The sequence below is a fragment of the Gluconobacter cerinus genome (genome assembly GCF_025961355.1).
Taxonomy (GTDB): Bacteria; Pseudomonadota; Alphaproteobacteria; order Acetobacterales; family Acetobacteraceae; genus Gluconobacter; species Gluconobacter cerinus.
Window position 1 is genome coordinate 3,162,494 of sequence record NZ_JAOQNM010000001.1, and the last position, 115,343, is coordinate 3,277,836.

Genomic DNA, 115,343 nt, shown 5'->3' on the forward strand with positions numbered 1-115,343 from the left:
CCGCTAAAACGTCTGCAAATGGAACTCCCGGAAGCCAGGTCACGAAGACCCTTGATCCGCAGGCAAGATCAGGCAGAACACCCGAGAGCTCCAGAATACGGGATGGCAGAAGCTCGATAGAGCTTTCCGTCATCAGATCTGCACGCACCTGGCCGACCAATATAGTCATGCACCAATCCTTTTTTCCGCGAGATCCAAAACGGTTTTGAGAAGCATCATACGTGTCATCACGCCAAAACTTCGATCAGGTGGCGTCATCCAGCTCGCAACATCAGCAACTGCAGGATGGACATCCCCTTGCAAAGAGCCCTCGGGCCAGCTCATGCCAACATCAATGACAACAGCTCCCGATCGCACCATATCCGACGTTACCAGATGCGCTGAACCCGCGGCGGCTATAATGACGTCGGAGTTCTTCAGAACATTCTTAAGGTTCCGGCTTTTACGATGCAATATCGTAACGGTCGCGTTTCTGCTTTTTCCAGACAGCAAGAGCGCAGCGGGGCCGCCGACGAGACGTCCCCGCCCCAGAACAGCAACATTGGCCCCTTCCAGAACAAGGCCTGCCTGCTGCAACACTGCATCAATGCCCCTCACAGTGCAGGGAATAACAGACGGATCTGATGTCGTCAGAGACATCAGGTTAACCGGATGAAGACCATCCACATCCTTTTCAGCGCTGATCGCCTGAAGAACCTGTCCCTCTTCTAAATGTGCCGGCAGAGGAAGTTGAACCAGAATTCCAGTGATGGCTGAATCTTCATCAAGCCTTCGGATTTGCTCTAAAAGATCTGCCTGCGTGATAGATTCAGGCAGAACAATCTTCCGAACTGCAATTCCAACCTTTTCGCAGTCCTCGATTTTACGACTGACATATGTAGCGCTTTGTGGATCATCGCCTACCTCCATTAGCGCCAGGCAGGAAATGGTGCCCTGTTGCCTCAGCGTTGCGGCTCTGCTCTTGCTCTCCTCCAGAAGTGTGAGACCCAGTGCATCCAGATCAAAGAAACGAGCAGCCACCGCAATTACTCCCCTGCCAGAAACGGTCTCAGATAGCTTTAAGACGACGAATGATTTTTTTCATAAACGTCCGACGGGCGTTCAACGTGGTGTTATTCATATTGTAAAGCCCCAGGTAATCGACGCTGACACGACGGTTCATGACGGCACGCAGAAAACGTGTCCCATTCTTCCGTGGTGGATCACCAAGAACAAACGCACGATGCCGCGGGCAACCGTAAGTTGTGACGGTCATGACCTTCTTGATGTTTGTAAAGCCAGGAGAAAGCTTTCCATCTATCAATTTAAAAGAGACATCTGGAAGAAAAACGCGATCAAAATAGCCTTTAAGAATTGCAGGCCAACCAAAATTCCAAACAGGATGACACAAAATTAGTACATCCGTACTTTGCAGACGCTTCACGTAATCCGCTACGCGATGCTGATTAATACTAACATCGTGATACTCGATACGATCTTGCGGGCTTAGAACAGGATCGAAATTGTCCCGATATAGGTCCAGAGCATCGACTTCATGCCCTCCAGCTTCCAGTGTCTGCGTTACCAGCCTGAACAGTGCTGCGTTGAAGCTATCTTCAAGCGGGTGAGCGAAAATGACGTGGACTTTCACGCGGGGTTCCCTGTTTTTCTGGCTCTATCAGAAGAGTTTTGTTCGTTATTCGAACACTTGTTCGTTATATTTATTTTAGGCATAATCATTTTCAGCCTGCAATGATATTCGTAACGGCTATGCATAGTTTTTTGCCCAGAAACGGATTTGTCCATGGACCAGCCCTCGCCTGTCCCCGATACCGAGATTTCCCTGACATTTGTTAAGGGCCTCGAAGTCCTGCGTGCTTTTGAAAATGGCCAAACAGACATGACCGTCGCAGACATTGCGCGTCTGGTAGGGCACACGAGGGCCGCCACGAGGCGACTTGTCAGAACGTTGGAAGTTCTCGGTTATGTCCGGAGTATGGATCAGCGGTACAGGCTTACAGCACGCGCCTTGAAGCTGGGGCTCGGCTTCCTACAAAGCCGCTCCATCGGTCATCTTGTCGGGCCGGTTCTTCGAGCTGAATCCATTGTTATCGGAGAATCCATTTCTCTCGCTCTGCTGGACGCAGACGAGGCAATTTATGTTTTTCATAATCCTGCAGACAAATCTGCCGAAATGTCTGGGCATACTATTGGTAGCAGCATGTCTCTTGCCAGAACCGCAACTGGCCAAGCCATTTGCGCCTTTTTACCCGAGTTCAGACAACAGACCGTACTGGCCACCTCAGGCCTTTCTGAAACAGAAGCAACATGCGTGGCTAAGAGTCTTAAAGACGTTCACTCTCAGGGTTTCGCCTTGAGGGATGTGTCTCCGCAAAGCGATCTGCGTGCCCTTGGGGTGCCTGCCTTTAATGTAAATGGCCAAATTGCTGGTGCACTCAGCATCGTCTTTCCACCCAGCCGATACTCCATGACACAGATCCAGAAGGATCTGGTTCCCCACCTTCAGCGATGCGCAACTTATCTTGTAAGCGCCCTATGAGACCCCAAAATGACAATCTTCCTGCATACCTCTGAGCTTGCCCAAAACTATTTGGCCAGACTCAAAACACAGATCCGCTCACAGCAGAAAATTCTGGACCGTACGCCCATTCTCGCTGTCGTCACCGGCTCTTCTGACGCGGGGCCATCAGCCTATCTGCGTCGCATTAGCGGACTGGCGGAACAAGCCGGAATCAACCTGCAAGTTGTTGACATTGCGGGACAAAATGAAAGAAATTTTTGCCAAACGGTCCGAGAACTTGGTGCTAACAAGCAGATCGATGGAATTCTGATCCTCTTCCCACTCCCGGAAGAAATTTCCCGCCAAGCCATCATAGACGCCCTTTCCCCGGAGAAAGATGTGGATTGTCTCCATCCACTCAATCTTGGAAGCATCATGAACGGCGCTCCATACTTCGAGCCCTGCACGGCAACAGGCGCATTGATGGCAGCAGAACATCTCGTCGGAGATCTGCGCGGGAAAGACTGTGTCATCATTGGCAGTTCGCCCCTTGTCGGGCGCCCTTTGAGCATGCTTCTTCTGGATCGCGGCGCAACGGTTTCCGTTGTGCACATTGATACTCAGGACATCCAGTCACATTGCGAGAAAGCAGACGTCCTCTTTTCAGCAGTAGGAAAAGCCAGATTAGTGACTGCGGACTGGATCAAACCAGAGAGTTGCCTCATCGACATAGGGATCAGCTATTGCCCGGATGAGGGGCGTGTCGTAGGGGATGTTGATCTCAAATCTGTCGAAGATATCGCATATGCGGTTACTGCGGTTCCGGATGGTGTTGGGCCACTGACAACCTGTACATTACTGGCCAATACCGTGAAAAGTGCTTTTAATCGGGCAGAATTAAACTTCAGCTATCCGGCTCTTTCGCAATAACAATAGAAAAGGCCGGAAAGAAGATCTTTCCGGCCCATAGTCTTTAACCCTCTGCCTTCAGCGTTTTGGCGCTGAGCATTTTTCCGGGGTTCAGAAGTAACATCGGATCGTATCGCTTCTTGATTGCGGCCAGATCTGGTGATGCCACACGGTGCATGCCGCCCTCCTCAATGGTCACGACATGCGGGTTGGCAATATTGACCCCCCGCTTCTCATGTTCCGCGATGATATAGTTCAGGCGCTCTTCGTCCGTGAAGCGAATAACCGGCAATGCAGCACAACTCACATGACCGCCCATCGGAAAGAATTCCAGATGCATCATCAGGTCATCAGGGAAAAGCGCACGGATTTCCGCTACTTTCTCTAGTGTCCCGACGTGCGGATAACCGCACTGCAGATACGTGTAACCACGATCTTTCTTCAGAACCTGAAGCGTCGTGTGGTTCCATGTCAGCTCATAAAGCGGAGTTGCACCCGACGTGTCCTCAGCTTCTCTGGTATTGGCTTCATAACAGAGGTGACCGTTAGCAGCTTCTGCAAGCGCCTTAACCGTCTCAATACCTGCCGGAGCGATCATGAGAATGACTAACGATGCACCATCTGGCACGTGCTCGCGTACGGATGCGAAGAATGGTGGCAGGTCACCGTCAACAACAGACACCAGCTTCTTCTGAATGCCGGCCTGAAGCGCAATATCACGTGCAAAAACCGCTGCTTCTTCAAAGGTGCCGAATGAGATGGCCATATCCAGCCAATCCACGGCTGGCTCAACGCCAATCTCCAGTTCGGTAATCAGGCCTGTCGTTCCGTAGGTGTGAAGAATACCCCTCGCGTCAGAGCCGCGAAGTTCGAGAGCTTCCGGATTTTCGTCCAGAGTGACAAAGCGGAGCCCCAGAATATTTCCCGGTGACGAAAGACCGCCCCATCGAACAGACCCAATACCGCCGGATCCACCCGCGATAAACCCGCCGATCGTTGCCGTCCGTTTCGTGGACGGATACATGCGGACTTCCCAGCCCCGTTCATGCAGAGCACGATCCAAGTCCAGCATGTTCATGCCCGCCTGTACGCGTGCGACACCATCCTTGACCCAAAGGAGCTTATTGAGCTCCGTCATTTCAACGACAGCGCCCCCCTCCATCGGAACAGCCTGTCCATAATTCCCAGTGCCACCCCCACGCGGAGTAAGTGGCGTTTTTGTCTCACGTGCCACGCGCGCAATATGAAGAAGATCCTCTTCATTGCGCGGCATAACGATACAATCGCCAAAACAGCTATCAAGCTGCCGCTTCAGAACCGGACTATACCAGTAAAAATCACGGCTTTTCCGCTTCACAAGAGCCGGCACCGTTTGAACAGGAATATCGCCAAGGAGCGACAGGAAGGTCTCAACCGAGCTCATCGACCCAGATCCTCCGTGATAGGACGAAGACGATCCAGCGGATATTCAGCAATCTCGGCAAGAAGCTCAAGAAAACCTTCAATCCACTGATTGGCAACAGCTTCGCCCTTCTCGGCCGTAGCAATCCCGGCGTTTCCTGCCGCACCTGATGGGTGAATATCGTGCGTCAACCAACCAAAGCCTACACGGCCTTCTGCTTCCAGCCATTTGGCCGTCTCGGCAAGCTTCTGGGGCCATGGCTCGAAATTGTCAGCGCGTTCCATCTCAACAAGATCCGGTCGCAGGTGAAGCATCAGGGATGTTTCAATATCGCCACCATGAATCCCATAGCGGCGCTCTTCTTCAGTGAACATGCCATCCGGCACGCCAAAACGGGACCAGCCAACACACACAACAAACATTCCATGTGTCCGGCGGAGTGTTCTGGCAACGATATCCAGGATCTGTGGCTGCCCACCGTGGGAATTCAGGAGCACCAACCTCTTCACACCAGATCGTGCGACGCTTTCACCAATTTCGATGAGGACCTGCGTGAGGGTCTGCGCGCTGAGGGTCAGTGTTCCAGGATAAGCAACATGCTCTTCGCTTTTGCCAACAGCCTGAATAGGAAGTGCGGTCGCGGGGACGGTCGCGGGGAGCGCCTCCATTGCCTTATCAAGCAGCATTTCATTGATACAGGCATCCACATAGACCGGAAGATGTGGGCCATGCTGTTCCACCGCCGCCACAGGAAGAATGGCAACGGTCTCAGGGGGAAGCTGACGAAACTGGCGGGAAATCATGTCACACCAGCGCTTTTTGGGCCAGAAAACCGTCTCGGAATTGCTTGTCATGGGCTTGTCTTCCGTTGTCTCTTGTGTGGAATGACACGCCCCGGTGAGGACGAGCCAACACATTCCCTGCTCCGATATGATATCATCCCGGAACGAAAAGATAGATGAAACAGGAAGATCGCAGCTTTTAAAGCATCTATTTTCGACCGTAGCGATGCAAAAAAGAGGGCGCAAATTTCACGGGCATTCCGCTAGCGTTTCAAAAAACAGGAGCCAGCCATGTCCGAACTTTCACCACAGTCAATGCCTACGCGCTCCGTGCGCCTGAATCGTCTCTCCAAAACGGTAATGGTCGCGTCTCTGGGAGTCTTCGGCCTTCTCGTCGCACTTAATAATATTACAGATTATGGTTCAAACTACGCATTTGTTCGTCACGTTCTGTCGATGGATACCACGTTTCCCGGCAACAGTCTCAGATGGCGCGCGATCTCAGTCCCGCTGCTGTGGCATATTTTTTACGTCCTGATTATTGGCGCTGAATTCGCAACCGGTGCTCTTTTTTCGTTTGCAGCCTGGAAGATGGCGAAGGCGATCAACATGGATAGTCCGGCCTTTAAGGCCGCTCATACCCTTGTTCCCGTCGCGACGGCCGTAGGATTTCTCATCTGGTTTTTCGGCTTCTCTGTCGTCGGAGGTGAGTGGTTCGCGATGTGGCAATCCCATAGCTGGAACGGCCAGGAAGCCGCTTTCAGGTTTTTTATGACCATGCTGGGAGTTTGTATTTTCACCCAGCAGAAAGAGTGAGTGCGTCCTTTTTGCGCGCACAAATGGGTTAAAAAGGTATCGGTCCAGCAGCAGAATAGCTCTTCCCACGGAGACAAAAAAACCGTTACGGTCTAATTATAAATGGACGTTGGGAGGCAGCTCATGACACCTTACAGGCTTGATCGACGCAGTATGCTCCGCGGCATCATGGCTGCGGGCGCGGTGTCTTCCCTACCCTCTGGGCGAGCAAAAGCGGCATCCAGGCCCCTGAGTCTGCTGACCAACTGGTATGCTCAGGCAGAGCACGGAGGCTACTACCAGGCCTCCGAAGAAGGACTGTACAGCGCTCAAAATCTGGACGTTTCAATTCAGATGGGTGGCCCCCAGATGAACATGACCCAGCTTCTGATGGCCGGACAATGTGACATCGCCATCATGCAGGGTGAAGAAGCCATCCGCTGTGCAGTGCAGGGCATTCCCGCCGTCGCAATCGCTACGACTTTCCAGAAAGGCGTTGGCGGCGTGATGACCCACCCGGATATTCACGACATCGCCCAACTCAAGGGCCATCCCATTCTGATCAGTTCAGAAGGGCGAGCCAGCTTCTGGGTGTGGCTTAAGAAGCGTTATGGTTTCACGGAAGACCAGGCCCATCCCTACACCTATAATCTCCAACCCTTTGCTTTCAATCCGCAGATGGCCATGCAGGCCTTTGTTTCCTCGGAGCCCTATGGCGCCAAAAAAGCTGGTATTCCATTCAATTTCTTCCTCCTCGATGACCTGGGCTACGCTGCCTATGGAAACGTGCTGATGGTGTCCCGCAAGACCCTCGAAGAACGTGGCCCCGAGCTCCAGAAGTTCATCGTGGCCAGCAGCGAAGGCTGGAAACGCTATATTTTTGGAGAGTCCACCAAGGGGGATGCTGCGATCCGTAAAGCCAATCCGGATATGAGCGCGGACCAACTCGCGTGGTCCCGTCAGAAACTCCGCGACATCAAAGCTCTGGGCGCACCGGGAGCACCAATCATGACAATGAATGATGAGCGCTGGCAGCGCATTTACGACATCCAGCTTTCAGCTCAACTCATTGCAGACAGTCCGAAATGGAAAGATGGGTATACCCTTGATGTCGTCCACAACAGCCTGGCGACTGTCCCCGCATGAGCAGTCCCGTTCTTTCCCTGAGCAGCGTTGAGAAAATTTTCTCCAACGGCGTGCGCGGTCTTTCTCCTGTCGATCTGAGTGTGGAGACAGGAGATTTTGTTACGCTGATTGGGCCATCTGGATGCGGCAAAAGCACGCTCCTCAAGCTCATCGCCAATCTTCATACCCCGTCGGCTGGCACACTGAACTGGTGGGGCGGTGGCTTCAAGGACGTAGGCCAGAAAGGGCGCCGTATGGCGTTCGTCTTTCAGGACGCAACGCTCATGCCATGGGCCACGATCGTGAAAAATGTGCGCCTTCCGCTTGATTTGGAAAAAGTGGATCGGACAACGGCGGACAAGCGTGCCCATGCAGCTCTTGAACGCGTTGGCCTAGATCACGTGGCCGATCAATATCCGGCACAACTCTCCGGCGGTATGAAAATGCGCGTGTCCATTGCCCGTGCACTCGTTACTGAACCAGATCTTCTTCTGATGGATGAGCCATTCGGTGCATTGGACGAATTTACCAGAAACCGCTTGGATGAAGAAATGGCCCGTCTTTGCTATGAAGACGGCCTCACCACCCTGTTCGTCACACATGCCCTTCATGAGGCTGCATTTCTGTCCAGCCGCGTGATGGTCATGGCGGCTCATCCTGGACGTATTCATGCTCAATACGAAATAGACCGTGGCATTGTTCGCGACGAAACTTTTCGCCTTTCCGATCAGTTTGCCGGCATCAGCAAAGAATTGGCGATCCTCCTGGAAGATGCCAGTCGGGACAGCATGATTGGTCAGGAGGCGCGGCAATGATGACATCCCGTTCTCTCTCGCTCCTTGCTCCCATCACGCTCGGAATCATCATTCTGGCAACATGGGAAGCGATTTGTCGCTTCTGGCATATCCCGCCTTACCTGATGCCCTCCCCGTCTGCCATCTGGCGTGCTTTGATGCTGGACGGCATATCATTACTCCATGCGTTGCTTATCACTCTGGAAATCACATTTGCGGCGCTCGTTGTGGCCGTTCTCGGGGGTGTTCTGATAGCCTTCCTATTGGTGCAGAGCCCGCTGATCGAACGGTGCCTGATGCCTTATGTGGTCATCATGCAGGTGACCCCGATTGTAGCAATTGCGCCGCTGATCATCATCCTGATCCACAATACTCCCCTCGCCCTCACTGCCTGCGCAGCATTGGTAGCGATCTTCCCTGTGATCTCGAACACTCTGCAAGGCCTGCGCAGCGTAGATCCAGATCTTGCGGCTTACTTTCAGATGCACAAAGCCACCCGCCTTCAAATGCTGCTGCGACTGCGAATTCCAAGCGCTCTTCCCATGTTCATGGCGGGCTTGCGCATCGCAACAGGCCTCTCACTTGTCGGTGCCATTGTAGCTGAGTTTGTTGCCGGAACGGGCGGCAATTCGGCTGGCCTGGCGTATCAAATCCTTCAATCCGGCTTTCAAATGGATATTCCCCGGATGTTCGCGGCACTGTTCCTTATTACAGTCGCAGGCCTCGTCCTGTATGCCGCAGCAGCCAGCCTCCAGCGCTTTGCTCTGAGACATCGCTCATGACTTTTCCTGCTTCTTCCAGCACCGGCCCAAGGGCCCTCCTGAACGCGACTATTCCGGCAGGCCTGCGGCCTTCGTCATTCACTAATGAGTCCATGCGCTACGATATCGCGCTCTCAGATGGGAAAATTTCGGATATTCTACCGGCAGGAAATCTTTCTTCCGTCGGTGAAGCGATTGATCTGAAAGGTCAGATGGTCTGGCCATGCTTTGCAGATATTCATACCCATCTGGACAAGGCCTTCATCTGGGAGCGCACACCCAATCCTGATGGAACTTTCATGGGGGCCTTGCAAGCCACAACCCAGGATCGAGAAGGGTATTGGACGGACGCAGACGTTGAGCGCCGCATGGAGTTCAGTCTGAACTGTGCCTACGCGCACGGGACAAGCGCCATAAGAACGCACCTGGACACCTTCGGCACGCACGGGAACCGCGTTTGGCCGCTTTTGCGTCGCCTTCAAAAGAAATGGTCCGGAAAAGTCGCTCTGCAAGGCGTCTCCCTGACCATGCCTGAGCGCTACATGGGTGAAGACCGGGACGGCATCGTTAGAAATGTCGCCGAGACAGAGGGGGGCGTTCTGGGCGCCGTCCTGATGAAGCACAACACGACGCCGGAAGCCCTCGAAGTTCTCTTTGGACTAGCCACAGAATACGGGCTCGAACTGGATCTTCATGTCGATGAGAATGGAGAAACAGACGGAACGGCTCTGGAACTGATCGCCCAGACAGCTCTGAAGCTTCGGTTTCGTCAAAAGATCTTATGCGGCCATTGCTGTAGCCTTAGCGTCCAAAGCGAGACGCAACAGACGCACATTATTTCCCTGCTCGGCGAAGCCGGGATTGGCATTGTGAGTCTCCCACTTTGCAACATGTACCTTCAGGACCGCACCGTAGGGCGCACACCAAGATGGAGAGGTGTAACCTTACTGCAGGAACTCGATGCGGCGGGTATTCCAGTCATGCTTGCCAGCGACAATGTCCGAGACCCCTTCTACGCTTACGGGGACTTTGACATGCACGAAATTCTTCAGGGCGGTACGAGGATCGGCCAGCTGGATCATACTCACCGTCCTTGGGCGCAATCGGTCACAAGCCGTCCGGGATCCTGGATGGGAAGGAACCATCGCTTGGAAAAAGGTGCACCAGCCGATCTGATTATCTTTCCAGCTCGTTCCATGAATGAATGGATGAGCCGCTCTCAGGCCGGACGGACAGTTCTCCGAAACGGTCGCATTCTTGAAGCAGCTCCCCCCTCATACGAAACTCTGGGAGGTGAAATCTGATGTTCGCGCTGGAACCTCGCCGGACGGAGACAATGCAAACACGGGATGGCGTTTCACTGGTTGCTGATATCTGGGAACCAGAAGGAGACGGCCCCTTCCCCGTTCTTCTGATGCGACAGGCTTACGGTCGCAAGATTGGTACGTCGCTCTGCTACGCACCACCGGAATGGTATGCCAGTCACGGCTATATCGTCATTATGCAGGACGTGCGGGGACGCGGAGATTCTGGCGGTGAGTTTGTCCTGTTCGAATATGAAGCGACAGATGGCGCCGATACGATCGCCTGGGCCGCATCCTTACCGCGCAGCAATGGTCACGTGGGGATGTTTGGATTCTCCTTTCAGGGGAGCAACCAACTTCTGGCAGCCGGAGAAAAACCAGCAGCGCTCAAAGCGGTTGCGCCTGCCATGATCGGCTGGCAGCTGGATCAGGACTGGGCGTATGAAAATGGGGCATTCCCGATGCGCGCCAATCTAGGTTGGGCGACGCAACTGGCAGCAGAAACAGCAAGGCTCCAGGGAGACTACGAAGCCCAGCAGGCTCTCTTCGCTGCTAGTCGGGGCATGTCTTTCAATGGGCGACAGCCAACTGTGCCTGCACATGAAGCACTTCTGGCAAAATATAGCCATTATACCCGCTGGAGGGAGACGCCTCCGGGAGATGCCTACTGGGACAAAATCTCCCCCGCATCGCGGTTGACCGAAATTGCGGAGCTGGCACCCGCAGTTCTACTGATTGGGGGATGGTACGACAGCCACCTTCCGGGCACGCTGGAAGCATATCGTGCCCTGTCCCCGCACATGCCAACACGCTTGATTGTTGGCCCTTGGTCACACTTTCCTTGGGATCGACATATCGGGGATGTGGACGTCGGTGAGGCTGCCATTACAGACATCGATCAGCAGCAAATCGCATTCTTCGATCAATATCTAAAAGCTGCCCCCATACCCGAGACGGAGCCAGTACGCCTTTTCGATATGGGCGCCTGTCGCTGGCAGGACTTCCCGACACTCTCGGCAGGAAAAGTTCCAAGCTATCCAGCCGGGACGGGCCGCTCCGCGATTGACACACGCGATGGTATTCTGAGCGCGTCGACAGCTCCTACAGCACCGTCAGAGAGCCTTACTCTCGATCCGTGGCGCCCTTCGGGTCCGTGTGGTGGAAGCTTCGGGTTTCCGGGAGGCCCCGTAGATCGTGCCCGCACCGATGCGCGTTCGGACGTCCTGACATTCACGACGCTCCCGCTCGAATTCGATCAGTTACTCGCAGGAACGATCACAGGGTGCTTTGAAATCGAGAGTGAATACGCCGGTTTTGACCTTCATGCCTGCGTCTCGCGTATCGATCAGAACGGCAAAGTACACCCCCTCGCAGAAGGATATGCGCTGACCGCCCCTGGTCAGACGTCTCTGCCGCTACGGGGAACATGCGTCACATTGAAAGCCGGCGAAAGATTGAGACTCTCCCTGTCTCTCTCCTGCTTTCCCGTGTTTCCAATCAACCCCGGCACAGGGGCTAGCCCTATTACCGCCACTCTGGACCAACAACAGGTGACGACAGTTCACTTCAAATGCGGCTCCGGAACCTACCTTCTTCTTCCTTGGATCAAACAGGAAAGATAATTCTCATGCCTTTCGCAAAATGCAGCCCTGATAGCGTTGAAGCCTTTCGGATTGCTCCGGATTCAACCAATTACTTTGCCATTTTGTTTGACAAGACGGCTGGCGATTATGCGTCCATTGCCGTTGTCGAGATTTTTGAACCTGGTGGCGCAACACCACCCAACACACACACTGATGCGGACGAAATGTTTTTCGTGCTGTCCGGCACAGGCCGCGCCTGGTGTGATGGTCAGAGCTGCGAACTCAAGGCTGGCGACGCACTTCTGGTCAAGCCTGGATCAGAGCATGTTCTGGAAAATACAGGCACCAAGAAGCTCTACACTTTGACAGTAATGACCCCGGACGAAGACTTTGGAAAACTGATCCGTAGCGGAGTTCCAGTCAAGCTCGATGCCGAAGATCTGGCGGTGCTGTGCGGAGGCAGTCAATGAGGCGTCTGGGCAGCACACACGTTAACAGTTGGGGGGCAACAGCGTCCTCCATAAGTCTTTTACGGCCAGAGCGTCCTTCTCGGCCAGTTAGTGTTCCGTCTCAGCCTCAGGCACTGACGTTCGATCTTGCTCGTACCGCGATTATTGTGATCGATATGCAGAATGACTTCTGCCACCCGGACGGCTGGCTAGCGTCCATTGGTGTTGACATCACGGCTGCCCGCCGCCCCATTGATCCGCTGAAGACACTCCTTCCCGCGCTTCGAAAGCATGATGTCCCTGTTATCTGGCTAAATTGGGGAAACCGTCCAGACAGGCTTAACCTTCCCCCTTCTGTCCTGCATGTTTATGACCCCGCAGGTGAAGATAAAGGCATCGGCGCGGCTATAGGCGCCACAGACCGCAAAGTTCTGGAAGACGGCAGTTGGAATGCTGCAATCGTTGACGAGCTCGAAGTCGATCCGGAAGATATTCACATCTCCAAGTATCGAATGAGTGGCTTCTGGGACACGCCACTCGAGGGGATACTCAAAAACCTGCGTGTAGACACATTGCTTTTCTCAGGCGTCAATAGCGATCAGTGCGTTCTCAGTACACTGACAGACGCAGGATGCCTCGGTTACGACTGCATCCTACTCGATGACTGCTCCGCGACGACTTCTCCAGATTTTTGCCAAGACGCAACTGTTTACAATGTTCGCCAGTGCTACGGATTTGTAGCATCCGGCTCAGATCTGGCGAAAAATCTTATTCGCTGAACGGTGGACACAGCGGCTTTCAGGAGCAACCTCAGTGCTGCTGGAAGCCGAACAGACAAGGGTCTTCCGATGCTTTTGCTCCGCAAGGAGAGGCAATATGAGCCCTCTAATTTAATGACTAGGCTCAGGCCCCATTGATATTGAATGGCCGGATATGATTCAGGCTCCTTGAGGAGACTGGAGATGAGTGACCTGTATTGGCTGACAGACGAGCAAATGGAGCGTCTGCAGCCCTTTTTCCCGAAGAGCCATGGCAAACCTCGTGTTGATGACCTTCGTGTGTTGAATGGGATCATTTTCGCAAACAAAAATGGTTTGCGCTGGCGTGATGCGCTCCGGGAATACGGTCTACACAAGACGCTCTACGATCGCTGCAAGCGCTGGAGTGCTATGGGGATATTCATCCGGATGATGGAGGGACTGGAGGCCGGCAAGCCAGAGCCTCAGACGATCATGAATGATGCGACCTATCTCAAGGCACATCGCACAGCTTCGAGCCTGCGGTTAAAAAAGGAGCTCCAGGCCGTCTGATTGGGCTCACCAAAGGCGGAATGAATATGCGAGCGGACGTCCGCTCGGTTTCTTCATGACAGCAGGCCAGATCAGTGATTACACCGGTGCGGCTGCCCTTCTGGACGATCTCCTAGGATGCTTGCAGACCCGGGCTATGACGCTGACTGATTTAGGGGTGCCTTAGAGGAGAGAAGGATCAAACCATACATTCCGGGGCGAAAATCTCGTAGGAAACCGGTAAAATACGACAAGCGAAAATATAAACGCCGCAATCGCATCGAGATCATGTTCGGAAGGCTCAAGGACTGGAGACGGGTCGTGACACACTATGACAGATGTCCCACCGTTTCTTCTCGTCAATCTGCCTCGCTGCAACCGTCTTGTTCTGGCTATGCGTCCTGAGCCCAGACACACGTCAGACCTCACGTTGCTCGACACAACTATCACACTGCTGTTTTTGACGGGAAGAAACGGCAGCCACGAGCCCGCGAAACTCAACAATAAAAAAAGCCCCCGGAACGTAATGTTCCGAGGGCCCATTAGAAGTTCGAAAATCAGAAGCCTGTGGAAATCGTCCCTGTCATGCTGAAGCGCGGCTCAACATAGAACTGGGCACTGGATCCATTGCCTGAAAGATTACCATTCATCAGACGAACAGCCGATGCATTTGTACCCACACCCACGACGCCCGTCCGGACAATTGAACCTGTCAGGTTCGTAAAGTTCAGGCGGATTGTCGGAGACTTCGCATACCACACTGGCTTGAAGTGATAGCCGAGTGACAGTGTGTTCGTTACATACCCAGGAATACGCTGATCACCTGCGATGGTGACGGACTGCGGCCCGGTGTAGTGAACGGTTGCATTCGCGAAGAACCCTTGATGCACATACGTCAGACCAAAATTCGCCATCACGTGCGGGGATAGAGGTGCCTGCGTACCCTTAGTCCTGAAGGCCGTCAGATTACCGCTCGCATCGGATGCCGCAATATTCGTGTCCATCCGTGCATTCAGATATTCAAACGAAACATACGGACTGAAACCATAGATCGGCTGTGTAGAGAACATGGCATCAAAACCGCGAGCAGTCTGATTACCAGCATTAACGACACCAGATTGGTTATTGCCAAGATACGTTGTCAGCAAGCGATTGGTAATATTGTAGTTAAAGAGATCGAGGTCTACGATAACGTACTTGTCGTTATACCGATATCCAAGCTCTTCTTTAATGGAATACTGGTTCTTAGGCAGCGTTCCAGTGTAGGTCGTGTTGGCCAATGCTGATGCAGACGGTTGACGGAAGTCACCCTCAGCATTGATGTAAACCTGATGGTGCTCATTGAAATGGTAGCTGACGGACAGGTGCGGCAGAGGTGCCGTCAGGTTCTGACCCATCTGCTTGTGCCCAGGATATGTTGTGTACCAGACATTGGACATCACATATTTGAAGCCAGCATTGACCAGCAGGTGGTCATGGAAATACTTCGCTGTGTCCTGCAGAAATAGCGAGTGAATTTCGTAACCAGTTGTGTTGCCCGGGTAGGAACGGGTAGTCCCGGAATACACCTGATACGTTGAGTCGTTCGGGCTCGGATTGGAGCCATCTGCTTTCGTCACACTTGTTGGGAAATGCTGGGTATAATCCTGATTTTCATACCAGTAACCAAGCTCAAAATGGTTATGCTTGTCGATGTCATAGCCCAGCTTGGCTGTCGCCCCGACATCAAGTGCTGCGTTTTCCAGGAAGTAACTTGTGATCGGCGTACCTTTAGCAATAGTCTCGCCAGATTTGTAGTTCGTAGCACCGCTAGCAGCTGTTCCAGCTGAGCCATCCCAGCCTTTGCCCATGTTGTAATACGGGCGAAGATCAAACTGCAGCTTGTCTGTAAGAACGATATGGATTGGAGCACTCAGGAAAATCTGGTTCCAATGATCAATATTGTTCTTCCAATAGTCATTTCCGCTGGAGTCAAACCCAGCCTTGCGCCCGTAGCCCTCGCCGGTTGCCTTGTATTTGTAGAACTGAGCGGCGGTGGGGTACCGGTCGATGGTAAAGTCTTCATTATTCCAGGACATGAAGAGCTTCGCAAAAGAGCCATTCTCCCAGTCCTTGCGAATACCGAAATCAAGATGACGACGCTCGTTGATACCGGCACCCATCCATGAACGGGCATGAGTATTCGAAAATGAGAGGAAGGTGCGAACGCCAGTCTTTGCGATATCACCACTCTCAACGCGCAGGAATTCGCGAGAAAGGTTATTCGTGCCGTATGAGAAATCCATTAAGCCGCCGAACTCATGCGACGGATCATGGGATACTTCGTTCATGACGCCCGCAGCAGCAGACGTGGCCGGCAGATCAACTGCAGATGAACCCGGTGTGAGGCTGACGCTATCCAGATTTTCTGAATCAATGTCTTCGGCCATATAAGCCGCGCTAGCTGCAGGCGCACCGTCGACCATAAGAGCCATATCAGCATCGGTCAGGCTTCGGCTCTGAATACGTCCACCCTGCATACCGGACGTATCCGGCGTGGAGACGTTTACGCTCGGCAGGTTCTTGATGAGATCAAGTGCCGTACTTGTCGGACTTTTGGCCTCAATGAATGCCTTCGTGATCGTCTGGATTGCGTAAGGAGCAGTCTCGACACGCATCATGCCGCCGCCGCGGCTTCTGGCCAAGCGTGACGTCGATACGGTAACGTGTTCATCACCTGTCGAATTGATCGAGGCAGGCCGACGCATTTTCGGATGTGCAGGAACAGCTACAACATCGCTTTTCTGACCCGCAGCAGCTTGGGCACGGGCTGCATGACGCGCGTGAGCCTTATGGTGGACTGGAGCATCACTCGAAGCTGCCTGCGCAGATGCAGCAAGAGACGACGAACCAAAGCCAGCCAGACACGTTACAAGAAGAAGCGCCTTCCTGGACGAGTACTTTTCAAATCGGTACGGACACATAACCTTTTGGCTTCTCCTGCTGCAAAACGATTTTCGTTCCTGACAGGACCTGATCTCTGTCAGAAGAGACCCTTTCCCATAACGAAAACGTAACATAATCGAGCGCTACCTCAGAAGGCGAATAATTGCCTCACACCGACATCAAAAATAGGACACAAGGCAGATCCCGAACACCTGATGTGTCTTTTTCACACGCCTTCACATGTTTTGCAACATTCCATCGATAGATCATGCCCAGTTCTTTGATATCAGAAATATATGTTTTATTTCAATAATCTATAAGAGTTTTGGGCTGGAAAATATGTACCTTTCCAGGGGCTACATCTCCACCGCTCAGGCTATTATTTTCCGCACAAGGACAGTGGATACTCCAGTGTGCTTTTGAGGCAACATACCCCACCCTAATTACGAAAACTGTGCTTACCAACGGATCTTGCAGGCAGTTTACTCTCTTTTCTTGAAAGATCTCCGGAACGTTCTTAGTCTGCATCTTTTCGGTGCGAAAACTACGATGCTTCACAGTCGCCTTCTCATCTATCTGGATACGGTCGCCCGCTGCGGATCCATCCGAAAGGCAGGCGAGCATCTGAATGTGGCCTCAACGGCTATCAACCGACAGATCCTGACACTGGAAGATAATCTGGGCACCCCAATCTTTCAGCGTCTCCCACGCAAGCTGGTCCTTACGGCCGCAGGAGAGATCCTGCTCGCTCACGTCCGTGACACGCTCAAAAACATGAACCTCACGCGGCAGGTCCTTGAGGACTTGAAAGGACTCAAACGCGGCGAATTCTCCATCGCCACAATGGTAGGTCCGATTTCGACCTTTCTGCCGCTCGCTCTGGCTGACTTTCATAATACGCACCAAAATGTTCGGATTCATGTCAGCACCTACGGCACACATGATCTGGTCGAAACAGTCAAAAATGGACAGGCCGATATTGGTATTGGGTTCGATATCCCCATGGACAACAGCCTCGTTGTTCAGACTGCGCGTACCGTTCCTCTGGGCGTCGTAATGAGCGTGCATCATCCCCTCGCCCATCAGGAATCCATTACTCTTGAAGAATGCAACGCATGGCCCCTGACGGTAGCAGACGACAGCATGGCCATCCGCCCCCACCTTGAAGATCTCTATGCAGCACGCGACCTGAGCCTGACGCCAGCAATCGAGACCAACTCCATTGAACTCATGCGTCAGATGGCTCTATCCCCAGGAAATATCACCTTCCTGACACCATTGGACATCATTCAGGAAAGAGCAGAGGGCAAGCTCAAGTTCCTGTCTCTTAACGAGCAAGGTACTCAGCCCCAGACCCTCTCGATCGTGGCGAGATCTAAGATATCCAATCCATTCACTGCGCTCTTCATTGAGAGAGTGGAGTATTTTCTCCAGGATTACACGAGTACCTACCCGGTTTGATCCAGCTGATAAACGCTATCAGGAGAGCGTGTCAGTCTGGAAAAGAAACACTTTCAACCCGCCATGGGGAATGGGCGCGCCTGTCGGCAGGAATGGAAGACCTGTTGCGTGGGCCAAAGAGACTTCCGTCGTCAGAATACCGACACGCCATCCCTTGAACTGCTCCAGAAGCCTATTTCCCAGAGCACGATAGAGTGCAGATAACTTTGTCTTGTCGCCGATGCGTGTGCCGTAAGGCGGATTCAGAATAACCAGTCCGGGAGAACTCCCTTCTGGCGGCATGATTTCGCTGATTGTAGCCTGACGAAACTCTGTGCATGCCGTGACACCCGCTCGCAACGCGTTGGCTTCGCTCATAGTAATGGCGCCCGCGTCTCGATCACTTCCGTAAAAGCGGAACTCAGGCGTACGCTCACTTTTAACAGAGCGCATTGTCTGCCAAGCGTCTTTATCGTAGGTGGCCAACTGCTCAAAGGCGAAATGCCGTGATCGTCCCGGATTGAGGCGGGAAGCGATCTCTGCCGCTTCAATCACGAAAGTCCCGGAACCACACATAGGGTCCAGCACAGTTTCCTGACCATTATACCCGCACTTCCGTAGGAACAGCGAAGCCATAGTTTCTCTCATCGGAGCGCGATTAACGGCTTCCTTATGCCCTCGCCTGTGCAGGAGATCGCCCGATGTATCGACACTGATGGTGCAAAAGTTCTGATCAATCCGAACGCGCAGGACGACATCTGCATTATCGTCCGCGGATGCGCCTAACAGTTCCGTGACAATCTTGGAGATCCGCTCAGCCGCTGCGCCGCTATGATAGATCCGCGAGGACGAACACGAGACCTCCACTTTGAACGGCACGTCCGGGCGAAGAAACTCTGCCCACTTCACTTCTCGGGCACGTTTTTCAAGCTGGGACAGGTATTCTGCCTTGAACTGCGCCACTCGCGCCAGAACCCGACTTGCACCCCGGATCCAGAGGTTGGCACGCCAGACTTCAGGCCACCCACCCCTCAGTGTCACACCACCAGGTACGACTTTTGGCTGGCGAAAACCCTTCATCCGGACTTCGGAGCAAAGGGTCTCTTCCAGTCCCGGAGGAGCAGCAAGAAAGATCTCAAAGTGCCTGTTATTCGTCATGCGCTCTGAATGGCAGGAAGAGAAGGAAACAGCAATCGTCCGTTCTGAGTTTCCGCTGAGCTAAAACTGGGCCGGTGGATCACAACCGCCGACCATAAAATTTTTGTGCTCACGCAAACAAGCGCCTCCCTGCAACGTAAGCTGAAGATACGCGGAAGCCCCCTGACGATCCTTTAACCAGCGGCCTTTCCTCTCACAAACTCTGTGCAACGCGATCATCCCATCAGGAGGACCGATCATGAATCCTTCAGAACGTCGTAAGTTCGGGCGGAAAGACTTTAGCGTTACAGCCTTCGCTTTCGGAACGGCCCCACTTGGAAATTTTCTACAGGAAGTCGGCGAGCAGGAGGCAGATGACATGATCCAGCAGGCCTGGAACGCTGGCGTTCGCCTGTATGACACATCCCCCATGTATGGTCATGGATTGGCAGAACTTAGGCTGGGGCATTCCCTCCGCTGGAAAAAAAGAGATGACTTCGTCATCACAACAAAAGTCGGCCGAAGATTACATTCTGCCCGCAGGGCTGAGATTGACTTTGCACCGTGGGTCAATGCGGCCCCTAACAAAATGACCTTTGACTACAGCTACGATGGAACGATGCGAGCTTTTGAGGACTCTCTTCAAAGGCTCGCTCTTGAGCACATCGACGTTGCTTTCATTCATGATATCGACCGCTTTACGCATGGCCCCAACCAACCTGAAGTTTTTCGGCAGGCGATGGACGGAAGCTGGCGCGCGCTGGAAAAGCTTCGATCAGAAGGCGTCGTCAAAGCCATTGGCGTCGGCGTCAACGAATGGGAAGTCTGCCATACCGCGCTTCAGCAGCGAGATTTTGACTGTTTTCTTCTGGCAGGCCGATACACGTTGCTGGAACAGGACGCCCTGAACGAATTATTACCCCTCTGCGAACAGCGAGGCGCTACGCTTATTGTGGGGGGCGGCTTCAATTCAGGCATTTTGGCGACAGGGTCAGTTCCTGGCGCGAAGTATAATTACTCCCCTGCTCCCGCGAGTGTCCTTGAACGCGTCAAAAAAATTGAAGCGGTCTGCGCAGACTATAATGTGCCCCTCCCGGCAGCCGCATTACAGTTTGTAGTGGCGCATCCTACGATTTCTTCATTTTGCGCGGGGACGCGAAATGTGAGCCAACTCCAGCAGAATCTGAAATGGTTTACGCATCCCATCCCTGAAGACTTCTGGGCTAAACTCAAGTCAACCGGCCTGCTTGCAGAACGCGCTCCCGTGCCAGCCATGGCTTGACTTTACTACTTGTAAGCTCGGGATTTTTCTGAGGGCTGTTCCTGCTTTGAGACACGATCCCGAGCCTCAAAACATCATCTTTTTGCGAGGCGCCACCTTATTCGTCGAAAATGATGCCCCACACTCTGGACACCATAAATGATACATGTAACATTAATAACGTTATATGTTGTTGTGTGAACGTTATTCCTGCAACAAGAAGCACATGTCAGGTCCGTTGAACGTAACATCCCAGAATGTTCGGTCTCTGATCTGATGGTGCGTCTTTCAGGATGACCCAGCCCAACGGCCTGTTCTCTGCGCGTTTGTCAGCTTTAGGTGTGCTGTATGGATCTGGTTCTCGGAATTGATGTTGGGACTGGCAGTGCACGCGCTGGCATTTTCACCCTGACGGGGCAGAAAATGGCCTCTGCCGTTCAGCCAACCAAGACGTGGTCACCAGCACCAGATTTTGCTCAGCAGTCCTCAGAAAACATCTGGACAGCCATCTGCACAGCCACACGCACTGCACTCGCCACCCTGACTGAGCCTTTCCGCATCATTGGGATTGGCTTTGATGCAACCTGTTCTCTCGTCGTGCTCGATACAGAGGGCAAACCTCTATCGGTGGATCCGCAAGGCGCGGCAGAGCAGAACATTATTCTCTGGGCCGATCACCGGGCATTGAGAGAAACTGCTGAAATTAACAACGGAGGATATGAAGTCCTGCGTTATGTTGGCGGAAAAATCTCGCCAGAAATGGAAACACCCAAGCTTCTTTGGTTGAAGCGTAATCTGCCCGAGATTTTTGCCCGGGCTGGCCATTTCTTTGACCTCCCCGATTTCCTGACCTGGAGGGCAACCGGTTCCCTGTCACGTTCAGCCTGTTCTACAGCCTGCAAATGGACCTATCTGGCCCATGAAGACAGATGGGACGACACTTATTTCAAGGCTATCGGCCTGGAAGAACTAACGGCTGACAACTATGCCCGTATTGGCAATGACATTCGCCCGCTCGGTGGAATCATTGGAAAGGGCTTGAGTCCGGAAGCCGCCACTGAGCTAGGTCTGGAGGCTGGCATTCCCGTGGGTGTTTCAGCCATTGACGCGCATGCTGGCGGCCTTGGCATTCTGGGAATTGAAGCTCACGGCGAACTCTCTGACGATGTTCTTGAGCGCTCAATATCTTTAATCTGTGGCACATCCAGCTGCCATATGGCGGTATCTCAGGAGGCCCGTTTCGTGCCAGGCGTGTGGGGCCCCTATTGGAGCGCCATGGTCCCTGATATGTGGCTGAATGAAGCAGGTCAGTCAGCAACCGGTGCGCTGATTGACTTCGTCATTTCTCATCATGCCGCGGAGCCCGAGCTCAAGCAGCAGGCTGAGCAATCAGGCAGTAATATCTACGCCCTCCTCAATGCCCGAATTGAAGAGCTGGAAGCCGATAAACTGCCAGGAACCAGTACAGCCAATCTTCACCTGTTGCCAGATTTTCATGGAAATCGTTCTCCCCACGCTGACCCGGATCTGAAGGGCGTTATCAGCGGACTCGCCCTGTCAGCGACGCCTGATGATCTCGCCAGGCTTTATCTGGCAACCCTTCAAGGCCTGGCGTACGGCACAAAGGACATCATCGATGCCCTCAATGCCCAAGGCTACCGGATCGACACAATTCTCGCCACGGGAGGAAGCACCAAGAACCCCATTTTCCTGCGTGAACATGCAAACGCCACTGGCTGTCGTATCCTCCTGCCCAAGGAGCCTGATTCCGTTCTTCTCGGGGCAGCAATTCTGGGGGCTGTCGCCAGCGGGCAATATGCCACTTTGCGCGCAGCTATGGCTCAGATGAGCCACGCCGGTAGCGAAATTCTACCAGATGCAAAGACCCATACCTATCACACAGCCAAGCGGTCGATCTGCCACGATATGCTCGCCAGCCAGCTCGCATGGCGTCAGCAAATGCAGGACGCTTTGGAAAAAACGTCCGCTCACTGATCTGCCTCCCGAAAACCCAAGCTGTCGTCCGTAATCCCGTTCACAGCTCTTTTTTTAAAGGTCTGAGTTCCATGTCCCGTCTGAAAACAGCCTGCACCCTTGCAGTTCTCTTGAGCGGTTCAGTTCTTTCTACTGCGCAAGCCGCAGGCACCCTGACAATCGCAACCGTGAATAACGGGGACATGATCGTCATGCGTCAGCTGTCGCAGGAGTTTGAAAAAGCTCATCCCGATATTCATCTTAACTGGGTGACTCTCGAAGAGAATGTTCTGCGCCAGCGCGTCACAACCGACATTGCCATGAAAACCGGTCAGTTCGACGTTGTGACGATCGGGAATTACGAAGTGCCCATCTGGGCGAAACAGGGTTGGCTCACAGAAATCAAGCCGGACGCCGCGTATGACATCAACGATGTTCTTCCATCGGTTCGGGAAGCCCTGACCTCAGACGGCAAGCTCTACGCTCTGCCCTTCTATGCCGAGAGCGTCATGACCTACTACCGCAAGGATCTGTTCCAGAAAGCCGGTCTGACGATGCCAGACGCACCTACCTACGATCAGATCCGGCAGTTCGCCGACAAGATCACAGACAAGTCAGGACAGGTCTATGGCATCTGTCTTCGTGGCAAGCCTGGCTGGGGTGAGAACATGGCCTATGTCTCATCACTGGCGAACACATACGGTGCCCAGTGGTTCGACATGTCCTGGAAGCCAATGCTGACGTCAGACGCATGGAAAAAAGCTCTGACATGGTATGTCTCGGCGCTGAAGGAAGACGGCCCACCGGGCGTTACATCCAACGGCTTCAATGAAAATCTGGCACTCTTCGCGAGCGGACATTGCGGCATCTGGATTGATTCCACCGTTGCCGGCGGCCTCCTGTTCGATCCGAAGCAGTCTCAGGTAGCCGACAAAATCGGCTTCGCGTCGGCTCCCAAAGGCCCCTACGGCAAGGGACCAACATGGCTGTGGAGCTGGAGCCTCGCCGTTCCCGTCAGTTCTCATCAGGGCACGGACGCCCAGACCTTCATCACATGGGCAACATCCAAGGAATACGTGAAGCTGGTTGCGGACCGAAAGGGATGGGTTGCCGTTCCGGCTGGCACCCGCGCCTCAACATATGCTGCCCCCGAGTACCAGAAAGCTGCCCCGTTTGCGTCGTTCGTTCTGAACGCGATCAAGACTGCCGACCCGAGTGGACAAACAGCAGAACCACGCCCGTATACCGGAGCACAGTTTGTCGGAATTCCTGAATTCCAGGCGGTTGGCACACAAGTTGGACAGACGGTCGCCGCGACCCTTTCCGGCCAGATGACCGTGGATCAGGCACTGACTGCAGCACAATCTTCTGTCACCCGTTCGCTGCGCCAGTCCGGCCGCGCCAAGTAAGGCAGAGTGCCATGCAGGCAGTTCTAGAACACAGCCCCCCAAAAGGGGCACCAGAACGCAAGGGCAAGCGAACGGGGCTTCTGCTCCTTTCGCCTGCCGTTCTGATCCTTCTCGTCTGGTCTCTTGTCCCACTGGCGATGACGCTGTGGTACTCGCTGATCAACTACAATTTGATTGACCCGACGCTTCACGGCTTCGCTGGCTTCAGCAACTACTGGTACCTTCTGACTGATCCGGATTTTCTGTATTCCCTGTTGCATACAGTCATTCTGGTCGTTGGCGTCCTGATTATCAGCGTAGGAGGTGGCACACTTTTAGCCATCCTTTACGATCAGGAGTTCTTCGGGCGCGGCATTGCACGTGTTCTGGTCATTTCTCCGTTCTTCGTCATGCCGACAGTGTCTGCCCTGCTGTGGAAGAACCTGATGCTACACCCGATCTATGGCGTTTATTCCGCCATGATGCGGGCTGTCGGTTTGACGCCAATTGACTGGCTTGCCCGGTTCCCGCTCCTGACAGTCATGATGATCGTCAGCTGGGAATGGTTGCCATTTGCCGTCCTCATTCTCCTCACAGCCGTCCAGTCACTGGATAGCGAGCAGAAAGAGGCCGCACGGATGGATGGTGCCGGTCCGATCGCGCAGTTCCGTCATATCATTCTCCCTCACCTGAGCCGCGCTATCAGCGTCGTCGTGATGATCGAGACGATTTATCTGCTGACAATCTTTGCGGAGATCTCCGTCACGACGGCAGGCGGCCCTGGAGTGGCATCCACCAACCTGGCGTATCTCATCTACTCCCGCGCATTGCTTCAGTTTGATGTCGGCGGCGCCTCAGCAGGTGGTGTCCTGGCCATCATTATTGCGAATGTCGCTGCGATGTTCCTCGTGCGCTCCGTCGCACGCAACCTGGAGGTGTGAGATGGCGATCAAGACAAAACGCAGTACAAAAATCGCCGTCACCTGTCTGGGCTGGGGGATCGCGCTATGGCTATTCTTTCCCATTTTCTGGATGATTTTGACGGGCTTCAAGAGCGAAGTTCAGGCGGTCTCAACACCGCCCAAACTGATCTTCGCGCCGACCCTCAGCAGCTACGCGGAAGTGTTCGAGCGCGCGAGTTACTGGCACTTCACCTTCAATACCGTCATCATCTCGGTTGGCGCTACTGTGGGCGCGCTCCTGCTTGCCATTCCGGCGGCATACTCGATGGCCTTCATGCCCTCAAAGCGCACACGCGGGACGTTGCTGTGGATGCTGTCGACACGCATGCTGCCTCCTGTTGGGGTGCTTGTGCCAATCTATCTTCTGGCCCGCAGCACCCACCTTCTGGATACCTGCACAGGCCTGGCTATCGTCAATATGCTGACGAACCTGCCCATTATCGTCTGGATGCTGTTCACATTCTTCCGGGAAGTTCCTGCCCCAATTCTTGAGGCCGGTCGCATGGACGGGGCAACACGCTGGCAGGAAATGACAATGGTCCTGCTTCCGCTTGCCCTGCCTGGGATCGCCTCCACAGCCCTGCTGTCGCTGATCCTGTGTTGGAATGAGGCTTTCTGGTCTCTCAATCTTACTTCCTCCAATGCCGCTCCGCTCACGGCATTCATTGCTTCCTTCTCCTCACCGGAAGGACTGTTTTTCGGCAAGCTATCCGCCGCATCCACACTCGCAGTCGCTCCGATCCTTGTTCTGGGCTGGATCAGCCAGAAACAGCTCGTACGTGGCCTCACCTTTGGAGCCGTCAAATGATGGCTACCCTCGCATTCTCCGTCCCCCAAACGCTCAGGAACGGGACCTGATTCATGGCAACGCTTGAACTCAAGAACCTCCGTAAAACCTATCTTACGGAAGAAATCATCAAAGGCATTTCGCTGTCGATCGAGGACCGTGAATTCGTGGTTTTTGTCGGCCCGTCCGGCTGCGGAAAATCCACGCTGCTTCGTATGATTGCAGGCCTTGAAGACATCACCTCCGGAGACCTTCTGATTGATGGTCAGCGCGTCAACGACGTGGAACCAGGAAAACGCGGCCTCGCCATGGTGTTCCAGTCCTACGCGCTCTACCCGCACATGGACGTCTACAAGAACATGGAATTTGGCCTCAAACTCGCAGGGGTGCCGGAGAAAGAAAGGAGCGAGAAGATCAAGCATGTGGCCGCCACGCTTCAGCTTGAACCCTACCTGCATCATAAGCCGGGTCAGCTCTCAGGCGGTCAGCGGCAGCGTGTTGCTATCGGCCGCGCCATCGTACGCAACCCGAAGGTCTTCCTGTTTGATGAACCTCTCTCAAACCTGGATGCAGCCCTGCGAGGCCAGATGCGAGTGGAGCTTTCGGCCCTTCATCGCAAGCTGAACGCGACCACCATCTATGTGACCCATGACCAGGTGGAAGCCATGACAATGGCGGACAAGATCGTGGTTCTCCAGAAGGGTGTTGTGGAACAGATTGGCTCACCGCTGGAGCTTTATCACCACCCGCGCAACCTGTTTGTCGCCAAGTTCATCGGCTCACCTCCCATGAACTTCTTCTCCGCAATCTTCCAGAACGGCAAGCAGGACGGATCGAGTGTTCAGCTCCGGGACGGTACTCTTCTTCATGTCCCGGTCTCGCCACCGGATATTTTGCCCGGAACCAAGATTACGGTCGGTATTCGCCCAGAACACGTTGAGCTGGCTCCCGCGAGTGATGATAGCGGGGTTGTGGAAGTTATCGAGCGCCTCGGTGCCATCACGCTGGTTCATGTCCGCTGTGCCGACGGGCAGATCATCGTTGTTCAGACAGACGGTTTCACAACCCTCGAAGTCGACACGCCGGTCAGCCTGAAGCTTCCTCCCCAGCATTGTCACCTTTTCGCCCCTGATGGGCTGGCGTTCGAGGCCTGCCGCCGTCATCCCCTTGCCGCCTGATTTTTCTTCCCAGGAATATACATCATGTACATGGAAAAACTTCGCCTTGACGGTCGCGTCGCAGTGGTTACGGGCGGTGCACAGAATATTGGCCTCGCCTGCGTCACGGCTCTGGCAGAAGCAGGCGCACGCGTCATCATCGCAGATCTCGATGAAACTCTTGCTGCACAATCCGCGGAAGACCTGCGCAAGCAGGACCTGAATGTGGATAGCATCCGGATGGATGTCACCAGCACGGAGAGCGTTCAATCCGCAATCAAAACCCTTCACGAGAAAGAAGGGCATCTGGATATTCTGGTTGCCTGTGCCGGTATCTGTATTTCAGAGGTCAAAGCCGAAGATATGACGGATGGGCAGTGGCTTAAACAGGTGGACATCAACCTGAACGGCATGTTCCGGTGCTGCCAGGCTGTTGGTCGGATCATGATCGAGCAGAAAAAGGGCGCCATCGTTGCGATTGGCTCCATGTCCGGACAAATCGTCAATCGCCCCCAGCAGCAGGCAGCCTACAACGCGTCAAAAGCAGGCGTACACCAGTATATTCGCTCGCTGGCCGCAGAATGGGCCCCTCATGGCATCCGCGCGAACGCTGTCGCCCCGACCTACATCGAGACAACCCTGACGCGTTTCGGCATGGAAAAGCCGGAACTCTATGACGCCTGGATCGCCGGAACCCCAATGGGCCGAGTTGGCCAGCCGGATGAAGTGGCATCCGTCGTTCAGTTCCTGGCTTCAGACGCCGCCAGCCTCATGACCGGTGCCATCGTTAACGTCGATGCCGGTTTCACTGTCTGGTAAGTATCAATTCCGCAATCGGGCCTCTCGGTGAAAGGCCCGATTGTTCCTCAGGAACGCCGGGCCATAAGAGGGTCTGTCTTCCCCAGCCGCCCCGTTTCGATCCGACCGGCAAAATGGACGTGTCCTCCAGTTTTCCCGCTTCGGCTGGTCACGGTCAGATCATACCAGAAGTCACTTCCGACCAACGGATAAAAGCGTGACGTCTCCTGCCCGGGAGGCAGTATGGTCGTCCATTCTCTTGCAGGGCCGTAAGCATCTTCAACGGTCAATTCTGCGGTCGCTGACTGGATGTTTTTGAGCGCAAGCCTTACACCATCATGGTCTTCCAGAATCTGGACCTGCAATCCGGAAAACCCTTTGCCCGCCCGATAAAACCCGGCTGGACCATGTAGGGTGAAGTCATGCTCAATCTGTAGCGGGATATTTTGCGTGTGCCCTGCCCCAACAGTGTATTGGCGTGATGGTCCCTGGCCGGAAAGCCGGAACACTGCCCCACGCGTCCCACTGTTGGCGATTATCAGATTTTGCAATTGCCCCGTGACCTGAACATCAGCTAATAATTTATATGGCAATGCACAAGTTGTTCGCTGCCCTTCCTCCTGTCGCGGTAACGTTTGATATTGTGGAACCAACGGAAGCGGAAGCATGCAGGACTTTCGCGTCTGAGGCATATAGTCGTCTGTATTGGGCAGGCTGGCTTGCCATGATGTGTCAGTCTCGGAAAAATCGAAAGCCGATGTCAGATCGCCACACACAGACCGGCGCCAAGGCGTAATGTTCGGAGCACGAACCCCAAACCTGGCTTCAAGGAACATCAGGACGGATGTGTGATCAAACAGCTCCGAATTGACACGTCCTCCTTTACTCCACGGCGAGATCAGAATTGCCGGAACCCGAGGACCTAGCCCCACAGCAACGCCGTGATAGGTCTCTCCACTGACTGAAACGGTGCTGCTGCCCTCATCCGGATGCAAGGCCGGAACAGGTGCTGGAACATGGTCAAAAAACCCGTCATTTTCATCATAATTCAAGATGAAAACGGTTTTGGACCAGACGTCCGGGTGTCGAACGAATACGTCCATCAGCCTTGAAATCAGGTGTTCACCATATCCGGGCGGAGCATTGGGATGTTCGGAAAGAGCGGCGGACGGCACAATCCAGGACACCTGAGGAAGCGTCCCCGAAGCAATATCTTTCTCAAACGCCTCTACAAGAAACTGTCCTTCAGATGTCGCAGCATTCCCGGCTGTTGAGCCTTCAACAATCGCCCGACCTTGCTGATACTGCCATGAGGCCTCTGACAGCCCACGAAATGCACTAAATCCAGCGAGGGCATTATCACCGAAATTATCGTACTCTTGGTATATTTTCCACGAGACGCACGCTTTCTGCAGCTCTTCTGCATAAGTGGTCCATTGGAAGGCCTGAAAATTCGGATTGTCATGCCGCATATCAGCCGACGTGTTACCGTCATCGACATTTTCAACGGCCTGCCTGCCGTCATGCCCGACACTCAGACCATTCGTACCTGAGAACAAAAACAGGCGGTTTGGGTTGGTAGGACCGAAAATCGAACAGTGATAGGCATCGCAGATCGTAAATGCGTCCGCCAGAGCATAGTAGTAAGGGATGTCACGGCGGGTGAAATGCCCCATCGTCATAGCGGTTTTGTGAGGGACCCAGCAGTCCCACTCATTCCAGGTTTTCTGACTGCCTTTCCAGCTATGATCCAGACTGGCAATGCAGGCACTTGAGGTATGAACTGTGTTCATGCGGAAGGGCATAACCATAGCCCCATCCGCAGTTCTCTGTGCGAAAACTGACGTTCCATCCGGTTGATGCGGGGCACGCGGGTCTCCATACCCTCGAACACCCTGCAAGCAGCCGAAATAATGATCGAAAGAGCGGTTTTCCTGCATCAGGATCACCACATGCTCGACGTCCTGAATAGTGCCGGTTTTCCGGTTGGCCGGAACCGCCAGAGCCTGTCGCAAATTACCCGGCAGTGACCCTGCAGCAGCAAAAGCTGCTCCCAGTTCAAGAAATCTGCGTCGGCTGGAAAGCGGTCCGGTCATGATGTCGTCCGATCAGTCGAAATGCTTGCGAATTGTAAAGAAGACCATACGCGGAGCACCAGCCTGTAGTGTCTGGAAAGTCCCCGAGGGGTCTGAATTGACGAAGCCATTGCTTCCGACTGTTGCCACATAACGCTTGTTGAACAGATTGGTGACGTTGATCTGAGCATCCATGCCACGCAGGAACCAGTTCTGGCTCTGGAAACGATAGCCAACGTTCAGGTTGAAGATCGCATTGGCCGGCACAGAGGCATCGTTGGTGTAGGTGTAGTAGCGCTTGTCCTGAAACTGCATCAGAACATTGCCCCAGATCGCGCCATCATCATATCCGAGTTCCACATTGGCGAGATTGGACGGCATCCCGACTGTGTGCTTACCCTTGATGCGCGCAGAGACCACGCCGTCCGCGTAAACGTTGTTATCATACAGGGAGTTGTTGAACGCGTAGGATGCAAAGAGCGACCAGTTGCGGGCGAATTTCCAATTTGCAGCAACGTCCACGCCGCGCGCTGTTACACCGCCAACATTGCTCAGAACCGACGCATTGCCTTGAATGCCAACACCCTGCGTCACAGCCAGAAGGCGGTTCTGGAACTCGACATAGTAGCCTGTGACAGATGCCTGGAATGTATGGTTATGGAAGCGATATCCCAACTCTTCAGTATTGGACATCTCCGGCTTCAGCTTCTTTTGAAGCACTTCGAAGCCAGCCGTCGTTGTAGAGAACGGGCCTGATGTCTGTGCGCTATCGAAAGCTGCCATGTTGCGTGCGAAATCAGCAAAGATTTCGTTATGCTGGTTAATGCGGTAGTTCGCACCAATCTGCGGCAGGAAGCCATTCGAGGCACTCAGCGAGCCTGATGGATAGGTCGTGCCGGTTGGCGTACCCATCAGGTTGCCGCTGAGTGCGCGAGCAGAGTTATCCACGATCAGGGACTTGAACCCGTAAGTCAGCTTCAGCGCTGGCATGATCTGCCAAGTATCGCCCAGGTGGACCTGATAAGTCTTGGTATTAAATGTGCTCTGCCACTGGGTGTAGAAGGAATTGCCCTGATACCAGTGAATGGATGACGGAGATCCGCTGTCCTGAAGCGGGTAGAAACGCCGCGCCTGCTCAAAATTGTTATTTTCGAACCAGAAGCCCCAGTCGATCGTGTGGTTAGCAATCTTGTAGCTCAGACCACCGATAAAGCCTGCACGATGAATATCATATTCCGTAGTACGGGTCGTAAGCGGTGAGCCACCAAGAGCCGCGGGGGTGGCGAGATAAGGCGTGACCCATGCGCCCTCACCCGTATTGGTGTGGCCATATCCGGTCACGAAGCCTTTAAGGCGGCTCGTAATGTCAAAATCCAGACGGCCATATCCCATCGCATCTTCACGCAGGCCTGCTGCGTTGTAGTAAACCGTGTCCTGATCCTGAACGCTTGAGGGGAAAGCTGTGCCCGTCTGGTAAGCCGTAGCAATTTGCTTGGCGAGAGCATAATTCCCCGTAATATTGTCGAGATTATATCCATACTTGCTGATCTGAGCGAGCGAGAGATCCTGGTAATCGTTTTCCTTACGCTTGGACCAGTCTCCATAAACCGTAAGTTTTACATGCTCTCCAAAGGGCTGAATGTACTTTGCATTCGCCTGATCCTGCACCTGAACGCCATCACCCTTCCACTTGTTGGCATCCTGATGGTTATAGGACACGTAGAAGCGACCGCCGCCCTTCAGTTCTCCGCTGTTAATGCGGGCAAATGTGCGCCAGGTCGAAGCAGAGCCAATCGTTCCCGCAACATCGACGCCAAATTTCTTTGTGGGATCAACAGACGTGAACTGAAGAGCACCGCCCAGATCGTTGGATGCTGCCACACCAAGAGCACCAGCGCCCTGTGTCAGGGTTGATGGCCCGTTATTTTCAGTTTGAAGGGCCCGCCCGATCGAAAGGCCGTTATCATTACCATAAGCAAGATTGCCGAGCGGAATACCGTCCATTGTGAAGCCAAGACGGCTCTGGTCAAAACCTCGGATAACAATCTGCTGAGACCATTCGTAAGATCCCAAGGGATCAGACGACGTGAACATCACGCCCGGCAGTTTGGAGAGTGTCTTGAACGGGCTGGTTCCCGGCGTCATCTCCTGAATGGCACGGCGCGACACGGTCTGTGTTTCGCGAGCGGCGCCCGCTCCGAGGACGACAACGGATTCCGACGTTGTTGCTTCAACAGGCTGCGCAACCGTCCTTTTTGCTGATGCTTTCTTAACCGGCACACTCGACGGAGCGGCCTTACGGGCAGATTGTGACGGGCTCAGATCATCTGCAAAGGCAGACTGTACACTGGAGAAGACGAAAACGCCGCTCAGGCAAGTCGTCAGTGCAAGCATCAGCTTCATCAATGTATTCCTGCAAAGGGCACGGCACTGCCCGTGAATTCGTGGGAACGTTATGCAGACGGTTCATTTGTGTCTTGTGATCGTTTCAAGACATTGCCACACCACTTTAACAATTTGCAGTTCACCTATAAAAAAAGACCTGCCTCACGGCAGATCCTTCTTGAATACTGTCTTATTGTGAAATTGACGATCAAGCGAGAATATAGAAAAGGATCGCCGAGACAGTGATCGTTACAGGCAGTGTAAACAGCCAAGCCAGAGCAATCTTGGTCAACATGTGCATGTTGATCCCGGAGCCTGAGGCAACCATGGTTCCAGCCACACCTGATGTAATGATGTGCGTGGTGGAGACCGGAAGGCCCGTGTAGCCAGCCGTCATGATCAGGCCTGCGCCAACAACTTCGGAAGCAGCGCCCTGTGCAGGCGTAAGGTGTGCCTTGCCAATGCCCTCACCCAGTGTCTGAACAATCCGGCGATAACCGATCATTGTTCCCACGCCCAGGCAAAGTGCACTCAGCAGTCGAACCCAGAACGGCGCATATTCCACTGTGGGGCGAAGCTTCTTGGCCAGAGATCCGGCCTCTTTCTTCTGCTCGTTGGATGCAGCAGGATTGGACGCTACGGAACGCAGGCCAGACAGAACCTGATAGATGTCCCCGCGTGTTTCAGCCGGGCTGGCATGAATTTCCGCGCCCTTTTCCAGTCGATCAATAGATGCAAGGGCATCAGATTTGAACGAATAACGATCAAACTCAGCAACAAGCGGGCGAGCAGCCTGCACGTCCTGACGAATGATATCGTACTGCACCGGCACCTGAGGGTTTAGGGCAAACGTCGCTGGCATCAGACCGATGATCGTCAACATGATCAGGCCAATGCTCTTCTGCCCATCATTGTTACCATGCGAAAAGCTGACAAGCGTACAGGTGGTGACCAGCAAAGCACGAACAACCGGGTTCGGCTTGTGATGCGGCTCAGGGCGCTGATAAAGGGCCGGGAGATGCACGAATTTCCGGATAATCAGGAACAGAATGCCTGCCCCAATAAAGCCGAGCGGCGGAGACACGGCCAGCGTCGTCAGGACCTTCCAGATCTGGTTCCAGTCCACGCTATGCCCGAGGTCACGGGCATGCAGGAAGGAGTCACCAATGGCGATGCCGACCAGAGAACCGATCACACAGTGAGAGGAAGAGTTCGGAATACCGAACCACCATGTGAGAAGGTTCCAGGCGAGAGCCGTACCAAACAAGGCAACCAGCATTGGAACTGCCGGATTTCCATTCGGCGGAGACAAAACATCCGGCGGCAGCAGCTCTACGAGCGTGTAAGCAACCGCAATACCGCCGAGCAACACACCCAGAAGGTTCATCAGGCCGGACCAGACAACCGCAACCTTCGGTTTGAGGGAATTCGTGTAAATGACTGTCGCAACAGCATTTGCGGTATCATGGAAGCCATTGGCAAATTCAAATACGCAGACCAGCAGGAAGCAGATCCCAAGCGCAATGATTGACCATGTTGACTCTGGGGCGAAGTGCAGCATTCCGGATGCCATCTCCAAATAAAGGTATGTCTAATCTGGTAGCTGTTTCGGTAATTTTACTAAAGATCCCGGGAACTTCTTTCATGAAAGTTTCATCACACCCTGAAACTGGTTTTTATTTAACCGAACCATAATATTTCCCCGTTCATTCATCCGTTATGGTGCCATTGGCTCTGTCGCCTGCTTCACCCAGAAGGCTTTCCAATGAACCAGCCCACGAAAAAGCAGCCTCACGAACTCTGGCGGGAAACACTCATGACCGCCTGGAACGACCGGATCGGGCAGGACAAAAGTTCTGGCCTCCACCTCCTGTTTGCCAGTACAGAACAGGCTGACAAACGCCGTACTTCCCAGTCTCACCAGAGAAGCTAGATTTCTGCCTGCATGACTTTACGTTCAGCTCTCCTCCTCACGACGTTCATTCCGTTCCTGCTTGCTCCGGCTCAAGCCGCGGAAACGCAGGCTCCGGAGCCTGCAACGCCAATTCGCCATCTTGTTGTGATCTATCAGGAGAACGTCTCCTTTGATCATTACTTCGGAACATATCCGTCCGCAGCGAACCCTGCCGGAGAGCCAGCTTTTCATGCGGCGGCAGAAACCCCAAAAGCCAATACGCTCATCGCGGCTGACCTTTTGTTGAAAAACCCCAATACGCGCGCTGAAAATGGCCGGGATGCAGCTCTGCCCTTCCGTCTGGACAGAACACAAGCCAGCACCGCCGATCAGAACCACGCCTATACTGCGGAGCAACAGGCTTATCATCATGGCCTGGCAGACCTGTTCCCTCTTCACACCGGTCGCGGCGCACCGGGTGGCGTCGGAGCATTTTCAACACGCGGCCAGGTGATGGGTTATTTTGACGGTAACACTGTCACAGCCCTATGGAATTACGCTCAGAATTTCTCCATGAGCGACGCCGCCTATACGGATACATACGGTCCTTCCACTCCGGGTGCTCTGGAAGTGGTTTCCGGACAAACCAACGGCATGAAGATCGTCAAAAGCGCTCAAGGCCGGTCCACCCTGACAGTCCAGTCTCCCTTCATTCCGGACGGACAAGGGGGCTGGACGATGGTCAACGATATCGACCCTGCTGGAGATGTCTGTTCCGTCCCGACCGAACAGGTCATGATGACGAGCAAAAACATCGGTGACCTGTTGAACGACAAGCACCTGACATGGGGCGGCTTCATGGGTGGCTTCGATCTGACTGCTCGCAACCCTGACGGCACGACAGGCTGCAACCGCCAGACCTACTCCTCGGTCGTGGCCCAAAATGTGGTAGACTATATCCCTCACCACAACTGGTTTCAGTATTACGCCAGCACATCAAATCCAACGCATGCGAGACCATCATCTCTCGCCGTCATTGGCCGTACTTTTCAGCAGGACGGTATCCACCGGGACCCTGCCAACCATCAGTATGACCTAAAAGACTTCTACAAAACTGTCGCTGCAGGAAACCTGCCTGCTGTATCATTCCTGAAAATGCCAGCTTTTCAGGATGGCCATGCCGGTTACTCGGACCCACTGGACGAGCAGCATGGCGTAGTAGAGACCATCAATCTTATTCAGCACAGCCCGCAATGGCACGATACAGCCATCATCATCGCCTATGATGATTCCGATGGCTGGTACGATCATGCCTATGTCACGCCGTCGCATGGCTCCTACGATAATCCGGCAGATCAGCTCAACGGTCCTGGCCGCTGCGGGACAGCCCCTGCTCCAAGCGGAGTTTCGGGTCAGCCGGTCAATGGCCGTTGTGGCCCTGGAACGAGAACACCGCTAATCGTTCTGTCTCCATGGGCCAAGCCCAACTACGTCAGCCATATCCAGATTACCCAGAGTTCCATCACGCGCTTTATCGAAGATAACTGGCTTCAGAGTCAGCGCCTTGGACAGGGATCATTTGACGCAGATGCTACTGATCTGTCTGATCTGTTCGACTTCAAGCAAACCCCGCACCTCACACCCGTTTTCCTGAACCCTGAGACAGGCGAACCTGTCAAACAGGCTCCTGCTACACCGCTTTGACCGTTTCACTCCGTTCTTTCACAGTCGTATTGGCTGGCGGCCTGATGTCCGCCATACTGGCCAGTCAAGCCGTCGCTTCGGATCAATGTTTGCCAACCCGGGACGGCAGCAATCCATGTCCGGTCGAATTACATCGGCCGGCTCATGCACCTCTTTCCGAGATGGCGAAGATCGGGCGTGAAATCTTTTACGACCCCTTGCTCTCAGGGTCAGGACGTCTGTCCTGTGCATCCTGTCATAGCCCAAGACATCATTATGGGCCTTCCGGTGCTGCTTCCGTGTTTCTGGGAGGCCCAACACTGGCAAGCCATGGCCGCAGAGCCATTCCTTCCCTGACATATCTGGAGCACGTGCCAAATTTCAGCATCGGCCCGGACAATCCAGAAAGTGAGACTGCTCCCGTTCTGGCTTCGGCAGCACCCGATGCTACCCGCTCACCGAAGAATGCAGCCGCGTCCCCAACGATCAGTATGGTGCCTCAAGGAGGAATGTTCTGGGACGGTCGGGCCGATACGCTCCAGCAGCAGGCTTCAGGCCCCCTTTATGATCCGGCTGAAATGGCCTCTACCCCGGAGATTGCGCTTCATCGGCTTGAAAATGCCAAGTATATCCAACGGCTGAAGGCTCTAGGCGGCCCCGCAACTGATGCATCCCCTGACCTGCTGCTGTCTGAAGCCTTGTTTGCTCTTGCGCGCTACCAGATCGAAGATCCGTCTTTTCATGCTTATGACAGCAAGTTCGATGCCTGGCTTGAAGGGAAAGCCCGTTTTACACCGGAAGAGAGTGCCGGATATCGGCTCTTCAACGATCCGACAAAAGGCAACTGCGCAGCCTGTCACCTGGATCGTCCGCTTCCCGGTAATCTCCCACCACTTTTCACGGATCGCCAGTACGAAGCACTGGGCGCCCCGCGCAATCAGGCTTTGATGGGGCCGTACGACACAGGGCATTTCGATCTGGGATTGTGTGAAGTCATGCCGGGGGGCGTCGAGACGTCATCGGCCTATTGCGGTATGTTCGCGACGCCAACTCTCCGCAATGTGGCAGAACGCAAGGTCTTCTTCCACAATGGCGTGTACCATGACCTTCATCAGGTTCTGGACTTCTACGTCCTACGAGACATCCACCCTGAGCGCTTCTACAGCCGTGACACACACGGCCATCTTCAGGTTCCGGACGATATCCCGCCCCGGTATCGCTCCAACCTTGATCGCACTGACGCACCGATGGATCGAAAATCAAATGACCTGCCTGCCCTGACGCCTCAGGAGCGCAGTCAAATCATCCAGTTTCTAAAGACACTTACGGACGGATGGTCTCCCACCCGTCCGTAACGCCTTACTTCTGGCTATCAGCCGTCAGGCCGCGATGCGCCAGCATCGGCTCAATATCCGGGCCTTTCCCGTAAAATGCACTGAACATCGGGCCGTAATCCATCGTGTGCCCTTTGGACAGGATCATGTCGCGGAAACGCTGACCATTCTCACGCGTCAAGCCACCATGCTGCGTGAACCAGGCAAAGGCATCCTGATCCAGCATTTCGGTCCACAGATACGCATAGTATCCGGCCGAATAGCCATTGGACCAGATATGCAGGAAGTAGCTCGAACGGTAACGCGGTGGCACGTTGGCCACGTCCAGTCCCATGCTGTTCAGGGCGTCAGCTTCAAACTTGTCCACATCCTGACGCGGTGCTGACGCCGGGAGGGCATGCCATTTCATGTCCAGTTCTGCTGCAGCGACGATTTCACCCAAGGCGTAGCCCTGATTGAAACGGGCAGCCTTCTTGATCTTGGCGACCAGTTCCTGCGGCATCGGAGCGCCAGTCTTGTAGTGCCGAGCGTAATGGGAGAGCACTTTCGGATCGAGCGCCCAGTTCTCATTAAACTGAGACGGGAACTCAACGAAATCCCGTGCGACACTGGTCCCTGAAATCGAAGGATATGTCTGGCTGGCAAACAGTCCATGCAAGGCATGCCCAAACTCATGGAACATGGTTGTCACGTCATCAGACGTGATGAGCTGCGGCTGACCTGGTGCGGCCTTTGTAAAATTGGCTACGTTGTAGATGACCGGCTTCGTGCCCAGCAGGGTGGACTGACCAACGAAGTTGGACATCCATGCGCCGCCGGATTTGGTATCACGCTTGAAGTAATCGAAATACATCAGGCCAAGCTGTGAACCATCCTTGTCAAAAACCTCAAACACCATGACATCAGGGTTATAAACCGGGATGTCAGTGCGCTGTTTGAAGGTCACTCCGTAAAGCTGGTTGGCAGCAAAGAAAACACCGTCTGTCAGAACGGTCTTCAGTTCGAAATATGGCTTCACTTCATCCTGGTTGAGCGCATACTTCTGATGACGCACCTGCTCCGCATAACGGCTCCAATCCCAGGGCTTCAGTGTGAAGTTCTCACCATCCCGATGGATGGCGTCCTGCAACACACCAGCTTCCCGCTTCTGTTCAGCTGCAACCGCAGGAACAAGCTGCTTCATGAAATTTTCGGCCGCTTCCGGCGTCTTGGCCATCTGATCATACAGCGTGTAGGCCGCAAAGCTTGGGTAGCCAAACAGAGCCGCCTTCTGCGCACGAAGCTGGGCGAGTTCTGCGATTGTGGACCGCGTATCGTTCTTGTCACCCTTCTCCGCACGGTTCCAGCTCTGATCGAACAAGGCCTGACGCGTTTCACGCTTACTCAGGTTTTCCAGCGCTGGCTGCTGCGTTGTGTTCTGGAGCGGCAGAACCCACTTACCGGAAAGCTTGCGGCTTTCAGCATCTTTCTGCGCGGAGGCGATCGTCCCGTCATCCAGTCCTGCAAGCGCCTCCTTGCTATCAACGACCAGAGCCCCATTTTTTGCAGCGGCAATCAGCTTCTGCTGATAGGCAGATTCAAGATTGGCAAGCTTGGTGTTGATGGTCCGCAGCTTGACCTTGTCAGCTTTGGAAAGCTGGGCGCCCGCATGAACGAACTGCTGGTAATAAACATCCAGAAGCTGCGCCTGCTCTGCGTTCAGATTGAGGCTTGCGCGAGCATCGTAGATTGCCTTTACGCGCGCAAACAGGCGCTCATTCAGATAGACTTCATCTTCATGCTGAGACAGACGCGGCGCTTCACGGCTTTCAACCTTGTCCAGTTCGGCATCACTGTTGGCTTGATAAACACCAAAGAACGTCTCCTGCACACGATCCAGCAGGCGACCAGACTTCTCCATGGCGACAATCGTGTTCTCGAATGTCGGAGCGGCCTTGTTGTTGGCAATCGCTGTGATCTCGCGCAGATGATCTGCCATACCGCGCTCAAAAGCGGGCGCGTAGTCACTGTCCTTGATCAGGTCAAAGCGGGGAGCTTGATACGGAAGTGTGCTGGCGCTGAAGAACGGATTTTCTGCGGCAGCATGTGCTTCAGTGCCAACGAGCGCGGCAAACGAGAGTGCGAAAGCCGCTCTGGTCCAGAGGTTGGAAGTCATTGAAAAGTCCTGACTGCTAAACGTTATGGCGACTGTATTGAAGAAGCCGCATAACGTCCAATCTCTCTGTCTCGTCAGTCCTTTACGGGAAACAGCTTGGCTCCCCACTCGTCCACACTGTCGCCACTACTGAAAGCTGGATCAATCAGACCATCCACAATGAAGGTTGGCGAGACATGAATGCCATTCTGGCGACCGTAACGAGCATGCCATTTGACTGCTGCCGTCACCTCAGGACGAACAAAGGCCTCAGCAAGCGGGACGCCGCTATAAACCTCGATACGCTGTAGAATGTCTGCCGGTGTAGCGTCCATATTCGGTCCACGGCAGTGATCGGTAAATTCGAACTCTTCCCGATGATCTGCAACAGCCATCATGACGGCTAAGGCAGCATCCCGGCCTTCGTCCAGCGAAGACGCAGCCAGAATGGCCCGTACAATGATGCCGGAGAACATATGCCACGGTTGGGACTGAAGCCGCACGCGAACCGTCAGACGGTCTTGCCCCACAAGTTGAAGGAGATCTGGTATTTTGCGTAGGGTCTTGACGGAAAATGGGCAGGTCGGTTCCAGAAAGACTTCAAGAACCTTGGGGCCTGCGCCCCATTCCAGGGCAGAAAGATGGAACGTCATGTGTCTGTTCTCCCTCTCAATCATCAAGCCGGATGCGACGATTGCGTTTGATCCCGGCCCTATGGGCTTTTCCATCCAGTCGGCGCTGCCGCGCTCCTTTTCCGGGGCGTGTCGGCACCCGGTAGGCCTGTCGATGCGCAGCTTCACGGATCATTTCTGCCAAACGCTCGATAACATCTTCCCGATTGCGTAACTGCGTCCGAAAACGCCGTCCGGTCAAAACGATCTCCCCATCCCGGGTCGCACGACTTCCCGCAATTTCCAAAAGACGGGTTCGTATCCGCTCTGAAAGAACAGCAGAACCGGAGACATCGAAACGTAACTGGGCGGCAGTTGCAACCTTGTTGACGTTCTGACCACCTGGGCCAGACGCCAGAATATAGGTAACTCTTAGGTCCTCTTCCCGCAGGGACAGGCCGGGCATGACTTCAACACTCATTCCTCTTCCATACCACACCGACGAATGAACGTGCGACCATCAGTTAGCTCGCTGAGACGCTGTTCTGCTGTCTCCAAACCCGTGGAGAGACCCCGAACCATCGTCTGAACGCACGGCTGAAAGCACTGGTTTCAGTATATCCAAGGAGAGACGCAATCTCACTAACATCTTTGTTCGGCTCTGCCAGATATCGCAACGCATCGATCTGACGTGTCTCATCCAGAAGCCCGGAATAAGAAAGGCCAAGTTGGGCAAGTCTGCGTTGAAGGGTCCAGGGCGAAAGGGACAGTTTTTCCGCCACGTCAGAGAATTCAGAGCCGCCCTGCCGCATCGACTTGCGAACCTGAACCATAACCTGTTCTTTGAGGCTCTGCCCTGAATCAGGCACCGTGTGCCCTGCCCCTCGCGCCAAAGTCACAAGTGAAGATTTCATCACCTGCAGCAGGGCAGCATCGGCGTCTGGCATCGGCTTTTTCAGCCCCTCTTTCCGGAACACCAAAGCATTCATCCCGGCAGAAAAGCGTATATCGGCCTGAAACGCTTCTCGATGTTCAGAAGCCTGTTCCGGTTGCTCGTGAGCAAAAAGAACATTCTGCGGGCACCAGTCCGCACCAAGACCAGCCCTTAAAATATTGGCAAACATGCCCATCGTCAGCTCGGCATCATGACGTTTGTCCTGAATGGCCGTGTCCGCGATCATATATTCGAGCCGGACATGATCATCCGTTTCAACAAACCGTGTGATGGTCTGGGCCTGATGGTACCCGAAATAAGTCGCCAGATTCTGCGCCGCCTGCCCCACTGTTTCTGAACAAAGCGCGATGTAACCAATGAGCCCGAGTTGTCGCGGTCTGAACTGTTGCCCGAAATGTAGACCGATGTTTCCGTCGTGCGTATCTGTTTCGGCTTCGGAAAACAGACGGCAGTACGCGCCCAGGTTCAATGCATCTGTTGGCATGGCGAATTGATGCGTTGAAAGACCCGACCGCCCAGCGATCCGGTCCATGTCTCCGCCTTGCTCCGTAAGGAATTTTTCCACACCGGCAGCGGCGGCCGCCAGGACATACACATCTGATCCGGAAGACTTGGGAAAGGATGACATGGTGTCTTCCTGTTGCTGCTCACTTGACACAAGTGTTGGGCGTATTGTCGTCAAATGTCAAAACGTTGTTGTTTCGGGTCAAGTCAAACTCGGTCCGAAAGAGATATAATTGCGATAACGGACAAAACCTTGATTCTCCCAAATGCGACTTTCGGGATGAGCAAAGGCAGAGGACTCTGGCCATGGCTTACAGATGCACCCTGCGAGGGGAACAGTACACCTTTGATGATCTGAAAACGTTGCTGGCCAAAGCGTCTCCTGCCCGCTCTGGTGATGAACTCGCAGGCCTGTCTGCCTCTTCCGATGCTCAACGCGTTGCCGCCCGTTACGCTCTCGCAGATCTTCCCCTCGAAACATTTCTGAAATCAGAACTCATCCCTTACGAAACGGATGACGTGACGCGCCTGATTCTGGATACACATGACCGGAACGCCTTCTCCCCCCTCTCATCGTTGACTGTTGCTGGCTTCCGGGACTGGCTGCTGTCCGAAGACGCCACGACAGAAGCACTGGCAGCCGCAGCTCCAGGCATCACACCGGAAATGGCGGCGGCTGTCAGTAAAATCATGAGAAATCAGGATCTTATGACAGTGTCGCGCAAGATCCGCGTCCTCACAAAATTTCGCAATACCATCGGCCTCGAAGGTTGTCTGTCCACACGTCTGCAACCCAACCATCCTACAGATGATCTGAGAGGTATTGCCGCTTCTACGCTTGATGGTCTTTTGCGCGGCATGGGCGATGCCGTCATTGGTATCAACCCGGCAACAGACAGCGTCTCCAATGGTCTTGCCTTGCTGGAAATGCTGGACCATGCCCGCCAGTGCTATGACATTCCCACACAGACATGCGTTCTGACGCACGTCACCAACACACTCGAAATCATGAACCGCGGCGGCGCGGTTGATCTGGTATTTCAGTCCATCGCAGGCACCCAGAAAGCCAATGAAGGTTTCGGAGTCAGCCTCTCAATTCTGAAGGAAGCCCATGAGGCCGCCCAAGCGCTGAACCGGGGCACCATTGGCAACAATGTCATGTATTTCGAGACAGGTCAGGGCGCTGCACTGTCCGCCGATGCCCATCACGGCGTTGATCAGCAGACTGTAGAAGCCCGCGCCTATGCTGTGGCTCGGGCCTACGACCCCCTTCTCGTCAATACCGTCGTCGGATTCATCGGGCCGGAATATCTGTATGATGGAAAGCAGATCATCCGTGCGGCGCTTGAGGATCATTTCTGTGCGAAATTGCTGGGCGTCCCGATGGGGTGTGACGCCTGCTACACCAACCATGCAGAGGCTGATCAGGATGACATGGACAACCTGATGGTGCTGCTGGGAGCCGCTGGCATCACGTTCCTGATTGGGGTGCCAGGAGCTGATGACATCATGCTCAATTACCAGAGCCTGTCGTTCCACGACCTTCTGAGCCTTCGGAAGCTTCTCGGTCTCAAGCCTGCTCCAGAATTTGCAGGCTGGCTGGAAAAAATGGGCCTCTATGATCCGCATACGGAGCGCATGCTGGATATTCCACCTGGCCAGACCCTTCTTGGTGAAATGGCGCGCTGACCATGACGGATGATCGCAACGCGCCCTCCTTTCCACCGCACACAGCAGACCTCTGGGAGGATTTGCGGCGTCTGACCCGTGCCCGGATCGGCCTGGGTCGCACCGGAAACGCGTTGAAAACCGAGGATGTGCTCGATTTTCAGGCCTCTCATGCTCAGGCCCGCGACGCGGTCCACACACCTTTGGACGTTTCAGCCCTGACTGCGACTTTAGGGCCTGAGCCCTATCTGATCGTCCATAGCCGCGCATCAGACCGGTCCACTTATTTGCGTCGCCCCGATCTTGGCCGCCGGCTGGCCCCAGAAACGCTCGGCACTTTCACACAAGGTGACTGGGACGTGGTATTCGTTGCGGGCGATGGCCTGTCTTCTTTTGCCACCCAGCAAAACGCCATCCCGCTCTTTCAGGCCATGAAGAGTCGCCTTCCGGACTGGAAAATCGCCCCGCTGGTTATTGCGACACAAGCACGCGTCGCTCTGGGGGACGACATTGCCGCCAGTCTCGGAGCGAAAATGGTTGTGATGATGATTGGCGAGCGACCCGGTCTCAGCGTCGCGGATAGTCTGGGCGTGTACCTGACATATGCGCCTTTTGTGGGCTGCCCGGACTCAGCACGAAACTGCCTCTCCAACATTCATGCTCATGGCATGACCATCTCGGCAGCCGCCACAAAACTGGCCTGGCTCATGCGTGAAGCCCGCCATCTGAAACTCACTGGCGTCGGCCTCAAAGACGCCGCGCCAGATGCCCCTCTGATCGAAAACACCACTCCCACCCTGGAAAAGGACAATGACCAATGAGCACTGCTCCAACGCATCTCAACAAGTCCCTTAGTGCGTTTCATCTCTGGGGAATTGCGGTTGGTCTCGTCATTTCGGGTGAATATTTTGGATGGAGCTACGGCTGGGCAACAGCGGGGACGTTAGGCTTTCTGATTGCCACAGTTTTTGTCGCGCTCGTTTATACCAGTTTTATTTTCAGCTTCACGGAGCTGACATGTGCCATCCCGCAGGCGGGCGGGCCGTTCGCTTACAGCCAGCGTGCGCTTGGTCGCTGGGGTGGTTTGATTGCGGGTCTGGCTACACTGGTTGAATTCATTTTCGCACCACCAGCCATCGCGCTTGCCATCGGAGCCTATCTGAACGTTCAGTTCCCTCATCTGAACCCAAAGGTGGCAGCACTGGGCGCCTATATCGTCTTCATGGCACTCAATATCGTGGGGGTCCATATTGCCGCCACGTTCGAACTGTTCATAACAATCGCCGCAATCATAGAACTGCTCGTATTCATGGGCGTCGTTGCTCCCGCTTTTTCATGGGACAATTTCCTGCATGACGGATGGGGCGTTGCCCCACATTTCGGACTGGAGGCCATGGGTGGCATCTTCGCGGCCATTCCTTTTGCCATCTGGTTCTTTCTGGCGATCGAAGGCGTCGCCATGGCGGCTGAAGAAGCCAGCAATCCCCGCCGATCCATCCCCATCGCTTACGTTGCGGGTGTTCTAACGCTGGTCGCACTGGCTTTTGGCGTCATGGTGTTTGCTGGTGGTGCGGGAGATTGGCATGCTTTGGCCAACCTGAATGATCCCCTACCTCAGGCAATGAAGCATGTTGTCGGCGCACATAGCGGCTGGCTGCATATGCTGGTCTGGCTGGGTCTGTTTGGACTTGTCGCGTCTCTGCACGGGATCATCATGGGGTATGCTCGCCAGATTTTCGCAATGGCGCGGGCTGGCTTTCTGCCCGCTGTTCTCGGCAAGGTGCATCCACGCTTCCACACACCCTACACCGCGACCGTTGCCGGTGGCGTTATTGGCATTGCTGCCATTTTCTCAGATGACGTCATTTCGATCCACGGCCAGTCTTTGACGGCAACGCTTGTCACCATGGCCGTCTTCGGGTCCCTGACGATGTACATTCTCAGCATGGTAAGCCTGTTTCGCCTACGCCAGACGGAACCAGATCTTGCGCGCAGTTATCGTGCACCGCTCTACCCCGTTCTTCCGGGCGTTGCCTTGGCAGGCGCTGTGATCCTTCTGGTCGCCGTCACGTATTACAACCCAGAAGTCTGCCTGATTTACGTGGCCTTCATGACGATACTGAGCCTCTTCTTCATGCGGAAATACCAGAACGGGCAGAAGCAGGCAGCGTCAGAAATCTGATCCGTTTTTCTTCACGACCCTTCCGAAACCTTCAGGAACGGAATTTCGCGTGTCAAAAAAACACGTCATGGCAGTCTTTTGTCTGCTGGCCGGAACCGCCCTGCCGTCTTTCGCCTATGCGCAGGCGGCGGCCTCTTCAAACACGACTATCACGCCAAACGGCACGCCCAACCCAAATCACCCTACACCACCGCCAACAGCATCTGATACGAACGATGCCGGAGACCCTGATCTTCCGGCGTTGAAAGCCGGAAATCTTTTCTCTCCCAAAGCAGGACGTCCCCTTACCTATTGGGATGGGCTGGTCGGACATCTCACGGTTGAAGCTGGTATCAGCGGGAACCCGTGGACGAGATCCGGACGGAATTTCGGGCAGTTTTATCTTGATCGCGCGAATACCGTGACCCTTAACCAGATCATGGGTTCTCTCTCCCATCCCGTCACCTCCATCGGAAGCGGTTACGGGATCGGGTTTGTCGTAGAGATGATGTACGGATCTGACTCACGTTTCGACCCGACGATCGGAATGGGCGACGGCACGATTAGCGGCTTGTACCAGTGGGCACCGACACAGGCCCATATAGACATCCACACGCCATGGATTTTCCATCACGGCATCGATTTTCAGGCCGGTCAAATGTATGGCCTGATGGGCGCTGAAGGCACACCAGCCCTCGCCCGTCCGTTCTATTCTTTCAACTACGCTGCCGACTATATCGTTCCCTTCGAGACGGTAGGCGTCGTGGCCACGATGCATTTAAGCCATCACATGGACTGGATCCTTGGCATCGATGCAGGCAATTCCACAACCTTCGGAGGCGCTGGAAACAACAGCAGACCCAAAGGCTACTTTGGCTTTGCCTGGAATAATCTGATGGGCGGCAAGCTGAATGTCCATGCCATTGGCCATTTCGGCCCGCAGGCAAATAATGGCCGCACGATCGTCTCACCCGCCGGATGGAGCAGTGCAGGCATCGGGCGGTCCGCCAACGATCTCATGCAGTATAATGCGGATCTTCTCGCCACTTATCACGTGACAGATACATTGTCCGTGATGGCAGAAGCTCTCTATCTGCATGACGATGCGTCGCGCGACGATGCGTATGGCGTTTCTTCATATCTGTCGTGGGACATCCAGCCATCCCTCACACTCAACGTCCGAGGGGAGATCTTCCGAGACAACACAGGCGGCATCATCAACCAGTATTCCAGCGACATGTCCTACACAAACTCGCTGAGAAACCGCCCATTCGAGTATTATAACGCCCTGCCGACCACATACGGAGACCTGACAGTTGGGGTGGCGTACCGGCCCAGCTTCATCAATCGACATCTGGGTCCAGCCAGCCTGACCGTGCGACCTGAAATCCGTCTGGACAAATCCCTGAATGGAACACACCCCTTCAATCAATCCGGCACAGTCTCCTCCAGAACGGTGAATAACGGGACAAACAACATGCTGTGGTTCAATCTGGATGCTGTCCTGAGTTTCTGATCTGCCACACCTTCCCTTTCAAAACAGAGGGACATGCAAAACTTCTTGACAGGTTATGCGCGTTTATGACGGTTTGCGCGTGTTTTAACCCGTTTCGGAGAAAATCCCATTCTCAAGGACGAACGTCTCAGCCACATTCGCGCCCGGCTGCGAAGCCACGGCCGTGTTGTCGCGGCTGATCTGGCCACGGAATGGACCGTCCCGGTCGATATGATCCGGCGCGATTTGCGTGAGCTCTCTGAAGCAGGAGAATGTCGCCGCGTTTATGGCGGTGCACTGCGGCTACAGCCCAATGCGTCTCATATCCGGGCGAGAATGGGCGAAAAAGTTCCGCTGAAGAACGCTCTCGCACGGCAGGCCGCAACGCTTTTCAAGCCACGGCAGGTTGTCTTCATCGACACAGGCTCAACCAATATTGCGCTGGCTGGATCGATTCCCCGCGATACGCCTTTGACTGTGGTCACATCCAGTCCCGCCGTTGCTGTTGCCTTGAGCGACGCAGACCAGATTGAAACCATTATGATTGGCGGGCGTCTGGAAGGAACAACGGGTGGCGTGACAGGTTCAGTCGCCGTCCAGTCTCTTCAGCATTACCGTTTTGATCTCTGCTCTTTGGGCGTCTGGGCCATCTCCGCCGAAGGACCAAGTGTCTGGGATCATGAGGAAGCCGCCTTCAAACGTGAGGTTCTGAGCCGGAGCGAAAGCGTGGTGATCATGGCCGAAGCAAGCAAGATCGGGTCCGGGGGGCGCTTCCCTGTTGCCCCTCTTGAAACTGTCCAGACCCTGATCGTTACCGATGATGCCCCAACAGACGAACTCACCCGCATGACTGCCTCTGGCGTCACCATTATCAAGGTTCCAGTCCATGACTGATCCCACTACCGAGACATCACGTCCCGCCCAACGGGATCTTATCCTTATCCTCGGGCTGCTGACCTGTCTCGGTCCGCTTAACATCGACATGTACCTGCCGGGTTTCCCCAGTATCGGGCATGATTTTCACGCTGGAGAGACCGCGGTTCAGTTCAGCCTGACCAGCACCCTGATCGGGCTGGCTCTGGGACAGCTCATGGTGGGACCGTTCAGCGATTCACGCGGCCGGAAAGGGCCGTTGCTGGCAGCGATGGCGCTTTTTGCGCTGTCATCCCTGTTCTGCGCCATTTCATCCAGCATCACAGCGTTCATCGTTGCCCGCTTTCTTCAAGGCCTCACAGCATCAGCCGGACTGGTTCTGTCGCGGGCAGTGGTGCGAGACGTGTTTAATGGACCGGAACTTGCCCGCTTCTTTTCTCGCTTGATGATCATCAATGCTGTCGCCCCCATGGTAGCGCCGATGATGGGCGGAGCCATTCTGGCCCTGCCATCAGCAACATGGCGCACCATGTTCTGGTTCCTGACAGGCTTCGGCGTCGTGGCGCTAGGTCTGGTTGGCGGGCGCCTGAATGAAACTCTTGAATTACACCGCCGCCTTCCCAATTCAGCACGCTCGACGCTAGAGACATTCCATAGTCTGCTGACGGACCGGGAATTCATTGGGCATGCGTTGACTGTGGGGCTGATCCATGGCGGCAGCTTTGCCTATGTGGCCGGCACGCCCTTCGTCTATCAAGACATCTACGGCGTCTCGCCTCAGACATTCAGTCTTCTGTTTGGAATTAATGGTCTGGCACTCGTCGGTGGGAGCTGGCTGATTGGCCGTGCTGGAAGCATGGCGCGCACCAATACAATGCTTCGGGCATCCGTGATCTGCATTACAACCGCAGCCGCACTGATCACGCTTATCGCGACACTGAAAGGACCGCTCTTCCTGTTGGTGGCAGCCATCTTCCTTTACATGACGTGCATCGGCATGATTTTGACGGCCACATTTGTTCTCGCCATTGCCAAGCAGGGCCACCGTGCAGGAAGTGCGAGTGCCATCCTCGGCTCTCTCAACCTCCTGGTTGGCGGCGTTGCTGCTCCTCTCGTCGGACTGAGCAAAACCAGTGCCTTACCGATGGGACTGGTTCTGTTCTTTACCTCTCTCGCAGGCTTGCTGACCTGCTTTCGCATGACCTCAAGCCATCAGGACGAAACGCCCTGATGGTCGACATATCCACTCAGGCCTTTTGAAGGCCTGGGTTGCCACGCTCAACTGCAAAACTGGCGTAGGTTGAGAGCTGTCCCTCGTGATTGCTCACCTGATCCAGAGTTTTAAGATCTGCTCGCCAGACATCCCGGCCAACATCACACAACACATAGCCACGCTTGTCTGTCGTTGCCTTAAGATGCGGGTTTTCACGCCGAACCGACTGGCTATGGGCGTCATTATCTCCAACGCCATCACCGCCTGACGAAATGGACGTCGCCAGAAATTCCACCGACACTGGCTTCTGCTTGGCGGGATCAATCACGAGATTGCCCGCATAATGCCGATGTGCATCCCCCGTCACGTTGACCACGTTTCCGGGGCAGTGCTCTCCGATGAACTGAAGCAGTCGGTTACGGCTATGCATATAGCCGGACCACTGATCCATACTGTAAAGCAGCTCCGAATGGGCTGACTTGCGATGAGCAAGATCCATAACCATGACCTGATGCGCCAGCAGGTTCCACCGTGTGTCAGACTGTCCCAGCCCGTTAAAAAGCCAGGATTCCTGCTGTTGTCCCATCATTGTGCGTTCGGGTGACCAGACATCCGGTCCCTGCGGAACGTCTTTATCACCGTAAGCCTGATCGCTCCGGTACTGACGGGTATCCAGGACGAACGTATTCATCAGATCACCAAAGCGGAAGCTTCGGTACATCTGCATGTGACTGCCATCCGGAAGAGAACTGATACGAAGGGGCATATGTTCGTAATAGGCCTGCATGGCGGATGCCCGACGCAGACGGAAAATATCCGCCGGAGTACCGTCCTGATCGGTATCTCCTGCCCAGTTATTATCAACTTCATGATCATCAAAGCTGACCAGCCAGGGCGCAGCGGCATGAGCAGCCTGTAGATCCGGGTCAATTTTGTACTGCGCGTAACGGCGGCGATATTCGTCGAGGGAATAGATTTCTGGCCCGATGTGCCGACGGACCGCCGTAAATGGCTTTCCATAAACGGTGTGTACGCCTGCGCCGATATCGGCTCCTTCGTAAATATAGTCCCCGTAATGGAAAACAAAATCGACGTTCTCGTTCGCGATAGCCCGCCAAGCACTGTAATATCCAAATTCGTAGTGCTGACACCCTGCCGCGGCGAACCTTACACGCTGCACGCTTGCACCGGGCAACGGCAAAGTACGGGCACGACCTATCGGGCTCGCATGTCCCGCAATATGGAAACGATACCAATAAGGCCGATCTGGTTGAAGTCCATCAACTTCAACATGAACGGAATGAGCGAGCTCTGGGTGAGCAATGGTCTGCCCTGACCGCAGGCGCGTTGAGAAACGCTCATCCTCGCTGATTTCCCAGTCCACCAGAACTGGCTTCAGGCGCTTCATTCCTCCCGCCTCTTCCAGCGGGTGCGGCGCAAGGCGTGTCCATATTACGCAACCGTCTGGTGCCGGATCTCCGGATGCTACACCCAACTGAAAGGGCGATGAATCAAACTCAGGCGTCTTGTCCAGATTATGCGGGGCGGCAGCAGATAACTGCTTCAGGCGGTAGGAAAACAGGAGCCCTGCTCCCAGACCTGTCAGTACCCGTCGGCGGTTTAAAAGCATGATGGAAAATCTTTCGCTGAAATCGAGCGGTCGCACTCTTTCCAAGACAGCGAATAAGAGCGTTTGCCCATGCCCTTCGGCCTCTTTTCATGAAACTGTCACAGACCCACCCCGCCAAAATCCGTAATGGAGCGCTTCAGGCAGTCCATCTTTAAAACAGGATGATATAACCTTTGGCGGAAAACTGGTTTCCCTGTCAGCAGGAATGGCTGCGCCTTTGCCGCCGCATCAGAAGCCTGACACATCGCGACGATGCGGAAGATCATCTGCAGACGGCACTGGCGAATTATTATGAACGCGCCAAAGACGATGTGACGCATCCGGAGGCATACATCACCAGAAGTGCGCTCAACCTGCATCTCAATGATTTGAAAAAAGCCTCATCGCGCATGCAATCTTTCAGTGATGATCGGGATATTACATTAGAAATAGAAGATCCTGGGCCATCCCAGGAAGACGTTTATGCATCAGGCCAAAGAATGGATCGCTTCCACGAGGGTTGCAGACAGCTTCCCGAAAAGACAAGGCAGGCCTTTCTTCTCAATCGTGTTGAAAAAATGAAGTATCGGGAGATTGCTTTAACGCTGGGAATGAGCGAAAGCAGCGTGGAAAAGCATATTGCAAAAGCCCTTGTCTTCCTTGCTTCCTGGATGGACCATTAATGCCTTCCGAAAAGCATTTCGCAGTTCGAGAACAGGCCGCCCTCTGGATTGCGCGCCTGCACGCTGATGATTGTAACGAAACGGACCGTGCCCGCTTTGTACAGTGGATGCGTGAGGACACCTGTCACGCCAATACTTTTGAACTCCTGACGGATTACTGGGAGCTTGGCGGCGGCGTTCCAACACAAAGCATTCCTGCAACACCCGCAAAACGCTTAGATACGCATGGTTTTTCGTTAGGGCGTAGAAGTGCACTGGCCCTTGCCTCAGCTGCGCTCATCGCACTTGTGCCGATGAACAAGACTGCGCGGGCATCCCGTGTTCTGCAGGCATCGACCGGGCATACTCTTCGCATTGCATTGCCGGATTACGGCACATGCCTCCTGGATTCAGGAAGCCGAATGACGCTGTCTGAAGATGGGCACCGCGCGAGACTGGAGCACGGACAAGTGCTGCTTTCCCCTGAAAGCCCGTCAGATTTCTACCTCTCAGTTCGAAACGTCACAGTTCGGCTCTCACGACAGACCTCAGCTAATGTCCGCATGGAACAGAACTGCACAGACATCACGGCGCTTCGGGGCAAGATTTTGCTCCGAAGCGGAACAACTGCCGCGCGTGATATCTGGATCCGCACGGGACAGCGCTTTCGCATTGCCCAGAATGGTGCGGTGAGCATCGATTATCCCAACATCGAAGCGCTTCTTTCCTGGCAGACCGGACGTCTGATTTTTCGCAATACGCCTCTGCAGGAGGCTGTTTCAGAAATCCGACGGTATAGCCAACGTCAGATCATCCTGGCGTCGCCAACTGTTTCAAATATGCGATTAAGCGGGGTTTATTTTGTGTCACAGGGCGAGATGTTTTTGCGGATGCTTCCGCGCCTTCTTCCCTTGACGCTCCAGGAACAGGGAAACGTTTTCATCTTTCGTGCTTTATGACGGTTTCATGAAAACCGTTGAACAATGCTGAGGTTTTTCAGTTTTCATTTGTCTTCCTGTTGAGACCGCCTTCTGCGATCACCAACAGGATAGAGAATACATGGCCGTCAACGTCCGGTGCCCCCTTCGCGCAGTTCTGCTTCTGACTGTAGGGACGACCATTCTGACCCACTCTGCTCTGGCTACACCGTCAGCCGCAGCGAATATTCACATTAACCGGCAGCCAATGGCACAGGCACTGGAATCCCTGAGCCAACAGACCGGCCAGAGTGTCATTTTCTCCCCTGAACTGGTGGACCACCTTGAGGCTCAGTCCGTTAATGGTGCCCTGTCAGCTGACGCAGCCGTGACGCGGTTGCTCAGTGGGAGTGGTCTGGTTGCCGAGGTTGCTCCAGGCGGCGGAATGGTCATTCGACGTGGTGCCGCTACAAAACGCCTCCCAAAGCACATACGCGCATCGCGGACCCGGGATGAGCGCGACATTGAGCAGATTGTTGCAACAGGCCATCGAACGCGGTCTGTCTTGAGCATCAGCGGCGACCAGATGCAGGAAATGATGCCGGGTCAGAACCCGATGCAGGCGCTGGATCTTTTGCCGGGCGTGACGTTCACCAATGTTGATCCTTGGGGCAACAACGAGCAGAACTCAAGCATTTACGTTCACGGTTTTTCCAACAGCCAGCTTGGCTACACCCTTGATGGCGTGCCGCTCGGTGCAGGCGCTTATGGCAATTATAATGGCCTTTCCCCGCAACGAGCAGCCATCAGCGAAAATATCGGCCAAACGTCCCTGTCCTCTGGGGCGGGCGCACTCGGAACAGCGTCCACCAGTAACCTGGGCGGAACGATTGAGTTTAATACGCGGGACCCGAAAGCAAAAGCCGGCGCAACAATCCGGCAGACTTTCGGCAGCTATTCCACGTTTCGCACCTATGCCCGTCTAGACACCGGTAATTTTGGGAACGGAAACGCGGCCTACGTCTCTTTCTCACGGCAGGATGCCAGACCCTGGAATCTTGGTGCAGGAAACAATCAGGGTGGCTATCAGGTGAATGGCAAGTTTGTTCATAAAGGTGAAAAAACTACCATCACGGCGTATTTTGACTGGCAGGACAAGGCAGAGCCCAACACACAAGGACTGACGGCGCCGACAGACCTCTATGCTCGCGGTGCGTTTTTCCCTGATTTGAACGCCGCCATGGCCAACTACCCTGCCATGACCTCCAAATCCGCAGCCCCAGGAACGCCCAATAATAAATACTATTACTCAGCAGCGCAGCGAACCGATTACCTTGCTTATCTGAAAATTTCGCACAAATTCTCTCCAAACCTGACGTGGGATAACCAGCTTTACTTTCACTATGACGATGGCGCAGGTGTGGTCGCAACGTCCATTCGCACCAACGCTATCTTGACGATCCTTGGGAGCTACCTGGACCCGACTGGATCCAAATACATCAAGAATGGTCAGTTCACGTATAGCAATGCCGGAATTGACCCAAAGGTCTGGAATGCAACTGGCGGAACGGGTTTTGCTGTTCGTACGACCGAGTATGAAGACTATCGTGGAGGCCTGACCAGCACCCTACACTATCATCTGGGCCACCATAATATTGAGGTGGGCGGATGGTACGAACGCAACAACAATACACAGGGACGCCTTTGGTATCCGCTCACTGCAACAGACACACTGACGCCTTATAAGCGCGCGACCAATCCTCTTTTTACTCAGTGGATGAATGCGTTTTACACGAACACGTTTGTCACACACCTGCAGGATAGCTGGCGCGTAACGCCCCATCTGACCTTGACAGCAGGCTTCAAGTCCGAGATGGTTTATACCAACGGCACGTTGCCCGTCGCTGCTTTGCCGCAGTCACTTGCATCATCGGTTAAAGGTGCAAAAACGATTGTTGATACCAGCACTCACACAGTGGCTGGTGGAACGATCCCGTCTTACAAACCCTTTCTTCCTGCTTTTGGTGCCTTGTGGAGCTTCACGCCCCATGAGCAGTTATTCGCCAACATTCAGGAAAACATGAATTCGTTTGCCCAGACCGGATATGGCAGCACGTCACCTTGGGCCGTGACCAGCCAGGAAGCGTTCGAAGACTTCAAGAAAACAGGAAAACCGGAAACGTCCTGGACCTATGAAACAGGCATCCGAACCAATCGGCCGCTGTTTCTCGGCCCACTCACGGGCATCAGTGGTCAGCTTGAATATTACCATGTCGATTTCTTCAATCGTCTTGGCTCGATCAAGCCGCCTAATCAGGGAATTTCCGGCGTTGGTGGCACTGTCGCCAACCTGGGCAGCGTTTCGACAAATGGTATGGATCTGTCCTTCACACTCCGGTTCGGGCAGCACTTCTCGATTTATGATGCCGTTTCCTATGTCAGCAGCATTTACGGCAGCGATTTCATGGACGGCACCACGCTTTACGCAACAAAAGGCGAGAAAGTCCCGGCTATTCCTGTCTGGTCTGACAAGTTCGCCATCAACTACAATCAGGCAGGCTTCAACGCTCAGCTCTTCGGAACCTATATGGGCGTCCGTCCCGGTACAATCACGAATACCGTCATGGTGCCACCAAGGTTCCAGCTTGGCTTCAGCTCCGGTTATACGTTCAAGCACATCCCACACATGCAGAGCCTCAAGCTCCAGTTCAACGTCAGCAACCTGACGAACACGCGCTCCTGGTCCACCATCACCGCGGGAGATGGCTCAACGTATGTGGGTTATCCTACCCCTCCACGCATGTTCTTTGGCACGGTGGCGGCCTCGTTCTGAAAAACGTCAGAGGGATGGCAAAAAACGCTATCCCTCGCTTTTTCAGAAGTCTGCGCGAACGCGGACTTCCCAGGTTGCTGGCCGGCCAGCAACTGCAATGTTGTCTCCACCCACAAAATAGCCGCGTGTCACGTCATAGTGCTTGTCGGTGACATTGCGACCAATACCTTCGATTTTCCAATGGCCCTTATGGGGCGCGAACGAAATATACCCGCCCCATAACGTATAGCCCGGAATGGTATTGGCAGAATTCAGAGCCGTACTCGTGGTGCGCAGGCTGTAATCTACACCTGAAACGAGATCATATTTTCCAACGCGCCACGTATAATCGACGGAACCATTGGCCGTAAAATGAGGCACCTCAATCCCACGTCCAGACACATCCTGCGTGACACCAACCCAAACACCATTGACCTGCTTTGAGCTCGTGACAGCACTGAACTTGTCGTAAGCACCTTCGACATAAGCCCCAGACTGCGCAACGTGCAGCCCCGGGATCGGGGACCATTCGACTTCGTATTCGCCACCAAACATATGGGAGCGCGGCGCATTTACGAACAGACCAATCGCGGAGCCCGTCGTCGGGCTATAGGCGATGGACTGAACCTGACGATCGAAATAATCATAGTAAAAGAAGTCAGCATTTACCCGCAGGTTATACCTCGGCAGAATTAGCTTGTTTCCAACCTCGAAAGAATAAAGCTGCTCAGGCTTGAACGGATTGGTCATCTGCGTGACGTCAGACGAGTTGTAAACCGTGAAACCACCGGATTTCACACCCTTGCTGAAGGTGAAATACGTCATGTCATGGCTAAACGGATGATATTGGATGCTGAATTTTGCAGACGGCAACGTATAGGACTGCGACTGCTGGGCGACAGCGTTCTGCGGGTTCGTCACCACCCCGCCGACGAGGTAGTGAGCATAGACGTTATCGAGGGTGCGCTTCTCGTGCTCGACGCGAATGCCCCCAACCAGTTGCAGCTTTGGCGTAAGGTCATACGTCACCTGACCGAAGCCGCTGATTGTATTGACCGTCTGCGAATAACGGACGTCTCCATCCGTATTGTAAAGAGCCTCAAACCCGGACTGGTAACGATCATTCAGCCACTGATGACCGTAGTAAATGCCTCCAATCCAGTGAAGCCGACCAGATGTATTGGATGAGAAACGCAGTTCGTCGGCCACGACATTAGCCCGCGTATTGAACTTCACGTCTGCCAGAGACAATGAGGAATCATCAAAATTGTCGTATTCATCACGCTGCATGTAATCGTAGCTGGCAAGGTTTGTGATCGTGAAATCACGGAGATGCTTCTCAACCCGCAGACTGCTGCCACCCGTATCGATATGGCTGTATGGCTTTTGATCCGGCGTCAGACCAGTTTCTTTGGCAAATTGCTCCGAAGTCCCCCAGCGAGTATTATAACGACTGGTGGACGCAGGCATTGGATTGGTGGAACTGAGGCTGGTGATAGGCTCCCACGCATAGACGCCCGTCCCATCAGAACGATCCCGGCTACCGTGAAGGTTCCACTCCACCTTCCAGCTCTCTGACGGGGTATAATCCACCAACAGGCGAGCCGCGCCACGATTGACGTTCCCGAGATGGGCCTGAGCCTCAGGATTGTACTGCCACGCCCCGCCCTGCTGTGTTTCGCCAGACAGGCGAAACTTCAGTTTGTCGTTGATTGGACCGGAAATATAACCGTCGATCTTGGCGCTGTCGAAACGGCCATACTGGGCACTCACTCCTCCCGCCAGCTTATCGGTCGGTTTGTTCGTGATATAGTTGATCGCACCGCCTGTCGTATTCCGACCATACAGCGTACCCTGCGGACCGCGCAGAACTTCCACGCGCTGCATATCAAACATCATTCCGTTGATGCCGAACGGGACCGGGTTCGCTACCTCATCGATATAGATACCCACAGTCGGGGAATTGTTGCTGGAGTAATTGCTAAATCCGACGCCGCGGATCGTATAAGTGAACTGCCCACTGCCGTAGGACGGCTGGATCTGAAGCGATGGCGTAGCGTACTGGAGATCGAACACATTGTTGATGTTCCGATTTTCCAGCATCTTTGCGGAAACGACGCTGATTGACGTACCGATGTTCTGTGGGCTGTCCGCCTTGCGCTCCGACGTCACGACAACGTTTTCCACGCGGGAGGCCTCAGATGCGTGAACTTTAGGCGCAGCCGATGCATGAGCAGCTTTTGCAGAAAGCGCGCTGCCCTTTCGGGACGTAGCCTGAGCAGGCTTCTTTGTCTGGGCATTCTCCTCCGCAGCCGCAGCAACATTCCAGAGCGGCAGGAATGCAACGCTGGAAATCAGTGCAATACGCCCACGAACAAGGAGGGCATTCCTGCGGTACGGAGCAGTAAGTACGTCGTGCATCGGTTCCGCCTAATAACTAAGTTTTTTGGTTGTTAATTGAAACAACTATTTGATTGCGTTTAAGGGATAGAAAAACGATTCACAACAGGTTATGTTGTGAATGCAACAATTTTTTGTGTTTCTGACCGCGACATAAGCAAGAGATCAAGACCCATGGCTCCCCAGATGAAACTCGCCGCATTTCTTCTCCCGACCGGCCATCATGCGGCAGCCTGGCGCCACTCAGGATCTGCCCCTGACGCAGGAAGCAATTTCAAACGCCAGCTTGAACAGGCACGCCTCGCTGAACGGGGGCTGTTTGATGCCGTGTTTATCGCTGATTTTACAAGCTCCATTGACGAAGCGACAATCGATGGCTTCCGCAGGATGACATATGCGGCTTCTTTCGAACCTCTGACGCTCCTGTCCGCACTGGCTGCCACAACAGATAAGATTGGCCTTATTGGTACTGTCAGCACGACCTATTCGGTGCCTTATCACCTCGCCCGGCAGTTCCTCTCGCTTGACCAGATCAGCGGCGGACGCGCTGGATGGAACCTTGTCACGACAGCCAACGTCAAGGAGTCCATTCATTACGGGCGTCCAAGCCATGTCCCTCATGCAGACCGTTACCGTCAGGCCCGCGAATTTGCACAGATTGTAGAGAATTTCTGGGATAGCTGGACCGACGATGCATTCCTGAGAGATACAGAAAGCGGAGCATTCTTCGCGCCTGAAGGCCGGCGTCCATTTGATTTCAAAGGCGAGTTTCTCTCTGCAGCGGGTCAGATCGATATTCCCCGCTCGCCGCAGGGCAGACCCGTTCTCGTGCAGGCGGGCTCTTCCGAGCCGGGGCGCCAACTGGCTGCGGAAACTGCCGAAATGGTCTTTACCGCCCAGCAAAACCTTGAGGAAGCAAAAGCTTTCCGCCTTGATCTCCACCGCCGCATGAAAGAAATCGGGCGGGACCCTGCATCTCTGAAAGTTATGCCAGGCGTATATCCGCTCGTTGGTCGCACGCAGATGGAAGCAGAAGATCTGAAGGGTGAACTTGATGAACTTACCCACCCTGACGTCGGGTTGTTTCTGCTAGGAGGCATGACGGGCACAGATCTGCGTGGTTTGCCCCTTGATGCGCCCCTTCCAGAAGCACCCGCGGACTTCAACGGAAACCGCAGCCGCCAGACACTGCTCGTAGAAATGGCCAAGAAGCGCAACATGACCCTGCGAGACCTCTACCTCGAAGTCAGCGGCGCGCGCGGGCACTGGTCCATCTATGGCGGTCCCAAGGAGATTGCAGATCAGCTTGAAGAGTGGTTTGTGGAAGGTGCGGCAGACGGGTTTAACGTCATGCCTCCCATTCTGCCGCAGAGCCTTGAAACGTTTGTGGATCATGTGGTGCCAGAACTTCAGAGACGCGGTCTGTTTCGCACAGCCTATGAAGGCTCCACCCTGCGCGAGCATCTTGGCCTCAAGCGTCCGGCTCCCGGCGAGACCCCATGAAGTCATCTTTTGCGCTTTTAACCATGGCTGGTCTGAGTCTGGGCACGTCCGCACTGGCCCAGACGCGCGATACAATGAGTATTGGCGTCTCCATTGAGCCGCCTGGCTTGGACCCAACCCGCAGCCCAAGCGAGGCCATCGGCACAATCACATACAACAACGTCTATGAGGGCCTGACCCGACTGGACCGTGACGGGCACGTCCAGCCCCTGCTTGCACGGGCTTGGACTGTCTCAGACGAAGGCCGCGTTTATCATTTTGCTTTGCAAGAAAACGTTCATTTCCATGATGGGACACTCCTAACCTGTGAAAATGTGCGGTTTTCCCTTTTACGTGCGGGGGCTACGTCCAGCACAAACCCCGACCGTACATTCTTTACAAACATCGCGGATGTGAGCTGCCCCGACACTACCCACACAGATATCACACTCAAAAAAACCCATGGCAGCTTCACCTATGAGCTTGCATGGAATGATGCCTCCATCCTGTCACCTTCATCAGCAGACAAAAACGCCAGCCATCCCATAGGGACAGGACCGTTCCTCTTCCAAGCCTGGCAAAGAGGCGATCACGTCACCCTGTCCCGTAATCCCGATTATTGGGGAAAAGCGCCAGAACTGAAGGCTGTCACATTCCGGTTCATGCCTGATCCGCTTGCTGCCAGTAATGCGCTTCTGGCTGGAGAGCTGGATGCTTATCCCTCGTTCCCTGCCCCTGAAATTCTCGGCCGTTTTTCAGGAAACCCGAACCTCAAGGTCGTGCGTGGAACCTTTCCGTTCAAAGCCATTCTGGCACTGAACAACGCTCGCAGGCCATTCAATGACCTGCGCGTACGTCAGGCTCTTGCCTACGCCATCGATCGAAAGGCCCTCATTCAGGCTGGGGCGGATGGAGACGGAACGGTCCTGCAATCTCATATGGCTCCCAATGACCCAGACTATGCTGCACTCCCTGATCGGTATCCATACAATCCGGAACGTGCACGGGAGCTTCTCAAAGAGGCTGGCATCAAACCGGGAACGCAGCTGACGCTCTCTTACCCGCCCATCACCTATGCTCGGGATACGAGCGAAATCGTTGCCGCCTATCTGGAGCAGGTTGGCCTGATCGTCACGTTGCAGCCGTTGGAATGGCCATCATGGCTGGGACGTGTTTTTGGGCAGGGCTCTTTTGACATGACAGTCATTGCCCATACAGAGCCGCATGACATCGGAATCTACGATCGGGATAACATCTACTTTCATTACAAGAACCCGCAGTTTCATGAGCTATTCGAACAGTATGAAGCCAGCGACAACGCGGAGGATCGGCATCGGCTCTCCATCGCCCTGCAAGATCGTCTCGCGCAGGACGAGCCCAATGTCTTTCTTTATTCCCGCCCTCGGGACACAGTTCTGAACCGGCGTATCTCTGGCTTATGGATTAACCAGCAGATCGCAGCCTGCCCTATGGCAGATGTGACGTGGCAACCATGATGACCAATCTTGCCTCTGCCATTTCAGGAAGACTGGTGGTTCTCGCAGTCGCCAGTGTGATCGTGTTCGCTCTGTTGAACCTCCTTCCGGGGGATCCGGCCACAGTGATGCTTGGGCTGGATGCAAGCCCGGACAGCATTGCGGCTCTCCATCACCAGCTAGGCCTCGATGCCTCACCCGCAACACGGTATGTGCGCTGGATTTCTGGCCTGCTGCACGGAGAGGCTGGAACGAGTTACGCCTATGATGTCCCCGTTCGTGGGCTGATCCTTGAGCGCTTCCAGAGCACCCTCCCTCTGATCCTGCTGGCTACGGGCCTCGCTCTTCTCATTGGGTTACCCACGGGAGCCATCGCAGCCACTCATCGTGGAAGAGGTCTTGATCTTGCCGTCATGGCAACGTTGCAGTTCCTCAAATCCATTCCGGATTTCTGGCTGGCCATGATGATGACGCTGCTGTTTTCCCTGACGCTGCACTGGTTTCCGGCAGGAGGATTTACGGGCTGGACCGCAGGATTTTTCACGGGACTGCGCGCTCTTTTCCTGCCCACGGTCGCCCTGGCCATCCCGCAGGCAGCCATCACAGCACGCTTCATGCGCTCCTCTCTCATCGATGTTCTGAATCAGGACTTTATCCGGACAGCGCGTGCTCAAGGCTACAGCGGCAAGGGCGTTCTCTGGAAAGTCGCCATTCCAAACGCACTGATCCCAGTTCTGACACTGATCGGCATTCAGCTTCCCGTTCTGGTGACTGGGGCAATCATTGTCGAAAGCGTGTTCAATATTCCCGGCTGCGGAAAACTGCTTCTGGAAGCCGTGAACCAGCGTGACATTCCGGTCGTACAAAACCTTGTCATGCTGATTGTCGCGGGTGTCCTGCTGCTCAATCTGGCACTTTCCATCGTAGTGCGCTGGTTAGACCCGCGCCTTGCAGGAGAAAGTGCATGACCCGGCTTCGCACGAACAGGAGCCTGATTGCTGGAAGTGCCCTTCTTCTGGCTTGCCTTGTCCCAGCAACCCTTACGTGGATCTGGCGGGGTGGCCGCTCTCCTCTGATTGATATCGCGCATCGTTACGCTCCGATTTCTTTCTCTCACCCACTGGGGACGGACCCGTTCGGACGTGACATTGCGAGTTATGTACTGACAGGGGCTTTTAACAGCACGGTAATCGCCGTAATTGCGGTGACACTCGCGACAGTCATCGGGACAGCCTTGGGGCTAGTCGCAGCTTATGGCGGTTTGCGCGGCAAAGCCGTGATGAGCACAGCAGATCTGGGGCTGGCTTTTCCACCTATTCTGATCGCCGCCATGCTCGTCACAGCGCAAGGCGCCTCTGCCAGTGGCGAAATTCTCGCTATTGCCCTTTTCGGCATCCCAGCCCAGATCCGGATTACACGACAGACTGCGCACTCCATTCTTGTACTCGATTACATTGCCGCCGCCCGCATGGCAGGACTGAACTCAATCGATACGATCCTTCGCCATGTTCTTCCGAACATCGCGCCTATCCTGATCGTTCATGCCTCGACCTCTCTGGCGTTGGCCATTCTCTCAGAAGCCGGCCTATCCTATCTGGGGCTTGGGGCACCGCCCCCTCAGCCGGATCTGGGACGAACGCTCGCATCTTATCAAATCCATATTTTTGACCACCCCCTGCTTGTTGCAATTCCGGGTGTAACCGTGATGGTTCTGGTGCTCGGGTTTAATCTGCTTGGCGACGGCCTGCGGGACCTTCTTGAGCGCCCTTTCAATCGACTGAAAGGACAGCCGTCATGAGCCGCATTCTGTCCGTTCAAAACTTATCAGTCCGTGCAGGCTCTAGGACCATTTTGCACCCTTTGTCCTTCACCATAAACGCTGGTGAAACCGTCGCTGTCACGGGAGAATCTGGTTCGGGAAAATCCACGCTTGCCCGTACGCTTATGGGATTGCTCCCCGATGGCTTTGAAACGTCAGGTCAGGCTCTATTTAAAGACCAGAACCTCATTTTTCTTCCGGAGAGCCAGTTTCGAAGCCTGCGCGGTCAGAAGATTGCCATGGTTTTTCAGGAGCCCATGACCGCGCTTAACCCAATCCGTCGGATTGGTCAGCAAATCGGGGATACGTTCCGACTGCACACCGCCATGACAGGTCGCGAAATCAAAGAGGCCGTTCATCAGCTTCTGGATCGTGTTGGCCTCAGTCGCGCAGGCGTCTCAGCCAGCGACTACCCTCACACGCTGTCAGGCGGTCAGCGACAGCGTGTGCTCTTGGCTATCGCAATCGCGTGCAAACCAGCATTGCTGATTGCTGACGAGTTCACAACCGCACTGGATAGCCAAACCCAAGCCGAGGTCATGGATCTGGTCCAGGATCTTGCTGCTGAAAATCAGATGGCCATTCTGATGATTTCCCATGATCTGGGCCTGATCCGCCATAAAGCCAGTCATGTTCTGGTTCTTCAACACGGGACACTCGTGGAAAGTGCAAAGACAGAAACACTTTTTTCAGCACCGCAACACCCATACACACGTGCTTTACTGAGTATGTCCTTGCACGGAGTGAACCATCCGGCGCTGACACGCCTTCCAGTACCAGAAAATCTGGCGTCTGGGGTGGAGCCATGAGCCATCTTCTGGAAGCCAGACATATCCAGTACGATGTTGCAGGCCGGGGAACATCGCTGCTTCGCTCGCGGAAACCGAAGACCATTCTACAAGATGTCTCGCTTCACGTAGATAAGGGCGAAACACTGGGGCTCGTTGGGTCCTCAGGGAGCGGAAAATCTACATTGGCTCGTATCCTCACGGGTTTAGTCGGTGCGAAAAATGGTCAAATTTTTTTTGAAGAACAGGATATTACGTCCATCACCGGCGTTGCCCGACACCGCTTCAGACCCCACATCCAGATGATTTTCCAAGACCCACAAGGAGCTCTGGACCCTCGGCAGACCGTTGAAAAAATCGTCGCAGAACCTCTTTATCAGGCCGGTTTGAATGCTGAAGAGAGGAACCGTCGTGTTCTTGACGTTCTAGCGGACGTAGCTCTGCCGGAAGACGCCATCAGCCGCTATCCGAGGGAATTTTCAGGTGGCCAGAGACAGCGTATCGCAATTGCCCGCGCGCTCGTAACCCGCCCCGATGTTATCGTGGCCGACGAGGCTGTTTCGGCGCTGGACGTCTCCACTCAGGCCATCGTTCTGAACCTTTTGCTGGATCTGCAGGAGCGTCATGGGTTGTCATATATTTTTGTCAGCCATGACTTGGCTGTAATTCGGCACATTTCACATCGTATTGCTGTTTTAGATGGTGGGAGAATTGTCGAAACGGGGCCCACAGCGGACGTTTTGAAACACCCCCAACACCCGACAACCCGTGCCCTCATTAACGCTAGCCTCTGAAATCACACGTGCCATGACTTCCAGAATCCGCCATAATCTCATCACGGACATTCCGGGCATTCGCGTTGGAAATGTGCGCAATGTTCAACAAAGAACTGGCGTCACGGCGCTTATGTTCGACCGGCCAGTTGTCGCTTCAGGCAGCTTTCTTGGCGGAGCCCCTGCACTTCGGGAAAATGCGCTTCTGGAGCCAGAAATGCTGGTGGATGGCATTCACGCCATCGTGCTGTCCGGTGGATCGACGTATGGTCTGGATGCAACCGCCGGCGTGCAGGCATGGCTGAGAGAAGAGTTTGACGCTCTTCCCACGCCAGACGGCCAGGTCCGCGTGCCTATTGTGGTGCAGGCCAGTCTTTTTGACCTCGTGAACGGCGGCGATAAGGACTGGGGACGATACTCGCCTTATGCGGAACTTGGCTATCAGGCCGCACAAGCAGCATGTCACGGTCCCTTCAAACTAGGGACCGAAGGCGCCGGAACGGGCGCAACCACCGCGACCGTGAGAGGGGGGCTTGGATCAGCCAGCGCCATAACCTCCAGCGGGCACACGGTCGCAGCGCTTATGGTTGTCAATGCTGTCGGGACGGCCACGATTGGAGACGGACCACACTTCTGGAGCGCGCCTTTCGAACAGGACGCGGAATTCGGAGGGTTCGGTTTCCCGCCTCATTTGACAGCAGATGACCTCAAACTCCGCATGAAGCCGAATTACGTTGCTGGAACCACAATCGGCGTTATTGCCACTGATGCCACCCTGACGAAAGCTCAAGCCAAACGCTTGGCCATTCTGGCGCAGGATGGCGTCGCACGTGGCGTTTTCCCCGCGCATCTCCCACAGGATGGAGACGCAGTGTTCGGCATCGCTACAGGCGATGCACCCGCGCCCGCTTCCATTGAGGAGTGGACCGAAATTCTGCATACGGCCACGCAGGTCACAGCCCGAGCGATCGCGCGCGGCGTTTATGAGGCATCGCCCTTGCCGGGTGAGCCCACTCGCCCCACGTGGCAGGAACGTTTTGGGAGGAATACCAGCCATGACTGAGACACTTCCACCAGCAGAAACATTTTTCCGCGTTCCAGGCCGCAGGCTTGCCGTCTCTTCAAAACAGGCTGGAAGTGACACAACGCTCTTTTTTGTGCACGGATTGGGCGGGAACCGTCAGCAGTGGCGGCTACAGTGGGACCGATTTTCCAAAGAGCCCATCAATCTCGTCGCATGGGATGCGCTTGGACATGGCGAGAGTGCGCGCTCCAAGCACGAACAGGTTTTTGCCAGTCGGTTTTCGGTACAAGACCTTGCCGCTGTTCTGGCAGCGTTCCCCTCGCGCAAACGCATCATCGTCGCTCATTCTTTTGGGTGTCGCATCACGCTGGAATGGATTTCCGGATTACTTGCTGCTGGAGAGGACATACCCGTTGATGGCCTCATTCTGTTGGGACCGGCATCTCTTGCCCCGTCCCTAAAGGGGCCGATGTTTGGAAACTGGATGGACCGTCTGCCCTTCTGGATCGCCTCGTTTGCAAGACCGGCTTTACAGGCGCGCTTCGAGAAGCTGGCATGGGCTCCAGACGTAGATCCAGAGATACTCAAAACCGAGCGTCAGGCGACGAAGCGCAACAGCCTGTTCATGATCAATGCTGTCCGTTCAGGTGCGGCCCCGGTCAATACGGAAATCCTGCGCCATTTTGACAAGCCCGTGCATATTCTTGCGGGTCAGAACGATGGCATCGTCCCTCTGACGGAAGTCAGAAAAGTGCATGATTTCCTTCCCGCCAGCACCTTGGATATCCTGCCAGACTGCGGTCATCAGATCATGCTGGAACAGCCTGTTATCGTAAACCAGTACGTTGAAAGAGAACTTCAGCGACTTTCCTCCTCTCCCGGAGAGGCGCCATGACTCAGGACGTTCTGAACAACGATATTTCTGCTGACCAAGCGTTCACGATCGCTGGCATCAATGATTTTATCCTTGGTTACCTCGGATATGACTTGCGTCTCGTCAAAATTCTTGAAGTTGCAGATCAGTCAGAGGACTGCCTAGCGAACACCTATGCTGGTCTGCTCTGGATGCTTTCTGAAACAGGTGATGTTCCATCAGAAGCGCGCCGATATCATGAACGCGCAACTCAATCCGTTACCAGTGCCCTTCCGCGTGAAAAGCTTCTGTTTTCAGTTCTGGAGGCCTCTATTGCGGATGATCCAGAGGCTATTCTTCGCCTGACAGATCGTATTCTTTCCCAATGGCCGCGTGATCTGGTGACTTTGAAGCTTCGCCAGTATCACGATTTCATTCGAGGCCGCTTTGAGGACATGCTGGCCGTTGCGTTACGCAGCGAAGATGCCGCCGGAGACGTTGCCGCCCTGCACGGTATGCTGGCTTTTGCCTATGAGCAGTGCCACGATTTACCTGCTGCTGAGCGTTCTGCCCGCACAGCTCTTGCCATGGACCCATCGGAACCTTGGGCCCAACATGCCCTTGCTCATGTTTTCCTGACGCAGGGACGCATTGATGAGGGTACCGCGTTTCTTGAAGAGCGGTCTATCGGCTGGAAAACGCTGACCTCCTTCATGGACACGCACCTGTGGTGGCATCTGGCTCTCTTTTACCTTGCACGCAATCGGGTAAGCGACGCTGTTTCAGTTTATGACCAGCATTGCTGGACCAGAGAACGCAGCTTCTCACAGGATCAGGTTGGCGCAGTATCCCTTCTGGTCCGTCTGGAGCTGGCGGGAGCTGACGTCGAGGACCGATGGATGGACCTGGCGAACTGGCTCACTTCACGACAGGACGATGTCAGTCAGCCCTTTCTGACCCTGCAATATCTTTACGGACTACTCCGCGCCCATCGTCCGGAAGGGCAGCATCTGCTGCGACGTATCGAGGGCCTCTCCGGGCAAAACCTGCCAGATCAGCGAGCGTGGGATCTGGTGGGCATTCCTTTAGCCCGTGGGCTGAACGCCTATCTCCACAATGAAAACGCTTCAGCCCTGCTCTCTTTCAACGCTGCGCTTCCTCACTTACAGGACATTGGTGGCAGTCACGCCCAGAGAGACCTGTTCATTCAAATCCATCAGGACCTACAGCGGCGCATGTTAGAGGCTTGATCAAGCCCCCACGTCTGCCTTGATCCTGGCTGTAATTTCAAGAGAGCGCTTGCGGCTGTCCTGATCATGAATCGGGACAGCCACCATCAGCTCGTCAGGCTTGTGACGTTCCAAAAAGCGTTTCAGGTGTCCCGTCACACTCTCTCTGGACCCGGCAAACGTATAAGCCAGTGTCTGCTCAAGCAGCGCCTGCTCCTCTGCCGACCACAACGACAGGATATTATTGACAGGCGGCGGGAACGCGATAGGCCGCCCGCGGCGCAAAGCCATAAAATACTGGTATAGTGACGTCGCCAGGCGCTTGCCGTCCGCTTCCTCATCCGCTGCAATGACATTGACTGTCAGCATCACATGAGGCCGAGCACATCTCTCGGACGGCTCAAACCGTGACCGATAGAGAGCAATGGCTTCCTCCATCTGCGCTGGCGCGAAGTGAGATGCAAAGGCGTACGGTAGCCCCAACTGGGCGGCCAGAACGGCCGAAAACAGAGACGATCCCAAAATCCAGACAGGAACGCGCAGGCCCATTCCGGGAATGGCACGTATCAAATGCGTATCTTCCGCCGCCATGGGCTCGAAGTAATGCAGAAGCTCAACCACATCTTCCGGAAACCTGTCAGGCGCCGACGGATCGCGCCGCAGAGCACGGGCTGTTCTCTGATCAGCCCCTGGTGCCCGGCCCAGGCCCAGATCTATGCGGCCCGGAAAGAGCGTCTCCAATGTTCCAAATTGCTCTGCGACAACAAGGGGCGAGTGATTTGGGAGCATGATTCCGCCAGAGCCCACCCGAATACGGGTCGTTGCCCCCGCCACCTGACCGATCAGAATGGCCGTTGCCGCAGACGCAATTCCCGGCATTGAATGGTGTTCAGCCAGCCAGTACCGATGAAACCCCAGATTTTCTGCTAATTTGGCAAAATCGATTGTATTCCTGAACGCCTCACGAGGGCCTGCGCCCCGTGTGATGATTGAAAGATCAAGAACAGAAAACGGGATCATTGTGTGGTCCTTGAGGTCAATGCGTTCAGACTTGCGGCATCGTAGCACGAACCGACAAAGCCGTAGCCATTGTCACCGTACAGACTCCTGACGCGGCACTTCACTGATGCGTTGCGTTCAAGTTCCCGTCATTCAGGCGCTTCATTAGTGTTGGGTCAGGACCGAAAAATGCAGGAATAATTTAAAAATTCACAGCTTCCATATTCTTCAACGCATGCATTTGAGCGATGGTGGAAGCCTTCTGCCGAGATCATGACGCAGACTTTACATCCGTTCTTTGAGGCAATCGGCGTATGGGTCTGAGAAAGTTTCAGTTCTCTGCAGGAGCCTCTCACGTAACGGTTTTTTCTGGTTTCCGCTTCTGAACTGTTTCCTCGTTCTGACAGGGCTGCGTTCCATATGACAACAACCTTTGCCATTCTGCTGGCAACAGCCGCAATCATTGCAGTCGTCGTACTCATTGCGCGTTTTCGTCTAAATCCTTTCATCGTTCTCTTCAGCGTTTCTATTCTGCTGGCTCTTTGCGCGGGTATGCCTGCGGACAAGGTTGTCGCATCTTTCGAAGCTGGTGCCGGACACGTCCTCGGGCACGTTGGCACGATCATTGCGCTCGGCACCATGCTTGGCAAAATGCTGGCTGAGTCTGGGGGCGCTGACCGGATTGCCCTGACAATTTCAGAGCGCGCGGGTCGTCAACGGATTGACTGGGCCATGATGGTGATAGGCCTGCTTGTGGGGCTGCCAGTCTTCTTCGAAGTTGGCGTTGTCCTGCTCTTCCCGCTCGCTTTCGTTCTTGCAGCCCGAACGGAAACATCGCTGCTGCGAGTGGCCCTTCCCATGGGGGCGGCGCTTTCCGTTACGCACGCCATGATCCCGCCTCACCCGGCAACGCTTCTCGCCCTCTCGGCCTATCACGCCAACACTGGAACAACGATCTTCTGGGGCGTTCTGCTGGGAACACCGATTGCGGCCATCTCAGGCCCGCTATTTGCGCGCTTCATCAGCCCCCGTGTTCTCATCACAGAAAAGAATGCGTTGGCAGAACAGTTTGTGCGGCGTGAAATCCCGACAAACCTCCCAGGCTTTACGGTTACCGTCCTAACCATCACATGCCCTGTCATCCTGATGCTAATCGGCTCTTCCGCGGACATGTTTACGACTCCGAGAAGCGCACCAAACATGTTTCTGCACTTCATCGGCAACACGGACATTGCACTGCTTTTGGCAACCGTCATGTCGTTTTACGTGCTGGGCCTGGCCCGCGGCTTTTCACGAGAAACCATTCTTCGCTTCACCAATGAGTGTCTTGGCCCAACGGCTCTGATCATGCTTCTGGTTGGTGCGGGCGGGGGCTTTGGTCGTGAACTCATTGATAGTGGCGTCTCCAAAGCCATCACGGACGCGGCCGTCAGCGCGCACGTTCCACTTCTCGTGCTGGCGTGGCTTCTGGCCGCGATCGTCCGCGTCGCTTGCGGATCTTCTACCGTTGCCATGAGTACGGCCTCCGGCATCGCGGGTCCGATCCTCGCGCACTCGCAGGGCGTATCGCCAGAACTCATGGTGATTGCCACCGGCGCAGGGTCTGTGGCTTTCGGCCCCATGAACGATGCCGGCTTCTGGCAGATGAAAGAATATCTTGGCCTGACCGTGCCGCAGACAATCAAGACCTGGTCAGTTCTGGAAACGATTATTGCCGTTCTGGGACTGGTCTTCTGCGTTGGTATTTCAATGTTCATCTGATCCGCGTTGGCAGAGCGCTGACACAGCAAAGGAAGAAGGATTTTCCATGAGTGTATCTCTTTTTGACCTGACGGGACATCGCGCTCTGATTACGGGATCGTCTCAAGGTATCGGCTTCAGTCTGGCCAAAGGCCTGCAAGCGGCAGGCGCTGAAGTCGTTCTGAATGGTCGGGATGCTTCCAAACTCTCGGCCGCAGCCGAGGAACTGGGAGGTGTCGAGACACTTGTTTTTGACGTGACCGACCATGCAGCTGTTCGAACTGCAGTCGATCGCTTCGAAGAAGATACCGGGCCCATTGATATTCTGGTCAACAATGCAGGAATGCAGCACCGCGCGCCCTTGGAAGACTTCCCGCCAGAAATGTTTCAGAAGGTTCTTCAGACAAACCTGACGTCCATTTTTAATGTTGGACAGGCTGTTGCGAGACATATGCTAGGCCGTAGGCAGGGTAAGATCATCAATATTGCCAGCGTCCAGACGGCCCTCGCTCGGCCGAATATCTCCCCCTATACGGCCACCAAGGGTGCCGTGGGGAATCTGACCAAGGGGATGGCGACCGAGTGGGCAAGACACGGCCTTCAGTGCAATGCCATTGCACCGGGTTACTTCGACACGCCTCTCAACGCCGCGCTCGTAAATGATGCAGAATTTTCAACGTGGTTGGAGAAGCGCACACCTGCGGGTCGGTGGGGACAGCTTGATGAACTGACGGGTGCCTGTATTTTTCTTGCTTCCGGTGCATCGTCGTTTGTGAATGGTCATGTTTTGTATGTGGACGGCGGTATCACGGTGTCTCTCTGAGGCAAACGCGCCAAGGACGCATCAGCGCCGCGTTAGAAGAGCCATCAGGAAACACGCGCCTATCGCAGAAATGACTATTCCAACTGGCAGCTCCTGAGACGGCAAAAGACAGCGGCTGAGAAGATCTGAAAGGATTGTCAGCATCCCCCCCGCGACCATAGCGGGGATAAGGATATTTCGAACAGACCGTCCCCAGATGGGCCTTATGAGATGCGGCACAATCAGTCCGACGAAGCCGATCGGCCCACACAATGCCACTGTGGTTGCACAGCTAAACGCGCAAAGGGCAAGAACACAAAGCCGTAGCTTTCTTGTTTGCACCCCGAGGGACGCTGCGGTTTCCTCTCCGGCCATCAAAGCATCCAGATCAGCTCCAAAAGCCCATTTACCGAAGATCACGGGCAAAAGCCCCAACACGACAAGTGGCAGGGCCGACCAGCGAGCGGCGGAAAAACTGCCCATCGTCCAGAACAGGACAGATTGCGCCGTATTACGGTCACCCCAGAAAATCAGCAGGTTTGTCAGAGTAGAGAAGACGAAGGAAATCGCCAGACCAGACAGCAGCATTCGTTCCGTTGAGACCCGTGCGCCAGACCGGGATCTAAACGATACCAGCAACAGAAGTGCTGAGGTTGCCAGAAATGCCCCACCGACTGCACCAAAAGCGATCGTCCAGACGCCAAAAACATCCCCCAACAATACGATGACAGCAACAGCCCCTGTTGCTGAGCCCGAGGACAACCCGAAGAGAAACGGATCTGCCAAGGGGTTGCGGGTTACGGCCTGAAGAAGTGCTCCTGCACCGGCAAGAATTGCTCCGGTCAAGAAAGCCAGAACCAGCCTTGGCATTCGCAGGGACCAGATGATCCGGGCGGCAATCTCATGACTGGCTGGACCGCCCAAAAGTCCCGCTTGCAACGAATGCCAGGGAAGAGAAGCACTTCCGAGCGTAACTTCCAAAAATGCCAGCACACCCAAAGCAGGCAAAGCGCTGATGCTAAGAACACGCTTCATCAAGGTGCTGCGTCCGGGTGGAGAAAGGCGGCAATCTTTTCGATCACATCGATATTCGCTGGAGACGGCGTCATTTCATCATAGCGCACAACCAAAACACGGTTTGTCTTCAGGGCCGTACTCTCCGTCAGCAATGGCTGGCTTCGCAGAAATTTCAGACTGTCTGAAACACCTGCCCCGTAATCCATTACCAAAATAGCTTCAGGATCACGCAAACCCGCGTTTTCCCACGAAGCGGCGCCCCAGTTTGTCGGTAAATCACGAAAAATATTTTCGCCCCCGCCCAGCCGGATCAGCTCTGTCGCGAGGGCATATTGGCCAGCTGTAAATGGCCGATCGCGTCCACTGTCATAAAGGAAAACACGTAACGGGTGATGGCCCTTGAGACGATCCTTAATGTGCTGAACGCGCCTTTGCCAACCTTCAACCAATTGCCGAGCCAGCTGCTCCCGGCCGAAAACCTGTCCAAGTTTTTTTTCGTCGCTATACAAAAGGTCTAATGTCGGGAGAGTTGTTGAGTGCCCGGCCCGGAAGCAGCTTTCAGACAGAACAAGCGTCGGGATACCCTGAATTGCCAAGGTCTCGGGTGTCACATCCCCACCCACGTGCATCCCATAATTCCAGCCGGCAAAGAAAAAATCTGTTCCGACATCAAGCAATTGTTCAAGACTGGGATAGTGAGTTGCAATTTCCGGGATATCGCCTTGCTGAGCTTTGAAACCCGGTGTGTATTTGTTCCAGCCTGATATCCCCGTCAAACCACGAATATAGGGCTGCAAATGCAGAGCAAAAGCCATCTCCGCCATATTAACGTCGTGGATGACAGCATGCTCCGGCTGATGCGTGATCGTTACGGATTTCCCGCAGCTCTGCACGGTAACCGGGTAGGCGAAGGCCGTTTGCGCGGCAAAGCCACAGAACCCCAGAAACAGCATAAAGGTAGGCGTTTTCATGCGCCTCGCGGCCTAAAAACGAACGTCGTGCTGCCATCATCCAGTTGAACGGAATGAACATTCAAGCCGAACGCATGCCCTAGTTCCGAAGAGAGCAGAACCTCAGAAGACGCCCCATCCAGAATGATTTTTCCGTCCCTCATCAAGAGAGTTCGCGGCGCAAAATCAGGCACGAAAGACAGGTCATGCAGGACAGCCACGATTGTCAGAGGGAGGTCACGAAGCAGATTTAGAAGCTCTGCTCTGGCCGCCAGGTCCAGGTGATTGGTGGGCTCATCCAGCAACAGTATTTTGGGAGTCTGGGCCAGACATCGCGCCAGCATCACACGCTGACGCTCGCCACCAGAAAGATTGCCAATCGGCCGTTTTAAAAAAGGTTCGACACGGAAATACTTGATCGCCGTTTGCAGAGCCGTGGTGTCCTGCTGTGCCTGAGGAGTGCCTCGAAACGGGAGACGGCCAAGAGCGATATAATCCTCAACTATGAATTCAGAAGTTACATCGTCGGTCTGGGAAAGCCACGCAATCTTGCGCGCTACCATTGGTCTGGAAAGGGCGCAGAGTTGCGTTCCTTCCAGAACTATCTCCCCTTCCGTCGGCGAAATTAATCCAGCGAGGAGCCTCAGAAGCGTGCTTTTCCCAGCACCATTGGGGCCAATAAGTGCAACATGCTCACCCTCCCTGACGGAGAGATCCGTCAAAGAGAGTATGCAGTCATACCCAGCACCATGCGTCTGAAGCACAACCTCAGACACGATCAGAAACCCGCCTGAACACTGATCGAGAAGGACCGCGGCGCCCCCAACATCACTTCACTCGGATAACTGGTATCAGCCCACTGAATGAAGTGCTTGTTTCCCACATTGTCTACCCGGCCATAAACCGTCACGCCACGATAGGCGTGCCACGCCGCGAAAAGATTGACGAGCGCATAGTCTTTCAGACTCAGGGTGTTGGCGTAATCGCCCTTGCGGGCAGATACGTAACGCATACCAGCTCCCAAATCGACCGGCAGATCTGCAACCCGGGACCAGACACCCCACAGGTTGGCCGTTACAGCCGGAACGTTCGGAACCTGGTTCCCGGAGGCATTCACTGACGCTGAAGGATGGAATGATCCATAACGAGACCACGTATAGGCAACATTTCCCGACAGGCTCCAGTGTTTGCCCAGCGTGAGGTCTCCCTGCCATTCCACACCCCTTGACTTTTGAACGCCCGCCGTTGCCACGCTGTCCACACCGGTAGCAACGAGAACTCGGGTACGGCGGATATCGTACAGAGACAGCGTAGAGGACAGGCGTCCTTTCCAGAAAGAACCCTTGGCGCCGATTTCTCCTTGTCTGGACTGACTCAGGCGTGAAAACTGGCCTTTATTAACCAGGAAGATATTGGAGCCCGGCGGATCTTCAGCCGTTGTGTACACGCCGTAGAGGCTGATGTTATCTGTCAGATCATAAACAGGGCCAATCCTGAAGTTGGCAGGATTGTAGTTCCCCTTGAAGCTGGTCGCAGGATTGAACGCACCGGACTGGCTATAATTCTGACGATCCAGTTTCAGCCAGTCATATCGAAATCCACCCACCACACGCAGATCGTCCCGCACCGTCAGGATGTCTTCCATGAAAATGCCTGCGTCCACCATGGTTGTGGGAGATTTCGTATACGGATATTCTCCCGCAAAACTCCCCACGGCCGTGCTTTCAGGGCTACTCAGAGAAACGCTGTCCGCATATGTCGCGTCCGGAAAACCACGATTCCGGATGAGCCGCACATAATACGCGTCTCCACCGACGACCAGACGGTTCTTCATTCCGAAAACATGAAAATCAAACTGACCATCCAGCGTGTCACCCACCTGATGCTGGTTCATATAAACATAGAACCGATCCCGGCCGACCCGACCGGGTGCAATGGCATTTCCCGCTGCGTCTGTCTGCCCGGCTGAACCGATATAGCTGTAGGATTCAGCGTTATTCCAGTTGCGCTTGGCGTAAAGGACATAGGTTTTATTGTGAAACGTCATGTTCTCCGTTGGCTGCCACGTCAGATGGAGCGTCGGGGTCACATTAACCGAGCCAGCTTTTGCATCCTTGGAATTGTAATAACGCCAGAGCGATGACCGGCTTACGCCTAACCCCTTGGAAGACGACAGCAGGCCGCCTACGCCATCATGGACCTGAGCCAGCGGGACCAAAGGGGTTCCGTAATATGTCGACAAGCGATCTGTCAGATAGTCGACGCCAAAGCGGGCTGTAAATTTCTTCGAAGGGTGCCAGAGCAACGTTGTCGTGAAATCGTTGCTGTGTGGGTCTGCGCCAGCAACGTATCCATCAGACGAGGTACGACTGAAATCACTTCGAATGGCCAAAGTGTCAGTAATGGGAACCGAACCGCCAACACCAGCATTCCATGTATTGAAACTGCCATAAGATACCAGAGCATTAGCATGCGGCCCATCAAACGCAGGGTCACGCGTTCGCATGTCCACCGTGCCCCCAACAGCGCCCTGCCCGTACAGAACAGACGACGGCCCCTTGAGAACCTGAACGCTCTCAAGATTGAAGCTGTTGAGCGGACGGTTCACCATCGTGGTCGGGCCGTAATAAATGCCATCTCGCAGGATCAGAACCTGATTTCCGCTGAAGCCGCGCATCATCATCTGCGCCGGACTTCCTGGAGATCCACCGGAAGAAACACCCGGTGCACTGTCTGCGGCGTCTTCAGCGTGCGCATAACCGCGCTGCTCCATCACGCTGCGCTGAATCACATTGATCGTCGCAGGATTATGTTGAACCGTCAGCCCAAGTCTGCCCCCGATAACAGCACTATCCTTCAGCGGCTGCGCCCGACCATGCGCCGTAATGTGTTCTTCTTTCGCTTTGGCCGCCGCCTTCCTGACGTCTTCTGTCTGGGCGAACGCAGGCTGAAAAACGGTCAATGCTGCGACGGGCAACACACCGACAAAACTGATTTTCCTCATGGATAACGCAAACTTCACTCAACAATGCGTCACTACGATGAGCAGGATGAACCATCCTGCTGCGTCAGGTGCACCCCGCCCTTTCGCTTCGTCCATGACCATTTTCGATGGCAGGTCTCCTGGCTTGCGGATCATCGGCAAATCGCGAGCCTTCCCAAGGCTGACGCCCCAGTGGCCGGGTTCATAGAACCCATCGTGATCAGCCTCACCGCTCACAGTTGCGGGGGCAGCCGCAGCATTTCACTGCGTTCCCTTTTCATCCCCTTCCGGGGAACCATCATTGAGCAGGGGCATAACCGAAACTCCCATATAGTCAAACACGTATGTTATAACATATCAATAACTGAAGTTATCAATTTGAACAATGGAGGCCCTTCGATCCTTGGAAGAGAAACCAAAACATGCCTAATCTCATGCTTCCCTACTCTGGACAGAAAGTGTCACAGGATGAAGCTCTGTCGTTTTGGTCCCTTGGATCAGGAAACACCCGGACTCATTGATGACACTGGCATGCTGCGAAGCCTCAAAGGGATTCTGCCTGATATTACGGCTGCCCACCTGTCTCCAGAGCAGCTTGACGCCTTACGGGCCATTAATCCGAGCACTCTCCCTGTCGTTTCAGAAGCACCACGCTACGGTATTCCGTTCTCAGGTGCCGGAAAGTATATCTGCATTGGCCTGAACTATCGGGATCATGCCGAGGAAGCAGGCCTTTCCCTCCCCTCAGAGCCAATCGTCTTCATGAAAGCCACCTCTGCCCTGACGGGACCGAACGATGGTATTCTGGTCCCCCGACATGCCACCACAGTGGATTGGGAAGTCGAACTCGCAGTCATTATTGGCACAAAAGCGTCCTACATCTCCCCCGAGAAGGCTTTGGAGCACGTGGCGGGATATTGTGTCGCCAATGATGTCTCTGAACGCTCATTTCAGATGCAGACAAGCCAGTGGGACAAAGGCAAAGGCTGCGATTCATTCGGGCCCCTGGGGCCATGGCTTGTGACGACCGATGAAATCGCCGATCCGCAAGCACTCTCCATGCGGTTAGATGTCAACGGACGCCGTCGGCAGACGGGGCATACCTCCAACATGATCTTTGACGTCCGCAGCATCATTTCACATGTCAGCCACTACATGACCCTGATGCCGGGCGATATCATTGCCACAGGAACACCTGCCGGCGTCGGAATGGGCATCAAGCCTCACCCAGTCTATCTCGAACCAGGGGATGTCGTAGAGTTGGAAATCGAAGGGCTTGGCATTCAAAGGCAGACCGTGAAGGCCAATTCTTAGCTGAATCGACAGGAAAACGTCTCTTACGAAGCGATTCTTAAAAAACACCCATTTTCATAATTATTTTTTTGTACGAACCACTTGCCCGCTCAACATCGCAGGAATGCTGCCTACAATGTAACAACTGCGAAGATGCGTGAATTAAAGATTGAAGTTTCTGAGAATGAATATCATTTGTAACTTTAGAAATACGGGAAAGTCAGCTGAAATTCTCGTGAAAATTCATTTTCCAGGAGGCAGTTAGCCCTTTCCATGAGACTTCCAGCGTCGAACGTTCCTCAACGTACACATCTAGGCCCAATGCTTTTTACAGCACTTTTGCTGTCAGGCACGTGGAATGGCGCCTTTGCCGCCACCACCGATGACGTATTTCCAGAAGCTCGTAAGAAATCAGCTTCAACGACCGGTCTTAAAGAGGAACGTTCCGCTTCATCAAAGTCGCAGAGCACACAACAGAAACACGCGTCACAAGAAGATGAGCCCCCCGGCAGCATTGAGCAGCTTCTGGTGCAGGGTCATCGCCGCAATGCCTCTACGGATGGTACCGGCACTTACACGGTTTCTGCGGTCTCCACGACGAAAATGCTCCTCAAACCGCTGGACGTTCCACAATCCATCTCGGTCCTCAGCAGCCAGCAGATGAAGGACCAGAACCTCAATACGGTTGATGCTGCGCTCAAACAGGTCGCGGGCGTGAACGTCAATATGTATGGTGACGGAACGGGCGGTTACACTGCCCGCGGCTTCACGCTACAGGCTCAGTATGACGGTGTTCCGTCCATGAGTGGGCTGACTTTAAGCCAGCAGTATGATCTGGCCATCTACGATCGTATTGAAGTTCTGCGTGGACCAGACGGCATGCTTCAAGGCTCCAGCACACCCGGCGGGAGTGTCAATTTCGTCCACAAGCGTCCGACTGATGACTTTCAGGGCAATGCTTCGTTCTCGGCTGGCTCATGGAACAATTACCATGCCACCCTTGATGTCGGCGGCCCTCTCGCGCACTCGAAAATTGTCTCAGCACGACTTGTCGTCGCAGGCACCGACCGCAACCAGTTCTACAACAATGCCTATGATCGTCGCTGGACGATTTATGGCGTTACAGATGTGCACTTAACGCGGCATGACACCCTGACAGTCTCCGTGACGTCTCAAAGTAACGATACAACCCGTTATATGGGGCTTCCCCGTGCCAGTAATGGCGCGGATCTGAACTTGCCGACGAGCACGTTGGTGGGGGCCAACTGGGGCAAATCCGAAGTCCCGATGACTGAAGTTGAGGCACAACTGGAGCATCTGTTCTCTCATGGCTGGCGCGGGCGCCTCAACTACCGTCACCGAACCGCAGCCACCACACTGCAATACGCTTATCTCAACGCGTATAACGCGTCCGCAAAGACTGGAAATTTCGTCGCAGCCAATACACGGTATGACGAGACGAATGATGGCCTGGACGCCTACGTCACCGGGCCGCTTCACCTCTTCGGGCAGAAACATGTTCTGATGATGGGAGCGAACTACGATCGCTATCTCTATGAAGGCGGCGGTGCCAGTGCAAACTCGCGGACCTACACGGCGCTCGCAGGTATCCCAATCAATGCGAACAATGCCATTCCGTCTCTGGCTCTCCCTACTATTACCAATCGCTACTGGGAGCCATCCACGCAGTGGGGCGTGTATGGTCAGGCACAGATCAAGCCTGTTTCACGCTTTTCCATCCTGATTGGTGGCCGGGTAAGCGGATATGTCAGCAAAACGCGTCGTATTTCCCCAACCGTTGGTGCCACCAGCACCGATATCGATCAGCAGGGCATCCTGACCCCTTACATCGGCGGCGTTCTGCACCTGTGGCCGAATGTCACGGCTTATGTCAGCTACGTTTCGACTTTCTCGCCTCAGTCTGCGTTTGATACCACCGGGCGCCTTGCGCCTGTCCGAGGCAATCAGCTCGAAGGTGGTATCAAGGGAGAGTTCTTCCACGGGCACCTGGGCATGACCCTGTCTGGCTACAAAATTATCCAGAAAAACGAAGCCATCTATAACGGCACCATCGGCGCCATCTGTGGGCCCGGTGGCGTGGATGACTGCTACGTCGCGACAGGCAAAACACGCAGCCAGGGTGCCGAAGCAGAGCTGATTGGCCGTCCTATTGAGGGCTGGGACATCAATGCCAGCTATACTTATAACGACAACCGGATCGTCAATAACGGTAGCGCCACACAGTCTGGCCTGACCTATGCTGGCAACTCGCCCAAGCATCTGTGGAAGCTCTGGACACACTACCGGTTCGAGCCATATCGCGGGGCACAAAAAAATGTCTGGAGTATCGGCGGCGGGTTCAACGCTCAAACGAGTACTTTCGGAACAAACCGTACCGTGACGCAGGACGGATACATCATTGGGTCCATCCAGGCTGGATACCAATGGAACAAGTATCTTTCCCTCTCCGCAACACTGAACAATATCGCCAACAAGCGATATTATCAGCGCCTGGGAAATCTTTACTACTACAACTACTACGGAGAGCCACGGAACTTCATGTTTACGCTCCGCTCTAATTTCTGAGGCAAATCTCAGCTGGCTTCATAAACTCTTTGATTATGCGCGGGGCTCCATAGATATGGATGTGCCGCGTTCAAAGCTTGGGGGGCCGTCTTCTCCGTATGCGTATCCGGGCCAATCGTGCCCGGGTCGGTCTGTCTGGCCCACAGCAGTATCATGATAAGCCCGGCGATCAGGATAATGATTGTCAGAAGAACCCAGCGTTTTTCCATGATTTTTGCTCCTTGTGGCAATCAGTCACGCTTTTTGGCTGGCCGTTTGGATCATAAATCGGAGCTGGACCCAAGGTTTCCGCTACACACAAGGAAATAACTCACTGACACCAGAACGGGACGTCCTTCGAAAAAGTCTTCCATCGCTTGGGAAGTTTCTTAAGGATCTTTTTCCGCTCCCGATGCGCCATGTGAACAATCGCATCTCCTGCTTCGGCGAGGTCCGGCCTTTCTTTTATCGCCTGCCTGACCAGAGCCTCTGCCGTTGCTGCATCGTTGAAACGACCAAACAGGTCCTGCAAATCCTTGCAATGGCCCATATAAGTTTCAACGCGGCTCCCCTTATACAAAGGAAGAATGCTCTCAATACTATAGCGCAGCCCCTTCAGAGATTTACGGACGTCATGCAACTGGCGGTCTGACAGGTGCCCGATGTGATGACCCCGATGCTGGACTTTACGCGCCATTCGATCGAGCAGAACAGGGGCATGGTCTTCCAAAAGCGCGTCAGCAGTCTCGGCTCCGAAAAGAGCTGCCGGGTCTTCCGTGCTGTGTCCAAGAGAAAGTAACGTAGACGTTATGCTCGGATCAGTCAGTTTCTGTCGCATCTCCGCCAGTGCAGACACTCGCTTTTCTTTGGCTAACTGAACGAATTCACTCGCAATATCCCCGCTCACATAAGCCGGTAGAATTTCGGTCTGAAAAACATCCCAGTCTCGAACATTGCCGAGAAACCGTCCAATCTGCTGAAAAACTGACATCTCATTCGCTAACGCTCCTTTAGGGAACAGAGGGCGAAAAGCTTTCAGGATCGTTCGAAGCCGTCTGACGGCAACGCGCATCTCATGCACAGCATCGACGCTCCCGTGTTCAGCCGCAGGCTGCGCAGCAAGAAATACCGTCAGAAAAGCACGAACAGACTGGCTCCACCCTTTCCCAACCGTCATATCTACCGCGAAAGGTAGCGCCGATTGAACTGTGACATCCTCATCATACTGTCCAAGCGCCAGCCGCACTCCCCTCATGGGAAGCGTCTCGCCCGTCAGCCATATGGGAAGATCACTTAAAGTCTGTGCAAACGCATACAGATCTCGCGCTTCACCGCTCAGGAGCGTCAAATCCAGTGCACAAACAGCTTCCGCCTGCTCTCCAGCCTGAACTGACCCGCGAGACAGAGTCACCTTGAGGCTGCTGGTACCAACCTCTGCCTCCCCCTGTAACTGCCAAAAATCTGTGCGGTATGTTGGAAGAACTATGCCTGACAAATCGAGTTTTTCAGCTCCAGTCCCTTCGAGCAGCTTGATATCTGGACGTAATCCTCTCCGGGACCAGACCCATTGTTCAGGACGCGTCATGTTGGGTAACCCCGGCCAGGAAACAGGCTCAAGCACCTGAACTGACGTACGGCCTTCTCGCGCGGTGGAGAGTGCCCAATCGTGGCGAGACAATATGCCGGATGCGGTATCGTAAAATGTCCGGATCCGATGCCTCGGTCGCACGCTTTTCAAAGCGGGTGCTATGCCTGTGTGGTGACGAACGAGAGGCCATGCTTCTGGTAGAAAGCGAAATGTCAGACGTTGCGGCAAAAGGCTTCGGATCATTATTCTTTTCCCTCCAGCACGACGGCCCATGAAGCGTAAGCCTTCATGCCCTACCGTTGCCAGAGGATAAAAGGCGCTTCGAGCGGAACACTCATGATCTCTGCGGCTGGAATGATCCGCAGTGTACACTCTGCCACGGGGGCAGGAAGCTCAGTCTCAAGAGTATAGGCAATCCAGCCACCCGGAAGATGCTCTCCCTGTGTCAGGGACTTGGTGCGCGGGTGCCCATCCTGAGCGTCGGCGTAGAGTTCAACACGCAGCAATGCAGGATCGAGCGTTCCGGGATGAATGAAGGCCTGCGCTTTCTGATGTTCCCCGTTCTCCGAAATGATAACTTCTCCGATCCTGAGGCTATTCCAGCCAGCAGAGAGGGCGTTTTGCCTGTCGAGAACCGTTCCAGCACTCACCCCATGGTCAGACAGGCGACGCCTGTAGCGTTGTGCACCAGTCAAATAAAACTGTTCCGTGTAATCGCGAACTGTACGGTTTGCGGAAAACTGAGGCGTCAGACGCGCCATGCTTTCGCGCATCTTCGCAACCCACGCGCGAGGTGTTCCGCCAGCATCGCGTTCGTAGAATTCAGGAAGAACGTGCTCTTCCAAGAGCCTGTAAAGTTCCTGTGCATCAGAGTGGTCGTAGGCCGGATCTCCCGCGTGCTCCAAGCCGTCCCCTAACGCCCAGCCGACTTCCGGCGCATAGGCCTCGGCCCACCATCCATCGAGTTCTGACAGGTTAAGCCCACCATTTACCAAGACCTTCATTCCACTGGTCCCGCTGGCCTCCCAGGGACGTCGCGGTGTGTTCAGCCACAGATCCACCCCCTGAACCATTTTCTGGGCCAGAGCCATGTCGTAATCCGCGAGGAATACAACTTTTCCCACGATATCCTGACGCTGGCAGAACTGGACCCAGCGTGTGATCATCGCCTGCCCTTCCAGATCCTGCGGATGAGCCTTGCCGGACAGAACGATCTGGACCGGCCTATGAACGTCCCGCAACAGCCGGACAAGCCGTTCTTCGTCGTACAACAAGAGGTCTGGACGCTTGTAGGTGGCAAACCGGCGCGCAAATCCGATTGTCAGCGCCTCCGGGTTCAACGACGGCGCAGGCAGACACCACAACCCATCTTCACCAACGATGCATTGCCTTGCGGAAAGCTCCTGCCCCAGCGCGTGAACAAACTCCGCCCGGGAGTTGCACCTGCTGCGCCAAAGAGTGTCGTCATCAAGATGACGAACGGCATCGCCTAGCCCTTCGAGATCTCCTTCCCACCTGCTTCTCCCCCCCACCTGGGTCCAGAGTTCATCAGCAGATGCTGAATCCCACGTCGGGGTGTGGACGCCGTTCGTCACATGAGAGATCGGGACTTCATTTTGCGGCCAACGTGGGAAAAGCGGCGTGAACAAGGACCGGCTCACAGCTCCATGCAACTGGCTCACGCCGTTAACGGCCCCGCTGCACCGAACGGCGAGATAAGCCATGTTAAAAAATTCATCTTTATTCGCCGGATCAAGACGCCCTAGCGCCAGAAAGTCCTGAATTGGCATGCCCAGACGGTCTTCGGCGTAAAACGTGAGATGGCTCTCAATCAGCTTAGGCGGAAAGCGATCAAACCCAGCCGGGACGGCTGTATGTGTCGTGAAGACCGTTCCCGCGCAGGCAATGACCTGTGCCTGCGCGAAAGAAATACCTTCTTCTTCTGAAAGGCAGCGGGCTCGTTCCAAAGCTGCAAAAGCCGCGTGCCCCTCATTCAAATGGCAGATATCCGGCCGGTGCCCTAGAGCATGCAACAGTCTCCATCCCCCGATCCCGAGAACCATTTCCTGCCTCAGCCGCAGTTCTGCATCTCCGCCGTAGAGCTGGGTCGTGATGCAGCGAACAGCGGGGGGATTGGAGGGATCGTTCGTATCCAGAAGATAAAGAGTTGTACGGCCTACGACGGCTTTCCAGGCGCGAAGCCAGATTTCTCCGGTTGCTGTCTGGACAGAGAGCCGGAACCAGTCCCCATCCGGCGTGAGGACGGGCTGTATCGGAAGCTGGTCAGGGTCGTTGAACGGGTAGAGCGCCCGCTGCTCGCCTGCCGGAGTAATAACCTGGCGAAAATAGCCCTGCGCATAGAGAAGCCCGACTGCAACAACCGGAACACCCAGATCACTTGCGGCTTTCAGCTGGTCTGCAGCAACGTTCCCGAGCCCGCCAGAATAGATGGGAAGTGCCTCGCTCAGCATATACTCCATGCTGAAATAGGCGACTTCAGACAGCCCCGCGTCCGCATATTTCTCCGCAAACCAGGTGGAACGCTCCAACTCATATTTCCGGCGCTCCATACTGGCCTTCAAGAGATTGCGGACATCCGGGTTCTGTAGAGCTTCCCACAGTTGGTCTTTGGGTGTTCGGGTCAGGGTTATCCAGGGATTACAGGTTCGGGACCAAAGATCCGGATTGATCGTCTGCCACAGCAGATCTGCCTCGTGGTTCCATGTCCAATGCAGATCAAGTGCCAGCATGCGCAGTGCAGCTTCGGCTGCGCGCGGTTTACGGGGGGAAGCGTCAACCATAGACTTGGAAACTCCCATGACTGTTCTCACTCGCTCTCTAACATGGTGAACATGTCCAGAGAGACGGGCAGAATGCGTTCATTAAGGTAGCAACTGGACCGCTAACGCGTCAGAACCGAGGAAGTATTAGGGCTTGGGAGCTCTAGACATTCTTCGTGACATCACATTTTCAAATGGAGGAATAGCCGAACACCTGAAAACCTCTGAGCCATTCGTCCGTTGCGGTTACCAGCGCTGTCCTTCAAGCCCTGCTTCACATTGATGAGGTGCATCATGCTCCGGCAACTTTTGCTATTCTCAGTGATAGGCTCGTGCCTGACGCTGCCTGCATGGGGCGCGCCTTCGTCGGAAGGCCTGTCTGTCGCGCCCTGGTTTCATTTGGACGTTATATCGGCACAGGTCCGTGGAGCACGTGAAATCGCCCTTGGAGACAGAGGAACTGTTTTCCTTGGCTCCATGGGGCCCGGAAAGGTTTATGCCGTCTCTGGAGTAGGTGATGCAGGCAGTCGCGTTCAGGTCAGGACACTTGCCAGCGGCCTCGAAACCCCTTCAGGCGTGGCATACCATGATGGAGATCTCTACATCGCGGAACCCGAACGCATTCTGGTTCTACGAGATATCGAAGACCACCTAGACAATCCGCCCAAACCGGAAGCCATTACGGATCACCTGCCTTTCAAAGACGGCGACCATTTCTGGAAGTTTATCGCTTTCGGGCCGGATGGCAGGCTGTATGTGACCATTGGCGCACCTTGCAACGTTTGCGACGTGGGCCACGATCTCGGAAAAATCATCAGCATGAATCCCGACGGCACGGACAGGCAGGACGTTGCTTACGGCATTCGCAATTCGGTTGGTCTCGCATGGCGGCGAACAGGAAAAGGCCTGTGGTTTACGGATAATGGCCGGGACATGATGGGCGATGACGTCCCTTCTGACGAACTGAACACCCTTACCCAGCCTCGGCAGTCTTTTGGCTATCCCTATTGCCATCAGGGAGACGTCCCGGACCCTCATTACGGAAAAGGCCACCCTTGCGGTGAGTTTACTCCGCCTGCCCTGAAGCTTGGAGCCCATGTCGCAGCATTGGGGCTGCGATTTTACGATGGCCCCGCCGCAGCGCGCTCTTTGAAGGGTGCATTGCTGATTGCCGAGCATGGATCATGGAACAGAAGCGTTCCATCAGGGTATCAGGTCGTGTCCGTCAAATTCGATAGCGCTGGCCATCCACAGCAGTCAGAGCCGCTAATCTGGGGATTTCGGCGCGATGGGCGGACCGTTGGCCGTCCGGTAGATGTTCAGCCGATGCCTGACGGCAGTATCCTCGTTAGCGACGATTTTTCCGGGTCGCTCTACAGATTGACCTATACCCCTGCCGTACGGAAATAAGTGTCATAAAGTTGGAAGAGACCGAACAGGTGACGAGACACGCGAAAGCGTCTGAACGGAGGCTATCCGCAGCCAGAAGCGGGTGACGACAGCCCCGAGTAGAATCATGAGAAAATAACGCATACCGTTCCCCTTTTCAGAGGTTATTGTGAAGCATAAACTTGGCGAATATGCGCATGAACTATGGCAAACGTGCTTCAGAGCGTAACAGTTTTCATCCTGAATAAGGAAAAAAGAAAATGTCTTTCGGTATTATTATTTTAGTAGCCCTTGCAGCGGTACTTTTTATTCTCGGACCCATCCTCGTGGCCGTGGGCGCCGCAGCCTGGATTAACGATCGCTTTCTGAACCGAAAATAATTTCAGACGTTATTTTGTTGTCTGGAACCGAAAGGGCCTGGACCCTCCACGTCCTGTAAAAAGACAGGACGTTCCAGCTCTGCGGGAGAATATCAAGCTTCCCTGCCGCTTCTGCATTCAAGCCCATCGCCAGCAGAACAAGCCCCCGCACGACATCAGCATCCACACCCAGGATCACAGACTTTTCCGCGTCACGGATATTCGACAGCCACTCTGCAAGACGGACATACATCTCCTTATGGCTTTCACCGGAAGGCGGCGAAAAATCGGGGTCTGTCATCCACTCTGACAGACTTCCAGGCGATAAGGCTTTAAGGCTCTGCCCGCACCAGTCACCGTAATCACGGCCGCGAAGCCGTTCGTCCACGGTGACAGCGCACTTGGAATACGCCTCAATCCACGCAACATCTGCCGCACGCCCTGTCAGGATCGGTAGAGATTTTGGCCAGAACGCAGGTTCCGTACTCGCCACATCGCGCAGTTCGTCTTTCGGTGGAAAAATGCTTCGCTTCGAAGACGGGAGCGATGAAAGGGCAAAGCAGAACAGCTTCATTTTGCGATCTTTGACCAATCATGAAGCGCGCGTTCCAGGCGGTCCCAACCCGCGCTACCCCGCGGCAAACCAAACCTCAGCTCCGTTGGCCGCTCAGGGAACGCACGGGTCACGATCCCGCGTTCACAGAGAAACATCCACAGCGAAGCAGCCTCATCCAAACTCACCAGGCAGAACAGAAGGGTGTTTCCTTTGACGGCGAGACCCGATCCCTTCAGTAGGTTTACAAGACGCTTGGCATCTTGCTCCAATCGACCTTTGGTGTTGTTCAACCACTCCTGATCTGATAGCGCTTGCCGCCCTGCGGACAGAGCCAGAGCGCTTACCGCCCAATCCCCCATCATGGACCGAAGTCGATCCGCTGTGCCGTCAGATGCGATTAAAAAACCAAGGCGCACACCGGGTAACCCGTAGGTTTTTCCAAAAGAACGCAAAACCAAGAGCCCTGCCCGGGGAAAAGACGCGGCGGCACTTTCATGATCAAAATCTGCATACGCTTCATCGACGACTAACCAGCCACCGGATGCCGCACAACGCTCCGAGAGTTCTAAAAGTGTCTCGACAGGCAGGCGTCGACCGTCTGGATTATTCGGATTACAGACGACACATACAGTCCCCGATTGTCCTGCGGCAGCCCTGAATGCCTGATGGTCTGTCACGATCGATACACCCACTCCCGCATTTCTCCACGCCTGCTCATGGCCGGAGTAAGTTGGACCAAAAATGACGACTTTTTCCGTTTTCAGAGCCAAGGGCAGCAACGCAATCAGCAGCTGTGTGCCTGACCCCGCAACAATCATACCTGCACTCTGTATGCCGTAGGCTGTCGCAGCAGCCACCAGAAGCGCCTCCTCGTCCGCTGCTTCTGGCAGCCTAGTGAGAACCGCGACATCCAAGGGGGCAAGAGGGTATTCGTACGGGCTGATACCCGTGGAGAGATCGATGAAGGGCTTTGGAGCGTGGGGAAACCGCTCCATAACCTGCCGCACCTGGCCACCGTGGATCGGCATGTTTTCCAGCACCGTGGGCATCATGCTAGTTCACGGCATCTGGATGAAACACGCAGGCCCATGACTTTCTCTCCCCTGTACCACACACTGTCTGTCGCCTGTCTGGCCTGTGCGATTGAAGCCGCTTTCGGTTACCCGAACTGGCTTTTTCGCAAAATTGGCCATCCAGTCATGTGGATTGGTGCCCTTATCGCGCAACTGGATCGTTCACTCAACCGCCCGCAGGATAGCGCTTTCCGGCAACGTCTATGCGGTATTGTAAGTTTGGCCATTCTTATCAGTCTTCCGACTCTGATTATCTACACGGCCATTCAGGCCCTGGACCTTCTCTTTCCTCCTCTCGCTGCCTGGGGGATCGAAGGCGCTGTGGGCAGCACTCTGATTGCCCAGCGCTCCCTGTGGGAGCATGTCAGGGCAGTTCACACGGGCTTGCAGGAAAGCGGTGTGGCGGCGGGCAGGAAAGCAGTTTCCATGATTGTTGGCCGCGACCCGGAACAGCTTGATGAAGCTGGCGTCGTACGGGCCGCCATTGAAAGTTTGGCCGAGAATTTTTCAGATGGAATTGTTGCGCCGCTTTTCTGGACTGCCCTCTTTGGCCTGCCAGGCACAACCGCTTACAAGTCAATCAACACGGCAGACAGCATGATCGGCCACCTTACCCCCCGGCATAAAGCCTTCGGATGGGCCTCTGCGAAGCTGGATGATCTGGTCAATCTCCCAGCCTCCCGCCTCTCCGCTCTCTGGATCTTTCTGGCGGCATTCACGATCCCCGGTGCCAACTCAACGAGGGCATTTCGCGCCGTCCAACGTGATGCAAGCAATCATCGCTCCCCCAACGCCGGATGGCCAGAAGCTGCTATGGCAGGAGCCTTAGGACTAAAATTGGCTGGCCCCAGAGTTTATGACGGTATTCTGGTCAATGATTCATGGATGGGCGACGGACGGGCCACCGCGACTGCTGATGATCTTTGGCTTGCGCTTCAACTCTACCGTCGGGCGTGCATTTTTCAGGGCATGGCTCTGGCCGTTCTTTCTGGCCTATTCTGGCTTTGAAGGATCAGACAGGTCGAGCCAATGCAAGAAGCGCATCCAGGTCAATGCAGGCTTCAAGATGGTCCGCCCAGGCATCCAGCGCAGCCTCAACCCGCTCATCATGATCCTGAAGGTCAGGCCCGGCGGGCCCTACGCGTGAAAGAAGAGCTTTCCGCGCGCGTCCACCTGACAGAACCCCGTGCAGATAGGTTCCCCAAATACGGCCGTCAGGCGAAACGGCACCTTCAGGCTCACCGTCTATCGTTGCAAATGGCCTCTGAGTAGCCGGACCAGTCGTTCGTCCGACATGAATTTCATAGCCCGTGACCGGGATGCCTTCCGGCACCAGTAATCCCCTTACCTCGGTCAAACGCTTGTCATTCGTCAGGACTGTCTTCACGTCTAATACGTTAAGGCCCTCAACGAGACCCGGGGGGCCTTCGATTCCTTCATTATCCTCAATAGATTTTCCAAGCATTTGATACCCACCGCAAATGCCAAGAACACGACCGCCGCGCCGGGTATGCGCCTTCAGATCTATGTCCCACCCTTGTTTCTTGAAAAACGCCAGATCAGACATGGTCGCCTTCGAGCCAGGTATGATCACAAGGTCACAAACTGGAAGTGGCCGACCAGGTGCCACGATCTCCAGAGTGACGCCCGGATCAGATCGCAAAGGATCTAAATCATCGAAATTGGCGATCGTGGGTAGCTGCGGCAAGACAACCCGCAAGCCGCCGCCTGCTGGCATTTCGTTCACAAGATCAGATGCGTCTTCAGCGGGAAGGTCGCCAACATGCGCACAGTGTGTGACAAGACCGAGCTTTTTCCACCCCGTCTGGCGTGAAATAATGTTCATACCATCGGTAAACAGCGAGGCGTCTCCACGCATTTTGTTTACGATAAACCCCTTGATCCGCCCTGCATCTCGCTCTGACAGCACCATTTTGGTTCCGACAAGGCTGGCAATCACGCCTCCCCGGTCGATATCACCAATGAGCACGACGTCCACATCGGCGGCTTCGGCAAAACCCATATTGGCAATGTCATTTTCCCGCAGATTGACCTCTGAAGCCGATCCGGCCCCTTCAACCAAAACGATATCAGCTTCAGCCGCCAAAGTGCGAAACGCGGACAACACGTCCGGCATAAGAGTTGTCTTGACGTCCTGATAAGCGCGGGCCCGCACGGTTCCTCGCACTTTCCCCCGAACCACAAGCTGGGATCCTGTCTCGCTCTGCGGCTTCAGCAGCACAGGATTCATGTCCACGGTGGGAGGAACCCCACAGGCCCGGGCCTGAAGCGCCTGGGCGCGCCCAATTTCGCCTCCGTCTCGGGTCACAGCGGCGTTGTTTGACATGTTCTGAGGCTTGAACGGACGCACTGTAAGGCCACGTCGTGTCAGGGCTCGGGCAATCCCTGCAACAAGCACAGATTTCCCAACGCTGGAGCCCGTTCCCTGAAACATGAGAGCCCTAGGGCCCTTCCGATGCGTCATCAGAATTCGAACCCGGCCTGAGCTTTCACACCTGCACTGAAATGATGTTTTACCAGTGTCATTTCTGTCACCAGATCCGCAGCGTCCACAAGGGCTGGTTTAGCATTGCGCCCGGTTATGACGACATGCTGCATGTCAGGACGCGCTTTCAGGTCCTCCAGAACCTGCTCCAAGGGCAGATAGTCGTATCGCAGGGCGATATTCAGTTCATCGAGAACCACAAGAGCGACATCGTCGCGTTTCAGGGCAGCTTGCGCCACCTCCCACGCCCGGGCGCAGGCAGCAATATCCTTTGAGCGATCCTGCGTTTCCCAGGTAAACCCCTCGCCCATCGTGTGCCACTCTACCAGATCGTCAAAGCGTTCCAACGCAGCGCGCTCTCCAGTCACCCAGGCGCCCTTGATAAACTGCACAACAACAACCCGCTTTCCATGGCCTAGCGCACGCAGCGCGAGGCCAAAGGCTGCGGTAGACTTACCTTTCCCCGGGCCTGTGTGAACCGCCAGAACGCCTTTTTCGACAGTCTTTGACGCGACTTCCTTGTCCTGCACGTCTTTGCGTTTCTGCATTTTCTCCCGGTGCCGGGCCGCATCATCCGTGGTGTTCATGCTCACTTCCTGTCTCTACGTGCCATCACGTGAAAAAATGATCCGGACACCAGTCCACGACAGCCTCCAGCCAGCCCAAGATCATTGCCGTAGCCGTCTCTCAAGGTTGCGAGAGGCTTGTCCGTTCCGGCCTGGATCACGCGGGCATAATGAAATTCATGTCCCCGAAAGATACTGCCTTTTGACCCCAGCGCGCAGTCTGTTGCCAGTATCGCCTCACGATATCCCAGATTCATTTTACGCTTCGCAAAACTGGTTCCGTGCCCCAGAAGGCCCACCATCTTATGCGTCACACCGTTTGCATCTTCCAGAAACTCTCCCAGCGCCATGAAGCCTCCGCATTCTCCATGAACTGGTCGTGTCTCCGAGAACTTCACCAGACGGGATTGAAAGTGACGGGATGCCGCCAGTTGTTCAGCATGTAATTCTGGATATCCCCCCGGAAGCCAGCAGACATCACAGTCTTCATCTGGCCCTTGATCTGCCAGCGGAGAAAACGGAACAAGTTCGGCTCCTGCATTCCTCCAACTCTGCGCCACATGCCCATAAAGGAACGAAAACGCAGCATCATCAGCAACCGCGATCCTTTGCCCTGGAGGGCTTATGGCAACACAGCCATGATCCTCAATAGTGAGAGGTGCTGCCGCGGCCATGATGGCATCGAGGTCAAGCGAACCTTCCGTCCTTTCTCGTAGGCTAACAAGAAGATCTTTCAGTGTGTCCTGTTCCCGTGCCTGCACGAGACCAAGATGTCGCTCCGGAAGTTTCAGAGTGGTGTCACGCATGTATGCACCCAGAACGGGGATGCCAGCGGCCAGAATGGCCTCACGGGCCATAGCCAAATGTCGTGGGGACGCAACCTGATTGATGATAACACCAGCAACATGCAGAGCGGGATCGAGCGTGGCGAAACCGTGTGCAATGGCCGCAGCAGACTGGCCCTGCCCTGATACATCCAGCACAAGAATAACCGGAATACCAAAACGAGCAGCAATATCGGACGGTGCACCGCGCGCGTCAGCAGGCCCCAGCAAGCCGTCGAACAGCCCCATGGCAGATTCAACGACCAAAAGATCCGCACCTTCGGCCGCACGCGTTAACATGCTCTCGAGAAGCTCAGGCGTCATCACCCAGCTATCGAGGTTGAAGCTGGAACGCCCGGTTACAACCTCATGAAACGCTGGATCAATATAATCCGGGCCTGTCTTGGCGGCCTGAATTTCGATATTTCTGGCGCTCAGAGCTGACAGAATGCCAAGCGTGGCCGTCGTTTTCCCTCCACCTGAGCGAGGCGCGGCAATCATGATCGCGCGGGTCATATCAGCGATCCTTTCCGATGGCATGTCTCGCTTTCAGCATGAAATATCGTATCCTGTCTTCGATGACTGCCCAAGGCTACCCTCTGCGATACGGCTGGACGACTGGAAGCTGCGCGACCGCTGCGGCCAAAGCTGCATGGATAGCGCTCCAGACTGGAACGTTTCCTGATCCCGTGTCCATCACGCTGCCCGGAGGCAAACAGGCGGCGTTTGCGCTGGCTGCCCATGGGATGGACAAAACGGGCGCTTGGGCAGCGGTCGTCAAGGATGCCGGAGACGACCCCGATGTCACGCATGGCGCCCTTATCCGGGCAGATGTGCGCCCATTGCCTGAGGGGCAAGATATTATTTTTCGCGCAGGCGATGGTGTTGGAACAATTACGCGCCCCGGCCTCCCCCTGCCGCCGGGTGAACCGGCCATTAACCCTGTCCCCCGCCAGATGATCCGTCTCGCACTTCAGGAGGCCTCCGCTGAGGTCACAATTAGCGTTGAAAATGGCGTTACGCTGGCCAGAAAAACCCTGAATAGTCGGCTGGGCATTGTCGGCGGGTTGTCCATTCTTGGCACAACGGGAATTGTCGTACCCTTCTCCTGCTCGGCCTGGATTGACAGCATTCATCGTGGGATCGACGTCGCGCGGGCGCTGAACCTGCCACATCTGGCCGCGACCACCGGAGATGTTTCCGAACGCGCTGTTCAGACGTTCTACGGGTTGCCTGAAACAGCGCTGATCGAAATGGGTGACTTTGCCGGTGGCGTCCTGAAATATATTCGTCGACACCCGGTCCCTCGCCTTACAATCGGCGGAGGCATCGCCAAGATGACCAAGCTGGCTCAGGGCCGGATGGATCTGCATTCCAAGCGAGGGGCCGCAGATATGCCAGCTCTGGCGGCCTTGGCAACGCAGGCAGGCGCGAGCGCGGAGTTGGCCGATGCTATTGCAGTTTCCCCCACGGTCGCAGAAGCATTTCTTCTTGCTTCCGCACAGAATATTCCACTGGGTAATCACATCGCACGGGCTGCGTACCAGTTTGCCAGCAACGTTCTGGAAGACAACAGTATCGCTTTGGACGTTATGGTTTTTAACCGACAAGGCAACTGCGTAGGACGCAGTCATCTGGCTGATGATCCAGACCTGAACCGGCGCTGATAATCCGGGTCATAGAGCGCACTCTCCCGAAATTCATCAACCGCCAGCGCGGGACCAACCAAAACCAGAGCGGTGCGCTCCACTGGGTTAGCTGCCGCTTTTTCAAGAAGTGTTCCAAGCGTGCCGCGAATGGTCATCTGGTCCGGCCAGCTTGCACGTGCCACCACCGCCACAGGGCATTCTGCTCCGTAATGTGGCAGCAACTCAGTGACGATGCGGTCCAGCGCATGCACTGCCAGGTGAATGGCCAGTGTAGCGCCGGTAGCAGCATAGGCTGAGAGCGTTTCACGCGCTGGCATGGAAGACGCTCGGCCACTGACGCGGGTCAGCACGACGGTCTGCGCAACTTCCGGGACAGTAAGTTCCCGGCCCAAGACAGATGCTGCTGCCGCAAATGCAGGCACTCCCGGCGTCATGGTCCAGGGAATACCAAGCCTATCCAGGCGGCGTGTCTGTTCGGCAACCGCGCTGTAGATAGACAGATCCCCAGAATGAAGACGCGCGACGTCCTGCCCTTCAGCGTGTGCCCGGATGTATTCCTGCTCGATCTGGTCCAGCGATAACGGCGCCGTGTTCACCTTTCGGGCGTCCTGCGGGCAGTGCTCCAGCATTTCTGCCGGAACGATAGACCCCGCATATAGACAGACTTTACATGAGGCCAAAAGATCCCGGCCTCGCAGCGTCAGAAGATCAGCGGCGCCCGGTCCTGCACCAATAAAATGAACCGTCATCCGTTCTCTTTCCTCATGTCTCAACTGACTGCGCAAGGGCACAGGTCACGTATTTTCCACTCTGCCGCATAACGATCAAACGGCTTTTTGGTCCGGCACCAGCCAGCGCGCAAGCCTCCGCCACAGAGCTGAATCCCGTCTTTTCAAAAGCAATTGCGGAATGGGTTTCGCACTCTACCTGACGCTCCGTCAGGCTTTCCGTATCAATCCACACAAGCTCAACATTCAAACGTTTTGCCAGCTCTGGAATAGCTGGCTCCGCTTTTCTGAACTCTGGAGCAGCAAGCCGATCGAACCTGCGGCCAGACGTCACCCGCATGATGAGGTCCAGCAGGGATTGTTCGTCCACTTTTGGTCGACAGCCGATACCCGCGACGATCATAACCTGTCCTCAGAAATCACTGTCGCATATTGCGTCACGCGCATGGCGGGCCGGAAAGCATGCAGCCCACCGACAGCATCAAGCCGCTCAACGCCGATCCGCGTTAGCGTCCCGCCATAGCGCGTATATTGAGCGAATAGAACCGCTTCCCCTTCCAGAGTTACGGCATTGGCAACAAGACGTCCGCCAACGGGAAGTGCGGCTCTCGCCTGCGTGAAAATATCCACCTGTGCCAGCCCTCCGCCTATGAAAACGACGTCTGGTCTTTCAAGTTCAGGCAAAGCATCAGGCGCAATGCCTTCCACAACCTTTAACCCTGGCACACCTAAATTCAGGGCATTTCTCGCTATTCTCGCCGCCCGTAGTGGATTTTTCTCAATGACGATGGCCCGATTGGCGGGATGATGAAGCATCCACTCAACAGCCACAGACCCGGCCCCTCCACCAATGTCCCAGAGGAGTTCTCCGGGATGCGGGGCTAATGTTGAAAGCGTAACCGCACGAATTTCGCGCTTGGTAATCTGCCCGTCATGCTCAAACAGATCGTCCTCTAAACCACTGGAAAGGGGGATCATCTTCGCCCCTGGAGCCGCCTCGATTTCAATTCCCATAAGGTTTAGAGGATCGACATCTTCGAGCCCGTCCGAAGCCACGATTACACGGGACCGCTCATTAAGGCCGCCTACCCGTTCCATGACATGCATGCGAGAGGGTCCAAAGCCTCGCCCAGTCAAAAACTGACTGACTTTTCTCGGCGTGCTACCGTTTTCTGACAAAACAATCAGCCGCATAGCCCGCTGAAGGTGCGGAACCAATGTCTCAATTGGGCGCCCACAGAGCGACACGACACGCACGTCCTGTTCAGCCCATCCAAGGCGCCCGCAAGCCCAGGATATTGAAGACGGCGCGGGCACACAGAGCATTTCCTCTGGCGGAATATGGCGTGCCAACGTGCTTCCAACACCAAAGCAGAACGGGTCTCCGGACGCGAGGACGGTGACGGATCGTCCACGCCGTTCAAGAACACGACGTACTCCACTCGAAAACGGGGAGCCCCAAGGTTCAGCTTGTCCTGAGATCAGACTGGCAGCCAGTTCAAGATGCCTTTCACCGCCCATCAAAAACTCGGCCTGACGAACGATCTGACGTGCGAGAGACGAAAGCCCCTCGACACCATCCTCGCCAATTCCGATAACGCTCAGCCATGGGGTCTTCATTGGCCTGCTCCGGCACAGGAACCAAGTCCATGCGCGTTCTGATCCTTGGCGGCACAACACAGGCCAACCAACTGGCGCAATATCTCGCGGAAAGAAAGGATTTCGAGCCAGTCTTTTCTCTTGCTGGCGTAACGAAAAATCCAGTTCTTCCCGGGATCCCTGTGCGCATTGGCGGTTTTGGCGGCATATCGGGGTTGGAAACGTTCTTGGCCGCAGAGAACATTGATGCGGTGGTGGACGCGACCCATCCGTTCGCCGCACAAATGAGCCGCCACGCCGTGACGGCCTGTGTGCGAATGGGCCTTCCTCTGCTTCGGATAGACCGCCCTAGCTGGGAAGCCCGACCTGACGATCAATGGACGTTCGCTCCCAGTATTGATGCCGCCGTAGAAGCGCTGGGGACCGCCGAACGGACAGTCTTTCTGACGACGGGCCGCAAGGACCTGCTGCCGTTCCAGAAGGCTCCGCATCATCGCTACATTCTGCGCAGTATCGACCAGCCTGATCCCTTGTCCCTGCCGTCTAACGTCACGCTTCTGCTCGCCCGCCCTCCGTTCACGGTGAACAGCGAAATCGCGCTCATGAGAGATCATGCGGTACAGGTTCTGGTGACCAAGAATGCTGGAGCTGATGCGACGGCCGCCAAGCTGATTGCCGCCAGAGCGTTGAAATTGCCCGTTATCATGATTGACCGCCCGACGCTGCCGCGGACGGAGACTGTCCCGACCGTCGAAGACGCGCTGGACTGGTTGGAGCGCCATTATCACGCGGGCACAGATCGGGACGTATAAAGCCATGCCTGCCCATCCGGCCGCTCGATGCGATGTGTCAGAGTGGTCCCGATCAGGACAAGTGTACTCATATCCACCAGTTCGGGATCAGCATGGCTCAGATCGGTTAGGTGCAGCCTTTCATCATTCCTTCCAATAGCCCTTGCGAAGGCAACAGGCACAGTTCCAGACAACTCCTGACGCAGCACTTCGAAAGCCTCGCCCAACTGCCAGGGACGTGCCTTTGAACGGGGGTTGTAGAGCGCAATCACGAAGCCCGCCTGCGCGGCCAACGTCAGACGCCGGCAGACTGTCTCCCAAGGCTTGAGATTATCTGACAGAGACATGACGCAGAAATCTCCCCCGAGGGGCGCGCCAATACGGGCTGCGGCAGCCAGAACGGCGGAAACACCGGGAATGACCGTGACATTCATACCATTCCATCGATCTGGTTCGTGATCGATGGCTTCAAACAGGGCACTTGCCATGCCAAACACGCCCGCATCCCCGGCTGACACAATCGCCACACAACGCCCCTGCTCCGCAAGTTCGAGGGCATGGCGAGCGCGATCCAGTTCGACACGATTATCCGATGGATGGCGAGTGATATGCGCTGGCAAATCCACACGATCTACGTATGGGCCATATCCTATGACATCTGTTGCCTGGGCAAGTGCTTCTTCAGCCTCAGGCGTTCGCTGGCTGGGCTTTCCCGGCCCGAGACCAATGACGAAGATCCGGCTCACCGGACACCCCGGCGGCCTGGCAACAACGCCAGAGAGAAATAAGGAGCCGTACCATCCATGTCATTCAGTGGCAGAACACGGGCTTCTTCCTGCGTCCCCCGCTCCACATAGACGGCATCCTGCAATCGACCTGCACGTTCCAGCGCTGTGCGCAGCTTTGGAAGATTGCGTCCCAGTTTCATCACAACGGCTGCATCAGCCTGCTCCAGCCAATGAGCAAGATCATCTTCCGGCATAGTGGCAGGCAGGACGCACAGGACATCATCACCATGCGTCATGGGGAGTGCCGCCTGCGTCCAGCACCCACTCATTCCTGTGATTCCAGGAATGACTTCGCAAGGTCCGACAGGCTCAAGCCGATCAAACACATACATGGCGGAGCCATACAAAAACGGGTCACCCTCACAAAGAAGAGCAACGCTCCGGCCAGCCTCTATTTCGACCGCAATCTGCTTCGCACACTCATCGTAAAACGACGACATATCAGGATGATAGGACGGATCATTAACGAGGCGCTCCGTTGTAAAGGGATACGCAAAACGCAGCTCTTTCGTGCCCGGCGTAATATGCGTGTCAGCAATCTTCCGCGCATGGCCCATTTTGTCATGGCGGCAGAAATAGGCGATGACGGGAGCTGTTGAAATAACCCGCGCTGCCTTGAGCGTCATAAGTTCCGGATCACCCGGCCCTACGCCGACGACGTAAACTGTTGCAGCTGTCATTCTGCCTCGCTGGCAAGGGCGTTCAGGGCAGCGGCAGCCATGGCGCTTCCGCCCAGTCGGCCACGTACGATGACATGCGCGAGGTCAGAGCGAGCCGCCAGAGCATCCTTGGACTCTGCGGCTCCCACAAAACCAACAGGCATACCGATAATTGCCGCGGGGCGCGGGCCACCTGCATCAATGAGCTCAAGAAGATGAAAAAGCGCTGTCGGGGCATTCCCGATCGCTACAACAGCTCCTTCAATCTGATCACCCCAAAGATCAAGAGCTGCGGCAGAGCGCGTATTGCCAATTTGTCTGGCAAGATCTGGCGTCCGTTCATCGCGCAACGTGCAAATAACGGCATTATTGGCTGGCAACCGGGCGCGCGTAACACCATGGGCGACCATCTCGGAATCACACAGGATTGGCTTACCCGCCTGCAACGCTGCACGCGCTTTGCTAACAAGATCAGACGTCATGGCGACTGATGCTGCGACCTCCACCATTCCGCATGCATGGATAATGCGCACTGCAATTTTGGACTGTTCAGGCGTAAAACCCGACAGATCGGCCTCTGCACGGATCGTTGCAAAGGACCGGGCATAAATGGCCGCGCCATCCCGAATATAGTCGTAGGAAGAGGGTCCGGCGCTCAAACCTGTGTCTCCTTCAATTCATGACGCAACAAGGCCCGTATCTGCGGAATATCCCTGCCGTGCCATGATGGCGTATCTGTTGTGCGCCCATTGCGCACAACCTCATAATGCCCGTCATCGGCAACGAGCGTCATATCTGCCGCACGGGGATGCGCACACCCCTTTATGCAGCCTGAAACATGCAGCACACAGCCGGGCGGCACATCAGATGCCAGAGCCAAGGCTGTCTCGACAACATCTGCGGTGGCTTTCGCACATCCGGCACGGCCAATACAGGCTTCCACTCTCAACAATGGATCTACCGAACTGGTGATGAAGCCGGGCCATGTTCCGTCCTGCTGCGGCAGGAGAACACTACGCCACGGTGTAACCCGCAGCCGTGATGTCCCGGTAAGTTCGGCAAGAACCTCCAAGTCTTTGGCATGGCATCGACCAAATGGCAGGCCAACACCCATGACCTTCCCCGGCAGGGGCCCTATGAGAGACACCGGACGAGTACCCTGCCGTTTGCACGGAATGCCCTCTAGCCCGGCCTTCGCGTGGACGAATGCTGCTGTATCGGTGTCTCGCGATGGTCGGCCAAGGTCAGAATTTTCTGCACAAATCCGGGACATCACCACGGCTGCTCTGACAGCCCGAGCGTTATCCAGCACTCCGGTTTCCATAGCACCACAGACAACTGACCATCCATCCGCGCGGGACTGAAGGGCAATATCCGCTGATAACGTGCCTTCTGGAACATACCCGCCACCATCAACGGCCCAACCGAACTTGCCGCTCAGCGCCGACAATGCATTTTCTTCAAGAAGTGCCGTCTGAAGCGACTGGGCGACGCCTAACGTTTCCGGGTCGCATTCAGGGTCCAAGCCCGCAAGGGGTGAAACCAGAATGGCCCTTCGGCGCTCTTTTGCTGGATCAGGATCTACGAGCCCTTCTGCCAGTGCGCTTTCTAACGCGAGTTTTGCACTCGTCGAAGAAAATCCTCGCAACTGCACGTTGCCACGATTGGTCAGTTCAACAACGCCGTTTCCGAAACGTCGTGCCAGCTCTGCAATAGCCAGTACTTGTGGCCCGTTAAAACCACCGAGCGGGGAACGGATACGGACCAGATATCCGTCTCGTGCTTCCATCGGCGCGAACATATCCGGACACCAGCCGCGAACAAGGGGGGGAACTGTCATTCGCTCCCACTCTCCAACATCGCAGAGACGCTATTCAGGCGCGGGTGCCAGAGGCCTCGACGGATCATATCCTGGAACCGCGTGCGCATTGCCTGACGTGCCTGAGGGTTAGCGCTTTTCAGGAAAGCATCACAGGTGTCATCGCCAAGCGTTGCGGCAAATACCAGGTCAAACTGTTGGTCAAACCGAACAGAAAGGGTCGAGGCAAAAGCGCAGAGCGCGTCCAGTCCCCGTGCAATTTCGGCGCCTCCCCGATAATCATGCCGCTGCATCCCTGCCAGCCAATGGGGATTGGCCAGACGCCCTCGAACGATGCGCTTCACTTCGTTTTCAACTCTCCGAAGACGGGGCGCGTCCGCACGGGACGTATCGCCATGCCAAAGGACGGGATCGGCCCCTAGCAAAGCCGCCGCTGCTGCAAGCCCACCTTCATGAGCAGCAAAATCCGGGCTTTCGAGAATATCCGTCTCTGCATGGTCCTGCACATGCAGGATTGCATCTGCCCGTGCCAGATTTTGGGCCAATGCTGCGCTGCTACGTGTCCCGTCACGACCGCCACCATACATCCAGTCGTTGTCGGCCAGATAGGACTGGCCGAGCTCAGACCGGTCTTCCCAGTTACTCCGCGTGAGAGCGTCTTCAATGCCTGTCCCGTACGTACCGGGCGCTGCACCAAAAATCCGCGCTCCAGCAATTTTTCGAGCATCACCTTCCAGATTTCTCACACGGGCAGACAACGGGTTCCATTCCTCGCCTTCCTCCAAACAGGAAACAGCTTCAACCACCTGATCGAAAAGAGAAATCTGTGCTGGAAAGGCATCCCGGAACAATCCTGAAATTCGAAGTGTCACATCGACACGCGGACGATCGAGAACTGCAAGTGGCGTAATTTCAAATCCTGATACCCGACCGCTCGACGCATCCCACGTGGGGTCAACTCCCATTAGGATCAGAGCCAGTGCCAGATCCTCTCCCCCCGTGCGCAGGGTGGAGGAACCCCACAGATCTATAACGATGCTTTGAAGCGGCTCGCCCTCGTTCTGCAAATGACACAGCAGGATCTGCTTTGCCTGCGTTCGGGCAAGCTCTACCGCAGAAGCCGTTGGAACAGCTCTCGGATCAAGCGTGAAAAGATTGCGGCCGGTCGGCAGAACATCCACCCGCCCACGTGTCGGCGCACCAGACGGCCCGGGTTGAATGAACCGTCCTTCCAGCCCAGCCAGAAGTGCCTTCACTTCCGCATCTGCGCTGGCTTCGATCAGAGTAGAAACCGATTGCTGGGGCGCCTTTGCTACAGAAGACACCATTTCGGCCAATTTCTCGGCATGCGGTGCTACTTGACCAAAAACATGCAGACCATCACGGATCTGAAGGTCCTTCAGATCACATAGATAAGCATCCAGCCGCGCCAGAGCCTCTGCTTCGTCACCTTCGCCCGCTTTGACTCCACTTTCGCTCAAAAGCCCCATTCGCGAGGCTCGGTCCAGAATATCACGCTTCAGAATGGCGCCACGACGCCTGTCCAGACCATCCGCCTCTGCAAACTCATCGATCAGTTGTTCCAGCTCTGCCATGTCCGGATCAAGTCCGGCCTTCATAACAGGCGGTGTCATATGTCCGATGATGACTGCGCCGAGACGACGTTTCGCCGAGGCTGCTTCTCCCGGATTGTTGACGATAAAGGGATACAGAACCGGCAAAGCGCCACGAAGAACGGCGGGAGCACACTGGTTGGAAAGCGCTACAGCTTTGCCGGGAAGCCATTCTAGAGTGCCATGCGTTCCAAGATGAACCATTGCATCTGTCTGGCAGACATGACGTAGCCAGAGGTGGAACGCGATATAGGCATGGCGTGGGGGTGTATCAGGGTCGTGGTACTGGGCTTTACGGTCTTGCGCGCTGCCACGATCAGGCTGGACAGCGACTACAACATTACCAAACACCATGAATTTAAGACAAAATGAACCGTCCTGAACAGCGGGATCTTCCGCAGAGGTGCCCCAACTCTGGGTCACAGCGTCCCGGAAGGGAGCGGGCAAGCGCGCAAAGAGTTCGTTATAATCGTTCAGAGACAAGCAGGGCTGCGGCAGGTCTTCACACAGAGCTCCCACCAACGCCCTACTGGTGGGAATTTTCGCAGCTCCACAGTCATACCCTGCCTGTTTCAAGGCCTGCAGGATGGATTCAACGCTGGCAAAAGTATCTAACCCGACGGCATGTGCAGTCTGTCCATCCGCACCGGGATAATCAGAAAGGACAATCGCAAGACGCTTTTCGCGCGGAGGTGTTTTTTTGAGCCTTGCCCATGCGAGAGCCTGCTCTGCAGCAGCGGCAATACCCGGTTGAAAGGGCATATGCCTTGCCGCATCTCCCGGAACTGTTTCGGATTTGAAGGAGATCGGGGAGGAAGAAATTCGCCCATCAAGTTCTGGCAAAACGACCTGCATGGCAAGATCGGACTGCGAGAGGCCGCGCCCGCTTTCAGCCCAGGCCGAGGCTGTCACACCAGGCTGCAAAACCTGAAGAACCGGAACAGCAGCAATATCAAGAGGAGATGCCCCGTCTTTTCCGCGCGCAGAAAAGAAGGTCGCGTTCAGAACAATGTCTGGCTGAGTTTCAATCAGCCGGCGCTGAATCCACTCGGCAACATCCGGGTTCTTCAGCGATGCGACATATAGAACATCTGTCGCGACCCCGGACTTTGCCAGTTCATCGGCAAGACCGTCAATCGCTGCTGTATCTGCAGCCAGAAGGTGAGCGCGGTAGAAAACGATTGTGGCTCTTAAAGAAAAACCCGCTGTCGTCTGGCGATAAATTCCAGCTGGGGGGAGCGGCGCGGGTTGCCCTGAAACGTCATCTCCATATCCGGCAAGATGAGCCATGAGCAAAAGGGCACGACGTGCATTCTCAGGACCACCTTCCCTCAGAAACCCCGTAAGTCTGGAATGCTTTTCGGCTTCAACGCTCGACCACTCTTCAAGCCGTGCATCCTGACGGGCATCTCCGGGCAACAGAGCCAGTGGAATGCTGTTCCTGCTACAAAAATTCCGGAGTTCTTCCGCCCCATAGCGCCAGTAATCCACCCCACCAAGAAGCCGTGCGATGACGCAGCGGGACGATGCTATGGTCTGCTCAACATATAAATCGACCGACATGGGGTGTCTGAGGCGAGCAAGATTGACCAACCGCAGCGAAAAACCTGCGCCGTTTGGGGGCTGCTCATTCAGATTAGAGTACGCCCGCTCAAGCGCCAGAAGATCGCTATCCGAGAAGGACAGAAACACGACGTCAGCAGGCGCATGACCGAGATCCTCGGCCACGTCCTGATCGTCTATTCCGTGTCGTTCCCGGACAAGCAGATGCATCAGGTCAGTCCGCCAGCAATGCGGCTTCGATGGCTGCGCGATCCAGGCCTGTCTGGCCAATTACGACGAGACGCCCGTCGCGGCCTGCATCTAGAGGCACATCAAATTCATGACGGAAACGGGTTCCGACACCCTGCACGGCCAATCGCATTTTCTTACCCTGCACGGCGGCAAAGCCTTTCATGCGGAGGATATCGAATTGCCCCGCAACCTCGCTCAGGCGTTTGAGTAATGCTTCCGCACTTTTCTGCTCCGGAAGGACCACGACGAAACTCTCGAAGTCATCATGTTCGTGGTCATCTGCGCCATCATGATTGGACGGGCGCGCTTGAAGATCGTCTTCCGCACCGGCACCAATTCCCAGCAGAACAGCAAGGTCTAGTCGTCCCTCTACTGCCCGCAGCGTAATAACTTTCCGCGGCACGGCCTCGGTAATGCCCTTCTCAACCGCATCAATCCCGGCTTCGTCCAGAAGATCAGTCTTGTTCAAGACAATAAGATCCGCCGCATTCAGCTGGTCTTCATAGACTTCAGCCAACGGGTTATCATGATCCAGAGAAGGGTCAGCAGCCTGCTGTGCAGCAACAGCTTCCGGATCGTCCGCAAAGCGACCAGCGGCGACAGCAGGTGCGTCCACCAGCGTAATCACACCGTCAACGGTCATGCGGGTACGGATCCCGGGCCAGCTGAATGCCTTGAGAAGAGGCTTGGGCAGCGCAAGGCCAGATGTCTCGATCACGATGTGCTCTGGCGGATCAGGACGATCGATCAGAGCCTCCATGGTCGGAATGAAGTCGTCTGCAACCGTGCAGCAGAGGCATCCGTTGGTGAGTTCGACGATATCCTCGTCAGCGCATCCTTCGATCCCGCAGGACCGCAGAATTTCGCCGTCAATCCCAAGCGAACCGAACTCGTTCACGACGATTGCAATACGGCGCCCATCAGCCTGTGCGAGAAGATTTCGCAGAAGGGTTGTTTTTCCTGCCCCCAGAAAACCCGTGATGATCGTAACCGGAATCTTGCGACCGGAGCCTGAAACAGTCTGGGACATCATGAAAGTTCCTGTGAAGCAGACAATGAAGATGGAAGACGGGCGATAACCATATCAGAAAGCGATGCAGGTCGCTTGGACGGCATCACTGTTCCGGTTTTCGATGCCCGGTAAAGCTGAAGGTAAGCCAGCAGGTCAGACAGCTTTTCCGGACCAAGTTCACCTAGAACAAAAGTCCATTTTTCCGGCATGGAAAGCGTGGCAATACAGCCTCGGCTACAGGCTGCCATACATTCAACGGGCTGGACGCTGAAATCACCTTCAGCAGCCTGGTCAAGCAAGGCATCGTAGAGCTGCCGCCCCTGAACAGGGTCATTCCCAACCGGGAGACCGCGACGACACGTCACACAGACGTGGAAAACTGGCGAAACGGATGACTGGCCCGCTTCAGCATGAGGCAGTGGATCTGCCATGGTTTCGTCTCTCTTGCAGCCACAACGGCATAACAAAAGGCGCGATGAAAGGCCTTCGCAGTCGCGAAAGTGACACGCACATGATGGCGTGCCCTCACAGTCCGGGCACCCCGCCGGATCATGACACTTGGCTCAGACGGCAGGTCTCCTGACTCACGGCTGAGGCGCCATTAGCACCTCCTCTCCCACCGGGCCTTCCCAGATCGAAATCCAGTGGCTGCCTTTCCTGAAAGAAAGACGGGCAGAACAGAAAACCGTCCACAGTTGCGGGGGCAGTGCCGGGTTTGACCTACTTCTAAGGCCGCACCAGCTTCCCTTTTCATCCTCTTCTCAGAGGAACCATCAAATCCTCTCCTATCTCTGAGATGAAAGCGTGTCAAAGCCCGGGAAATGGGCTCATTTCATTTTCAAAGACAAACCCGCCGCCACAAACAGCACTTCTCCGGCGACTGCGGCGATCTTCTGATGAAGAAGACCCGCTTCATCGCGGAAACGACGAGCCAGGGCATTGTCCGGGACAATTCCGAGCCCTACCTCGTTACCCACAAGAACGGTCCGGCCTTTCCGTGCTTGCAACGCCTCGAGGAGGTCTTTCGTCGCGGCGTGTACATTACGATCTTCCAGAATGAGATTTGTCAGCCATAAAGTCAGGCAATCAACCAAGACCGGCGCGCCCTGCTCGACCTGTAAGACACCAGCGATATCAAATGGCTCTTCAAGTGTACGCCACCCTTTGTTCCCACGGGTGGTACGATGCAAATCTATCCTGGCCTGCATTTCTTCATCAAAAGCCCGACCGGTCGCGAGATAAACCCAAGGGGCCGGAAGACCAGTGATGATTGCCTCAGCGATCCTGCTTTTTCCTGACCTGGCGCCCCCGAGGACCAGTGACACATCCGGTAGTCCTGTTTGCGTGATGGTCTGTGCCACAATGTCTCCTGCGCCTTCTTCTTGCATGGTCCCTGATAACAGCACAAAAGACCTGTCATGCCACCGCACATCATGCCCTCGTCCTGTCAGCCCCCTTTCGCCAGCATGGCAGAACTTCGCACTGCCTGCCTGTCACTTCCAGAGCCCGACCAGAAAGTCGCCGCCCTGATAGCGGAGCGAGACGCAACTCTGACCAAACCTCCCGGCAGCCTCGGGCGGTTGGAAGAGCTATCCATTTGGCTCGGTGAATGGCAGGGCCATCAGAAACCAAGGCTGGAACACGTTCAGATAACGATTTTTGCAGGAAATCATGGTGTGGTCCGCCGGGGGGTATCTCCGTGGCCTTCGGATGTTACGGCCCAGATGGTGTCGAATTTCCAGAGTGGCGGCGCAGCAATCAATCAGCTTGCCCGGAATGCTGGTGCGGACCTTGCTGTTGTACCCGTCCAAAATCTAAAGGCCACAGCAGATTTTACCGCGACCCCAGCTATGGGCGAAGAGGAATTCCTTGACGCGGTTTCGGTCGGATACACCGCCGTATCCCCCGCGCTGGATCTGTTTTGCCCAGGCGAAATGGGTATTGGCAACACAACCCCCTCCGCCGCACTTTGCGCAGCACTTCTGGGGGGCACTGGCGCAGACTGGGCAGGCCGTGGAACGGGTCTCGATCAGGCTGGCGTCAATCTGAAGGCTTCTGTGATCGATGAGGCTCTGTGTCTGCACGCGGCGTCACTTAACGACCCCTTGGATGCCGCACGTTGTCTGGGTGGTTACGAACTGGCCGCTATACTGGGAAGTGTTCTGGCCGCCAGACACCATCGTATCCCGGTTCTGCTTGACGGCTTCGTCTGTACCGCAGCCGTGCTGCCATTGATCAAATTGACCGACTCAGCACTCGACCACACAAATCTCTCGCATTGTTCTGCTGAAGCTGGTCACCGCAGGTTGGCAGATGCCCTCAGGCTGAAACCAATACTGGATCTGGGCTTGCGCCTCGGAGAGGGATCAGGATCTGCGGTTGCCATTCCCATCCTCAGAGCGGCATTAGCCTGCCACAACGGTATGGCGACGTTCGCAGAGGCTGCTGTTTCCCAATCAGACGTCTCCATTCAATGAGGCTTTGGCGCACCATTCGAGAAGACATCGCCTGTGGTGCGGGCCTGCTGACCCGCCTTCCCTTGGGATGGCTGCGCGTCAGCGGACAGGACTGGTCTCTGGCGCGGTCTGTCTGGTGCTGGCCCCTGGTTGGGGCGCTTGTCGGTATTCTCAGCGCATCAATGTTCTTGCTGCTGAGCGCCTTGAATGTTCCGTCTTTGGTAGCAGCAGCCTGGAGCGTTGGCCTACAAATTCTCCTAACCGGAGGGCTGCACGAAGATGGACTGGCGGATATGGCGGACGGCTGTGGTGGAGGTCATACCGCTGAAAAGCGCCTGACCATTATGCGCGATAGTCGTATCGGCAGCTACGGGGCGGTAGCTCTGGGCATCAGCTTAATCGTCCGCGTTACGACGTTAGCAGCGCTGCCTCCTTCAATGGTCTTGCCGGCAATGGCTGTAACGGGAGCGCTATCCCGCGCGGTACTCCCACTCCTGACGTTCCTCACAAAGCCTGCTCGTGACAATGGGTTGGCAAAGCAGCTCTCCACCCTGACACGGGATCAGCTACTGGGCGCCTTGTTCTCTGGCTTTTGCGTGACGGTGATTTGCCTCCCCGCACACCTAGGTCTTCAGACTATTCTTGCCGCACTGTTCACGATGCTTGGAGTTCGCGCCGTAGCCCGGAAAATGCTTGGCGGCTATACCGGAGACGTACTCGGAGCAACGGCCAGTCTCGCTGAGTGCGTTCTCCTGACAGTGCTGGCCTCAGCATGGAAAAGTTGACACTCCCGCACGAAAGGTTACATCCTCCCTGTTAGCGAAAGCAGGGAGAAGCCGGTGCAAATCCGGTGCGGTCGCGCCACTGTAATGCTCGTGAAATCACGTTGCGAAGCCAGACCTCCTTTACCAATTTTCAACCGCAGAACGCGCTTTTCCAGCGGAGCCTATTATGAGCCAGAGCCTTTCCCCGTCCCACCTGCCCGCCAGCATCGCCGCACCGGTTGCGCTGCCGATCCGCACGCTCCTTCCATGGGCTGCCTTTACGGTCGTGCTCAGCCTTCTGCTGCTTTATTTTGTTGGTGCAGAACAAGGTGCGACGTCTTTGGTTTCAGGGCACGCAGTTCATGAATTTGTTCATGATGGGCGCCATCTTCTCGGCTTCCCCTGCCACTAAACGCAGCATCGTTTCATGACAGGTCGTCTTTTGAGCCGCGGCATGATTGCCGGGATTTCTGCCGCATTGCTTGCGTTCGTGTTTGCGCGTTTTTTTGGAGAGCCGCAGGTCAATCTTGCGATTGCATTCGAGAGCGCGAAAGACCTCGCTGCTGGCGATCCGCCTGAACCGGAAATTATCAGCCGAGGCATACAGGCGTCTTTCGGGCTTCTCACCGCTGCCGTTATGTATGGCGCGGCTTACGGCGGCATTTTCGCGACTATTTTTGCTTTTGCATATGGTCGCGTAGGCCGCTTTTCGCCGCGAGCCTTATCTGCACTTCTGGCAGCCGCAGCATTCGTTGTGTTCGTGCTGGTGCCGGACCTGAAATATCCTCCCAATCCCCCTGCCGTTGGCCTTCCATCCACCATTGGCCTACGAACCGGAGCCTATTTCGGTATGATCGCTCTGTCGCTTTGCGCGGCAGCGGCATCCTATATGGTCAGCCGACCACTCATCCGGCGCCTGGGCCACTGGAACGGTGTGCTAGCCTCTCTCGGTGTCTTCATCATTCTGGTGGCCGCCGTACAAGCCGGTATGCCTGATATCAATGAAGTTCCAACAGATTTCCCGGCAGCAGTGCTCTGGCGTTTCCGCGAGGCAGCCTTAGGGATGCAGATCGTTCTGTGGGCGACGATCGGACTGCTCTTCGGGCCTCTGGCATCCCGTGTCCTGACGGCGGCCGCTGACAAACCTTTTGCACGCAACGGATAAACCATGACGGTACCAGCCTTTTCAGACGATTTCAGAAAAGATCTGGAGCGCCTTTTCACATGGCGTCGGGATGCGCGACATTTTCAACGTGATCCTCTGCCCACATCGGTGCTGAATGATCTCCTGCATGCATCGACTTTGGCGCCTTCCGTTGGTTTGAGTGAGCCCTGGCGCTTCGTGCTCGTTGAAAACCCGGAGCGAAAAGCAGCCGTTCGGAAGAGCTTCGAAACCTGTAACCAGGAAGCCCTTCAGGGATATGAAGGCGAACAAGCAGCTTCCTATGCGACGCTCAAACTGGCCGGATTAGATGATGCCCCGCATCATGTCGCAGTCTTCTGCGAAACATTTCCGGATCAAGGACATGGTCTCGGACGTGCGACCATGCCGGAAACAACGACCTGGTCGGCTGTGATGGCTATCCATACGTTTTGGCTGGCTGCAACGGCGGCAGGTGTTGGGCTGGGCTGGGTCTCCATTCTTGAGCCCGAGCACGTGTCAGACCTTCTCGATGCCGAGCCGGGATGGAACCTTATCGCGTATCTTTGCATCGGATATCCTGCAGCCCATGCCAACACGCCAGAACTGGAGCGCATGGGCTGGGAAACAAGAAACCCGGACCGACGTGAGTGGATCAAACGCTGACGTAATGGAGCCTGCTGCTGCCCTGCGGCATTGAAGGTGCTAGCAGGTTCGCCCTTTCTCCTTTGGCAAGCCCATCAAGGAGACGAAGTGGGCCGCCGTGCGAAATGACTAACGCAGCCTCTCCGGCCTGAACGAGGTCTGCCCAGAAAGACTGTACACGCTCCTGTAGCGCTCGCCCACTTTCACCTTTTGGGGGAGAAAACCCTTCAGGGTCTTCGGCCCAGCTATCGAGAGCCACACGCGGCACAACATTCCAGGATAGCCCTTCCCACTGGCCAAAATTTAGTTCCAGTAGCCGGTCATCCAAGCGCAGCGGCCAACCAGTCTGCGCCTCAAGTCTTCGCGCGACAGACAGACACCGGGCCGATGGTGACGTGTAGATGACTAAACAGCCTGCGCCCTTTGCAAGGGTCAGCAGGCCAGCGGCCTGAGCCTCCCACCCCGCTCTGAGTTCCATCTCCTGTCGCCCATAACAAAGGCCTTCACTCCCCTCAACGGGAGGATGGCGGGACAGGAGAACCGGAATGGTGAGAGTGGTCATGAATCGTAGATGGGGGTGCCACTCGTTTTCCGTCAACCAGCCACTCCGATGATTTTATGCCATTTCCTGATCAGCAATCCGATGTGTAAGGTGTGCCTCATCTCGTCAGACACGCGTTATGACAAAGACTGAGGACATGATGCACAAATCTTCCCTTCGAAACCGCCTGAAATTGGCTACCGCTCTTGCCGCTTTCGCGATAGCTCCGCTTGCAATCGGCGTTTCCGGGGCCCATGCGGCGTCTGACGCAGGCGCCTCCGGCCCTATCGACCCGGCTCGGATGTCGGAGACAATGCGGGTTCTGGCTTCCGACTCATTTGAAGGACGTGCCCCTGGCACCCCGGGTGAGGCCGTCACAGTCAAGTGGCTGATTGATCAGTACCAGAAGCTTGGACTGGAACCTGGCGGCGAAAATGGCGGATGGACGCAGAATGTCCCCATGATCCGTACCCGCCCTGATCCGAAAGCAATCGCCACGATCAAGACACGGGGTCAGGCTGCTCTGCCGCTTCATCAGCTGACAGATATCGTCATGTCGACGCTCCAGCCGATCGAACGGCTTCAGCTGTCGAACGTCCCTCTGGTCTTCGTAGGCTATGGTGTGACGGCACCGGAACGTCGCTGGAATGACTTCAAGCAGGTTGATCTGCACGGCAAGATTGCGGTCTTTCTGGTGAATGATCCTGATTTCGATGCTGGACCAGAAGAGCCTGTCGCTGGCCGCTTTGGCGGCAAGACCATGACGTATTACGGGCGCTGGACGTACAAGTTTGAAGAAGCAGCCCGTCGTGGTGCAGCCGGAGCGCTGATCATTCATGATACTCCGGGTGCGTCCTATCCCTGGAGCACGGTCGTCGCACCTCAGGGTGAAGAATATGACATTCTTCACGACGATAAAGACCTGAAGTCCGTACCGATGATCGGCTGGATTGAAGGCAATGCAGCCAAAACATTGTTTGCGCGCGCCGGGCTGGATCTGAACCGTCTGCGTCGTCAGGCGCGTTCGCCGGATTTCCATCCGGTCAACATTCATGACACCACGCTTTCAGTGGACATGCCGGTCAAGGTCGATCACCTCCAGAGCCAGAACGTCATCGGCAAGATCACGGGCACGGATTATCCCGACGAAACCGTGATGTTCGGCGCGCACTGGGATGCGTTTGGTAAAAGCACTGACGCCGCGGGCAAGACCGTTATTCGGCGTGGAGCGATTGACGATGGTTCGGGTATTGCAGCCGTTCTGGAAATCGCACGGGCTTTCAAGAACGGGCCGAAACCAAAACGGACTGTCAGTTTTGCATCCTGGACAGGCGAAGAGCGCGGCCTTCTGGGATCGAGCTGGTATGTCGCACATCCGCTGGCACCGCTGGACAAGACTGCGGCCAACCTGACGATGGATGTGCTTCAGATGGCAGGCCCGGCTCATAATGCCTTCATTATCGGCGCTGGACAGGACACTCTGCAGGACGATTTCGCAGCCGCAGCCCTTAAGCAGGGCCGTACAACCCAGCCGGAAGCTATGCCGGAGCGCGGAGCCTTCTACCGTGCGGACCATCTGCCCTTCGCCCGGGCTGGCGTGCCCGTTCTCGCGGTTATGGATATGGCTGGCCCGTTCGATCTTCTTCAGGGTGGAACAGCCGCAGGCAGCAAATGGCTGACTGCGTATATGGCCTGCTATCATCAGGCTTGCGATGCCTGGAGCCCTGACTGGGACGTAAGAGGTGCGGCGCAGGACGTCGATGTTGTCCGCCAGGTCGGATATAATGCGGCCTTCTCGCATGATTGGCCGACGTGGAAGGGTGGCTCCGAGTTCCGGGCTATCCGTGAAAAGAGCAACGACGTTCGTTCGGCTCACTAAACTTCAGGTTCAGGCGGCTCGGAGAAAGAGCCGCCTGAATTTTGATTTTAAACGATATATTCTGGAAATCTCTTAATCTGTTTCGTAGCGAAGAACATTTCCAGCGGCCTTGTTCAAGCAGCTGACAATCCACGCTTGGCGTCATGCGCGCCTTAAAATTTGCGCGCTTTGAACAAAGTTCCTGCAACCCGTTCATAGATGAGATCGAGATGGACAATCGCGTTGGCGAAATGCAGGTTTTTCTACGGGTAGTCGAAAGCGGCAGTTTCTCGGAAGCCGCCCGGCTGCTGGTCATGACGCCGTCAACCGTCAGCAAGCTCATCGCCAGAATTGAAGCCCGTCTGGGTGTCCGCCTGATCGAACGCTCGACCCGCCGCCTTTCCGTAACGCAGGAGGGACAGACCTATTATACGCGCGCTGTCAGCCTGATAGCTGATCTCGATGATATTGAACGCAGCCTCACAACGGGAACCATGCAGCCCACAGGGACGGTCCGGGTCAATGCATCCGTTGCGTTCGGCACCCTTGGACTGGAGCCATTCCTCCCCGCGTTCTGGAATGCCTATCCAGAAATCCTGATTGATCTCTCACTTTCTGACGACGTAACGGACCTTTACCTTGACCGGACAGACGTCGCCTTCCGTGTCGGCCGACTGCAGGATTCAGGCCTCACAGTCCGTCACCTGGGGGCGGTGCCACGCAGAATTGTAGCCTCACCCACCTATCTTGAACGCCACGGAACGCCTCAGACCGTTGCGGATTTAGACAGCCATCAATGCCTTGGGTTCAACTTCCAGCGCACAACCCCTGTCTGGCCGTTTCAGGAAAAAGGGCGGCTGATTGACCGCCGCGTGCACGGTCCCCTTCTGGCGAATAATGGTGAAACGGTAAGGCGTATGGCCCTGCAAGGCGTCGGCTTGGCACGGCTTGGCGAATATCATGTTCGTGAAGACCTGAAGACTGGCCGTTTGGTTGAAGTTCTGAATGATGCCACGATACAGGACGAAGAAGACATTCATGCCCTCTTCCCTGCAGGACATCAGAGCCCACCGCGAGTGCGGGCCTTTCTTGATTTCATGGTTCCGCGAATACAGGATTATCTCAAGGCGCCTTGATCCGTGACGTGCCCTTACTGAGAGGCCGCGCAGCCCAGTATGCGGCCAGAACGGAGCCGGACACATTGTGCCAGACGGAGAAAACTGCTCCTGGCAGCGCTGCAAGGGGTGAGAAGTAAAGACGGCCCAGAGTTGCGGCGAGCGCCGAGTTCTGCATCCCGACTTCAAGAGCAAGCGTTCGGCAGACAGACTCATCGAAGCCCAGAAGTCTGCCGCCCCAGTATCCGCCCAACAAGCCAATAGCGTTATGCAGGATGACACCGAGGATCAGGAGGGGGCCAGCTTGAGCCAGAGAAGGACCGGCGCCAGCGACCACGCAACCAATGATCAGCAAAATGGACACCATGGCCACGGGTGGCAAGGCGCTCTCAATCCGCTGGATGGTCCGATGCCACAGCGTGTTGACGATCACACCGGCAAAAACCGGTAACGCAACCATGGTAATGATGCTTCGAAACAGCCCCCAGCTATCAACAGAGACACCCGCAGACACATACAGCCCTGTCAGTAATGGTGTTGCCAAAATTCCCACCAAAGTAGACAGCGCACTAATACTCACGGACAGGGCAACGTCCCCTTTGGAGAGAAAAATCATCACATTGGAGGCTGTGCCGCTAGAGACACAGCCCACAAGAACCATGCCTGTCGCTAAGCCGGGAGGCATACCGAGCAGATGCGCAATACCCCATGCTGCCAAAGGCATCACGAGATAATGCAATCCTACACCTGCCAGAACAGGATAAGGGCGCCGGGCTATGCGGGAAAAATCCTGCACTGTCAGAGACACACCCATCGTAAACATGATGAACGCGAGCAGCGGTGTGATGACCGGCAACAGTTTCAGGAACGGCGCGGGAAGCACGATGGCTGCCAGCGAGACCAGAATGGCCCAGACCGGGAAAAGGCGCGTCATCATCTGGCGGAGCGTCTCCATTGTTAGAACGCGGGTAAGGTAACGTTCCTCATACCGTCATCCTGCCTACTTGGGAAAATGATGGCCGTCAGATCGGCAATTCGGGATCGGCCTTGACCTCTTCCATGACAGTGTAGGTGTGCGTCTGCCGAACCCCTGGGAGCCGGGTCAGGGTTTTCCCCAGAAAATTACGATATGCGGTCATATCCTTGACCCGTGCCTTCACCAGATAGTCGAACCCACCTGCAACCATGTAACACTCACTGACCTGAGGAATGGTTTTGAGTGCTTTAGAAAATGCCTCGAAAATATCCGGACTGGTCCGATCCAGCGTAACCTGAATAAAAACAAGCAGCCCAAGATTGACGGTTTCAGGATCCAGACGGGCCATATAGCCGCGGATTACCCCACTTTGCTCCAGCTTTTTGACGCGCTCCAGCGTAGCGGCCGGGCTCAGATGAATCTGCCGTGACAGATCAATGTTCGTGATGCGGCCATCCTTCTGAAGAAACCTCAGAATTCTGCGATCTATGTCATCCACTTCGCACCACCTGCTAAATATAATTTTCCATAAATTCGATAAACCGAATTTAATTCGTCGTCTCCCTTAAAATACCAGCACCTGTTTCGCAAACGTTTCAATATCTGTGAGAGACCATCAGAACAGCGGTATCCTCATGACCTCACCTTTCGCGTCCCTTGCAGCCATCGTTCCGCCGCGGTCTCCGCTACGTCAGGCCATCACCGACCACACCCGTGTAGCGGAAGCCCCGCGGGTGACGGAGCTTTCGCATGAGGCTCGCCTTGAGGACGATCAGGCTGCGCTCGCCCGTCAGACAGCAAGGCGTTTGGTCGAAGCTCTTCGTCAAGGCCGCAGTAGCGGCATCGTTCAGGATCTGGTGCAGGAATACGATCTCTCCTCTCAGGAGGGTGTCGCCCTGATGTGCCTGGCGGAGGCCCTGCTTCGTATCCCTGACCTTCCCACGCGTGACGCCCTCATTCGCGACAAGATCGGGAACGGCCAGTGGCATGAGCATATCAGTCGCAAATCTTCCCTGTTCGTAAACGCAGCAACCTGGGGACTGGTCGTCTCAGGCAAGGTCCTGTCGACGGAAGAGACGAAAGCGCTGCCGGGAAGCCTCAAACGCCTGATCGGGCGGTGCGGTGAGCCTGTGATCCGCAAGGGCGTCGATATGGCAATGCGCATGATGGGTGAGCAGTTTGTAACTGGCCAAACCATCGCGAAGGCGCTCGAAAACAGCAAGCCCCTTGTCGCAAAAGGCTTCCGTTACTCCTACGACATGCTGGGAGAAGCTGCCACGACCATGGCGGACGCTGATCGGTATTACCGTGACTATGAAACGGCCATTCACGCTATTGGCCAGGCATCAGCAGGCGCTGGCGCCTATCAAGGCCCGGGTATTTCAGTCAAGCTGTCTGCCCTTCATCCGCGCTATAGCCGCCTCCAGAGGGAACGCGTTCTCGCCGAGTTGGGCCCTCGCCTGACAGCACTTGCGCGCCTTGCCTGTCACTATGACATCGGCTTCAACATCGATGCTGAAGAGACAGACCGGCTGGAGCTCTCTCTGGACCTGCTGGAAACGCTTTGTTTCGACCCAGCCCTGAAAGACTGGAAGGGCATTGGCTTCGTTGTTCAGGCTTATCAGAAGCGTGCGCCGTTCGTACTCGACTGGGTGATTGATCTGGCCCGTCGCACAAGTCACCGCCTGATGGTCCGGCTGGTTAAGGGTGCCTATTGGGACAGTGAAATCAAACGTGCTCAGGTCGATGGGATGGAGGATTTTCCGCTCTTCACGCAGAAGATCCATACCGACATTTCCTACATTGCCTGCGCCAAGAAGCTTCTGGCTGCTCCAGACGCCATTTTCCCACAGTTTGCAACGCATAATGCGCAGACGCTGGCCAGCATTCACGCCTTGGCAGGCCCGAATTTCACGTCTGAATCCTATGAGTTTCAATGCCTGCACGGCATGGGAGAAACGCTGTACAAAGAAGTTGTTGGTCCGGAAAAGCTGAATCGGCCTGTCCGCGTCTATGCGCCCGTGGGCACGCATGAAACGCTCTTGGCCTATCTCGTACGCCGCCTACTGGAAAATGGCGCGAATTCGTCCTTTGTGAACCGAATTCAGGATCCCGCAGTGTCGGTGGAAGAGCTGATTACCGACCCCGTCACGCTCTCCGCCAATGCCCTCCCCAGCACACTGCGCCAGCCGAGCGACCTTTTCCAGCCTGAGCGTGAAAACTCGCATGGGCTGGATCTTGCAGACGAAAACACTCTGAAAACACTTGGTGTTGCCCTGAATAAGGAGGCCTCATTTGGTGAAACAGTGGGGGACAATGTCGTTAATCCTGCCGACAAGTCAGATGTCATTGGGTATATCAAACCCACGGCTGTCGAAAGCGTAGAGGCTGTCATCAGCAAAGCCGTAACGGGTTTTGATGTCTGGAAGAACACACCAGTCTCCGAACGCGCTACATGTCTGGAGAAGGCCGCTCAGAGCCTCGAAGACGACATGCCCAGACTGATGGGACTGATTATCCGGGAAGCCGGAAAGACCCTTGCCAATGCGGTGTCTGAAATCCGCGAGGCTGTAGACTTCCTGCGCTATTATGCTGCCCAGATCCGCCGTGAATTTACTGCTGAAAATGCTGCGCCACTGGGTCCCGTCGTCTGCATTAGCCCCTGGAACTTCCCTCTCGCCATTTTTCTGGGGCAGGTTTCTGCTTCCCTGGCAGCCGGGAACAGCGTTCTCGCCAAACCTGCGGAAGAAACGCCTCTCATTGCGCAAGAAGCTATCCGCATTCTCCATGATGCCGGAGTGCCAGTAGAAGCCCTACAACTTGTTCCAGGTGGCGGCGAAATCGGAGCGGCGCTCGTCGTCGATCCCCGCATAACCGGCGTTCTGTTTACGGGCTCGACGGAAGTCGCAAAGCTGATCCAAAAGCAGCTTGCCGGGCGCCTGAATGCAGATGGCACACCTATTCCTCTGATTGCGGAAACGGGCGGCCAGAATGCACTTGTTGTGGACAGCTCAGCTCTGTCCGAACAGGTCGTCGGGGATGTGCTGTCTTCCGC

Annotated in this window: 98 protein-coding genes, 1 pseudogene and 2 riboswitches (2 of these 101 running past the window's edge); of the genes and pseudogenes, 56 read left to right on the forward strand and 43 right to left on the reverse strand. The window is 55.1% G+C overall.

Features of this window, described 5'->3' with window-relative positions:
- The 3 genes in view from M2305_RS14600 to M2305_RS14610 are tightly spaced (at most 28 nt apart) and all read right to left on the reverse strand, a layout consistent with a single transcriptional unit that may run on beyond the window.
- Positions 1–169 carry the 5' portion of a methylenetetrahydrofolate reductase gene (locus M2305_RS14600; protein WP_264649816.1) on the reverse strand. Its footprint begins 701 nt before the window's first position, so only the first 169 of its 870 coding nucleotides appear in the window; the start codon lies at positions 167–169; its stop codon lies beyond the left edge, outside the window.
- Complete coding sequence (locus M2305_RS14605; RefSeq protein ID WP_264649817.1) at positions 166–1,020, reverse strand: bifunctional 5,10-methylenetetrahydrofolate dehydrogenase/5,10-methenyltetrahydrofolate cyclohydrolase; 855 nt, start codon at positions 1,018–1,020, stop codon at positions 166–168. Before M2305_RS14605 ends, M2305_RS14600 begins: the two co-directional genes overlap by 4 nt.
- A gap of 28 nt (positions 1,021–1,048) precedes the next feature.
- Positions 1,049–1,630 (reverse strand): NAD(P)H-dependent oxidoreductase, encoded by a 582-nt coding sequence (locus M2305_RS14610; RefSeq protein WP_264649818.1) that lies wholly within the window; start codon positions 1,628–1,630, stop codon positions 1,049–1,051.
- Between the two features lie 153 nt (positions 1,631–1,783).
- On the opposite strand from M2305_RS14610, the gene M2305_RS14615 reads away from it, so the two are divergent.
- The gene (locus M2305_RS14615) at positions 1,784–2,539 is read left to right on the forward strand and encodes an IclR family transcriptional regulator (RefSeq protein ID WP_264649819.1); all 756 of its coding nucleotides are present in this window, start codon (positions 1,784–1,786) and stop codon (positions 2,537–2,539) included.
- 9 nt (positions 2,540–2,548) lie between these two features.
- Entirely contained in the window at positions 2,549–3,430 is an 882-nt protein-coding gene (locus M2305_RS14620; RefSeq protein ID WP_264649820.1) for a bifunctional 5,10-methylenetetrahydrofolate dehydrogenase/5,10-methenyltetrahydrofolate cyclohydrolase, read from the forward strand.
- Positions 3,431–3,473: 43 nt separating this feature from the next.
- On the opposite strand, the gene M2305_RS14625 is transcribed toward M2305_RS14620, so the two are convergent.
- Together M2305_RS14625 and M2305_RS14630 are read right to left on the reverse strand one after the other, a co-directional pair.
- Positions 3,474–4,832: an FAD-binding oxidoreductase gene (locus M2305_RS14625; RefSeq protein ID WP_264649821.1), complete on the reverse strand. Its 1,359-nt coding sequence runs from the start codon at positions 4,830–4,832 to the stop codon at positions 3,474–3,476.
- Complete coding sequence (locus M2305_RS14630) at positions 4,829–5,665, reverse strand: creatininase family protein (protein WP_211496259.1); 837 nt, start codon at positions 5,663–5,665, stop codon at positions 4,829–4,831. Before M2305_RS14630 ends, M2305_RS14625 begins: the two co-directional genes overlap by 4 nt.
- 219 nt (positions 5,666–5,884) lie before the next feature.
- Here M2305_RS14630 and M2305_RS14635 point away from each other — a divergent pair, with 219 nt between their 5' ends.
- The 9 genes and pseudogenes from M2305_RS14635 to M2305_RS14675 all read left to right on the forward strand — a co-directional run.
- Positions 5,885–6,409 carry a DUF2165 family protein gene (locus M2305_RS14635; protein ID WP_264649822.1) on the forward strand — a complete coding sequence of 175 codons (525 nt, stop codon included), beginning with the start codon at positions 5,885–5,887 and terminating at the stop codon, positions 6,407–6,409.
- A 123-nt stretch (positions 6,410–6,532) separates the two neighbouring features.
- Positions 6,533–7,534 (forward strand): ABC transporter substrate-binding protein, encoded by a 1,002-nt coding sequence (locus tag M2305_RS14640; protein ID WP_264649823.1) that lies wholly within the window; start codon positions 6,533–6,535, stop codon positions 7,532–7,534.
- A complete protein-coding gene (locus tag M2305_RS14645; RefSeq protein WP_264649824.1) occupies positions 7,531–8,328 on the forward strand; it encodes an ABC transporter ATP-binding protein in 798 nt (265 codons plus the stop codon). Before M2305_RS14640 ends, M2305_RS14645 begins: the two co-directional genes overlap by 4 nt.
- Positions 8,325–9,089 (forward strand): ABC transporter permease, encoded by a 765-nt coding sequence (locus M2305_RS14650; RefSeq protein ID WP_264649825.1) that lies wholly within the window; start codon positions 8,325–8,327, stop codon positions 9,087–9,089. The genes M2305_RS14645 and M2305_RS14650 overlap by 4 nt, the downstream gene beginning before the upstream one ends.
- Positions 9,086–10,372, forward strand: coding sequence for a cytosine deaminase (locus M2305_RS14655; RefSeq protein WP_264649826.1), 1,287 nt, complete (start codon positions 9,086–9,088; stop codon positions 10,370–10,372). The genes M2305_RS14650 and M2305_RS14655 overlap by 4 nt, the downstream gene beginning before the upstream one ends.
- Positions 10,372–11,994 (forward strand): CocE/NonD family hydrolase, encoded by a 1,623-nt coding sequence (locus tag M2305_RS14660; protein WP_264649827.1) that lies wholly within the window; start codon positions 10,372–10,374, stop codon positions 11,992–11,994. The genes M2305_RS14655 and M2305_RS14660 overlap by 1 nt, the downstream gene beginning before the upstream one ends.
- A gap of 5 nt (positions 11,995–11,999) precedes the next feature.
- A complete protein-coding gene (locus tag M2305_RS14665) occupies positions 12,000–12,425 on the forward strand; it encodes a cupin domain-containing protein (protein ID WP_215766227.1) in 426 nt (141 codons plus the stop codon).
- Positions 12,422–13,183 (forward strand): cysteine hydrolase family protein, encoded by a 762-nt coding sequence (locus M2305_RS14670; protein WP_211500824.1) that lies wholly within the window; start codon positions 12,422–12,424, stop codon positions 13,181–13,183. Before M2305_RS14665 ends, M2305_RS14670 begins: the two co-directional genes overlap by 4 nt.
- Positions 13,184–13,366: 183 nt before the next feature.
- Positions 13,367–14,088, forward strand: a pseudogene (locus M2305_RS14675) (IS5 family transposase); the annotation flags it as partial.
- 162 nt (positions 14,089–14,250) lie between these two features.
- Here M2305_RS14675 and M2305_RS14680 read toward each other — a convergent pair.
- Positions 14,251–16,656: a TonB-dependent receptor gene (locus M2305_RS14680; protein ID WP_167386158.1), complete on the reverse strand. Its 2,406-nt coding sequence runs from the start codon at positions 16,654–16,656 to the stop codon at positions 14,251–14,253.
- 511 nt (positions 16,657–17,167) lie between these two features.
- Here M2305_RS14680 and M2305_RS14685 point away from each other — a divergent pair.
- Positions 17,168–18,079 (forward strand): LysR family transcriptional regulator, encoded by a 912-nt coding sequence (locus M2305_RS14685; RefSeq protein ID WP_233126160.1) that lies wholly within the window; start codon positions 17,168–17,170, stop codon positions 18,077–18,079.
- An 18-nt stretch (positions 18,080–18,097) separates the two neighbouring features.
- Here the strand turns inward: M2305_RS14685 and M2305_RS14690 are convergent, their stop codons facing one another.
- Positions 18,098–19,216: a THUMP domain-containing class I SAM-dependent RNA methyltransferase gene (locus tag M2305_RS14690; protein ID WP_264649828.1), complete on the reverse strand. Its 1,119-nt coding sequence runs from the start codon at positions 19,214–19,216 to the stop codon at positions 18,098–18,100.
- 238 nt (positions 19,217–19,454) lie between these two features.
- Between M2305_RS14690 and M2305_RS14695 the strand changes: the two genes are divergently transcribed.
- From M2305_RS14695 to M2305_RS14725, 7 genes are all read left to right on the forward strand, one after another.
- On the forward strand, positions 19,455–20,477 hold the full coding sequence (locus tag M2305_RS14695; RefSeq protein WP_264649829.1) for an aldo/keto reductase: 1,023 nt from the start codon (positions 19,455–19,457) through the stop codon (positions 20,475–20,477).
- Between the two features lie 327 nt (positions 20,478–20,804).
- Positions 20,805–22,451: an FGGY-family carbohydrate kinase gene (locus M2305_RS14700; RefSeq protein WP_264649830.1), complete on the forward strand. Its 1,647-nt coding sequence runs from the start codon at positions 20,805–20,807 to the stop codon at positions 22,449–22,451.
- Between the two features lie 71 nt (positions 22,452–22,522).
- Entirely contained in the window at positions 22,523–23,839 is a 1,317-nt protein-coding gene (locus M2305_RS14705) for an ABC transporter substrate-binding protein (protein WP_264649831.1), read from the forward strand.
- Between the two features lie 11 nt (positions 23,840–23,850).
- On the forward strand, positions 23,851–24,759 hold the full coding sequence (locus M2305_RS14710; protein ID WP_211503032.1) for a carbohydrate ABC transporter permease: 909 nt from the start codon (positions 23,851–23,853) through the stop codon (positions 24,757–24,759).
- A gap of 1 nt (position 24,760) precedes the next feature.
- Positions 24,761–25,588: a carbohydrate ABC transporter permease gene (locus M2305_RS14715; RefSeq protein ID WP_086633853.1), complete on the forward strand. Its 828-nt coding sequence runs from the start codon at positions 24,761–24,763 to the stop codon at positions 25,586–25,588.
- Positions 25,589–25,641: 53 nt separating this feature from the next.
- Positions 25,642–26,745: an ABC transporter ATP-binding protein gene (locus M2305_RS14720; protein WP_264649832.1), complete on the forward strand. Its 1,104-nt coding sequence runs from the start codon at positions 25,642–25,644 to the stop codon at positions 26,743–26,745.
- Positions 26,746–26,769: 24 nt separating this feature from the next.
- Positions 26,770–27,543 carry an SDR family NAD(P)-dependent oxidoreductase gene (locus tag M2305_RS14725; RefSeq protein WP_046901882.1) on the forward strand — a complete coding sequence of 258 codons (774 nt, stop codon included), beginning with the start codon at positions 26,770–26,772 and terminating at the stop codon, positions 27,541–27,543.
- Positions 27,544–27,590: 47 nt separating this feature from the next.
- Here the strand turns inward: M2305_RS14725 and M2305_RS14730 are convergent, their stop codons facing one another.
- From M2305_RS14730 to M2305_RS14740, 3 genes are all read right to left on the reverse strand, one after another.
- Positions 27,591–29,618 carry a phosphocholine-specific phospholipase C gene (locus M2305_RS14730; RefSeq protein WP_264649833.1) on the reverse strand — a complete coding sequence of 676 codons (2,028 nt, stop codon included), beginning with the start codon at positions 29,616–29,618 and terminating at the stop codon, positions 27,591–27,593.
- Between the two features lie 12 nt (positions 29,619–29,630).
- Complete coding sequence (locus M2305_RS14735; protein ID WP_264649834.1) at positions 29,631–32,000, reverse strand: TonB-dependent receptor; 2,370 nt, start codon at positions 31,998–32,000, stop codon at positions 29,631–29,633.
- A 190-nt stretch (positions 32,001–32,190) separates the two neighbouring features.
- The gene (locus M2305_RS14740; RefSeq protein WP_064274565.1) at positions 32,191–33,543 is read right to left on the reverse strand and encodes an inorganic phosphate transporter; all 1,353 of its coding nucleotides are present in this window, start codon (positions 33,541–33,543) and stop codon (positions 32,191–32,193) included.
- Between the two features lie 204 nt (positions 33,544–33,747).
- Between M2305_RS14740 and M2305_RS14745 the strand changes: the two genes are divergently transcribed.
- From M2305_RS14745 to M2305_RS14755, 3 genes are all read left to right on the forward strand, one after another.
- The gene (locus tag M2305_RS14745; protein ID WP_157091186.1) at positions 33,748–33,915 is read left to right on the forward strand and encodes a hypothetical protein; all 168 of its coding nucleotides are present in this window, start codon (positions 33,748–33,750) and stop codon (positions 33,913–33,915) included.
- Positions 33,916–33,927: 12 nt separating this feature from the next.
- Positions 33,928–35,580, forward strand: a complete 1,653-nt coding sequence (locus tag M2305_RS14750) for a phospholipase C (RefSeq protein WP_264649835.1) — start codon at positions 33,928–33,930, stop codon at positions 35,578–35,580.
- Between the two features lie 161 nt (positions 35,581–35,741).
- Positions 35,742–36,914 (forward strand): cytochrome-c peroxidase, encoded by a 1,173-nt coding sequence (locus M2305_RS14755; RefSeq protein WP_264649983.1) that lies wholly within the window; start codon positions 35,742–35,744, stop codon positions 36,912–36,914.
- Between the two features lie 4 nt (positions 36,915–36,918).
- Here the strand turns inward: M2305_RS14755 and M2305_RS14760 are convergent, their stop codons facing one another.
- From M2305_RS14760 to qhpR, 4 genes are all read right to left on the reverse strand, one after another.
- The gene (locus M2305_RS14760; protein WP_264649836.1) at positions 36,919–39,048 is read right to left on the reverse strand and encodes a M3 family metallopeptidase; all 2,130 of its coding nucleotides are present in this window, start codon (positions 39,046–39,048) and stop codon (positions 36,919–36,921) included.
- Between the two features lie 74 nt (positions 39,049–39,122).
- Positions 39,123–39,680 (reverse strand): DsbA family protein, encoded by a 558-nt coding sequence (locus tag M2305_RS14765; protein ID WP_264649837.1) that lies wholly within the window; start codon positions 39,678–39,680, stop codon positions 39,123–39,125.
- Between the two features lie 16 nt (positions 39,681–39,696).
- Positions 39,697–40,119 (reverse strand): alternative ribosome rescue aminoacyl-tRNA hydrolase ArfB, encoded by a 423-nt coding sequence (gene arfB / locus M2305_RS14770; protein WP_211503025.1) that lies wholly within the window; start codon positions 40,117–40,119, stop codon positions 39,697–39,699.
- A 43-nt stretch (positions 40,120–40,162) separates the two neighbouring features.
- The gene (qhpR, locus tag M2305_RS14775) at positions 40,163–41,221 is read right to left on the reverse strand and encodes an AraC-like transcriptional regulator QhpR (protein ID WP_264649838.1); all 1,059 of its coding nucleotides are present in this window, start codon (positions 41,219–41,221) and stop codon (positions 40,163–40,165) included.
- Between the two features lie 182 nt (positions 41,222–41,403).
- Here qhpR and M2305_RS14780 point away from each other — a divergent pair, with 182 nt between their 5' ends.
- The 6 genes from M2305_RS14780 to M2305_RS14805 all read left to right on the forward strand — a co-directional run bounded on the left by M2305_RS14780 (position 41,404) and on the right by M2305_RS14805 (position 48,525).
- Complete coding sequence (locus M2305_RS14780) at positions 41,404–42,786, forward strand: ethanolamine ammonia-lyase subunit EutB (protein ID WP_264649839.1); 1,383 nt, start codon at positions 41,404–41,406, stop codon at positions 42,784–42,786.
- 2 nt (positions 42,787–42,788) lie between these two features.
- On the forward strand, positions 42,789–43,586 hold the full coding sequence (eutC, locus tag M2305_RS14785; protein WP_264649840.1) for an ethanolamine ammonia-lyase subunit EutC: 798 nt from the start codon (positions 42,789–42,791) through the stop codon (positions 43,584–43,586).
- A complete protein-coding gene (eat, locus tag M2305_RS14790) occupies positions 43,583–44,947 on the forward strand; it encodes an ethanolamine permease (RefSeq protein WP_264649841.1) in 1,365 nt (454 codons plus the stop codon). The genes eutC and eat overlap by 4 nt, the downstream gene beginning before the upstream one ends.
- 49 nt (positions 44,948–44,996) lie before the next feature.
- Positions 44,997–46,442 carry a porin gene (locus tag M2305_RS14795; protein WP_264649842.1) on the forward strand — a complete coding sequence of 482 codons (1,446 nt, stop codon included), beginning with the start codon at positions 44,997–44,999 and terminating at the stop codon, positions 46,440–46,442.
- Positions 46,443–46,577: 135 nt separating this feature from the next.
- Positions 46,578–47,315, forward strand: a complete 738-nt coding sequence (locus tag M2305_RS14800; protein ID WP_264649984.1) for a DeoR/GlpR family DNA-binding transcription regulator — start codon at positions 46,578–46,580, stop codon at positions 47,313–47,315.
- Positions 47,308–48,525: a Bcr/CflA family efflux MFS transporter gene (locus tag M2305_RS14805; protein WP_264649843.1), complete on the forward strand. Its 1,218-nt coding sequence runs from the start codon at positions 47,308–47,310 to the stop codon at positions 48,523–48,525. The genes M2305_RS14800 and M2305_RS14805 overlap by 8 nt, the downstream gene beginning before the upstream one ends.
- Positions 48,526–48,541: 16 nt before the next feature.
- Here the strand turns inward: M2305_RS14805 and M2305_RS14810 are convergent, their stop codons facing one another.
- On the reverse strand, positions 48,542–50,137 hold the full coding sequence (locus M2305_RS14810; RefSeq protein ID WP_264649844.1) for an alkaline phosphatase D family protein: 1,596 nt from the start codon (positions 50,135–50,137) through the stop codon (positions 48,542–48,544).
- A 266-nt stretch (positions 50,138–50,403) separates the two neighbouring features.
- Here M2305_RS14810 and M2305_RS14815 point away from each other — a divergent pair, with 266 nt between their 5' ends.
- From M2305_RS14815 to M2305_RS14825, 3 genes are all read left to right on the forward strand, one after another.
- Complete coding sequence (locus tag M2305_RS14815; RefSeq protein WP_249210166.1) at positions 50,404–50,799, forward strand: RNA polymerase sigma factor; 396 nt, start codon at positions 50,404–50,406, stop codon at positions 50,797–50,799.
- Positions 50,799–51,737: a FecR family protein gene (locus M2305_RS14820; RefSeq protein WP_264649846.1), complete on the forward strand. Its 939-nt coding sequence runs from the start codon at positions 50,799–50,801 to the stop codon at positions 51,735–51,737. Before M2305_RS14815 ends, M2305_RS14820 begins: the two co-directional genes overlap by 1 nt.
- A 100-nt stretch (positions 51,738–51,837) precedes the next feature.
- A complete protein-coding gene (locus tag M2305_RS14825) occupies positions 51,838–54,528 on the forward strand; it encodes a TonB-dependent receptor plug domain-containing protein (protein WP_264649847.1) in 2,691 nt (896 codons plus the stop codon).
- A 42-nt stretch (positions 54,529–54,570) separates the two neighbouring features.
- On the opposite strand, the gene M2305_RS14830 is transcribed toward M2305_RS14825, so the two are convergent.
- Positions 54,571–56,928, reverse strand: coding sequence for a TonB-dependent receptor (locus M2305_RS14830; RefSeq protein ID WP_264649848.1), 2,358 nt, complete (start codon positions 56,926–56,928; stop codon positions 54,571–54,573).
- Between the two features lie 153 nt (positions 56,929–57,081).
- Between M2305_RS14830 and M2305_RS14835 the strand changes: the two genes are divergently transcribed.
- Genes M2305_RS14835 through M2305_RS14875 form a run of 9 tightly spaced genes read left to right on the forward strand, consistent with a single transcriptional unit; the run spans position 57,082 to position 66,371 of the window.
- Positions 57,082–58,410 (forward strand): LLM class flavin-dependent oxidoreductase, encoded by a 1,329-nt coding sequence (locus tag M2305_RS14835; protein ID WP_211514154.1) that lies wholly within the window; start codon positions 57,082–57,084, stop codon positions 58,408–58,410.
- Complete coding sequence (locus M2305_RS14840) at positions 58,407–59,885, forward strand: ABC transporter substrate-binding protein (RefSeq protein ID WP_264649849.1); 1,479 nt, start codon at positions 58,407–58,409, stop codon at positions 59,883–59,885. Before M2305_RS14835 ends, M2305_RS14840 begins: the two co-directional genes overlap by 4 nt.
- Positions 59,882–60,832 (forward strand): ABC transporter permease, encoded by a 951-nt coding sequence (locus M2305_RS14845; protein ID WP_264649850.1) that lies wholly within the window; start codon positions 59,882–59,884, stop codon positions 60,830–60,832. Before M2305_RS14840 ends, M2305_RS14845 begins: the two co-directional genes overlap by 4 nt.
- Positions 60,829–61,662 carry an ABC transporter permease gene (locus tag M2305_RS14850; RefSeq protein WP_264649851.1) on the forward strand — a complete coding sequence of 278 codons (834 nt, stop codon included), beginning with the start codon at positions 60,829–60,831 and terminating at the stop codon, positions 61,660–61,662. Before M2305_RS14845 ends, M2305_RS14850 begins: the two co-directional genes overlap by 4 nt.
- Positions 61,659–62,492, forward strand: a complete 834-nt coding sequence (locus tag M2305_RS14855) for an ATP-binding cassette domain-containing protein (RefSeq protein WP_264649852.1) — start codon at positions 61,659–61,661, stop codon at positions 62,490–62,492. The genes M2305_RS14850 and M2305_RS14855 overlap by 4 nt, the downstream gene beginning before the upstream one ends.
- The gene (locus M2305_RS14860; protein WP_264649853.1) at positions 62,489–63,265 is read left to right on the forward strand and encodes an ATP-binding cassette domain-containing protein; all 777 of its coding nucleotides are present in this window, start codon (positions 62,489–62,491) and stop codon (positions 63,263–63,265) included. Before M2305_RS14855 ends, M2305_RS14860 begins: the two co-directional genes overlap by 4 nt.
- A gap of 13 nt (positions 63,266–63,278) precedes the next feature.
- On the forward strand, positions 63,279–64,307 hold the full coding sequence (locus M2305_RS14865; RefSeq protein WP_264649854.1) for a P1 family peptidase: 1,029 nt from the start codon (positions 63,279–63,281) through the stop codon (positions 64,305–64,307).
- Positions 64,300–65,163 carry an alpha/beta fold hydrolase gene (locus M2305_RS14870; RefSeq protein ID WP_264649855.1) on the forward strand — a complete coding sequence of 288 codons (864 nt, stop codon included), beginning with the start codon at positions 64,300–64,302 and terminating at the stop codon, positions 65,161–65,163. The genes M2305_RS14865 and M2305_RS14870 overlap by 8 nt, the downstream gene beginning before the upstream one ends.
- The gene (locus M2305_RS14875) at positions 65,160–66,371 is read left to right on the forward strand and encodes a tetratricopeptide repeat protein (RefSeq protein ID WP_264649856.1); all 1,212 of its coding nucleotides are present in this window, start codon (positions 65,160–65,162) and stop codon (positions 66,369–66,371) included. The genes M2305_RS14870 and M2305_RS14875 overlap by 4 nt, the downstream gene beginning before the upstream one ends.
- Here the strand turns inward: M2305_RS14875 and M2305_RS14880 are convergent, their stop codons facing one another.
- On the reverse strand, positions 66,372–67,370 hold the full coding sequence (locus M2305_RS14880) for an LLM class flavin-dependent oxidoreductase (protein WP_264649857.1): 999 nt from the start codon (positions 67,368–67,370) through the stop codon (positions 66,372–66,374).
- A gap of 399 nt (positions 67,371–67,769) precedes the next feature.
- Here M2305_RS14880 and M2305_RS14885 point away from each other — a divergent pair, with 399 nt between their 5' ends.
- Positions 67,770–69,110 carry a GntT/GntP/DsdX family permease gene (locus tag M2305_RS14885; protein ID WP_046901908.1) on the forward strand — a complete coding sequence of 447 codons (1,341 nt, stop codon included), beginning with the start codon at positions 67,770–67,772 and terminating at the stop codon, positions 69,108–69,110.
- Positions 69,111–69,156: 46 nt separating this feature from the next.
- A complete protein-coding gene (locus M2305_RS14890; RefSeq protein ID WP_264649858.1) occupies positions 69,157–69,912 on the forward strand; it encodes an SDR family oxidoreductase in 756 nt (251 codons plus the stop codon).
- 21 nt (positions 69,913–69,933) lie between these two features.
- On the opposite strand, the gene M2305_RS14895 is transcribed toward M2305_RS14890, so the two are convergent.
- The 4 genes from M2305_RS14895 to M2305_RS14910 are packed head-to-tail and all read right to left on the reverse strand — an operon-like array spanning position 69,934 to position 74,862.
- Positions 69,934–70,926 (reverse strand): FecCD family ABC transporter permease, encoded by a 993-nt coding sequence (locus M2305_RS14895; RefSeq protein WP_264649859.1) that lies wholly within the window; start codon positions 70,924–70,926, stop codon positions 69,934–69,936.
- Entirely contained in the window at positions 70,926–71,879 is a 954-nt protein-coding gene (locus M2305_RS14900) for an ABC transporter substrate-binding protein (RefSeq protein WP_264649860.1), read from the reverse strand. The genes M2305_RS14895 and M2305_RS14900 overlap by 1 nt, the downstream gene beginning before the upstream one ends.
- On the reverse strand, positions 71,876–72,634 hold the full coding sequence (locus M2305_RS14905; protein ID WP_264649861.1) for an ABC transporter ATP-binding protein: 759 nt from the start codon (positions 72,632–72,634) through the stop codon (positions 71,876–71,878). Before M2305_RS14905 ends, M2305_RS14900 begins: the two co-directional genes overlap by 4 nt.
- A 2-nt stretch (positions 72,635–72,636) precedes the next feature.
- On the reverse strand, positions 72,637–74,862 hold the full coding sequence (locus M2305_RS14910) for a TonB-dependent receptor (RefSeq protein WP_264649862.1): 2,226 nt from the start codon (positions 74,860–74,862) through the stop codon (positions 72,637–72,639).
- Positions 74,863–74,954: 92 nt separating this feature from the next.
- Positions 74,955–75,156, reverse strand: a riboswitch (cobalamin riboswitch).
- 153 nt (positions 75,157–75,309) lie between these two features.
- Here M2305_RS14910 and M2305_RS14915 point away from each other — a divergent pair.
- Complete coding sequence (locus tag M2305_RS14915) at positions 75,310–76,155, forward strand: fumarylacetoacetate hydrolase family protein (protein WP_264649863.1); 846 nt, start codon at positions 75,310–75,312, stop codon at positions 76,153–76,155.
- Positions 76,156–76,455: 300 nt separating this feature from the next.
- Positions 76,456–78,720 (forward strand): TonB-dependent siderophore receptor, encoded by a 2,265-nt coding sequence (locus tag M2305_RS14920; protein ID WP_264649864.1) that lies wholly within the window; start codon positions 76,456–76,458, stop codon positions 78,718–78,720.
- Positions 78,721–78,728: 8 nt separating this feature from the next.
- Here the strand turns inward: M2305_RS14920 and M2305_RS14925 are convergent, their stop codons facing one another.
- The 3 genes from M2305_RS14925 to glgP form a co-directional block, all read right to left on the reverse strand.
- Complete coding sequence (locus tag M2305_RS14925; protein ID WP_211509917.1) at positions 78,729–78,929, reverse strand: hypothetical protein; 201 nt, start codon at positions 78,927–78,929, stop codon at positions 78,729–78,731.
- Positions 78,930–79,030: 101 nt separating this feature from the next.
- Complete coding sequence (locus M2305_RS14930) at positions 79,031–80,530, reverse strand: CHAD domain-containing protein (protein ID WP_264649865.1); 1,500 nt, start codon at positions 80,528–80,530, stop codon at positions 79,031–79,033.
- 50 nt (positions 80,531–80,580) lie between these two features.
- The gene (gene glgP / locus M2305_RS14935; protein ID WP_264649866.1) at positions 80,581–83,088 is read right to left on the reverse strand and encodes an alpha-glucan family phosphorylase; all 2,508 of its coding nucleotides are present in this window, start codon (positions 83,086–83,088) and stop codon (positions 80,581–80,583) included.
- Between the two features lie 273 nt (positions 83,089–83,361).
- Here glgP and M2305_RS14940 point away from each other — a divergent pair, with 273 nt between their 5' ends.
- Entirely contained in the window at positions 83,362–84,477 is a 1,116-nt protein-coding gene (locus M2305_RS14940) for a PQQ-dependent sugar dehydrogenase (RefSeq protein WP_264649867.1), read from the forward strand.
- A 330-nt stretch (positions 84,478–84,807) separates the two neighbouring features.
- On the opposite strand, the gene M2305_RS14945 is transcribed toward M2305_RS14940, so the two are convergent.
- On the reverse strand, positions 84,808–85,389 hold the full coding sequence (locus M2305_RS14945) for a histidine phosphatase family protein (protein WP_264649868.1): 582 nt from the start codon (positions 85,387–85,389) through the stop codon (positions 84,808–84,810).
- A complete protein-coding gene (cobD, locus tag M2305_RS14950) occupies positions 85,386–86,423 on the reverse strand; it encodes a threonine-phosphate decarboxylase CobD (RefSeq protein WP_264649869.1) in 1,038 nt (345 codons plus the stop codon). The genes M2305_RS14945 and cobD overlap by 4 nt, the downstream gene beginning before the upstream one ends.
- Positions 86,424–86,459: 36 nt before the next feature.
- Here cobD and cbiB point away from each other — a divergent pair, with 36 nt between their 5' ends.
- Positions 86,460–87,452: an adenosylcobinamide-phosphate synthase CbiB gene (cbiB, locus tag M2305_RS14955; RefSeq protein WP_264649870.1), complete on the forward strand. Its 993-nt coding sequence runs from the start codon at positions 86,460–86,462 to the stop codon at positions 87,450–87,452.
- Between the two features lie 4 nt (positions 87,453–87,456).
- Here the strand turns inward: cbiB and M2305_RS14960 are convergent, their stop codons facing one another.
- From M2305_RS14960 to M2305_RS14970, 3 genes are read right to left on the reverse strand one after another with little or no spacing between them, the layout of a single operon-like run.
- Complete coding sequence (locus tag M2305_RS14960) at positions 87,457–88,899, reverse strand: cobyric acid synthase (protein WP_264649985.1); 1,443 nt, start codon at positions 88,897–88,899, stop codon at positions 87,457–87,459.
- 29 nt (positions 88,900–88,928) lie between these two features.
- Entirely contained in the window at positions 88,929–89,537 is a 609-nt protein-coding gene (cobO, locus tag M2305_RS14965) for a cob(I)yrinic acid a,c-diamide adenosyltransferase (protein WP_215766271.1), read from the reverse strand.
- 2 nt (positions 89,538–89,539) lie between these two features.
- Positions 89,540–90,856 carry a cobyrinate a,c-diamide synthase gene (locus tag M2305_RS14970; RefSeq protein ID WP_264649871.1) on the reverse strand — a complete coding sequence of 439 codons (1,317 nt, stop codon included), beginning with the start codon at positions 90,854–90,856 and terminating at the stop codon, positions 89,540–89,542.
- A 62-nt stretch (positions 90,857–90,918) separates the two neighbouring features.
- On the opposite strand from M2305_RS14970, the gene M2305_RS14975 reads away from it, so the two are divergent.
- On the forward strand, positions 90,919–92,007 hold the full coding sequence (locus tag M2305_RS14975; protein ID WP_408871497.1) for a cobalt-precorrin-5B (C(1))-methyltransferase: 1,089 nt from the start codon (positions 90,919–90,921) through the stop codon (positions 92,005–92,007).
- Here the strand turns inward: M2305_RS14975 and cobM are convergent.
- From cobM to cbiE, 3 genes are read right to left on the reverse strand one after another with little or no spacing between them, the layout of a single operon-like run.
- Positions 91,971–92,738 (reverse strand): precorrin-4 C(11)-methyltransferase, encoded by a 768-nt coding sequence (gene cobM / locus M2305_RS14980; protein WP_264649873.1) that lies wholly within the window; start codon positions 92,736–92,738, stop codon positions 91,971–91,973. The genes M2305_RS14975 and cobM overlap by 37 nt on opposite strands.
- Positions 92,739–92,751: 13 nt before the next feature.
- Entirely contained in the window at positions 92,752–93,120 is a 369-nt protein-coding gene (locus M2305_RS14985; protein WP_264649874.1) for a cobalamin biosynthesis protein, read from the reverse strand.
- On the reverse strand, positions 93,117–94,337 hold the full coding sequence (cbiE, locus tag M2305_RS14990) for a precorrin-6y C5,15-methyltransferase (decarboxylating) subunit CbiE (RefSeq protein ID WP_264649875.1): 1,221 nt from the start codon (positions 94,335–94,337) through the stop codon (positions 93,117–93,119). Before cbiE ends, M2305_RS14985 begins: the two co-directional genes overlap by 4 nt.
- Before the next feature lie 29 nt (positions 94,338–94,366).
- Between cbiE and M2305_RS14995 the strand changes: the two genes are divergently transcribed.
- On the forward strand, positions 94,367–95,128 hold the full coding sequence (locus M2305_RS14995) for a cobalt-precorrin-6A reductase (RefSeq protein WP_264649876.1): 762 nt from the start codon (positions 94,367–94,369) through the stop codon (positions 95,126–95,128).
- Here M2305_RS14995 and cobJ read toward each other — a convergent pair.
- The 8 genes from cobJ to cobU form a co-directional block, all read right to left on the reverse strand.
- Entirely contained in the window at positions 95,101–95,853 is a 753-nt protein-coding gene (gene cobJ / locus M2305_RS15000) for a precorrin-3B C(17)-methyltransferase (RefSeq protein WP_264649877.1), read from the reverse strand. The genes M2305_RS14995 and cobJ overlap by 28 nt on opposite strands.
- Positions 95,850–96,575 (reverse strand): precorrin-2 C(20)-methyltransferase, encoded by a 726-nt coding sequence (locus M2305_RS15005; RefSeq protein WP_264649878.1) that lies wholly within the window; start codon positions 96,573–96,575, stop codon positions 95,850–95,852. The genes cobJ and M2305_RS15005 overlap by 4 nt, the downstream gene beginning before the upstream one ends.
- Positions 96,572–97,213 (reverse strand): precorrin-8X methylmutase, encoded by a 642-nt coding sequence (locus tag M2305_RS15010; protein WP_264649879.1) that lies wholly within the window; start codon positions 97,211–97,213, stop codon positions 96,572–96,574. Before M2305_RS15010 ends, M2305_RS15005 begins: the two co-directional genes overlap by 4 nt.
- Entirely contained in the window at positions 97,210–98,394 is a 1,185-nt protein-coding gene (cobG, locus tag M2305_RS15015; RefSeq protein WP_211502985.1) for a precorrin-3B synthase, read from the reverse strand. The genes M2305_RS15010 and cobG overlap by 4 nt, the downstream gene beginning before the upstream one ends.
- Positions 98,391–101,759, reverse strand: coding sequence for a cobaltochelatase subunit CobN (gene cobN / locus M2305_RS15020; RefSeq protein ID WP_264649880.1), 3,369 nt, complete (start codon positions 101,757–101,759; stop codon positions 98,391–98,393). Before cobN ends, cobG begins: the two co-directional genes overlap by 4 nt.
- A 4-nt stretch (positions 101,760–101,763) precedes the next feature.
- On the reverse strand, positions 101,764–102,813 hold the full coding sequence (cobW, locus tag M2305_RS15025) for a cobalamin biosynthesis protein CobW (RefSeq protein WP_264649881.1): 1,050 nt from the start codon (positions 102,811–102,813) through the stop codon (positions 101,764–101,766).
- Positions 102,810–103,223 (reverse strand): DUF1636 domain-containing protein, encoded by a 414-nt coding sequence (locus M2305_RS15030; protein WP_264649882.1) that lies wholly within the window; start codon positions 103,221–103,223, stop codon positions 102,810–102,812. The genes cobW and M2305_RS15030 overlap by 4 nt, the downstream gene beginning before the upstream one ends.
- Before the next feature lie 121 nt (positions 103,224–103,344).
- A riboswitch (cobalamin riboswitch) is annotated at positions 103,345–103,582 on the reverse strand.
- Between the two features lie 37 nt (positions 103,583–103,619).
- Positions 103,620–104,180 carry a bifunctional adenosylcobinamide kinase/adenosylcobinamide-phosphate guanylyltransferase gene (gene cobU, locus M2305_RS15035; RefSeq protein ID WP_264649883.1) on the reverse strand — a complete coding sequence of 187 codons (561 nt, stop codon included), beginning with the start codon at positions 104,178–104,180 and terminating at the stop codon, positions 103,620–103,622.
- A gap of 45 nt (positions 104,181–104,225) precedes the next feature.
- Here cobU and cobT point away from each other — a divergent pair, with 45 nt between their 5' ends.
- The 5 genes from cobT to bluB all read left to right on the forward strand — a co-directional run bounded on the left by cobT (position 104,226) and on the right by bluB (position 107,819).
- Positions 104,226–105,269, forward strand: a complete 1,044-nt coding sequence (cobT, locus tag M2305_RS15040) for a nicotinate-nucleotide--dimethylbenzimidazole phosphoribosyltransferase (RefSeq protein ID WP_264649986.1) — start codon at positions 104,226–104,228, stop codon at positions 105,267–105,269.
- Positions 105,266–106,033 carry an adenosylcobinamide-GDP ribazoletransferase gene (cobS, locus tag M2305_RS15045; RefSeq protein WP_264649884.1) on the forward strand — a complete coding sequence of 256 codons (768 nt, stop codon included), beginning with the start codon at positions 105,266–105,268 and terminating at the stop codon, positions 106,031–106,033. The genes cobT and cobS overlap by 4 nt, the downstream gene beginning before the upstream one ends.
- A 166-nt stretch (positions 106,034–106,199) precedes the next feature.
- On the forward strand, positions 106,200–106,424 hold the full coding sequence (locus tag M2305_RS15050; protein WP_264649885.1) for a CbtB-domain containing protein: 225 nt from the start codon (positions 106,200–106,202) through the stop codon (positions 106,422–106,424).
- 15 nt (positions 106,425–106,439) lie between these two features.
- Entirely contained in the window at positions 106,440–107,177 is a 738-nt protein-coding gene (locus M2305_RS15055) for a CbtA family protein (RefSeq protein WP_264649886.1), read from the forward strand.
- Between the two features lie 3 nt (positions 107,178–107,180).
- Entirely contained in the window at positions 107,181–107,819 is a 639-nt protein-coding gene (gene bluB / locus M2305_RS15060) for a 5,6-dimethylbenzimidazole synthase (RefSeq protein WP_264649887.1), read from the forward strand.
- Here bluB and M2305_RS15065 read toward each other — a convergent pair.
- Positions 107,809–108,360, reverse strand: a complete 552-nt coding sequence (locus M2305_RS15065; protein ID WP_264649888.1) for a histidine phosphatase family protein — start codon at positions 108,358–108,360, stop codon at positions 107,809–107,811. The genes bluB and M2305_RS15065 overlap by 11 nt on opposite strands.
- 139 nt (positions 108,361–108,499) lie before the next feature.
- Here M2305_RS15065 and M2305_RS15070 point away from each other — a divergent pair, with 139 nt between their 5' ends.
- The gene (locus tag M2305_RS15070) at positions 108,500–110,218 is read left to right on the forward strand and encodes a M20/M25/M40 family metallo-hydrolase (RefSeq protein ID WP_211496360.1); all 1,719 of its coding nucleotides are present in this window, start codon (positions 108,500–108,502) and stop codon (positions 110,216–110,218) included.
- A 209-nt stretch (positions 110,219–110,427) separates the two neighbouring features.
- Positions 110,428–111,333: a LysR family transcriptional regulator gene (locus M2305_RS15075; protein WP_264649889.1), complete on the forward strand. Its 906-nt coding sequence runs from the start codon at positions 110,428–110,430 to the stop codon at positions 111,331–111,333.
- Here the strand turns inward: M2305_RS15075 and panS are convergent.
- Complete coding sequence (gene panS / locus M2305_RS15080) at positions 111,320–112,249, reverse strand: ketopantoate/pantoate/pantothenate transporter PanS (protein WP_264649890.1); 930 nt, start codon at positions 112,247–112,249, stop codon at positions 111,320–111,322. The genes M2305_RS15075 and panS overlap by 14 nt on opposite strands.
- 85 nt (positions 112,250–112,334) lie before the next feature.
- Positions 112,335–112,787 carry an Lrp/AsnC ligand binding domain-containing protein gene (locus M2305_RS15085; RefSeq protein WP_046901941.1) on the reverse strand — a complete coding sequence of 151 codons (453 nt, stop codon included), beginning with the start codon at positions 112,785–112,787 and terminating at the stop codon, positions 112,335–112,337.
- A 136-nt stretch (positions 112,788–112,923) separates the two neighbouring features.
- Between M2305_RS15085 and putA the strand changes: the two genes are divergently transcribed.
- On the forward strand, positions 112,924–115,343 hold the 5' portion of the coding sequence (putA, locus tag M2305_RS15090) for a bifunctional proline dehydrogenase/L-glutamate gamma-semialdehyde dehydrogenase PutA (protein ID WP_264649891.1). Its footprint extends 1,150 nt past the window's final position; the window shows 2,420 of its 3,570 coding nt (coding positions 1–2,420); the start codon lies at positions 112,924–112,926; its stop codon lies beyond the right edge, outside the window.

What these genes read in the sequence shown, in the direction of transcription:
- M2305_RS14615 (WP_264649819.1), top strand. Translation starts at nt 1,784, where the DNA reads ATGGACCAGCCCTCGCCTGTCCCCGATACCGAGATTTCCCTGACATTT.
- M2305_RS14620 (WP_264649820.1), top strand. Translation starts at nt 2,549, where the DNA reads ATGACAATCTTCCTGCATACCTCTGAGCTTGCCCAAAACTATTTGGCC.
- M2305_RS14625 (WP_264649821.1), bottom strand. Translation starts at nt 4,832, where the DNA reads ATGAGCTCGGTTGAGACCTTCCTGTCGCTCCTTGGCGATATTCCTGTT.
- M2305_RS14630 (WP_211496259.1), bottom strand. Translation starts at nt 5,665, where the DNA reads ATGACAAGCAATTCCGAGACGGTTTTCTGGCCCAAAAAGCGCTGGTGT.
- M2305_RS14635 (WP_264649822.1), top strand. Translation starts at nt 5,885, where the DNA reads ATGTCCGAACTTTCACCACAGTCAATGCCTACGCGCTCCGTGCGCCTG.
- M2305_RS14640 (WP_264649823.1), top strand. Translation starts at nt 6,533, where the DNA reads ATGACACCTTACAGGCTTGATCGACGCAGTATGCTCCGCGGCATCATG.
- M2305_RS14645 (WP_264649824.1), top strand. Translation starts at nt 7,531, where the DNA reads ATGAGCAGTCCCGTTCTTTCCCTGAGCAGCGTTGAGAAAATTTTCTCC.
- M2305_RS14650 (WP_264649825.1), top strand. Translation starts at nt 8,325, where the DNA reads ATGATGACATCCCGTTCTCTCTCGCTCCTTGCTCCCATCACGCTCGGA.
- M2305_RS14655 (WP_264649826.1), top strand. Translation starts at nt 9,086, where the DNA reads ATGACTTTTCCTGCTTCTTCCAGCACCGGCCCAAGGGCCCTCCTGAAC.
- M2305_RS14660 (WP_264649827.1), top strand. Translation starts at nt 10,372, where the DNA reads ATGTTCGCGCTGGAACCTCGCCGGACGGAGACAATGCAAACACGGGAT.
- M2305_RS14665 (WP_215766227.1), top strand. Translation starts at nt 12,000, where the DNA reads ATGCCTTTCGCAAAATGCAGCCCTGATAGCGTTGAAGCCTTTCGGATT.
- M2305_RS14670 (WP_211500824.1), top strand. Translation starts at nt 12,422, where the DNA reads ATGAGGCGTCTGGGCAGCACACACGTTAACAGTTGGGGGGCAACAGCG.
- M2305_RS14680 (WP_167386158.1), bottom strand. Translation starts at nt 16,656, where the DNA reads ATGTGTCCGTACCGATTTGAAAAGTACTCGTCCAGGAAGGCGCTTCTT.
- M2305_RS14685 (WP_233126160.1), top strand. Translation starts at nt 17,168, where the DNA reads ATGCTTCACAGTCGCCTTCTCATCTATCTGGATACGGTCGCCCGCTGC.
- M2305_RS14690 (WP_264649828.1), bottom strand. Translation starts at nt 19,216, where the DNA reads ATGACGAATAACAGGCACTTTGAGATCTTTCTTGCTGCTCCTCCGGGA.
- M2305_RS14695 (WP_264649829.1), top strand. Translation starts at nt 19,455, where the DNA reads ATGAATCCTTCAGAACGTCGTAAGTTCGGGCGGAAAGACTTTAGCGTT.
- M2305_RS14700 (WP_264649830.1), top strand. Translation starts at nt 20,805, where the DNA reads ATGGATCTGGTTCTCGGAATTGATGTTGGGACTGGCAGTGCACGCGCT.
- M2305_RS14705 (WP_264649831.1), top strand. Translation starts at nt 22,523, where the DNA reads ATGTCCCGTCTGAAAACAGCCTGCACCCTTGCAGTTCTCTTGAGCGGT.
- M2305_RS14710 (WP_211503032.1), top strand. Translation starts at nt 23,851, where the DNA reads ATGCAGGCAGTTCTAGAACACAGCCCCCCAAAAGGGGCACCAGAACGC.
- M2305_RS14715 (WP_086633853.1), top strand. Translation starts at nt 24,761, where the DNA reads ATGGCGATCAAGACAAAACGCAGTACAAAAATCGCCGTCACCTGTCTG.
- M2305_RS14720 (WP_264649832.1), top strand. Translation starts at nt 25,642, where the DNA reads ATGGCAACGCTTGAACTCAAGAACCTCCGTAAAACCTATCTTACGGAA.
- M2305_RS14725 (WP_046901882.1), top strand. Translation starts at nt 26,770, where the DNA reads ATGTACATGGAAAAACTTCGCCTTGACGGTCGCGTCGCAGTGGTTACG.
- M2305_RS14730 (WP_264649833.1), bottom strand. Translation starts at nt 29,618, where the DNA reads ATGACCGGACCGCTTTCCAGCCGACGCAGATTTCTTGAACTGGGAGCA.
- M2305_RS14735 (WP_264649834.1), bottom strand. Translation starts at nt 32,000, where the DNA reads ATGAAGCTGATGCTTGCACTGACGACTTGCCTGAGCGGCGTTTTCGTC.
- M2305_RS14740 (WP_064274565.1), bottom strand. Translation starts at nt 33,543, where the DNA reads ATGCTGCACTTCGCCCCAGAGTCAACATGGTCAATCATTGCGCTTGGG.
- M2305_RS14745 (WP_157091186.1), top strand. Translation starts at nt 33,748, where the DNA reads ATGAACCAGCCCACGAAAAAGCAGCCTCACGAACTCTGGCGGGAAACA.
- M2305_RS14750 (WP_264649835.1), top strand. Translation starts at nt 33,928, where the DNA reads ATGACTTTACGTTCAGCTCTCCTCCTCACGACGTTCATTCCGTTCCTG.
- M2305_RS14755 (WP_264649983.1), top strand. Translation starts at nt 35,742, where the DNA reads ATGGCGAAGATCGGGCGTGAAATCTTTTACGACCCCTTGCTCTCAGGG.
- M2305_RS14760 (WP_264649836.1), bottom strand. Translation starts at nt 39,048, where the DNA reads ATGACTTCCAACCTCTGGACCAGAGCGGCTTTCGCACTCTCGTTTGCC.
- M2305_RS14765 (WP_264649837.1), bottom strand. Translation starts at nt 39,680, where the DNA reads ATGACGTTCCATCTTTCTGCCCTGGAATGGGGCGCAGGCCCCAAGGTT.
- arfB (WP_211503025.1), bottom strand. Translation starts at nt 40,119, where the DNA reads ATGAGTGTTGAAGTCATGCCCGGCCTGTCCCTGCGGGAAGAGGACCTA.
- qhpR (WP_264649838.1), bottom strand. Translation starts at nt 41,221, where the DNA reads ATGTCATCCTTTCCCAAGTCTTCCGGATCAGATGTGTATGTCCTGGCG.
- M2305_RS14780 (WP_264649839.1), top strand. Translation starts at nt 41,404, where the DNA reads ATGGCTTACAGATGCACCCTGCGAGGGGAACAGTACACCTTTGATGAT.
- eutC (WP_264649840.1), top strand. Translation starts at nt 42,789, where the DNA reads ATGACGGATGATCGCAACGCGCCCTCCTTTCCACCGCACACAGCAGAC.
- eat (WP_264649841.1), top strand. Translation starts at nt 43,583, where the DNA reads ATGAGCACTGCTCCAACGCATCTCAACAAGTCCCTTAGTGCGTTTCAT.
- M2305_RS14805 (WP_264649843.1), top strand. Translation starts at nt 47,308, where the DNA reads ATGACTGATCCCACTACCGAGACATCACGTCCCGCCCAACGGGATCTT.
- M2305_RS14810 (WP_264649844.1), bottom strand. Translation starts at nt 50,137, where the DNA reads ATGCTTTTAAACCGCCGACGGGTACTGACAGGTCTGGGAGCAGGGCTC.
- M2305_RS14820 (WP_264649846.1), top strand. Translation starts at nt 50,799, where the DNA reads ATGCCTTCCGAAAAGCATTTCGCAGTTCGAGAACAGGCCGCCCTCTGG.
- M2305_RS14825 (WP_264649847.1), top strand. Translation starts at nt 51,838, where the DNA reads ATGGCCGTCAACGTCCGGTGCCCCCTTCGCGCAGTTCTGCTTCTGACT.
- M2305_RS14830 (WP_264649848.1), bottom strand. Translation starts at nt 56,928, where the DNA reads ATGCACGACGTACTTACTGCTCCGTACCGCAGGAATGCCCTCCTTGTT.
- M2305_RS14835 (WP_211514154.1), top strand. Translation starts at nt 57,082, where the DNA reads ATGGCTCCCCAGATGAAACTCGCCGCATTTCTTCTCCCGACCGGCCAT.
- M2305_RS14840 (WP_264649849.1), top strand. Translation starts at nt 58,407, where the DNA reads ATGAAGTCATCTTTTGCGCTTTTAACCATGGCTGGTCTGAGTCTGGGC.
- M2305_RS14845 (WP_264649850.1), top strand. Translation starts at nt 59,882, where the DNA reads ATGATGACCAATCTTGCCTCTGCCATTTCAGGAAGACTGGTGGTTCTC.
- M2305_RS14850 (WP_264649851.1), top strand. Translation starts at nt 60,829, where the DNA reads ATGACCCGGCTTCGCACGAACAGGAGCCTGATTGCTGGAAGTGCCCTT.
- M2305_RS14855 (WP_264649852.1), top strand. Translation starts at nt 61,659, where the DNA reads ATGAGCCGCATTCTGTCCGTTCAAAACTTATCAGTCCGTGCAGGCTCT.
- M2305_RS14860 (WP_264649853.1), top strand. Translation starts at nt 62,489, where the DNA reads ATGAGCCATCTTCTGGAAGCCAGACATATCCAGTACGATGTTGCAGGC.
- M2305_RS14865 (WP_264649854.1), top strand. Translation starts at nt 63,279, where the DNA reads ATGACTTCCAGAATCCGCCATAATCTCATCACGGACATTCCGGGCATT.
- M2305_RS14870 (WP_264649855.1), top strand. Translation starts at nt 64,300, where the DNA reads ATGACTGAGACACTTCCACCAGCAGAAACATTTTTCCGCGTTCCAGGC.
- M2305_RS14875 (WP_264649856.1), top strand. Translation starts at nt 65,160, where the DNA reads ATGACTCAGGACGTTCTGAACAACGATATTTCTGCTGACCAAGCGTTC.
- M2305_RS14880 (WP_264649857.1), bottom strand. Translation starts at nt 67,370, where the DNA reads ATGATCCCGTTTTCTGTTCTTGATCTTTCAATCATCACACGGGGCGCA.
- M2305_RS14885 (WP_046901908.1), top strand. Translation starts at nt 67,770, where the DNA reads ATGACAACAACCTTTGCCATTCTGCTGGCAACAGCCGCAATCATTGCA.
- M2305_RS14890 (WP_264649858.1), top strand. Translation starts at nt 69,157, where the DNA reads ATGAGTGTATCTCTTTTTGACCTGACGGGACATCGCGCTCTGATTACG.
- M2305_RS14895 (WP_264649859.1), bottom strand. Translation starts at nt 70,926, where the DNA reads ATGAAGCGTGTTCTTAGCATCAGCGCTTTGCCTGCTTTGGGTGTGCTG.
- M2305_RS14900 (WP_264649860.1), bottom strand. Translation starts at nt 71,879, where the DNA reads ATGAAAACGCCTACCTTTATGCTGTTTCTGGGGTTCTGTGGCTTTGCC.
- M2305_RS14910 (WP_264649862.1), bottom strand. Translation starts at nt 74,862, where the DNA reads ATGAGGAAAATCAGTTTTGTCGGTGTGTTGCCCGTCGCAGCATTGACC.
- M2305_RS14915 (WP_264649863.1), top strand. Translation starts at nt 75,310, where the DNA reads ATGAAGCTCTGTCGTTTTGGTCCCTTGGATCAGGAAACACCCGGACTC.
- M2305_RS14920 (WP_264649864.1), top strand. Translation starts at nt 76,456, where the DNA reads ATGCTTTTTACAGCACTTTTGCTGTCAGGCACGTGGAATGGCGCCTTT.
- M2305_RS14925 (WP_211509917.1), bottom strand. Translation starts at nt 78,929, where the DNA reads ATGGAAAAACGCTGGGTTCTTCTGACAATCATTATCCTGATCGCCGGG.
- M2305_RS14930 (WP_264649865.1), bottom strand. Translation starts at nt 80,530, where the DNA reads ATGATCCGAAGCCTTTTGCCGCAACGTCTGACATTTCGCTTTCTACCA.
- glgP (WP_264649866.1), bottom strand. Translation starts at nt 83,088, where the DNA reads ATGGTTGACGCTTCCCCCCGTAAACCGCGCGCAGCCGAAGCTGCACTG.
- M2305_RS14940 (WP_264649867.1), top strand. Translation starts at nt 83,362, where the DNA reads ATGCTCCGGCAACTTTTGCTATTCTCAGTGATAGGCTCGTGCCTGACG.
- M2305_RS14945 (WP_264649868.1), bottom strand. Translation starts at nt 85,389, where the DNA reads ATGAAGCTGTTCTGCTTTGCCCTTTCATCGCTCCCGTCTTCGAAGCGA.
- cobD (WP_264649869.1), bottom strand. Translation starts at nt 86,423, where the DNA reads ATGATGCCCACGGTGCTGGAAAACATGCCGATCCACGGTGGCCAGGTG.
- cbiB (WP_264649870.1), top strand. Translation starts at nt 86,460, where the DNA reads ATGACTTTCTCTCCCCTGTACCACACACTGTCTGTCGCCTGTCTGGCC.
- M2305_RS14960 (WP_264649985.1), bottom strand. Translation starts at nt 88,899, where the DNA reads ATGTTTCAGGGAACGGGCTCCAGCGTTGGGAAATCTGTGCTTGTTGCA.
- cobO (WP_215766271.1), bottom strand. Translation starts at nt 89,537, where the DNA reads ATGAACACCACGGATGATGCGGCCCGGCACCGGGAGAAAATGCAGAAA.
- M2305_RS14970 (WP_264649871.1), bottom strand. Translation starts at nt 90,856, where the DNA reads ATGACCCGCGCGATCATGATTGCCGCGCCTCGCTCAGGTGGAGGGAAA.
- M2305_RS14975 (WP_408871497.1), top strand. Translation starts at nt 90,919, where the DNA reads ATGACTGCCCAAGGCTACCCTCTGCGATACGGCTGGACGACTGGAAGC.
- cobM (WP_264649873.1), bottom strand. Translation starts at nt 92,738, where the DNA reads ATGACGGTTCATTTTATTGGTGCAGGACCGGGCGCCGCTGATCTTCTG.
- M2305_RS14985 (WP_264649874.1), bottom strand. Translation starts at nt 93,120, where the DNA reads ATGATCGTCGCGGGTATCGGCTGTCGACCAAAAGTGGACGAACAATCC.
- cbiE (WP_264649875.1), bottom strand. Translation starts at nt 94,337, where the DNA reads ATGAAGACCCCATGGCTGAGCGTTATCGGAATTGGCGAGGATGGTGTC.
- M2305_RS14995 (WP_264649876.1), top strand. Translation starts at nt 94,367, where the DNA reads ATGCGCGTTCTGATCCTTGGCGGCACAACACAGGCCAACCAACTGGCG.
- M2305_RS15005 (WP_264649878.1), bottom strand. Translation starts at nt 96,575, where the DNA reads ATGACAGCTGCAACAGTTTACGTCGTCGGCGTAGGGCCGGGTGATCCG.
- cobG (WP_211502985.1), bottom strand. Translation starts at nt 98,394, where the DNA reads ATGACAGTTCCCCCCCTTGTTCGCGGCTGGTGTCCGGATATGTTCGCG.
- cobN (WP_264649880.1), bottom strand. Translation starts at nt 101,759, where the DNA reads ATGCATCTGCTTGTCCGGGAACGACACGGAATAGACGATCAGGACGTG.
- cobW (WP_264649881.1), bottom strand. Translation starts at nt 102,813, where the DNA reads ATGATGTCCCAGACTGTTTCAGGCTCCGGTCGCAAGATTCCGGTTACG.
- M2305_RS15030 (WP_264649882.1), bottom strand. Translation starts at nt 103,223, where the DNA reads ATGGCAGATCCACTGCCTCATGCTGAAGCGGGCCAGTCATCCGTTTCG.
- cobU (WP_264649883.1), bottom strand. Translation starts at nt 104,180, where the DNA reads ATGCAAGAAGAAGGCGCAGGAGACATTGTGGCACAGACCATCACGCAA.
- cobT (WP_264649986.1), top strand. Translation starts at nt 104,226, where the DNA reads ATGCCCTCGTCCTGTCAGCCCCCTTTCGCCAGCATGGCAGAACTTCGC.
- cobS (WP_264649884.1), top strand. Translation starts at nt 105,266, where the DNA reads ATGAGGCTTTGGCGCACCATTCGAGAAGACATCGCCTGTGGTGCGGGC.
- M2305_RS15050 (WP_264649885.1), top strand. Translation starts at nt 106,200, where the DNA reads ATGAGCCAGAGCCTTTCCCCGTCCCACCTGCCCGCCAGCATCGCCGCA.
- M2305_RS15055 (WP_264649886.1), top strand. Translation starts at nt 106,440, where the DNA reads ATGACAGGTCGTCTTTTGAGCCGCGGCATGATTGCCGGGATTTCTGCC.
- bluB (WP_264649887.1), top strand. Translation starts at nt 107,181, where the DNA reads ATGACGGTACCAGCCTTTTCAGACGATTTCAGAAAAGATCTGGAGCGC.
- M2305_RS15065 (WP_264649888.1), bottom strand. Translation starts at nt 108,360, where the DNA reads ATGACCACTCTCACCATTCCGGTTCTCCTGTCCCGCCATCCTCCCGTT.
- M2305_RS15070 (WP_211496360.1), top strand. Translation starts at nt 108,500, where the DNA reads ATGCACAAATCTTCCCTTCGAAACCGCCTGAAATTGGCTACCGCTCTT.
- M2305_RS15075 (WP_264649889.1), top strand. Translation starts at nt 110,428, where the DNA reads ATGGACAATCGCGTTGGCGAAATGCAGGTTTTTCTACGGGTAGTCGAA.
- panS (WP_264649890.1), bottom strand. Translation starts at nt 112,249, where the DNA reads ATGATGACGCGCCTTTTCCCGGTCTGGGCCATTCTGGTCTCGCTGGCA.